At 74.0% G+C, this 115,343-nt stretch carries 80 protein-coding genes and 1 pseudogene (2 of these 81 only partly in view); 56 read left to right on the top strand and 25 right to left on the bottom strand.

Features of this window, described 5'->3' with window-relative positions; all coding sequences use genetic code 11:
• Positions 1–1,727: the 3' portion of a hypothetical protein gene (locus ACIQD7_RS09970; protein WP_402441155.1), read on the top strand. It extends 673 nt beyond the left edge of the window; the window shows 1,727 of its 2,400 coding nt (coding positions 674–2,400); the start codon falls outside the window, past its left edge; its stop codon occupies positions 1,725–1,727.
• Here ACIQD7_RS09970 and ACIQD7_RS09965 read toward each other — a convergent pair.
• The 5 genes from ACIQD7_RS09965 to ACIQD7_RS09945 all read right to left on the bottom strand — a co-directional run bounded on the left by ACIQD7_RS09965 (position 1,697) and on the right by ACIQD7_RS09945 (position 8,109).
• The gene (locus ACIQD7_RS09965) at positions 1,697–4,126 is read right to left on the bottom strand and encodes a right-handed parallel beta-helix repeat-containing protein (protein ID WP_402441153.1); all 2,430 of its coding nucleotides are present in this window, start codon (positions 4,124–4,126) and stop codon (positions 1,697–1,699) included. The genes ACIQD7_RS09970 and ACIQD7_RS09965 overlap by 31 nt on opposite strands.
• Positions 4,127–4,303: 177 nt before the next feature.
• Positions 4,304–4,912, bottom strand: a complete 609-nt coding sequence (locus ACIQD7_RS09960) for a hypothetical protein (RefSeq protein ID WP_390755925.1) — start codon at positions 4,910–4,912, stop codon at positions 4,304–4,306.
• Positions 4,913–5,029: 117 nt separating this feature from the next.
• Positions 5,030–5,854 (bottom strand): MOSC domain-containing protein, encoded by an 825-nt coding sequence (locus tag ACIQD7_RS09955; protein WP_402441151.1) that lies wholly within the window; start codon positions 5,852–5,854, stop codon positions 5,030–5,032.
• 54 nt (positions 5,855–5,908) lie between these two features.
• On the bottom strand, positions 5,909–6,409 hold the full coding sequence (locus ACIQD7_RS09950) for a DUF6643 family protein (protein ID WP_121830880.1): 501 nt from the start codon (positions 6,407–6,409) through the stop codon (positions 5,909–5,911).
• Positions 6,410–6,843: 434 nt separating this feature from the next.
• Positions 6,844–8,109: a glycosyltransferase gene (locus ACIQD7_RS09945; protein WP_402441148.1), complete on the bottom strand. Its 1,266-nt coding sequence runs from the start codon at positions 8,107–8,109 to the stop codon at positions 6,844–6,846.
• 58 nt (positions 8,110–8,167) lie between these two features.
• On the opposite strand from ACIQD7_RS09945, the gene ACIQD7_RS09940 reads away from it, so the two are divergent.
• The 6 genes from ACIQD7_RS09940 to ACIQD7_RS09915 all read left to right on the top strand — a co-directional run bounded on the left by ACIQD7_RS09940 (position 8,168) and on the right by ACIQD7_RS09915 (position 15,199).
• Positions 8,168–8,962 (top strand): glutamate racemase, encoded by a 795-nt coding sequence (locus ACIQD7_RS09940; protein WP_402441147.1) that lies wholly within the window; start codon positions 8,168–8,170, stop codon positions 8,960–8,962.
• A gap of 62 nt (positions 8,963–9,024) precedes the next feature.
• Positions 9,025–9,591 carry a hypothetical protein gene (locus ACIQD7_RS09935; protein WP_402441144.1) on the top strand — a complete coding sequence of 189 codons (567 nt, stop codon included), beginning with the start codon at positions 9,025–9,027 and terminating at the stop codon, positions 9,589–9,591.
• Between the two features lie 169 nt (positions 9,592–9,760).
• Positions 9,761–11,707, top strand: coding sequence for an apolipoprotein N-acyltransferase (lnt, locus tag ACIQD7_RS09930; RefSeq protein WP_402441142.1), 1,947 nt, complete (start codon positions 9,761–9,763; stop codon positions 11,705–11,707).
• A gap of 163 nt (positions 11,708–11,870) precedes the next feature.
• Entirely contained in the window at positions 11,871–12,353 is a 483-nt protein-coding gene (locus ACIQD7_RS09925; protein ID WP_161371576.1) for an NUDIX domain-containing protein, read from the top strand.
• A gap of 55 nt (positions 12,354–12,408) precedes the next feature.
• Entirely contained in the window at positions 12,409–13,236 is an 828-nt protein-coding gene (locus ACIQD7_RS09920; protein WP_402441140.1) for a 3-hydroxybutyrate dehydrogenase, read from the top strand.
• A gap of 67 nt (positions 13,237–13,303) precedes the next feature.
• Complete coding sequence (locus tag ACIQD7_RS09915) at positions 13,304–15,199, top strand: helix-turn-helix domain-containing protein (RefSeq protein ID WP_402441138.1); 1,896 nt, start codon at positions 13,304–13,306, stop codon at positions 15,197–15,199.
• A gap of 67 nt (positions 15,200–15,266) precedes the next feature.
• Here the strand turns inward: ACIQD7_RS09915 and ACIQD7_RS09910 are convergent, their stop codons facing one another.
• On the bottom strand, positions 15,267–16,634 hold the full coding sequence (locus tag ACIQD7_RS09910; RefSeq protein WP_402441136.1) for an MFS transporter: 1,368 nt from the start codon (positions 16,632–16,634) through the stop codon (positions 15,267–15,269).
• 473 nt (positions 16,635–17,107) lie between these two features.
• Positions 17,108–17,725 (bottom strand): thioredoxin domain-containing protein, encoded by a 618-nt coding sequence (locus tag ACIQD7_RS09905; RefSeq protein WP_121830886.1) that lies wholly within the window; start codon positions 17,723–17,725, stop codon positions 17,108–17,110.
• A gap of 331 nt (positions 17,726–18,056) precedes the next feature.
• On the opposite strand from ACIQD7_RS09905, the gene ACIQD7_RS09900 reads away from it, so the two are divergent.
• Both ACIQD7_RS09900 and ACIQD7_RS09895 read left to right on the top strand, forming a co-directional pair.
• Positions 18,057–18,806, top strand: coding sequence for a hypothetical protein (locus ACIQD7_RS09900; protein ID WP_402441133.1), 750 nt, complete (start codon positions 18,057–18,059; stop codon positions 18,804–18,806).
• Between the two features lie 295 nt (positions 18,807–19,101).
• On the top strand, positions 19,102–19,962 hold the full coding sequence (locus ACIQD7_RS09895; RefSeq protein WP_402441131.1) for a hypothetical protein: 861 nt from the start codon (positions 19,102–19,104) through the stop codon (positions 19,960–19,962).
• Positions 19,963–20,101: 139 nt separating this feature from the next.
• Here ACIQD7_RS09895 and ACIQD7_RS09890 read toward each other — a convergent pair whose 3' ends face one another.
• On the bottom strand, positions 20,102–20,785 hold the full coding sequence (locus ACIQD7_RS09890; RefSeq protein ID WP_402441129.1) for a hemerythrin domain-containing protein: 684 nt from the start codon (positions 20,783–20,785) through the stop codon (positions 20,102–20,104).
• An 84-nt stretch (positions 20,786–20,869) separates the two neighbouring features.
• Here ACIQD7_RS09890 and ACIQD7_RS09885 point away from each other — a divergent pair, with 84 nt between their 5' ends.
• From ACIQD7_RS09885 to ACIQD7_RS09870, 4 genes are all read left to right on the top strand, one after another.
• The gene (locus tag ACIQD7_RS09885; protein ID WP_402441127.1) at positions 20,870–21,316 is read left to right on the top strand and encodes a MarR family winged helix-turn-helix transcriptional regulator; all 447 of its coding nucleotides are present in this window, start codon (positions 20,870–20,872) and stop codon (positions 21,314–21,316) included.
• 165 nt (positions 21,317–21,481) lie between these two features.
• The gene (locus ACIQD7_RS09880) at positions 21,482–21,901 is read left to right on the top strand and encodes a hypothetical protein (protein ID WP_402441124.1); all 420 of its coding nucleotides are present in this window, start codon (positions 21,482–21,484) and stop codon (positions 21,899–21,901) included.
• A complete protein-coding gene (locus ACIQD7_RS09875; protein WP_402441122.1) occupies positions 21,898–22,707 on the top strand; it encodes an SDR family NAD(P)-dependent oxidoreductase in 810 nt (269 codons plus the stop codon). Before ACIQD7_RS09880 ends, ACIQD7_RS09875 begins: the two co-directional genes overlap by 4 nt.
• Before the next feature lie 30 nt (positions 22,708–22,737).
• Positions 22,738–23,853: an acetate/propionate family kinase gene (locus ACIQD7_RS09870; protein ID WP_402441120.1), complete on the top strand. Its 1,116-nt coding sequence runs from the start codon at positions 22,738–22,740 to the stop codon at positions 23,851–23,853.
• Positions 23,854–23,915: 62 nt separating this feature from the next.
• Here ACIQD7_RS09870 and ACIQD7_RS09865 read toward each other — a convergent pair whose 3' ends face one another.
• Positions 23,916–24,170 carry a LapA family protein gene (locus ACIQD7_RS09865; protein WP_402441118.1) on the bottom strand — a complete coding sequence of 85 codons (255 nt, stop codon included), beginning with the start codon at positions 24,168–24,170 and terminating at the stop codon, positions 23,916–23,918.
• Between the two features lie 82 nt (positions 24,171–24,252).
• Complete coding sequence (locus ACIQD7_RS09860; protein ID WP_402441117.1) at positions 24,253–25,560, bottom strand: ROK family protein; 1,308 nt, start codon at positions 25,558–25,560, stop codon at positions 24,253–24,255.
• A 170-nt stretch (positions 25,561–25,730) separates the two neighbouring features.
• Here ACIQD7_RS09860 and ACIQD7_RS09855 point away from each other — a divergent pair, with 170 nt between their 5' ends.
• From ACIQD7_RS09855 to ACIQD7_RS09835, 5 genes are all read left to right on the top strand, one after another.
• A complete protein-coding gene (locus ACIQD7_RS09855) occupies positions 25,731–27,035 on the top strand; it encodes an ABC transporter substrate-binding protein (RefSeq protein ID WP_402441115.1) in 1,305 nt (434 codons plus the stop codon).
• A gap of 11 nt (positions 27,036–27,046) precedes the next feature.
• A complete protein-coding gene (locus ACIQD7_RS09850; RefSeq protein ID WP_121831911.1) occupies positions 27,047–28,039 on the top strand; it encodes a carbohydrate ABC transporter permease in 993 nt (330 codons plus the stop codon).
• A 34-nt stretch (positions 28,040–28,073) separates the two neighbouring features.
• Positions 28,074–28,913 (top strand): carbohydrate ABC transporter permease, encoded by an 840-nt coding sequence (locus ACIQD7_RS09845; protein ID WP_121831931.1) that lies wholly within the window; start codon positions 28,074–28,076, stop codon positions 28,911–28,913.
• Positions 28,914–28,948: 35 nt separating this feature from the next.
• Positions 28,949–30,325 carry a GH1 family beta-glucosidase gene (locus ACIQD7_RS09840; RefSeq protein ID WP_402441112.1) on the top strand — a complete coding sequence of 459 codons (1,377 nt, stop codon included), beginning with the start codon at positions 28,949–28,951 and terminating at the stop codon, positions 30,323–30,325.
• Between the two features lie 109 nt (positions 30,326–30,434).
• Complete coding sequence (locus ACIQD7_RS09835) at positions 30,435–31,457, top strand: phosphotransferase (protein WP_402441110.1); 1,023 nt, start codon at positions 30,435–30,437, stop codon at positions 31,455–31,457.
• A gap of 9 nt (positions 31,458–31,466) precedes the next feature.
• Here the strand turns inward: ACIQD7_RS09835 and ACIQD7_RS09830 are convergent, their stop codons facing one another.
• Complete coding sequence (locus ACIQD7_RS09830; RefSeq protein ID WP_402441108.1) at positions 31,467–32,486, bottom strand: LacI family DNA-binding transcriptional regulator; 1,020 nt, start codon at positions 32,484–32,486, stop codon at positions 31,467–31,469.
• A gap of 190 nt (positions 32,487–32,676) precedes the next feature.
• Between ACIQD7_RS09830 and ACIQD7_RS09825 the strand changes: the two genes are divergently transcribed.
• The 4 genes from ACIQD7_RS09825 (at position 32,677) to ACIQD7_RS09810 (ending at position 39,339) form a co-directional block, all read left to right on the top strand.
• Positions 32,677–34,869, top strand: coding sequence for a discoidin domain-containing protein (locus ACIQD7_RS09825; RefSeq protein WP_121831918.1), 2,193 nt, complete (start codon positions 32,677–32,679; stop codon positions 34,867–34,869).
• Between the two features lie 124 nt (positions 34,870–34,993).
• Complete coding sequence (locus tag ACIQD7_RS09820; protein WP_402441106.1) at positions 34,994–37,162, top strand: discoidin domain-containing protein; 2,169 nt, start codon at positions 34,994–34,996, stop codon at positions 37,160–37,162.
• Between the two features lie 145 nt (positions 37,163–37,307).
• Positions 37,308–38,399, top strand: a complete 1,092-nt coding sequence (locus tag ACIQD7_RS09815; protein ID WP_121831922.1) for a DUF1996 domain-containing protein — start codon at positions 37,308–37,310, stop codon at positions 38,397–38,399.
• Between the two features lie 181 nt (positions 38,400–38,580).
• Positions 38,581–39,339, top strand: a complete 759-nt coding sequence (locus tag ACIQD7_RS09810) for a class E sortase (RefSeq protein ID WP_402441104.1) — start codon at positions 38,581–38,583, stop codon at positions 39,337–39,339.
• Here ACIQD7_RS09810 and ACIQD7_RS09805 read toward each other — a convergent pair.
• The 3 genes from ACIQD7_RS09805 to ACIQD7_RS09795 all read right to left on the bottom strand — a co-directional run bounded on the left by ACIQD7_RS09805 (position 39,323) and on the right by ACIQD7_RS09795 (position 41,684).
• The gene (locus tag ACIQD7_RS09805) at positions 39,323–39,814 is read right to left on the bottom strand and encodes a GNAT family N-acetyltransferase (protein ID WP_402441102.1); all 492 of its coding nucleotides are present in this window, start codon (positions 39,812–39,814) and stop codon (positions 39,323–39,325) included. The two genes, ACIQD7_RS09810 and ACIQD7_RS09805, sit on opposite strands and share 17 nt — an antisense overlap.
• A gap of 78 nt (positions 39,815–39,892) precedes the next feature.
• Positions 39,893–40,978, bottom strand: coding sequence for a PP2C family protein-serine/threonine phosphatase (locus ACIQD7_RS09800; protein ID WP_402441100.1), 1,086 nt, complete (start codon positions 40,976–40,978; stop codon positions 39,893–39,895).
• Positions 40,979–41,285: 307 nt separating this feature from the next.
• Positions 41,286–41,684, bottom strand: coding sequence for a nuclear transport factor 2 family protein (locus ACIQD7_RS09795; RefSeq protein ID WP_121831929.1), 399 nt, complete (start codon positions 41,682–41,684; stop codon positions 41,286–41,288).
• Positions 41,685–41,900: 216 nt separating this feature from the next.
• Between ACIQD7_RS09795 and ACIQD7_RS09790 the strand changes: the two genes are divergently transcribed.
• Positions 41,901–44,954 (top strand): AfsR/SARP family transcriptional regulator, encoded by a 3,054-nt coding sequence (locus ACIQD7_RS09790; protein ID WP_402441097.1) that lies wholly within the window; start codon positions 41,901–41,903, stop codon positions 44,952–44,954.
• A 58-nt stretch (positions 44,955–45,012) separates the two neighbouring features.
• Here the strand turns inward: ACIQD7_RS09790 and ACIQD7_RS09785 are convergent, their stop codons facing one another.
• Positions 45,013–45,252 carry a hypothetical protein gene (locus ACIQD7_RS09785; protein ID WP_402441095.1) on the bottom strand — a complete coding sequence of 80 codons (240 nt, stop codon included), beginning with the start codon at positions 45,250–45,252 and terminating at the stop codon, positions 45,013–45,015.
• 317 nt (positions 45,253–45,569) lie between these two features.
• Between ACIQD7_RS09785 and ACIQD7_RS09780 the strand changes: the two genes are divergently transcribed.
• From ACIQD7_RS09780 to ACIQD7_RS09705, 16 genes are all read left to right on the top strand, one after another.
• Entirely contained in the window at positions 45,570–46,928 is a 1,359-nt protein-coding gene (locus ACIQD7_RS09780; RefSeq protein ID WP_402441093.1) for a helix-turn-helix domain-containing protein, read from the top strand.
• Between the two features lie 202 nt (positions 46,929–47,130).
• Positions 47,131–56,640 (top strand): amino acid adenylation domain-containing protein, encoded by a 9,510-nt coding sequence (locus ACIQD7_RS09775; RefSeq protein ID WP_402441091.1) that lies wholly within the window; start codon positions 47,131–47,133, stop codon positions 56,638–56,640.
• Positions 56,637–57,434: a thioesterase II family protein gene (locus ACIQD7_RS09770; RefSeq protein ID WP_402441089.1), complete on the top strand. Its 798-nt coding sequence runs from the start codon at positions 56,637–56,639 to the stop codon at positions 57,432–57,434. Before ACIQD7_RS09775 ends, ACIQD7_RS09770 begins: the two co-directional genes overlap by 4 nt.
• 58 nt (positions 57,435–57,492) lie before the next feature.
• Entirely contained in the window at positions 57,493–58,527 is a 1,035-nt protein-coding gene (locus ACIQD7_RS09765) for a TauD/TfdA family dioxygenase (RefSeq protein ID WP_402441087.1), read from the top strand.
• Positions 58,528–58,535: 8 nt separating this feature from the next.
• On the top strand, positions 58,536–60,389 hold the full coding sequence (locus tag ACIQD7_RS09760; protein WP_402441085.1) for an amino acid adenylation domain-containing protein: 1,854 nt from the start codon (positions 58,536–58,538) through the stop codon (positions 60,387–60,389).
• A 77-nt stretch (positions 60,390–60,466) separates the two neighbouring features.
• On the top strand, positions 60,467–66,124 hold the full coding sequence (locus ACIQD7_RS09755) for a condensation domain-containing protein (protein ID WP_402441083.1): 5,658 nt from the start codon (positions 60,467–60,469) through the stop codon (positions 66,122–66,124).
• Between the two features lie 157 nt (positions 66,125–66,281).
• Entirely contained in the window at positions 66,282–73,463 is a 7,182-nt protein-coding gene (locus ACIQD7_RS09750) for an amino acid adenylation domain-containing protein (protein ID WP_402441081.1), read from the top strand.
• Positions 73,460–73,675 carry an MbtH family protein gene (locus tag ACIQD7_RS09745; protein ID WP_053640767.1) on the top strand — a complete coding sequence of 72 codons (216 nt, stop codon included), beginning with the start codon at positions 73,460–73,462 and terminating at the stop codon, positions 73,673–73,675. The genes ACIQD7_RS09750 and ACIQD7_RS09745 overlap by 4 nt, the downstream gene beginning before the upstream one ends.
• 177 nt (positions 73,676–73,852) lie before the next feature.
• Positions 73,853–74,284, top strand: a complete 432-nt coding sequence (locus tag ACIQD7_RS09740; RefSeq protein ID WP_121832047.1) for a cobalamin B12-binding domain-containing protein — start codon at positions 73,853–73,855, stop codon at positions 74,282–74,284.
• Positions 74,281–75,597 (top strand): methylaspartate mutase, encoded by a 1,317-nt coding sequence (locus tag ACIQD7_RS09735; RefSeq protein WP_121832049.1) that lies wholly within the window; start codon positions 74,281–74,283, stop codon positions 75,595–75,597. The genes ACIQD7_RS09740 and ACIQD7_RS09735 overlap by 4 nt, the downstream gene beginning before the upstream one ends.
• A gap of 75 nt (positions 75,598–75,672) precedes the next feature.
• The gene (locus ACIQD7_RS09730; protein WP_402441078.1) at positions 75,673–76,686 is read left to right on the top strand and encodes an asparagine synthetase A; all 1,014 of its coding nucleotides are present in this window, start codon (positions 75,673–75,675) and stop codon (positions 76,684–76,686) included.
• Complete coding sequence (locus ACIQD7_RS09725; RefSeq protein WP_402441076.1) at positions 76,683–77,969, top strand: glutamate synthase-related protein; 1,287 nt, start codon at positions 76,683–76,685, stop codon at positions 77,967–77,969. The genes ACIQD7_RS09730 and ACIQD7_RS09725 overlap by 4 nt, the downstream gene beginning before the upstream one ends.
• Complete coding sequence (locus tag ACIQD7_RS09720) at positions 77,966–78,310, top strand: hypothetical protein (protein WP_402441074.1); 345 nt, start codon at positions 77,966–77,968, stop codon at positions 78,308–78,310. The genes ACIQD7_RS09725 and ACIQD7_RS09720 overlap by 4 nt, the downstream gene beginning before the upstream one ends.
• 198 nt (positions 78,311–78,508) lie before the next feature.
• On the top strand, positions 78,509–79,810 hold the full coding sequence (locus tag ACIQD7_RS09715) for an MFS transporter (RefSeq protein ID WP_402441071.1): 1,302 nt from the start codon (positions 78,509–78,511) through the stop codon (positions 79,808–79,810).
• 7 nt (positions 79,811–79,817) lie between these two features.
• Entirely contained in the window at positions 79,818–80,570 is a 753-nt protein-coding gene (locus tag ACIQD7_RS09710) for a 4'-phosphopantetheinyl transferase family protein (protein WP_402441069.1), read from the top strand.
• Positions 80,571–80,816: 246 nt separating this feature from the next.
• On the top strand, positions 80,817–82,442 hold the full coding sequence (locus ACIQD7_RS09705; protein ID WP_402441067.1) for an alpha/beta hydrolase: 1,626 nt from the start codon (positions 80,817–80,819) through the stop codon (positions 82,440–82,442).
• 119 nt (positions 82,443–82,561) lie between these two features.
• On the opposite strand, the gene ACIQD7_RS09700 is transcribed toward ACIQD7_RS09705, so the two are convergent.
• Entirely contained in the window at positions 82,562–84,217 is a 1,656-nt protein-coding gene (locus ACIQD7_RS09700) for an FAD-dependent oxidoreductase (RefSeq protein WP_402441065.1), read from the bottom strand.
• Between the two features lie 304 nt (positions 84,218–84,521).
• Here ACIQD7_RS09700 and ACIQD7_RS09695 point away from each other — a divergent pair, with 304 nt between their 5' ends.
• From ACIQD7_RS09695 to ACIQD7_RS09665, 7 genes are read left to right on the top strand one after another with little or no spacing between them, the layout of a single operon-like run.
• Complete coding sequence (locus ACIQD7_RS09695; protein WP_402441063.1) at positions 84,522–85,646, top strand: TcmI family type II polyketide cyclase; 1,125 nt, start codon at positions 84,522–84,524, stop codon at positions 85,644–85,646.
• 53 nt (positions 85,647–85,699) lie between these two features.
• Complete coding sequence (locus tag ACIQD7_RS09690) at positions 85,700–86,161, top strand: cupin domain-containing protein (RefSeq protein WP_121832939.1); 462 nt, start codon at positions 85,700–85,702, stop codon at positions 86,159–86,161.
• On the top strand, positions 86,158–87,426 hold the full coding sequence (locus tag ACIQD7_RS09685; RefSeq protein ID WP_121832940.1) for a beta-ketoacyl synthase: 1,269 nt from the start codon (positions 86,158–86,160) through the stop codon (positions 87,424–87,426). Before ACIQD7_RS09690 ends, ACIQD7_RS09685 begins: the two co-directional genes overlap by 4 nt.
• Positions 87,423–88,670, top strand: a complete 1,248-nt coding sequence (locus ACIQD7_RS09680; RefSeq protein ID WP_402441060.1) for a ketosynthase chain-length factor — start codon at positions 87,423–87,425, stop codon at positions 88,668–88,670. Before ACIQD7_RS09685 ends, ACIQD7_RS09680 begins: the two co-directional genes overlap by 4 nt.
• Before the next feature lie 26 nt (positions 88,671–88,696).
• Positions 88,697–88,957 carry an acyl carrier protein gene (locus ACIQD7_RS09675; RefSeq protein ID WP_351972922.1) on the top strand — a complete coding sequence of 87 codons (261 nt, stop codon included), beginning with the start codon at positions 88,697–88,699 and terminating at the stop codon, positions 88,955–88,957.
• 1 nt (position 88,958) lies between these two features.
• The gene (locus tag ACIQD7_RS09670; protein ID WP_402441058.1) at positions 88,959–89,438 is read left to right on the top strand and encodes an SRPBCC family protein; all 480 of its coding nucleotides are present in this window, start codon (positions 88,959–88,961) and stop codon (positions 89,436–89,438) included.
• Positions 89,439–89,460: 22 nt separating this feature from the next.
• Entirely contained in the window at positions 89,461–89,796 is a 336-nt protein-coding gene (locus ACIQD7_RS09665; protein WP_121832944.1) for a TcmI family type II polyketide cyclase, read from the top strand.
• 96 nt (positions 89,797–89,892) lie between these two features.
• On the opposite strand, the gene ACIQD7_RS09660 is transcribed toward ACIQD7_RS09665, so the two are convergent.
• Both ACIQD7_RS09660 and ACIQD7_RS09655 read right to left on the bottom strand, forming a co-directional pair.
• On the bottom strand, positions 89,893–90,939 hold the full coding sequence (locus ACIQD7_RS09660) for a methyltransferase (RefSeq protein WP_402441056.1): 1,047 nt from the start codon (positions 90,937–90,939) through the stop codon (positions 89,893–89,895).
• 64 nt (positions 90,940–91,003) lie between these two features.
• Positions 91,004–92,104: a nitrous oxide reductase family maturation protein NosD gene (locus ACIQD7_RS09655; protein WP_402441054.1), complete on the bottom strand. Its 1,101-nt coding sequence runs from the start codon at positions 92,102–92,104 to the stop codon at positions 91,004–91,006.
• 535 nt (positions 92,105–92,639) lie between these two features.
• Between ACIQD7_RS09655 and ACIQD7_RS09650 the strand changes: the two genes are divergently transcribed.
• Together ACIQD7_RS09650 and ACIQD7_RS09645 are read left to right on the top strand one after the other, a co-directional pair.
• On the top strand, positions 92,640–93,146 hold the full coding sequence (locus ACIQD7_RS09650; protein ID WP_402441052.1) for a sortase: 507 nt from the start codon (positions 92,640–92,642) through the stop codon (positions 93,144–93,146).
• A gap of 92 nt (positions 93,147–93,238) precedes the next feature.
• The gene (locus ACIQD7_RS09645) at positions 93,239–93,802 is read left to right on the top strand and encodes a class F sortase (protein WP_402441049.1); all 564 of its coding nucleotides are present in this window, start codon (positions 93,239–93,241) and stop codon (positions 93,800–93,802) included.
• A gap of 110 nt (positions 93,803–93,912) precedes the next feature.
• On the opposite strand, the gene ACIQD7_RS09640 is transcribed toward ACIQD7_RS09645, so the two are convergent.
• The 3 genes from ACIQD7_RS09640 to ACIQD7_RS09630 form a co-directional block, all read right to left on the bottom strand.
• Positions 93,913–94,266, bottom strand: a complete 354-nt coding sequence (locus tag ACIQD7_RS09640; protein ID WP_402441047.1) for a UBP-type zinc finger domain-containing protein — start codon at positions 94,264–94,266, stop codon at positions 93,913–93,915.
• The gene (locus ACIQD7_RS09635) at positions 94,263–94,955 is read right to left on the bottom strand and encodes an SDR family NAD(P)-dependent oxidoreductase (RefSeq protein WP_402441045.1); all 693 of its coding nucleotides are present in this window, start codon (positions 94,953–94,955) and stop codon (positions 94,263–94,265) included. The genes ACIQD7_RS09640 and ACIQD7_RS09635 overlap by 4 nt, the downstream gene beginning before the upstream one ends.
• Positions 94,956–95,073: 118 nt before the next feature.
• Positions 95,074–96,144: a glycoside hydrolase family 43 protein gene (locus tag ACIQD7_RS09630; RefSeq protein ID WP_402441043.1), complete on the bottom strand. Its 1,071-nt coding sequence runs from the start codon at positions 96,142–96,144 to the stop codon at positions 95,074–95,076.
• A 386-nt stretch (positions 96,145–96,530) separates the two neighbouring features.
• Here ACIQD7_RS09630 and ACIQD7_RS09625 point away from each other — a divergent pair.
• Both ACIQD7_RS09625 and ACIQD7_RS09620 read left to right on the top strand, forming a co-directional pair.
• Positions 96,531–98,864, top strand: a pseudogene (locus tag ACIQD7_RS09625) (AbfB domain-containing protein); the annotation flags it as partial.
• 36 nt (positions 98,865–98,900) lie between these two features.
• The gene (locus ACIQD7_RS09620) at positions 98,901–99,359 is read left to right on the top strand and encodes an AbfB domain-containing protein (protein ID WP_402441390.1); all 459 of its coding nucleotides are present in this window, start codon (positions 98,901–98,903) and stop codon (positions 99,357–99,359) included.
• A gap of 61 nt (positions 99,360–99,420) precedes the next feature.
• On the opposite strand, the gene ACIQD7_RS09615 is transcribed toward ACIQD7_RS09620, so the two are convergent.
• Entirely contained in the window at positions 99,421–102,711 is a 3,291-nt protein-coding gene (locus ACIQD7_RS09615; RefSeq protein WP_402441041.1) for a LamG-like jellyroll fold domain-containing protein, read from the bottom strand.
• Positions 102,712–103,302: 591 nt separating this feature from the next.
• Between ACIQD7_RS09615 and ACIQD7_RS09610 the strand changes: the two genes are divergently transcribed.
• From ACIQD7_RS09610 to ACIQD7_RS09585, 6 genes are all read left to right on the top strand, one after another.
• Positions 103,303–104,403, top strand: coding sequence for an ABC transporter substrate-binding protein (locus ACIQD7_RS09610; protein WP_402441039.1), 1,101 nt, complete (start codon positions 103,303–103,305; stop codon positions 104,401–104,403).
• A gap of 525 nt (positions 104,404–104,928) precedes the next feature.
• Complete coding sequence (locus ACIQD7_RS09605) at positions 104,929–106,647, top strand: sugar ABC transporter ATP-binding protein (protein ID WP_402441037.1); 1,719 nt, start codon at positions 104,929–104,931, stop codon at positions 106,645–106,647.
• A complete protein-coding gene (locus tag ACIQD7_RS09600; protein ID WP_402441035.1) occupies positions 106,644–107,618 on the top strand; it encodes an ABC transporter permease in 975 nt (324 codons plus the stop codon). Before ACIQD7_RS09605 ends, ACIQD7_RS09600 begins: the two co-directional genes overlap by 4 nt.
• The gene (locus tag ACIQD7_RS09595; RefSeq protein WP_402441033.1) at positions 107,615–108,646 is read left to right on the top strand and encodes an ABC transporter permease; all 1,032 of its coding nucleotides are present in this window, start codon (positions 107,615–107,617) and stop codon (positions 108,644–108,646) included. Before ACIQD7_RS09600 ends, ACIQD7_RS09595 begins: the two co-directional genes overlap by 4 nt.
• A gap of 72 nt (positions 108,647–108,718) precedes the next feature.
• The gene (locus ACIQD7_RS09590; RefSeq protein ID WP_402441031.1) at positions 108,719–109,768 is read left to right on the top strand and encodes a LacI family DNA-binding transcriptional regulator; all 1,050 of its coding nucleotides are present in this window, start codon (positions 108,719–108,721) and stop codon (positions 109,766–109,768) included.
• A 79-nt stretch (positions 109,769–109,847) separates the two neighbouring features.
• Positions 109,848–110,933, top strand: coding sequence for an aldose epimerase family protein (locus tag ACIQD7_RS09585; protein WP_402441029.1), 1,086 nt, complete (start codon positions 109,848–109,850; stop codon positions 110,931–110,933).
• A gap of 6 nt (positions 110,934–110,939) precedes the next feature.
• Here ACIQD7_RS09585 and ACIQD7_RS09580 read toward each other — a convergent pair whose 3' ends face one another.
• From ACIQD7_RS09580 to ACIQD7_RS09570, 3 genes are all read right to left on the bottom strand, one after another.
• Positions 110,940–112,526, bottom strand: coding sequence for an MFS transporter (locus ACIQD7_RS09580; protein ID WP_391054563.1), 1,587 nt, complete (start codon positions 112,524–112,526; stop codon positions 110,940–110,942).
• Positions 112,527–112,775: 249 nt separating this feature from the next.
• The gene (locus tag ACIQD7_RS09575; RefSeq protein WP_402441027.1) at positions 112,776–114,245 is read right to left on the bottom strand and encodes a pyridoxal phosphate-dependent decarboxylase family protein; all 1,470 of its coding nucleotides are present in this window, start codon (positions 114,243–114,245) and stop codon (positions 112,776–112,778) included.
• Positions 114,235–115,343, bottom strand: partial view of an MFS transporter gene (locus ACIQD7_RS09570; RefSeq protein ID WP_402441025.1) — the 3' portion only. The gene runs 295 nt beyond the window's last position; 1,109 of the gene's 1,404 nt are visible here — the last part of the coding sequence; the start codon falls outside the window, past its right edge; its stop codon occupies positions 114,235–114,237. The genes ACIQD7_RS09575 and ACIQD7_RS09570 overlap by 11 nt, the downstream gene beginning before the upstream one ends.

Genomic DNA, 115,343 nt, shown 5'->3' with positions numbered 1-115,343 from the left:
GCGACGCGCCCCGCGCCGCCCTCGGCCGCCCCGGATTCTGGTACGGGCGCCGCCTCGTCGCCCGGCTCAGGGCCGCCCACACCGCCGCCGGGTTCCTCACCGTCGCCGCCGCCCTCGTCACGGCCGCCGCCCGCCACGACACCGCCGCGCCCGGGACCGGAGCCGTCCTCGGCCGGATCCTCCAGGCCGCCGTCGCCGCCTTCGCCCTCGTCGTCCTCTGGGTCGTCTGCCGGCGCGGACGCAGCGAGAACCGCCTCGACCTGCGGCTCGAACGCGTCCTGGTCTCCTGGCTGCCCGGCGCCTCCCTCGCCCTGCTCGCGCTCGCCGCCCTGTACGCCGGCTGGTCCCGCCCCGGCTGGACCTCCTCCGGAACCCTCCCCGGAGACGCCGTCTTCAGCGCCCTCACCATCGCCCAGGGCGCCCTCGTCGTCGCCCTCGGCGCGGTCGCCCTCCTCCTCCAGCGCCCCCGCCGGGACCCCCGGACCGCCCTGCGCGGGCTCGGCGGGCCCGCCGTCGCCATGCTCGCCTGCGCCCTCGGCGGGATCATGTCCGGCGGCGTCGCCCAGCGCGTCGCCGACTGGCTCGACGGACCGGCCACCCCCGGCATGGGCGACCCCGGGCCCCGGATAAGCCCGCCCGTCCTGCTCAGCTGGCAGGCGTCCGTCATCCCCGTCCTGCTGCTCCTCCTCGCCGTGCCCGCCGCCCTGCTCGTCGCGCGGACCCTGCTCGCCGCCCGGCGCCTGCGCCCCGAGGTCGAGGCCGACTACGCCGCCGCCGACGAACGCGACCCGGTCCGCACGGGACAGATCGCGAACGGCAGGGCCCGGGCGGCGCTCACCGACTCCGCGCCCGTCCTCGTCGGCGTCGTCTCCGGCGCCACCCTGCTCCTCGGGGCCGCCTCCGTCGTCGGCGCCTGGGCCAGCGGGAACGTGCCCGGCCGGGCCTTCGACGGCGCCCACCCCGCCCTCGCCTCCCTGGCCTCCGCCACCCAGGCCCTCGGCTCCTGGATGATCGGCTTCGGCTTCCTGCTCTTCGTCACCTGGGGCCGCCGCGCCTACCGGGACCCCTCCGCCCGCCGCACCATCGGCATCCTCTGGGACGTCGGCACCTTCTGGCCCCGCGCCGCCCACCCCTTCGCCCCGCCCTGCTACGCCGAGCGCGCGGTCCCCGACCTCACCTGGCGGATGAGCTCCTGGACCCGGCGCACCGGCGGCCGGCTCGTCATCTCCGGGCACTCCCAGGGCAGCGTCCTGGCCGCGGCCGCCGTCTGGCAGCTCCAGCCGGCCACCCGCCGCCGGGTCGCCCTGCTCACCTACGGCTCACCCCTGGAGCGGCTCTACGGACGCTGGTTCCCGGCCTACTTCGGCCCCGAGGCGCTGCGCTCCCTGAACCGCACGGTCCACTGCTGGAGCAACCTGTACCGCGCCACCGACCCGATCGGCGGACCCGTACGGGTCCTCGCCGAGGACGGACGGCCCGCCGTCGACGAGCCGGTCCTGCTCGACCCGGTGGCCTACGGGCGCACCCGCGACCACCCGCTGCCCGAACCGATCCTGGGCCACTCCGACTACCAGGCCGACCCGGGCTTCTCCCACTGCCGGGGCGGCCTCCTCGCCCGGCTCCCGTCCGCCCTGCCCCGGCAGCGCGGGGCCGGGGAACCGCCGGAGCGGGACGCGCCGGGCCGGGGGGACCCCGGTCAGGGCAACTCGGGCAAGTCGTCCGGATAGAGCAGGGTCAGGTCGTCCGTGCTCGGCTCGTCGAGCGCGGCGACCCGCCCCGCGTGCCGCTCCACCATCGACTCGAAGGTCTGCCGCGCCGTGCGCCCGTTGCCGAAGGCCGGACCCTTCGGCAGCTTCGCGAAGTAGGCGAGCAGCGCCCCGTCCGTGCCCGGGGCGAGCCGGTACTCGTGCTCGTCCGCCTGCTGCCCCACGATCCGCAGCAGCTCCTCCGGCTCGTAGTCGCCGAAGGTGATGGTCCGTGAGAAGCGCGAGGCCACGCCCGGGTTCACGGTGAGGAAGCGCTCCATCTCCGCCGTGTACCCGGCGACGATGACCACCACCGCGTCCCGGTGGTCCTCCATCAGCTTCACCAGGGTGTCGATCGCCTCGCGGCCGAAGTCCCGGCCCGAGTCCTCCGGCGACAGCGCGTACGCCTCGTCGACGAACAGCACCCCGCCGCGCGCCCGGTCGAAGGCCTCCTGGGTGCGGATCGCCGTCGAGCCGATGTGCTCGCCGACCAGGTCCACCCGGGACACCTCCACCAGGTGCCCGCGCTCCAGGACCCCGAGCGAGGCGAGGATCTCGCCGTACAGCCGGGCCACGGTCGTCTTGCCCGTGCCCGGGTTGCCCGTGAAGACCAGGTGGCGGCGGACCGAGGCCGCCTTGAGCCCGGCCTCCTGGCGTCTGCGCCCCACCTCGATCATGTTGGTGAGGGTCCGCACCTCGTGCTTGACGCTCTCCAGGCCCACCAGGGCGTCCAGTTCGCCCATCACGTCCTGCGAGGAGCGGGCCGCCGGGGCGGGCTCCGGCTCCGGGGCGGCCGGGGGACGGGAGGCCGGTACGGTGCCGAGCAGCCCGGCCGTCCGCGTCTCCGTCAGGACCGCGCCGCCGGCCGGGGAGGGGCCGCCGGACGCGGAGGAGGCGGGCACCGAGGAGCGGACCGCGCTCTCGTCGCTGGTGCACTCCTCGGCGACCGCGCCCTCCTCGGGGAACTCGTAACCGCCGCGCGCGCACCGCTCCGTACGGCACTTGCGCAGGGTCGTCCGGCAGCCGTCCGTGACGTGGAAGCCGTATCCGCCGCTGCCCGTGACCCGGCAGCCGTGGAAGGAGCCGCGCCCCTCCGCCGACACGTAGAAACCGGCCTCGGCGGGCGAGGTGACCGTGCACCGGTCGATCGTGGGGTCGGCGCCCTTGGTGACGATGACCCCGGTCTGTACGGAGTCGATCGCGCAGCCGGCCAGGGTGCCGCCGCTGCCGTGGTCCCGGAACCAGGCGCCCGTGGACGCCTCCCGGATGCGGCAGTCGTCGAGCTGGGCCGTCGCCCCGTCGCTCACCGACACCGCCGTGTTCCGCACCTGGGACAGGTCGCTGTCGACCACGTCCACGCGCGAGCCCCGGTCGAGGACGAACAGCGCGTCCGGCACGTCGTGCACCCGGCAGGCGTCGAGGACGGCGGTCGCCCCGTCGCTCACCCACACTGCCGGGTAGTCGCCCGTGCTGTCGTGGATCTCGCACTGGTTGGCGTCCACCCGGGTCCCCGGGTCCCACACCGACAGGCCGTTGCGGCCGAAGCGGCGGACGGTCGACCGGGTGAGCGTCAGGACCGAGCGCGAGCGCAGGTCCACCGCGTTCTCCGGGACGTCGTGGATGTCGCAGTCGGAGAGGGTGAGGACGGCATCGGTGTCGAGGGTGATGCCGTCCGCCGACGTCCGGTGCACCGAGGAGTCGGTGAGGTGGGCGGTGGCCCGGGACGCGATCTGGAGCCCGGCGCCCTTGATCTCGTACACCTCGCAGCCCACGCCCTCCAGGGCGCTGCCCTCGCCGGTGACGGCGATCCCGGCGCCGGAGGCGTGGTGCACCCGGCAGCGCTCCAGGCGCGGGTGCGCGCCGCCCCGCACCGAGACGCCCGCCTGCCCGGCGGACACCACCTCGCACTCCTCGAACACCCCGCCCGCGCCGTCCAGTACGGCGATGCCGATTCCGGCCGCGTTGTCCACGGTGCAGCGGCGGACCGTGGGCCGGGCCGCGCCCCGCACCTCGATCCCGGCGGCCGAGCGGGTCATGATCCGCAGGTCGAGCAGCTCGGGCGTGCCCTCCTCGACGAGCAGCGCGGGCGCGGCCACGTCCTGGCCCTCGATGTGCAGGTCCTGGAGGACGACGGAGGCGCGGACGGTCAGCGGGACCCCGTCCGGGGGCGCGATCCGGACCGGGCCGGTCGCGCCCTCGGAGCCGCGCAGGGTGACGGCCCGCCGCACCACCAGGTTCTCCCGGTAGGTCCCCGGGGCGACGGTGAGCACGTCCCCGTCGCCCGCGGCCTCCAGGGCGGCGGCGAGGGAGGGGTACTCACCCGTGCGGCGGCGCCACCTCGATGTGCCGGTGTGCGTCACCTGGACCGTGCCCTGTGCCATGGGTGTGTCCTGCCCCCGTCGTGCCTTGCCGCTGATCCGATGCCCCACCGTAGCGCGCGCGGCGGCGTGGGGCCGACGGGTCGCGTACCCCCGTCCGTACCGGAAACGCGCGGGTGCCCGGGGCGCGTCACCGCCGGTCCGGGGCGGTCCGGAGCGGTCGGACCCGGTCGCACCCGGTCAGCTTCCGGTGCCGGTGCGGCCCCAGTCGGGACCGGCCGCGGCCCACGCCCGGTCGAGGCGCGCGTACCGCGTCAGGACGAGCCTGCGGACCGCGAGCCGGCGGACGGTCTCCACCAGGAGACCGGTGAGGAGCGCGGCCGTGAGCCCGGCGGTGATCGCGTGCGCGCGGGCGGTGTCCGCGCGCATCGGCGGCGTCACCGGGCGCCCGTCCCGGTCGGTCCACAGGGAGAAGGTGTCGCCGGGCGCCGAGTGCCGCCGGAACGTCGTCACCGTCCCCGTACGGGGCGACCCGTCCGGGGCGGTCCAGCGGGCCACCACGGCCCGGCGCAACCGCTCCTCCCCGCCGGACTCGGCGGTCCTCGTGGCGCTCGCGGGCGGATCGGCGGGCCGCACCACCCGGGCCGTCGTCTGCGTCCGCCGCTCCTCCTGGAGACGGACCGCGACCCGGAGCGAGTCGTGCGCGGACGCGCCCGCGCTCCAGCCGACCAGGGGCACCGCGACGCAGAACAGCACGAGGGCGGTGAGGGCGACCCACGCCTCGACGAGGTCCGTGGTCCGGCGCAGGGGATTGCGCCGCCAGCGCCAGAGTCCCAGGGCTGCGCGCACGTCCGGACCCCCTCGTCGTTCGCGGCTTCTCCGACTCCTCCGACGAGTGTGCCCCGGGGGCGGGTTCCCCGCCCGGCGGGCCGTCGAAGTGTGACGCGCGCCCCGCCCGGGGGAGGGTCAGTCGAGGATCTTGACGGGGTCGCCGACCCGGACCGTGCCGGGGTGCTCGGGGACGAGGTTCTGGCCGAAGATGACCCGGCCGTCGCTCTTGCGGTACCGGGCGAGGGTCCGCAGCGGCTCCTTGCCGCGCGCGGCGGTGAGCTGGTCGGTCGTGGTGACGACGCACCGCCCGGAGGCCCGGGCGATCCGGAAGGTGACCTCTCCGACGGCGATCCGGGTCCAGGCGTCCTCCGCCCAGGGCTCGGTCCCCTCGACGACCAGGTTCGGCCGGAACCGGTTCATCGGCAGGGGGCCCTCCTCGGCCCGGTCGCCCCGGGCGATCAGGGAGTTGAGGGCGTCGAGCGAGGCGGTGGTGGTGACGAGCAGCGGATAGGCGTCCGCGAAGCTCACCGTCTCGCCGGGCAGCGCGTACACGGGGTCCACCGGGCGCCGGTGCTCGGGCGCGTCCATGTGGACGAGCCGGAAGTCGCCCTCCAGGAAGGCCGAGAGCCACGCGGCCGCGCCGGGACCGGCGGGGACCGCCTCCACGGGCCGGTCGAACACGTCCACCGTGACGGTGGCCGAGGGGTGCGGTACCTCGACCGCCAGCGGCGGATGCCCGTCCGCCGACAGGACGACCCCGCCGCCGGGCAGCGGTTCGGCCGTGGCCAGCGCCATCCGGGGGTGACGGCGCTGGGTCACGACCTTGCCCGCCGCGTCGACGACGGTCCAGCGGCGGTCTCCGGCCAGCCCCCAGGGCTGTACCTCGGCCTCCTGGTATGTCAGCGCGCGCATGGACTTCACCGGGTGGACGTGGACGGAGCGGAGTGCGGGAGTGGACATGGAGTCATCCTGCCAGCCGCTTCGGCCCCGGGGCCCGCCGGTTTACGGGGGCGGTCAGTAACCCCCGCCCTGGTAGGGCCGGTTGTACGGGTCCGCGTAGGGGGCGGGGGCCGGGACCGGGGCGGGCCGGGGCGCCGCCGGACGCATCGCCTCGTAACCGGCGGCCGCCGGACGGGGCTGCTGCGGGTACGGGCCGCCCGGGTAGCCGCGCGGGGCCGACGGCTGCTGCGGGATGTACGGGGCGGGGGCCTGCTGCAGGGGCACGGGGGCCATCTGCGGCGAGGGCTGGGGGTAGCCGTAGCCGCCGTTGTAGGCGGGGGCGGGCTGGGGGGTGGACGCCGCCGGGAGGGCGGGCAGCGCCGAGGGGAGCGCCGGCAGGTAGGAGCCGCTTCCGCTGCCGGGGAAGCTGCTGCCGGTGTCGTAGGCGGCGGGCACTCGGATCGGGGCGATCTGAGGCGTGCCCCGCTCCGCGACCAGGGAGTCGTAGATCGGGGTGTCCGGGAAGGACGGCGCGGTGTGGTAACCGCCTCCATAGGTGGAGCGGGGGGAGGTCATGGCACATAAGTTAAGCCCACGATGTGCCGCTTGGGGAGACCGATTAGAAGGTTGTTTGACGGGCTTCGTGACGCGTCGGATCCCCAATCCGAGCGAACGTGACAAAAACGGACGGCTTCTTGTCTCAAGATCACGTAAAAGCCGAGTTCGGAGGGGGTTACCGGTGGGTCGGGGGTGGGTCGGGGGCGGGGCGGAGCCGGCCGGTGCCCCCGGCATGAAGAACACATAAAGAAAAAGTGCCGAGAAGGCACGGGTGAGTGATCATGGGCATGATTGGGCGCTTCTCGATTGGGCGCCCTTGATTGACCGTCAATCCGGCGCCCGGAGGGTGATGTGTACGCGCCGAATTGACGACGCTACTCCCCGTAATTGAAAACGCTACTACCCGTATCGAAAATGCGATTTCCGCGAAGGCCCGGGACAGAGCCGCGCGTTCACCGGTCCGGCGCCGCTTCGGGACGCGCGTACGTCCGCCCCTTCCACGCCGCGCCCCGGCCCCGGTGGTGCAGCACCGCCGAGTCGACCGTCATCAGCAGATAGAGGAGCGCGGTGAACGGCAGCAGCGGGGCGAGCCACAGCGGCTGACCGTAATAACGGAGCATCGGCGCGTACGACCCCGCCATCACCGCCCAGGCCGCACCCCCGGCCCAGGCCGCCGGCGCGTCCCCGGTCACCGCGCCTGCCACCAGGGCCACCGGCGGCACCAGATAGACGACCACGAGCCCCACGACCGTCCCCAGGAGCAGGAACGGGCTGTGCCGCAGCTGCGCGTACGCGCTCCGCGACACCATCCGCCACAGTTCGCCGAGCCCCGGATACGGGCGGACGCTGTCCACCCGCTCCGCGAGGCCCAGCCAGATCCGCCCGCCGGCCCGGCGCACCGCCCGCGCCAGCGACACGTCGTCGATCACCGCCTGCCGGATCGCCTCCGGCACCCCCGCCGCCACCGCCGTCTCCGTCCGCAGCAGCACGCAGCCGCCCGCGGCCGCCGTCGCCCGGGGCCGCGCCCGGTTGATCCAGCGGAAGGGGTAGAGCTGCGCGAAGAAGTAGACGAACGCCGGCACGATCAGGCGCTCCCACGCGCTCTCGGCCCGCAGCCGGGCCATCTGGGACACCAGGTCCAGCTCGTTCTCCACCGCCGCCGACACGAGGAGGCGCAGACTGTCCGGCCCGTGGGCGATGTCCGCGTCCGTCAGGAGCAGGAACTCCGGCTCCCGCGCGCGTGCCAGCGCCGTGCCGTGCCGCAGCGCCCACAGCTTCCCCGTCCACCCCGGCTCCGGCTCGCCCGGCGACGCCACGGTCAGCGGCAGCCCGCCGCACCGGCCGGCCAGCTCGACGGCGAGCCGCCCCGTGCCGTCCGCACTCCCGTCGTCGACGAGGATCACCTCGGCGGCCCCCGGATAGTCCTGCGCGAGCAGCGACGGCAGGCTCAGGGGCAGTACTCCGGCCTCGTCGCGGGCGGGGACGACGACCACTACGCGCGGCCACGTGGTGGGCTCTTCGGGCGGTTCCGCGCCCGCCGCCTTGTGCGGCCATGTGGTGGGCTCCTCGCGTGGCCCCGCACCCGGCTCCCCGCGCGCGTGCCCGCCGTCGCGGGCGGTCGGCAGCCGCTGGTCCGTGCGCCAGAAGAACCCCTGGCCGAGGAGGAGCCAGACCCAGGCGGCCAGGGAGACGGACGCGAACCAGGCAAGGGTGCTCATTTGCGGCAGTCTGCCCCAGAACGAGGGGGGTACGGGGCTCATCGGCTAGGGTGACCGGGTGAAGATCGCGCTCATGGACTCCGGAATCGGCCTGCTCCCGGCGGCCGCCGCGGTACGCCGGCTCCGGCCGGACGCGGATCTCCTCCTCTCCAACGACCCCGACGGAATGCCGTGGGGTCCGCGCACCCCCGAGGACCTCACGGGGCGCGCCCTCGACGTCGCGCTCGCCGCCGCCGAGCACCGCCCGCAGGCGCTGATCGTCGCCTGCAACACCGCCACCGTGCACGCCCTGCCCGCCCTGCGCGCCGCCCTCGAACCGGGCGTCCCCGTCATCGGCACCGTGCCCGCGATCAAGCCCGCCGCCGCGGGGGGCGGCAAGATCGCCATCTGGGCCACCCCGGCCACCACCGGCAGCGCCTACCAGCGCGGACTCATCCGCGACTTCGCCGGGGACGCCGAGGTCACCGAGGTGCCCTGCCCCGGCCTCGCGGACGCCGTCGAGCACGCCGACCAGGAGGCCGTGGACCGGGCCGTCGCCGCCGCGGCCGCGCTCACCCCGCCCGACGTCCGCGCCGTCGTCCTCGGCTGCACCCACTACGAACTGGTCGAGGACCGCATCCTCGCCGCCCTGGAGACGCGCCGCCGGGCGGGCCTCCCGCCCCTCGTCTTCCACGGCTCCGCCGACGCCGTCGCCGCCCAGGCGCTGCGCCGCATCGGCGCCGAGCCCGCCCCCGGAGCCGAGCCCACCGGCACCCTCTCCGTCCTCCTCAGCGGACGCCCCGGACGGCTCCCCGCCCCGGCCCTCGCCTACGCCGAGGGCCGCCGCCTCACGGAGACCGCCCCCGCTCACTGAGCGTGACGGAAGGACTCCTTTCCGGCGGGCCGTCCCGTTCGGATCTGGGTATTCTTTCCGATATGAGGGAATATTCCCGGGACACCCGTGCCGACGAACGGACGCCCGCCGTCTGGACCGGCCGCGCCACCAACCGCTTCCAGTGGGTGGCCGCGGCGGCCGGCGCCGCCTGCATGGCCCTGGGGATCGCCCTCGCGGTCCAGCTGCAGTGGACCTCGGGCATCGCGGCCCTCCTCATGGCCGTGATCGGCTGCGTCACGGTCGGACTGCTCGTCCTCTTCGGCACCCTCGCCTTCGTCCACGTGGCCGTGAAGGTCGACGACCGGGCCATGGAGGTCCGCTGCGGCCACATCGGCCTGCCGCGCCGCCGCATCCCGCTCTCCCACGTCGTCGGCGCCGACTTCGCCCCGAGCGTCACCCCGCGCCACTGGGGCGGCTGGGGCTACCGCTGGCGCCCCGAGAAAGGCACGGCCGTGGTCGTCCGGCGGGGCGAGGGCCTGGTCCTGCGCCTGGACGACGGCCACACCTTCACGGTCACCGTCGACGGCGCCGAGTCCGCCGTCCGCGTCATCCGCGACCGCCTGCGCCGTCTGACCCCGCCGGGTCCGCCTGCGGCGACGGGGGCGTGACACGGGCCGACGGCTCGGCCCGGACCCCGCCCGAAAACCCCGGCCCGGATCCCCGCCCGGGGACCCCGGCCCGTGCCTCCGGGCCGCCCGCGTCCGGGCCGGTCGGAGGGGGTCGCGCCGGTCCGCACCGGACGACCGGCGGACAGGGACGACCCGTAGACTCCGCAAGGTGAGCGCCACCATCACCCCCGTCGACGCGTCCGAAACCGCCACCGCACCCGCGCCGGCCCACCGGCTGCGACGGTTCGCCCGGCCCGCGGCGGCCCTGCTGTCCGGTTTCGTGCTCTACCTGAGCTTCCCGCCGCGTCCCCTGTGGTGGCTCGCGCCGCCCGCCTTCGCCCTGCTCGGCTGTGCCCTGCGGGGCCGCCGGCTCCGCGCCGGCTTCGGCCTCGGGTACCTGGCGGGCCTCGGCTTCCTGCTTCCGCTCCTCGTGTGGACCGGCGAGGAGGTCGGCCCCGGCCCGTGGCTCGCGCTCGCCGCCGTCGAAGCCCTCTTCGTGGCCGCCGCGGGCCTCGGCGTCGCGGCCGTCTCAAGGCTCCCGTGGTGGCCCTTCTTCGCCGCCGGGGTGTGGATCCTGGCGGAGGGGGCACGCGCGCGCGTGCCCTTCGGCGGCTTCCCCTGGGGCAAGATCGCCTTCGGCCAGGCGGACGGCGTCTTCCTGCCGCTCGCCGCCGTCGGCGGCACCCCCGTGCTCGGCTTCGCCGTCGCCCTCTGCGGCTTCGGCCTGTACGAGGCGGCCCGGCTGGTCCGCGCCCGGCGCGCCCAGGGCGGGCCCGAGGGCTCCGCCACCGCTCCGGGGTCCCCGGCTCCGGACGCCCCTGCCACCGCTTCCGGCAGCACCGCTCCGGACACCACCTCCGCCGCTTCCGGCAGCACCGCTCCGGACACCACCTCCGCCGCTTCCGGCAGCACCGCCCCGGACACCGGCGCCACCGCTTCCGGCGCCACCGCCTCGGGCGCTTCCGCCCCGGACGCCACCACCGGCACCCCGTCCGTCACCGACGCGGCCCCGCCCCGCCCCGCCACCGGCGTCGGGACCGGCACCACCCCGGGCCGCACCGCCACCGGCACCACCCCGGGCCGCACCGCCACCGCCACCATCCCGCCCCGCCCCGGCACCCTCCCGCGCGGTCCGCTCGTCGCCGCCGCGCTCGCCGTGCTCCTCCCGGTCACCGGCGCGCTCGCCGCGCTGCCGCTCGTCGACGACTCGGCCGAGGACGGCACCGCCACCGTCGCCGCCGTCCAGGGCAACGTCCCCCGCCTCGGCCTCGACTTCAACGCCCAGCGCCGGGCCGTCCTCGACAACCACGCCGCCCGCACCCGCGAGCTGGCCGAGGCGGTGAAGGAGAAGCGCGAGCCGCAGCCCGACTTCGTCCTCTGGCCGGAGAACTCCTCGGACATCGACCCGTACGCGAACGCCGACGCCGCCGACGTCATCGACGAGGCCGTCCGCGCGATCGGCGCGCCCACCGTGATCGGCGCCGTCATCGCCCCCGAGACCGGCAAGCTCCGCAACACGCTCATCCAGTGGGAGCCCGGACGGGGTCCGGTCGCCACGTACGACAAGCGGCACGTCCAGCCCTTCGGCGAGTACATCCCGATGCGGCCCCTCGTCCGGATCTTCAACAGCAACGTGGACCGGGTGAGCCGCGACTTCGGCCCCGGGCACGAGGTCGGCGTCTTCGACCTCGCGGGCACCAAGGTCGGCCTCGCCACCTGCTACGAGGCGGCCTTCGACTGGGCCGTGCGCGACACCGTCACCCACGGCGCGCAGCTCATCACCGTCCCCAGCAACAACGCCACCTTCGGCCGCAGCGAGATGACCTACCAACAGCTCGCCATGTCCCGGGTGCGCGCCGTCGAGCACAGCCGGGCCGTGGTCGTGCCCGTCACCAGCGGGGTGAGCGCGGTCATCCGCCCCGACGGCGAGGTCGTCGCGCAGACGAGGATGTTCACCCCGGACGTCCTGGTCGAGAAGGTGCCGCTGCGCTCCTCGCAGACCCCCGCGACCCGCATGGGCACCCTGCCCGAGGCCCTCCTCGCGGCGCTCGCCGCCGCCGGCCTGGGCTGGTCGGCGCTCCGTTCGGTACGGGCCCGCCGCACGCGGGCGGAGTGAGCCGGGGCGACCGGGAGCGGGCCGGACCCGGGGCCGTGGGGGACCGGCCGGAAGCCGGTGGAGGGCCGTCCGGGAGGCGGTCGTCCGGGAGGCGGCCCGGGGTCCGCCGAGGGGCCGCCGTACATGATCTGAGGGTCCGCCGTACATGATCTAGGGTCGGTCCATGGCTACCCCTGACTTCATCCGCACCCTGCGCGAGACGGCCGGTCACCAGCTCCTCTTCCTGCCCGGGGTGAGCGCCGTCGTGTTCGACGACCGGGGCCGGGTGCTGCTCGGCCGGCGTTCCGACAACGGACGCTGGGCGATCATCGGCGGCATCGTCGAGCCGGGCGAGCAGCCCGCCGACTGCGCGGTGCGCGAGGTGTACGAGGAGACCGCCGTGCGCTGCGAGGTCGAGCGGATCGTGATCGTGGAGACCCTCCGCAAGCCCGTCGTCTATCCCAACGGCGACCAGTGCCAGTTCATGGACGTCACCTTCCGCTGCCGGGCCGTCGGCGGGGAGGCGCGGGTCAACGACGACGAGTCCACCGAGGTCGGCTGGTTCGACGTGGACGACCTCCCGGAGATGAAGCGTTTCTCCCATCTCCGGATCGAGAAGGCGCTCGCCGACGAACCCACATGGTTCCGCACCACAGCAACCAGCTGAACTATGGGTCCGAAGCACATCGGTGGGGGAAGGGGCCCTTCATAGGGTGCGGAGCATGAGCGCTCCCGTCACCGCCCCCGGTACCGACCTCGCCGCACCCCTGCCCCGCGCGGCCGGACTCGCCCTCGACCTCACCGGCCGCACCGCGCTCGTCACCGGCGCGGCCGGCGGCATCGGACGCGCCTGCGCGCTGCGACTGGCCGCCGCCGGAGCCCGGGTCAGAGCCGTCGACCGGGCCGCCGAGGGCCTGGACGCCCTGGCCGGAGAGGCCTCCGGACTTCCCGGGGAGCTCGAACCGCGGCTGCTCGACCTGACCGACCTGGACGCCGCGGAGACGGCCGCCGCCGGTGCGGACATCCTCGTCAACAACGCCGGACTCCAGCTCGTGCGCCCCATCGAGGAGTTCCCGCCGGACGTCTTCCACACCGTCCTCACCGTGATGCTGGAGGCGCCCTTCCGGCTCATCCGGGGCGCCCTCCCGCACATGTACGGCCAGAGCTGGGGGCGGATCGTGAACATCTCCTCCGTCCACGGGCTGCGCGCCTCCGCCTTCAAGTCCGCCTATGTGGCCGCGAAACACGGTCTGGAGGGCCTGTCCAAGACCGCCGCCCTCGAAGGCGCCCCGCACGGGGTCACCTCCAACTGCGTCAACCCCGGCTACGTCCGCACCCCGCTCGTCGAACGCCAGATCGCGGACCAGGCCGCCGCCCACGGCATCCCGCCGGAGCGGGTCCTCTCGGACGTCCTGCTCAAGGACTCGGCGCTCAAGCGGCTCATCGAACCGGAGGAGGTCGCCGAGGCCGTCCTCTACCTCTGCACGCCGCAGGCCTCGTTCATCACCGGCGCCTCCCTCACGCTCGACGGCGGCTGGACCGCCCACTGAAGGTGCCCCTGTGAAGGTTGTCCACAGGGGTGGTGCGACCACACGTACGGCAGGTATCCCTGTGTCCATGTCCCACGAACACGTCTCCTACCTGGAACTCCTCGCACGGGGAGCCGCGACGGAGGCCTACGACCGGCCCGTGCTGCTCGCTCGTGCGAGCGGCGCGGGCCCCGAGGCGCTGGCCGGCCTCGAAGAGGCCAAGCAGCTCGCCCTGCGGGTCCGGGCCGAGCTGGAGGGGCGGCGGCGGCGCGAGGCGGAGCTCTCCGCGCTCTTCGAGACCGCCCACGACCTCGCGGGACTCCGCGACCTCGACGCGGTCCTGCGCGCCATCGTCCAGCGCGCCCGCTCCCTGCTCGGCACCGAGGTCGCCTACTTGAGCCTCAACGACCCGGCGGCGGGCGACACGTACATGCGGGTCACCGAGGGCTCCGTCTCCGCCCGCTTCCAGCAGCTCAGACTGGGCATGGGCGAGGGGCTCGGCGGCCTCGTCGCCCAGACCGCCCGCCCGTACGTCACGGACGACTACTTCAACGACGCCCGCTTCCAGCACACCCGCACCATCGACACGGCCGTACGGGACGAGGGCCTCGTCGCCATCCTCGGGGTGCCGCTCAGCCTCGGCAGCCAGGTCATCGGCGTCCTCTTCGCCGCCGACCGCAGGGCCAGGGTCTTCGAGCGCGAACAGGTCGCGCTGCTCGGCTCCTTCGCCGCGCACGCCGCCGTCGCCATCGATACGGCCAACCTCCTCGCCGAGACCCGCTCGGCCCTCGCGGAGCTGGAGCGGGCCAACGACATCATCCGCGAGCACAGCGGCGTCATCGAGCGGGCGTCCGAGGTCCACGACCGGCTCTCCGAACTGGTCCTGCACGGCGGCGGCGTCCACGACGTGGCCCGCGCCGTCTCCGAAGTCCTGGGCGGAACGGTCGAGTTCACCGAGACGGGCGCGGGCTCCGCGCGCCGCGCCGGGGGCCACGCGGTCCGCGAGGGCGACGACTGGGTCGCCGCGGTCTCCGCAGGCGGCGAGGCCCTGGGCACCCTCGTCCTGCACGGCCGGCCCGACCTCGACCCCGTCGACCAGCGCACCCTGGAGCGCGCCGCCCTGGTCACCTCCCTCCTGCTGCTGGCCCGCCGCTCGGCGGGCGAGGCCGAGCGGCGGGTGCGGGGCGAGCTCCTCGACGACCTGCTCGACGCCCCCGACCGGGACCGCCGTCTGCTGCGCGAGCGCGCCGCCCGGCTCCGTACCGACAGCGAGGCCCCGCACGTGGTGCTCGCCGCCCGCATCGACCGTCCCGCGGGCGGCGGCGCCGACTCCGACGCGGGCCGCCGCGAGAGCGCCGACCGGCAGCGCCTGTGGTCGGCCGCCTCCCATCTGGCCGCCACCCGCCACGGACTGGCCTCCGCGCGTGACGGCGGCACGGTCCTGCTGCTGCCGCTCGGTCCCGGCGAGACCGCCGCCGAACTCGCCCGGCAGACCGCCAGGAACCTCGGCGGCACCCTGCGCGAACAGGTCACCGTCGGTGCCTCCGATCCCGTACGGGCGCCCCTGGACCACCCGGACCAGGTGGCCGTCGCGTACGAGGAGGCCCGCCGCTGCCTCGACGCCCTCCGGCTCCTGCACCGCTCCGGCCAGGGTGCCGCCGCCGAGGACCTCGGCTTCCTCGGCCTGCTGCTCGCCGACGGCAGGGACATCGGCGGCTTCGTCGACCGCACGATCGGCCAGGTCGTCGCCTACGACCGGCGGCGCGGCACGGAGCTGGTCCGCACCCTGGACGCGTACTTCGCCAGCGGCATGAGCCCCGCCCGTACCAAGGACGAACTCCACGTCCACGTCAACACGGTGGCCCAGCGCCTGGAGCGGATCGGCCGGCTGCTCGGCCCCGACTGGCAGTCCCCCGCGCGCGCCCTGGAGATCCAGCTGGCGCTGCGGCTGCACGCCCTCTCGGACGCGGTCGGAGGGAGATGACGTACGGGAAAGGCCCCGGGCCCCGCTCGCCGTGAGCGGGGCCCGGGGCCTTCGTACGTCCCTTGGATCAGGCGTCGGCGCGGACCCGGGAGTCCTCGGGGGCCCGCTGGGCGACGTCGCCTAGGTCGCTGTCGCGGGTCTCGCGGGCGCAGGCGATCGCGACGACGGTGAGCAGCGCGGCGGCGATCACGTACAGGGAGATCGGCGTCGAGGTGCCGTAGTCCGCGAGCAGCGCGGTCGCGATGAGCGGGGCGGGCGCGCCGGCGGCGACGGAGGAGAACTGGGCGCCGATGGAGGCGCCGGAGTAACGCACCCGGGTCGCGAACATCTCGGAGAAGAAGGCGGCCTGCGGGGCGTACATCGCCCCGTGGAGGACCAGGCCGACCGTGACGGCGAGCAGCAGGCTGCCGAAGGTGCCCCGGTCGATCAGCGTGAAGAAGGGGAACATCCAGGCCCCGACGCCCACCGCGCCGATCAGGTACACCGGCCGGCGTCCGAGCCGGTCGGACAGCGCGCCCCACAGCGGGATCACCGCGAAGTGGACGGCGGAGCCGATGAGGACGGTGTTCAGGGCGGTCTGCTTGGAGAGCCCGACCTGCGTGGTCGCGTACACCAGGATGAACGCGGTGATCACGTAGTACGAGATGTTCTCCGCCATGCGGGCGCCCATCGCGATGAGCACGTCCCGCCAGTGGTGGCGCAGCACCGCCACGAGCGGCATCTTCTCGACCTGTCCGGCGACGGCCTTGCGCTCCTCGGCGGCGGCGAGCGCGGCCTTGAAGACGGGGGACTCGTCGACCGAGAGGCGGATCCACAGGCCGACGATCACGAGGACGCCGGAGAGCAGGAACGGGATGCGCCAGCCCCAGGAGACGAAGGCGGCTTCCGAGAGCAGCGCGGTCAGCGCGGAGAGCACACCGGTGGCGAGCAACTGCCCGGCGGGCGCGCCGGTCTGCGGCCACGAGGCCCAGAACCCGCGCCGCTTGGCGTCCCCGTGCTCGGACACGAGCAGCACGGCCCCGCCCCACTCCCCACCGAGTGCGAAGCCCTGCACGAGCCGCAGCACGGTCAGCAGCACGGGCGCGGCGGAGCCGATGGTCGCGTGCGTCGGCAACAGCCCGATGGCGAACGTCGCCCCGCCCATCAACAGCAGGCTGAGCACCAACAGCTTCTTCCGCCCGAGCCGGTCGCCGTAGTGCCCGAACACCAGCGCCCCGAGCGGCCGCGCGGCGAACCCGACGGCATACGTCAGGAACGACAGCAGCGTGCCCACCAGCGGATCGGACTCGGGAAAGAACAACTTGTTGAACACGAGCGCCGCGGCGGACCCGTACAGGAAGAAGTCGTACCACTCGATGGTGGTGCCGATGAGGCTGGCGGCGACGATCCGCTTGAGCGAACCGGGTGGGGTCGGGGAGGGAGTTGCGGCGGCCATGTGCACCACTTCCAGGCAGGGGCGGGGACGTTTCGGTGTCGCCACACCGTAGGAAGTGGCAGGTCAGGGGCGTATGTGGTGGGACACCATAGTTCGACGCCTTCACATGCGCCCGACCGCCATGACACCCCCTCGCGGACTTTCCGGAGGGCCCGGAGGGGCTGAGAGAGTGAAGACCTTCTCTGCCCTGGTCCAGGATGATCTGATGGTGCGGTGTTGACTCCCGTGCCGCCTGGGAGAGCGGAAATACCGCATGGGTGAAGGACCGGGCGCGGCGGCAGTCGCAGGGCGCCGTGACCGAGGAGCCGCCCACGGGCCCCAGACCGCGCGCCGCCGACGACCTCGTGGCGCTCGGGCCGGACGAAGGCAGACGCCGTGACCGTCCCTGCCACGTCCTCTCCGCCGACCGGGTCGGCTCCCTGCCGCCGAATGGGTGCCCCGGGCTACGACAGGTCTTCCTGGTCGGCTCCGCCTCACCCCCAGCGTTCGGACAGTTGGGCGGAGAACGCCTCCGGAGTCACCGCGTAGCCGCCCGGGCCGAGTACCGCGACCGGGGCGCCGTCGGCGAGTACGGTCGGTGTCGACTCGACGCCGCCGCGCTCGAAGGCGGCGGAGACGGCGCGTGCCCAGGGCAGGTAGACGCCCCCGGACACCTTGCTCGTGAACGCCCCGGTGGCCAGCCCCGGCACCTCCCCGGCCAGCTTCAGCAGCGTCTCCTCGTCGGCGAAGCCGTCCTCCTCCTCGGGAGGCTGTTCGGCGTAGAGCAGCCGCAGGTAGAGCGCGAACGGCTCGCTCCCCTCGTCGAGCGCCGCCCCCAGCGCGGCCAGGGCGTGCAGCGACCCGCTGCCGCCGGCGTCGTCGTCGAGGAACGTCGCGAAGTGGTACTCGACCCGGAAGCGCCCGGCATCGGCCGCCTCCCGGATCACCGTGCCCAGGCCGTTCTCCATCCGCTTGCAGTACGGGCAGCGAGGGTCCAGGTACACGCCGAGCACGTGCGCGGCGCTCTCGTCGCCGTAGCGCACGACGGTGTTGCCGGGGCCCGAGGTGTGCGCGGGGACGGGCGTCGCCCCGCCGGGGGTGCCAGAGGTCATGCGGCCAGACTGCGCCCGCCGCGCCGCCCGCGCAAAAGGAGCGCCCCCGGCGTGGGGGGCGCGTGACGACTGCCGTACGGGTTACACGCAGGGGCCGTGGGTGGGGGGCAAGGGCCCTGGAGCGAGCGGGGGTTGGCCGGACGGGAGGGCAGCCGGTGTACGTGGACTCGGACGCGGGCCCGGATGCCGGCACGGACAGGGACTCGACCCGTATGGCCGGAAATGATGTCCTGATTATTGACGTTCTTTTCTGAAAAGACGGGTACTCGGAGCCGCACGACAATCGAACCGGATGAAGCGGAATTCGTTGTTCCGCAGGGAAGGGGACGTCATGGCCGTACGCATCCTGAGGAAGCGCGCCGTTCTCGCCGCAGCACTGGTCTGCGCGGGTGCCACCGCTCTCGTCGGCTGCGGGGACGGCGACTCGGACGAGGCCTTCGCCGGGAAGAGCGCCGACGCCATCGCGGCCGAGGCCGTGAAGGCGACCCGTGACGCCGACTCCGTCCGGATCACCGGCACTTCACGGGCGCAGGGCGCGCCCGCGGCCGTGAAGACGGAGTTCCAGGTCGACGAGAAGGACAACTGTCTCGGCACGCTGTCGATGAACGACGCGAAGGCCGATGTCCGGCAGGCCGGCCAGAACACCTACGTCCGGGGCAACGAGCGGTTCTGGCAGAACGCCCTGCAGGGCCGGCCGGGCACGGACACCGCCGTCGACCGGCTCCAGGACAAGTGGGTCAAGAGCGGACCTGGCGACAAGTCCACCCAGGGCATGTGCGACAAGCAGGCCCTCCTGGCCGCCATGGACAGCGACAAGTCCGAACGCGACGGCATGCGGCGCGGTGCCACCACCGAGGTGGACGGCAAGGACGCCCTGACGCTCACCAAGCAGCAGGCCGACGGTGAGAAGTTGACCCTGTACGTCGCCACCGAGGGCGAGCCCTACATCCTCAAGGCGGTCTCCGAGGGCGGCAAGCAGCCCGGCGAGACGCTGTTCAGCGACTACAACGAGAAGGTCGAGGTGGAGCAGCCGCCGGCCGGCGAGGTGGTCGACCCCAAGGCCGTCACCGCGAACGGCTGACCGCGACTCGGCACCGGAGGCCGTACGGGGACGTGGGGGACCTGGCGGATGTCGTTCGGGACCTTTGTGCGCGGTTGCGGCGGCACCGTACCTGTGCGCGGTTGCGGCGGCACCGTACCGTCCCCCGCTTGCCCGTTCCCGGACCGGGCCGAGGTATGAGGGCCGGCCCGAGCGGTGGAGCCCCGGCCGGTGCCCGTCACGTCGAGCGCCAAGTGCGCGCCCACGCTCGAAGGCCGGGGCTCCTGGGAGAAGTTCACGTCGCACGTCGACGACAAGGAGTGGAGCACCGCCCTGGGTGCTCGGATCACCGACCGGATGGGACGTACGCTTCGCCCTCATCAAGTACACCGTCGACAAGTCCTCGGTGAAGGCCGCCAGAACCTGTGGCAACGCCGGTTCGGGGGCATCCGGTCGGAAGGCCCGCGGTGCCCACGGCATCGGCTTCGCGGGGCCGGACGAGAACGTCTGGTACAGGTCGTACGACCTGCCGTCGCCGCAGAACAGGACCATCGGAACCGATCGGGTCTGCACGGAGTGGCGGACCGCGATCTGCGCCGTTCTCCCGTCCCGGGCGCTGCGGTTCTGCACGACCCGCTCCGGCGCCGGGCTGTCGACGGACGGCGCGGACGGCTCGAAGCGCAAGGAACAGACCGTGAAGCTCCAGGAGACCGTCCACCCGTACACCCGGCCCGGCTGCCGGACCGTCTACGGCGGTGATCTCAACTCCACTCCGCCGGACTCCGCCTCGACGGACGTTCCCAAGGACGTCGTCACGTCGGCCTACGTGGCGGACAAGGAGTGCGACGAGGGCCTGCCGGCCGCACGGTCGCGTGACGGCCGGGCCACGAAGCCCCTGGCCACCCGCGGCATCAAGGTCGACTACCTGTCCGGCCCGTCCGTCGACACTGTCGTCCCGTGCGACGTGACGGCCGGCGCGGACGACCCTGAAGTGGACGTGGTGGCTCTCGTCCACGTCATGGCCGACGCTCACGTGACCGTCGGTGGCCTTGATGGCGACCTCACAACTGCCGTCGACGCCCTTGTGGTTGTAGTGGACGGTCGCGGCGCACCCGTCGCGAACGTCGTTCCGGATGTCCCGGCGGCCCCCCGTCACACCCGGCGTCAACACGGTGCGCCAGGTCCAACCCTTTTGTAAGGCAAGGAAGTTGCTGGGACACATGCCTTCCCCTGTTCGCGATGTGCGGTCGTGCTCGACGGCGCCGGCAGGACCCCGAAGCGTCTCGCCGGTCACCGGACGCCGGCCGGGCCGGCGGTCCTCGGTGGTGCGACGCTCCTCAGCCGTGGAGCGCCCAGGTCTCCGGTAGGCCGAGGTCGGCGTAGAGGCGGTGGCGCTGGTCGGGGGTGAGGGTGGTGGTGACGGCGGCCAGGGTGCGGTGCTCCTCGCCCGGTGTCGCCCCGACGGCGCCGCGGACGATCGCGGTGCGGGTCGGGGGCGGCAGGGCGGGCAGCATGGCGCGGAGGTCCGCCAGGGTCTCGTCGGCGGTGCGGGAGGCCTGGAAGGCGGCGAAGACGGCTTTCAGCTCGTCTTCGGTGGTGTGTTCCCACAGGGCCGGCATCGCGACGGTCTCCTCGGCGTGCAGGTGGGCGAGGTAGGCGGAGACCACCTCGTTGAGGGCCAGGTACAGCCCGTGCCGGGCTTCCGGCAGGCCGTCGGCGGGGGTGGCGGACAGGTCGCGGGCGCCTGCGTCGAGCGCGACGAAGGCGGCGTCGAGGCGGACGTGTTCGGCGTCCAGCGCGTCGGCGGCGGCCGGGGCGCGCTCCCGCAGCAGGGGGTGGATGAAGGTGTCCTCGTGGTCGGCGTGCCGGCGGAGCTCCTCGGTCAGGGCGAGGCAGCGTTCGGCGTGCGCCGTGAGGGCGCCGGGCTCGTCGAGATCGGCGGCTCCGAGGTCTGTGGCCAGTGCGAACATGCGGGCGCGCTGTCCCATGTGAACATTCCGGTAGAGGTCGGTCCTGGGCATGTCGTGTCCTGGGGGATCGGGAACGGATAGCATGACAACATGTTGCGGTTAAGGCAATGTGTTGTCAAGAGAGGGGAGTGCGTGATGCCCGACGAGGCGGCTCTGCTGATCGCCGACGTCTACGAGGCGGCCGGCGCGCTGCGGCGGCTGGGGGAGGAGACCGCCGGTGCGGAAGGACTCACCCAGGCGCGGTGGCAGGTGCTGAGCGTCGTGTCCGAGGAGCCGCTCACGGCCCCCCAGGCCGCGCGGCGCCTGGGCGTCAGTCGGCAGAACGTCCAGCGCGTCGCCCATGACCTCGTGGCGCTCGGGCTGGCCGATCTCGCGGTGAACCCGGACCACCGGGCCTCGCCCCTGCTGACTCCGACGCCCGCCGGCAAGGACGCGCTGGCCCGCGTGACCGCACGGGCCGAGGAACGGCACCGCTCCCTCTTCGCGGGCCTCCCCGACGAGGAGATCCGCGCCACGCGCGCCTCCCTCCGCCGCCTCCTGGCCGCCCTGGACGAGCAGGAGGGGACGTCGGGCCGCCGTTAGGGACGTCAGGGACGTCTTCTTGCCGGTGTCCGCCGGTCGTGGGCGAGCGGGGTGGGAGCGGCACTCTCCCGCCGACCGCCGCGCTCCACGGTTTGCGGAAACCGCCCGGGGGCGCTCCGCTCGTCCCTGTGGGGCGCATCTGCGCGTGAGCGCTGGGAGGCGGCCATGGAGGACGAGCGGCTCGGGCGCGCCGAGGTGCCGGCCGTGGTGGAGGACGCCGCGCCGGTGGCCCGGCTCGACGTGGTGGCGCGTAACCTGCGCGACCGGTTCGGCGCCCGATACGTGTCGTTCCCGTTCCTCGACGTCGTCGGCCGGAAGGTGGTGCGGGTCGCCGAGGAGGCCGAGACCAGGCAGGGGCGCCGGGCCGATCGGGTCTCGCCGACCGGCGGCGTCCACGAACACGTCCTGTGCTCGCAGAGGCTGGTGCGCGCCCGCCCGCCCGTAGGAGTGAACGGTCGCAGCGAGCGGGCCATCAGGTGCCGGAAAACGGGAACAGGCGTCGTACGGCTTCGCCGGGCGTCGGGCGGCCGGTGTCCGCCGAAGCCGTGCCCTCCCGGCACCCGAACCGAAAGCGATCGCACATGAGCGACACCAGGCCCCTCGCCCTCGTCACCGGCGCCTCCAGCGGCATCGGCTTCGAGCTGGCCCAGCAGTTGGCCGAACGCGGTTACGACCTCGTCGTCAACGCCGAGGACGAGGCGCGGCTCCAGCGGGCGGCCCAGCGGATCCGGGCGGCCGGGGCCCGGGTGGAGGCGGTCCGGGCCGACCTGCGCGACCCCGAGCAGACCGAGCGCCTCTTCGCTGCGGCCACCGGCATCGGCCGCCCGCTCGACGTCGTCGTCCTGAACGCCGGCGTCGGGCAAGGCGGAGCGTTCGTCGACACCGACCTGGCGGACGAGCTGGAGATCATCGACCTCAACATCCGCTCCACCGTCCACCTGGCCAAACTGGCCCTCCGTGACATGGCCGCCCGCGACCGGGGCCGCGTCCTCGTCACCTCGTCCATCGCCTCGACGATGCCGGGCTCCTTCCAGGCCGTGTACAACGCCTCGAAGTCCTTCCTGCAGTCCTTCACCGAGGCCCTGCAGAACGAACTCGAGGACACGGCCGTCACCCTGACCTCTCTGATGCCCGGTCCGACCGAGACCGACTTCTTCCACCGCGCCGACATGGACGACACCAAGGTCGGGCAGCAGGACAAGGACGATCCCGCCCAGGTCGCGCGGCAGGGCCTGGACGCCCTCTTCGCCGGCAAGGACAAGATCGTCGCGGGCTCGGTCAAGACCAAGGCGCAGGCCGCCGCCAACAAGGTGCTGCCCGACAGCCTGAAGGCGGAGGCCCACCGGAAGATGGCCGAACCCGGCTCCGGCGACGAGAAGGACGAGAAGTAGGAGCGGGCGGCCCGGACCGAGGAGGAACACGTGTCCCCACAGGAGAACGGCCCGGTCCTGGTTGCCGACGCGGGATCGTCGAGCCTGCGCCTGACCGTGTTCGGCGGCGGCGGCGAGGTCCTCGCCGAGCACCACGACGACACTCCGCCGGGAAAGGGCGCCCCGGACGCCCTGCGGCGCCTCCTCGGCGAGGCGCCCGCCCCGGTGGCCGTGGGCCACCGCATCGTCCACGGCGGGCCGGAGCTGCGCGGCCACATTCCGGTCGACGACGAGGTCCGCGCCCGTCTGGACCGGGTGGCCGACCTCGCGCCGCTGCACGTCCCGCCGGCCCTGACGGTCCTGGACGCGGCACGGGACCTGCTGCCCGACGTCCCGCACGTCGCCTGCTTCGACACCGTCTTCCACGCCGGCCTGCCCGCCGCCGCACGGGAGTACGCGGTGCCCGAGGCGTGGCGCGAGGGATATGGGCTGCGCCGCTACGGCTTCCACGGCCTGTCCTACGCCTGGGCCCTCGACCGGGCCGCCGAACTCCTCGGCCGCCCCGCCGACCGGCTCCAGTTGGTGATCGCGCACCTCGGCGGCGGCTGTTCCGCCTGCGCCGTGCGGGACGGGCGCAGCGTCGACACGACCATGGGGTTCACCCCGCTGGAGGGTCTGGTGATGAGCCACCGCAGCGGCAGCGTGGACCCCGGCGCCCTGACGTGGCTGCAGACCCGGCACGGCCTGACGGCCGCCGCCGTCGAGGACGCGCTGAACCACGAGTCCGGTCTGCTCGGCCTCTCCGGGACCTCGGACGACACGCGCGACCTCGTCCGCGCCCGGGCGGCGGGGGACGAGCGGGCCGCGCTCGCCCTGGACGTCTTCACCCACCACTGCCGCCGCGGCATCGCGGCGACGGCCGCCTCCCTGGACCGGCTCGACGCCCTGGTCTTCACCGGCGAGATCGGCGAGGACCAGCCCGAAGTGCGCGAGGAGGTGTGCGCCCGGCTGTCCGTGCTCGGCCTCACCGGCGGCCTGCGGCCGCTCGTCGCCGAACGCCCCGGGATCGTCAGCGAGCCCGGCGCACGGGTCCCGGTCCTCGTCGTGCCCACCGGGGAGGCCCGGCAGGTCGACCGCGAGACCCGGGCCCTTCTGGTGCGTCGCTGAGACCGCGAGACCCTGCCCCCCCAGCCCGTCGCCGAGGGGGAACGGCGGATGCGGGGCGGGCGTCAGCGCCGGGCGCGGCGGCGGGCGACGATCAGGCCCAGGGCGATCCCGGCGAGCAGGGTGACCGCCAGGACGGTCCACAGGGGCAGGGTGACCTCGGGGACCCACAGGCGGATGGTGACGGAGCCGGTGTTGGCGGCGATGAACCAGATGGCCAGGGCCGCGAGCAGTACGAAGCCGAGGGTGCGCAGCCGGACGTCCCGCCCCTTGACCGTCACGCTCGACGGCGGGTGCTCTTTCGCCGTTTTCTCTGCCATGCGTTCAGTATCGGGTGGTTCGTGCGGGCGGGCCATTCAGGCGCGGAAGGACCGCCGCCGGTTCAGGAGAGGGCCCGGCTCCTCAGGACGACACGCGGTCCCGCAGGGCGGTCTGCCAGGCGGGGGAGGGCGGGGTGGGCTCGGTCTCGGGGCGGCGGCCGCCCTGGGCGAAGAAGTCGACCAGGGGCAGGAGGGCCGCGCCGACCGTGACGGCCTCGGGGCCGAGGGTCCCGAGGCCGATGCCGGTGCGGCTGGCCGGGTACCTCAGGGCGTACTCCCGGGCGTAGCCGGTCACGGTCTCCAGGAAGCGGGTGCCGAGCTGGAGTCCGGCCCAGCCGCCGACGAGGATGCGTTCGGGCTGGAAGAGGTTGATGAGGTCGGCGAACCCGGCGCCGAGGAACTCGGCGGTCTCCTCCAGGACGGCGAGGGCGGTCGCGTCGGGGGCGGTGCCGGTGTCGACCGGATACGCGGCGGCGAGCATCGCCGTCAGGGCCGTCTCCTCGTCCGCGCCCTCCGGAGGCCGCCCGCCCGCCTCCCGCCAGCGCTCCAGGAGCGCCTCCGCGCCCGCGTACGCCTCCAGGCACCCCTGCGAGCCGCAGCGGCACCGGCGACCCCGCACCCGTACCGTCAGATGGCCCCATTCGAGGGCCCGCCCCGGGCCCATGGGGTCGGTGACGACGCAGGCGCCGACGCCGGAGCCGAAGAGGACCACGACGGCGCTGCGGGCGCCGCGCCCGGCGCCGAACCACATCTCGGCCTGGCCGAGGGTCTTGGCGCCGTTGTCGATCCAGTACGGCACCGAGGCCGGGAGTTCCACGCTCTCCCGCAGCAGCCGTTCCAGGGGGACGGCGTCCCAGTCGACGGTCTGGCCGTGCACGACCGCGCCGTCCTCCGGGGTGCGGGCCACGATGCCGGGCACGCCGACCCCGACGCCGAGCAGGAGCTCGGCCGGCACCTCCGCGCTCCGCAGCACCTCCGCGATGCCCTCCCGCAGGTGCGCCACGACGAGATCGACGTCGTAGCGCGCGGTGCGCGGTCCCGAGCTGGCCAACGGGCGCTCGGCGCGCGCGAGTTCGGTGAGGGCGAGGTCGAAGAGCTCGATCCTGATCCGGGTCTCGCCGATGTCGACGCCGATCATGAAGCCGCTGCCGGGCGTGATGCGCACGAGGGTGCGGGGGCGCCCGCCGGCCGAGTCGACGCTGCCCGCCTCCTCGACCAGGCCCTCCGCGACGAGTTCGGCGACCACGTTGCTGACCGAGCCGGAGCTGAGCCCGGTCGCGGGGCCCAGCGTGAGCCGGCTCATCGGTCCGTCGAAGTACAGCCTGCGCAGAACGGCGGTGCGGTTCTCGCGCCGCAGGTCACGCACCGTGCGGCCACTTCTCGCGTGCACTCTGGTCCCCGTCTCTCATGTCGTTCGTTTCAACATACCCGCAGTACAAGCCTTGACGCGACCTTCTCATGGGGTTTAACTCACATCCTAAATTAAGCCGATGTTACGGAGAGCGGTCCAGGGGCTCCCCGTGTCGGCCCTTCCCTCGTCCCCGAAAGGGCCCAGGAGCCATGCGCAGAATCAGAGCCGCTGTCACCGGTGCCGTCACGCTCTCCCTCGTCCTCACCGCCACCGCCTGCGGCGGGGGGGAAGACAGCGGGTCGTCCCCGAAGACCCTCACCTACTGGGCCTCCAACCAGGGCGCCAGCCTGGAGGTCGACAAGAAGGTCCTGCAGCCCGAGCTCGACCAGTTCGAGAAGGAGACCGGGATCAAGGTCAAGCTGGAGGTGATCCCGTGGTCCGACCTCCTCAACCGGATCCTCACCGCGACCACCTCCGGCCAGGGCCCCGACGTCCTCAACATCGGCAACACCTGGAGCGCCTCCCTGCAGTCCACCGGCGCGCTGCTGCCCTGGGACGCGAAGAACTTCGGTGCCATCGGCGGCAAGGACCGCTTCGTCGACTCCGCGCTCGGCTCCACCGGCGTCTCCGGCCAGGACCCGGCCGCCGTCCCGCTCTACTCCATGGCCTACGCGCTCTACTACAACAAGCAGCTCTTCAAGGAGGCGGGCATAGCCGCGCCGCCGACCACCTGGGACGAGGTGGCCGAGGCCGGCAAGAAGCTCGGCGCGAAGGGCAAGAACGGCATCGGCGTCGAGGGCTCCAACCTCTCCAACAACATCCACCAGGTCTTCGTCCTCGGCAAGCAGCACGGGGCCGACTTCTTCACCGCCGACGGCAAGCCCGACTTCACCTCCGACGGCGCCGTCGCCGCCGTCAAGCAGTACGTCGACCTGATGGCCGCCCAGAAGATCGTGGCCCCCGGCAACGCCGAGTACTCCCAGAACCAGTCCCTCAGCGACTTCGCCAAGAACAAGACCGGCATGGTCCTGTGGCAGACCCCGTCGCAGACCTTCTCCGCGCAGGGCATGGGCCCCGACGAGTGGGGCGTCGCCCCCGCCCCCGTCCCGTCCGGCAAGCCCGGCCAGGGCAAGCAGACCAACTCGATGGTCGCCGGCATCAACCTCGCCGTCTTCAAGAACACCAAGAACCTCGACGGCGCCCTGAAGTTCGTGAAGTACATGACGAGCGACGAGGAGCAGATCGTCCTCAACAAGGCGTACGGCTCGGTCCCGCCGGTCAAGGGCGCCCAGAAGGACGCCGCGTTCGCCGACCCCTCGCTCACCGTCATCCGCGACACCCTCTCCACCAGCGCCGCCGCCCTGCCGCAGGTCCCCGAGGAGTCCCAGTTCGAGACCGTCGTCGGCACCGCGGTCAAGGAGCTCTTCGCCGACGCCGCCGCCGGCCGTCCGGTCACCACGGAGTCCGTCAAGGCCAAGCTCGAAAAGGCCCAGCAGCAGATGCCCAAGAAGTAGGCCTCCCCACCATGACCGAAACCGTCGTCACTCCTCCGAGTGAGCGGACGGTGCGCAAGGCCGCACCCGGAGAGGCGCGCACCCCGCGCCGCTCCGGGCGCCGCCGCGTCGCACTGCCGTACCTGCTGCTCCTGCCCGCGCTGGTCCTCGAACTCCTCGTCCACCTCGTCCCGATGCTCATGGGCATCACCATGAGCTTCCGCGAGCTCACCCAGTTCTACATCCGGAACTGGTCCGAGGCGCCCTGGACGGCGTTCGACAACTACAGCGTCGCGATCGACTTCGACGCCCCCGTCGGACAGGCGCTCCTGAAGTCCTTCCTGACGACCTGTCTGTTCACCGTCCTGTCCGTCGGCCTGTGCTGGCTCCTCGGGACGGCCGCCGCGGTCTTCCTCCAGGAGAACTTCCGCGGCCGGGCGTTCCTGCGGACCCTGTTCCTCGTCCCGTACGCCCTGCCGGTCTACGCGGCCGTCATCACCTGGGCGTTCATGTTCCAGCGGGACAACGGCGTCATCAACCACGTCCTGCACGACCAGCTCGGCATCGGCGACAGCCCCGCCTTCTGGCTCATCGGGGACAACAGCTTCTGGGCCCTGCTCATCGTCTCCGTGTGGAAGGGCTGGCCCTTCGCCTTCCTCACCGTCATGGCGGGACTCCAGAACATCCCCCGGGACATGTACGAGGCCGCCGCCCTCGACGGCGCCGGCGTCTGGAAGCAGATCCGGCACATCACCCTGCCGTCCCTGCGCTCCGTCAACCAGGTCCTCGTCCTCGTGCTCTTCCTGTGGACGTTCAACGACTTCAACACGCCGTTCGTGCTCTTCGGCAAGGCGGCCCCCGAAGCCGCCGACCTGATCTCGCTCCACATCTACCAGTCGTCCTTCCAGACGTGGAACTTCGGCACCGGCTCGGCCATGTCCGTCCTGCTGCTGCTCTTCCTCCTCGTCGTCACGGGCGTCTACCTCCTGCTCACCACCCGCGGAAGGAAGACCTCCGATGTCTGAGCACGCGGCCCGCCGCACATCCGTCCGGTCGCCCATGGCGGCCCCGCGCTCGTTCCTCTGGACCCGGCGGATCTTCCTCGCCCTGCTCACCGGCTTCGTCGTCCTGCCGGTGTACGTGATGGTCTCCAGCTCCCTCAAGCCGCTCAAGGACGTCTCGGGGAAGTTCGAGTGGTTCCCCTCCGGGCTCACGCTCCGGCCCTACTTCGACATCTGGGAGACCGTCCCGCTCGCCGACTACTTCGTGAACTCGATCGTCGTCGCGGGCGCGGCCACGGTGTTCTCGGTGATCGTCGCGATCTTCGCCGCGTACGCCGTCAGCCGCTACTCCTTCCGCGGCAAACGGGTCTTCACGGTGACGGTCCTCTCGACGCAGATGTTCCCCGGCATCCTCTTCCTGCTGCCGCTCTTCCTCATCTACGTCAACCTCGGCAACGCCACCGGCATCGCCCTCTTCGGCTCCCGCGAAGGCCTGATCCTCACCTATCTGACCTTCTCGCTGCCGTTCTCCATCTGGATGCTGACCGGCTACTTCGACTCGATCCCGCGCGAGCTGGACGAGGCGGCCAAGGTCGACGGCTGCGGGCCGATCAAGGCGCTGTTCCGCGTGATCATCCCGGCCGCGACGCCCGGCATCGTCGCCGTCGCGATCTACGCCTTCATGACGGCCTGGGGCGAGGTCCTCTTCGCCTCGGTCATGACCACCGACAGCACCCGCACCCTCGCCGTCGGACTCCAGGGCTACGCCACCCTGAACGACGTCTACTGGAACCAGGTGATGGCCGCCTCCCTCGTGGTGAGCGTCCCCGTCGTCGTCGGGTTCCTGCTCCTCCAGCGCTACCTCGTCGCCGGCCTCACCGCGGGTGCGGTCAAGTGACGTCCCTCTCCACACCGACCACGAAGAGGTTCCCCGTGTCCGAATCCACCGGTTCCCGCCCCGCGCTCGACCTGGAGGCCTTCCCGCCGTCCTTCGCCTGGGGCACGGCGACCTCCGCCTACCAGATCGAGGGCGCCGTCGCCGAGGACGGACGGGCCCCCTCCATCTGGGACACCTTCTCCCGGGTCCCCGGCGCGATCGACAACGGCGACCACGGCGACACCGCCTGCGACCACTACCACCGCTGGCCCGAGGACATCGCCCTGATGCAGGAGCTGGGCACCGACGCCTACCGGTTCTCCGTGGCCTGGCCCCGCGTCGTGCCCGGCGGCGACGGGCCCGTCAACAAGGCCGGGCTCGACTTCTACGACCGGCTCGTCGACGGCCTCCTCGACGCCGGCATCACCCCTTCCGTCACCCTCTACCACTGGGACCTGCCGCAGGCCCTCCAGGACCGCGGCGGCTGGACCGTCCGCGAGACCGCCGAGCACCTCGCCGCCTACACCACGGCCGTCGCCGAGCGCCTCGGCGACCGCGTCACCCGCTGGGCCACCCTCAACGAGCCGCTCTGCTCCGGCTGGATCGGCCACCTGGAGGGCCGGATGGCCCCGGGCCTCACCGACCTCACGGCCGCCGTCCGCGCCTCGTACCACCTGCTGCTCGGCCACGGCCTCGCCACCCAGGCCCTGCGCGCCGCCGCCCCCGGCGCCCGGATCGGCCTGGTCACCAACCACTCCACCGTCGCGCCCGCCTCCGACCGGCCCGAGGACCTCGCCGCCGCGGCCCGCATGGACGGCCACACCAACCGCTGGTGGCTCGACCCGGTGTACGGCCGCGGCTTCCCGGCGGACATGCGCGAGCTGTACGGGGTCGAACTCCCCGAGAGGCCGGGCGACGCGGAACTCATCGCCGCCCCGCTCGACTGGCACGGCCTCAACTACTACTTCCCGGTGACCGTCGCCGACGACCCCGAGGGGCCCGTCCCGTACGCCCGCGAGGTGCGCCTGCCCGACGTGCCCCGCAGCGGCATGGACTGGCAGATCGACGCCGGCGGCCTGGAGGCCCTCCTGCTGCGGCTCACCGAGGACTACGGCGTGCGCGAGCTGTACGTCACCGAGAACGGCTCGGCCTTCCCCGACACCGTCGGCCCCGACGGCGCCGTCCACGACCCGGAGCGCACCGGCTACCTGGAGCAGCACCTCGCGGCCTGCGCCCGCGCCGTCCGCAAGGGCGTCCCGCTCGCCGGGTACTACGCCTGGTCCCTGCTCGACAACTTCGAATGGGCCTACGGCTACGACAAGCGCTTCGGCCTCGTCCACGTCGACTACGCCACGCAGAAGCGGACCGTGAAGACGAGCGGCCGCCGGTACGCGGACGTCATCCGCGCCCACCGGGAGGCGACCGCCGGCTGACCGGCGCTCCGCCACGAGCCTCCGGAGGACCGCCCCGACGGTACGGGGACGGCCTTCCGGAGGCCGACGCGCGTTCCCTCCTCGCCCCCTCCTCCCGCAAGGAGCGCCCGTGTCCCGTCCACCGGAGCCCGGCACCGACATCGGCACCGACACCGCCGAGCGGCTGCGGCAGGCCCTCGGACCGGTGGCCGTCACCCGGGACACCGCCCTCGGCGGAGGCTTCGCCAACTCCACCCGCCTCCTCGAACTCGCCGACGGCCGCCGCCTGGTGCTCAAGACCGCGCCCCCGGAGAGCACCCCCGCCCTCACGTACGAGCGGGGGCTCCTCGGCACCGAGGCGCTCTTCCACCGGCTCGCCGCACGCGCGGGCGTCCGGGTGCCCGCCGTCCTCCACCACGAGCCCGCCGGCCCCCGCGCCCCCGCCGAGTGGCTGCTCCTCTCCCACCTCGACGGCACCACCTGGGACGCCGCCCGGGATCGGATCGCCCCGGCCGACCGTGCCGCGCTCCGCCGCGAGCTGGGGGAGTCCCTGGCCCGGATCGCCGCCGTCACCGGGCCGGCCCACGGATACCCGCGACCGGCCGCCGGTCTCTCCGCCCCCGACTGGCCCACCGCCTTCACCGCCATGCTGCACGCCGTCCTCGGCGACGCCCGCCGGTTCGGCGTCGCCCTGCCCGCCCCGGACGGGGTCCTCGCGGACCTGCCCCGGAGGTTCGGCCGCCGGCTGGCCGAGGTCCGCCGTCCCGCCCTCGTCCACTTCGACGCCTGGGAGGGCAACGTCGTCCTCGGCCGGACCGGGGACGACCGGTGGCACCTGGCCGGCCTCATCGACGGCGAACGCGCCTTCTTCGGTGACCCCCTGGCCGAACTCGTCGGCCTCGACCCGCTCGGCGCGGCCGAGGACGACCCCGACCTCATGGCCGGCTACCGCTCCGTCGCGCCCCTCCCGGCCCTCGGCCCCGGCGCCCGGACGCGGCTCGCCCTCTACCGCGTCCACCTGGCCCTCGTCATGCGGGTGGAAGCCGTCCCCCGCGCCTACGACGGCGGCTTCGCGACCTGGCTCGACACCTGGTCCACCGGCCGCGTCGCGGAACAGCTCGCGGTCCTGGAGGCCCTGGCCCCGGAGGCGTGACGGGGCCGGTCAGGCGGATTCGCGTACGACCAGGGCCGGTTCGAAGACCTTCGTGGCGGGGCCGGAGGCGGTGCCCTCCAGTTCCCCGATCAGGAGGCCGGCCATCGCGGCCGCCATCCGCTCCACCGGCTGGCGCACGGTGGTCAGCCGGGGCCGGGCGCCCCGCGCGACCGCCGAGTCGTCGAAGCCCACGACGGCGACCGCGCCGGGCACGTCCACGCCCCGCTCGCGGAGGTGCTCGCAGGCGCCCCGGGCCATCAGGTCGTTCGCGGCGAACACCGCGTCGACGTCCGGACGGACCGCCAGCAGCTCGGCCATGGCGCTCCGGCCGCTGTCGACCGAGAACAGGCCCCGTACGACGGGCACGTCCGTCACCCCGCGGGCGGCGAACGCCCGGCGGAAGCCGTCCAGGCGGGCGGCCGCGGCGGGGGCGGTGACCGGGGCGGCGATGGTGGCGGGGCGCCGCCGGCCGGTGGCCCACAGGTGCTCGGCCGCGAGCCGCGCCCCGGCCTCGTTGTCGAGGTCGACGAAGCCGTACCGCCCGCCGCCCCGGGGCCTGCCGAAGAGGACCGTGGGGAGGCCCGCCGCCACCAGCATCGCGGGCAGCGGGTCCTCGTCGTCGAGCGGCACCACGAGCGCCCCGTCCGCGCCGCCCTGCCGCAGGTACTCGACGAGCTGGGTCCTGGCCTGCTCCGAATCGGAGACGAGCAGCACCGGCTGGATCGCCCGCTCGCGCAGCACGGGGAGGACGCCGTCCACGACGCGCCCGAAGAACGGGTCGGAGAAGACCCGGGCGGCGAAGGCCCCGCCCGCCGCGGAGAGGACGAGGGCGACGGCCCCGGTCCGCCGCGTCACCAGGGAACGGGCGGCCTGGTTGGGCGCGTAGCCGGTGCGGGCGATGGCGTCGCGCACGCTCCGCTGGATGTCGGGCGCCACGTTCCGCACCCCGTTGACGACGCGGGACACCGTGGCGCGCGACACCCCCGCCTCACGTGCGACGTCTTCCAGAGTCGGTACTCGATTCCCCACCTCCGCACTTTAACGGTGCCGTGTGTCCGGTGGGAGAACGGATCGGGACCGGCCGGAAGCCATCGGTGTCGTGACTTAATGAAAGCCAAAAGAAAAGTCGTGTCACACGCCTTGACCGTCAACTCGCCCTACGGGCAAGGTTTCGGAGAGCGCTCTCCCACGTTTCCCCCATGTATCCCAGAGGAGACCCATGTCCTCCGTCGGGTCCCCGCCGGTCCTCCGGCGTCCCGCCTCCACCGTCCGACGGGCCACCGTCGGCGCACTCGTCACGTCGCTGGCGGGCGGCCTGCTCGCCCTCGCCCCCGCCACGACGGCCCAGGCGGCCCCCACTCTGCTCTCGCAGGGCAAGACCGCCACCGCCTCCTCCACCGAGGGCGGACCCTTCGCCGCCTCCGCCGCCGTCGACGGCGACCTCGGCACCCGCTGGGCCAGCCAGTGGAGCGACGCCCAGTGGCTCCAGGTCGACCTCGGCCGCAGCGCCACGCTCAGCAGCGCCACCCTGCGCTGGGAGGCCGCCTACGGCAAGAGCTACCAGATCCAGGCCTCCGAGAACGGCACCGACTGGCGGACCGTCACCACCGTCACCGCCGGCGACGGGGGCACCGACGACGTCACCCTCTCCGGCACCGGCCGCTACGTCCGCATGAACGGGCAGACCCGCGCCACCGGATACGGCTTCTCCCTCTGGGAGTTCCAGGTGTACGGCAGCACCGACACCACCGGCCCGACCCTCCCCGGCGGCGGCGACCTCGGTCCCAACGTGCACGTCTTCGACCCCTCCACCCCCGGCATCCAGGCCAAGCTGGACCAGGTCTTCCAGCAGCAGGAGTCGGCCCAGTTCGGCTCCGGCCGGCACGCCTTCCTCTTCAAGCCGGGCACGTACAACAACCTCAACGCCCAGATCGGCTTCTACACCCAGATCGCCGGACTCGGCCTGCGCCCCGGCGACACCACCATCAACGGCGACGTGACCGTCGACGCCGGCTGGTTCAACGGCAACGCCACCCAGAACTTCTGGCGCGGCGCCGAGGGCCTCACCCTCAACCCGGTCAACGGCACCAACCGGTGGGCCGTCTCCCAGGCCTCCTCCTTCCGCCGGATGCACGTCAAGGGCGGGCTCAACCTCGCTCCCAACGGCTACGGCTGGGCCAGCGGTGGCTACATCGCCGACTCGAAGATCGACGGCCAGGTCGGGAACTACTCGCAGCAGCAGTGGTACACCCGCGAGAGCTCCATCGGCGGCTGGTCCAACAGCGTCTGGAACCAGACCTTCTCGGGCGTCGAGGGCGCACCGGCGACCTCCTTCCCGGAGCCCCGCTACACCACGCTCGACACCACCCCGATCTCCCGCGAGAAGCCCTACCTCTACCTCGACGGCAACGAGTACAAGGTCTTCGCGCCCGCCAAGCGGACCAACGCGCGCGGCACCAGCTGGGCCAACGGCACCCCGCAGGGCGAGTCCATCCCGCTGAACCAGTTCTACGTGGTCAAGCCCGGCGCCACCGCCGCCACCATCAACCAGGCACTGGCCCAGGGCCTGCACCTGCTGTTCACCCCGGGCGTCTACCACGTCGACCAGACCATCAACGTGAACCGCGCCAACACCATCGTGCTCGGCCTCGGCCTCGCCACGATCATCCCCGACAACGGCGTCACCGCGATGAAGGTCGCCGACGTCGACGGCGTCCGCCTCGCCGGCTTCCTGATCGACGCCGGCCCGGTCAACTCCCCGACGCTGCTGGAGCTCGGCCCGCAGAACTCCTCCGCCGACCACGCCGCCAACCCCACCACCGTGCAGGACGTCTACGTCCGCATCGGCGGCGCCCACGTCGGCAAGGCCACCACCAGCGTGGTCGTCAACAGCGACGACGCCATCATCGACCACACCTGGGTCTGGCGCGCCGACCACGGCGAGGGCTGGGGCTGGGAGACCAACCGCGCCGACTACGGCGTCCGCGTCAACGGCGACGACGTGCTCGCCACCGGCCTGTTCGTCGAGCACTTCAACAAGTACGACGTCGAGTGGTACGGCGAGCGCGGCCGCACGATCTTCTACCAGAACGAGAAGGCGTACGACGCCCCCAACCAGGCCGCCATCCAGAACGGCGCCACGAAGGGCTACGCCGCCTACCGGGTCGACGACTCCGTGAACACCCACGAGGCGTGGGGCCTCGGCAGCTACTGCAACTACAACGTGGACCCGACCATCGTCCAGGACCACGGCTTCAAGGCACCCGTCAAGCCGGGGGTGAAGTTCCACAGCCTCCTCGTGGTCTCCCTCGGCGGCATGGGCCACTACAACCACGTCATCAACGACACCGGGGCCTCCACCATCCCCGCGGGCACCTCCACCGTGCCCTCGACCGTCGTCTCCTTCCCCTGACGGTCCCGCCGGGACGCGCCCCGACCGGCGCGTCCCGGTCCCCCCACCCCTTCCGGGCGGCGCTCCAGGTCCCCGCCGCGCCGCCCGGAAGGCGATCCCCCCTCCCCTCCGTCCAGGAGCCGTCATGACCACCGCTTCGACCGCACGAAGGCGGGCCCGCACCACGGCCTCGCTCGTGTCCCTCGGCGCCCTGCTCGCCACCTCCGCCACCGTGCTGACCGCGGCGCCCGCCACCGCCGCCGAGACCCTCCTCTCCCAGGGGAAGACCGCCACCGCCTCCTCGACCGAGGGCGCCGGATACGCCGCCTCCGCCGCCGTCGACGGCGACCTCACCGGCACCCGCTGGGCCAGCCAGTGGAGCGACGCCCAGTGGCTCCAGGTCGACCTCGGCGCACGCGCGAACATCAGCCGCGTCGTACTCAACTGGGAGGGCGCCTACGGCAAGGCCTACGACATCCAGCTCTCCGACAACGGCACCGACTGGCGCACCGTCACGTCCGTCACCGCCGGCGACGGCGGCACCGACGAACTCGCGGTCTCCGGCACCGGCCGCTACGTACGCCTCCAGGGCGTCACCCGCGCCACCGGATACGGCTACTCCCTCTGGGAGTTCCGGGTCTACGGCGAGAGCGGCACCACCCAGCCCGAGCCCGGCGGCGCCGTCCGGGTCACCGGCTCGCAGGGCAACTGGCAGCTGACCGTCGGCGGACAGCCGTACACCGTCAAGGGCCTCACCTGGGGCCCGGCCATCGCGGACGCCCCGAAGTACATGCCGGACCTGAAGTCCATGGGCGTCAACACCATCCGCACCTGGGGCACGGACGGCGGCACCAAGCCGCTGCTCGACTCCGCGGCCGCCCAGGGCCTGAAGGTCGTCAACGGCTTCTGGCTCCAGCCGGGCGGCGGCCCCGGCTCCGGCGGCTGCGTCAACTACGTGACGGACACCGCGTACAAGAACACCATGCTCACCGAGTTCGCCAAGTGGGTCGACGCCTACAAGTCCCACCCGGCCACCCTCATGTGGAACGTCGGCAACGAGTCCGTCCTCGGTCTGCAGAACTGTTACGGCGGGACCGAACTGGAGGCCCAGCGCAACGCGTACACGACCTTCGTCAACGACGTCGCCAAGAAGATCCACTCGATCGACCCCGACCACCCCGTGACCTCCACGGACGCCTGGACCGGCGCCTGGCCGTACTACAAGCGCAACGCGCCCGACCTCGACCTGTACTCGATGAACGCCTACGGCGACGTCTGCGGCGTGCGCCAGGACTGGATCGACGGCGGGTACGACAAGCCGTACATCATCACCGAGACGGGGAACGCCGGCGAGTGGGAGGTGCCCGACGACGTCAACGGCGTCCCCGACGAGCCGACCGACGTCCAGAAGGCCGAGGGCTACACCAAGGCCTGGAACTGCATCACCGCTCACCGGGGCGTCGCCCTCGGCGCGACGATGTTCCACTACGGCCTCGAACACGACTTCGGCGGCGTCTGGTTCAACCTCCTCCCCGACGGCCTCAAGCGCCTGTCCTACTACGCCGTCAAGAAGGCCTACGCCGGCTCCACCGCGGGCGACAACACCCCGCCGGTCATCACGAACATGACCGTCACCCCCGCCTCCGCGGCCCCCGCCGGACGCGAGTTCACGGTCCGCGCCGACATCCGCGACCCCGACGGCGACCCGGTCACGCCCAAGATCTACCTCAGCGGGAACTACGCCAACGGCGACAAGCGCCTCGTCGACGCGCAGTACCGCTCCCTGGGCAACGGCACCTTCGCCGTCACCGCGCCCGAGAAGCTCGGCGTCTGGAAGGTGTACGTCCAGGCCGAGGACGGCCGCGGCAACGCCGGCATCGAGACCAAGTCCGTGAAGGTCGTCGCCCCGCCCGTCGCCGGCACCAACATCGCCCTGGGCAGGCCCGCCACCGCCTCCTCCTCCCAGGCCTCCTACGGCGACTGCCCCTGCCCGCCGTCCCACGCCGTCGACGGCAACCCCGGCACCCGCTGGGCCAGCGACTGGAGCGACCCCCAGTGGATCCAGGTCGACCTCGGCTCGGCCCGCTCCTTCAACCGGCTCCAGCTGGTCTGGGACCCCGCCTACGCCAAGTCCTACGAGGTCCAGGTATCCGACAACGGCACCACCTGGCGCACCATCCACACCACCACCACGGGTAACGGCGACATCGACACCATCGAGGCCGGAGCCACCGCCCGGTACGTGAGGCTCCAGCTCACCGCGCGCGGAACCGGCTGGGGCTACTCGCTCCACGAGTTCGGCATCTACGCCTGACGACGCCGAACACCCCCCCCATGACGGGTGGCGGGGCCCGCCGCTCGGCCCCGCCACCCCCGCACCACCGCACGGGAAACCACCACACCAGTCGCGTGGAGCCCTCGCGTTCACGCGGAACCACCCCCACGGGCAGGAGATCCCCATGAGATCGAGTCCGAAGCGGCTCTCCGTACTCCTCGTCAGCACGGCCCTCATCGCCGGCGCCCTCGGCATCGGCACGATGGCGCAGGCCACCGACCCGGACGGCGGCCTCCCGCCCGCCGTCGTCGCGGCCGCCAACCACGAAGGCCACCGGATGGCCGCCTCCACCCAGGCCTCGGGCGACGACGCCGACGGCGACGGCTACATCCCCGCCGTGCCCCAGGTCACCGGCGTCGTCCCGTCCACGGCCACCCCGCCCCCGGCCTACCACCACGAGTTCCAGGCCGGGTGCTCCGTCACCCACACCGCGCCGGACGACCCGATCGTCTACCCGGGCCAGTTCGGCAAGTCCCACGACCACACGTTCATGGGCAACACCTCCACCAATGCCGCCAGCACCACCGGCTCGCTCTACGGAGGGAACACCACCTGCAAGGCGCCCGCCGACGCCTCCGCGTACTGGATGCCCTCGCTCTACAAGGGCGACCAGAAGATCCTGCCCGTCGGCCCCCAGGTCATCTACTACAAGGCGGGCGTGACCGACTACCGGAGCGTGCGGCCCTTCCCCAAGGGGCTGCGGTTCGTCGTCGGCAACCCGATGCAGACCGCCCAGGAGTTCCGGTCCCACAAGGGGTTCGTCGAGGGCTGGGAGTGCGGTGACAGCTTCTTCAACACCGACATCCCGGCGAACTGTCCGAGCCGGCCCGACGTCCAGCTCAACCTGCGGATGCAGGCCCCCAGCTGCTGGGACGGGAAGTACCTCGACACCCCGAACCACCAGAGCCACATGGCGTACCCGGTGGTCAAGCCCGGCACCAACGACAACATGTGCCCGGCCTCCCACCCGGTCGCCCTGCCGATGATCGAGTTCAAGATGGCGTGGCCGGTCAACGGCGACATGAGCCAGGTCCGCCTGGCCAGCGGCCGCGGCTACTCCTTCCACTACGACTTCTTCAACGCGTGGGAGGAGCGCACCCTCAAGGCCCTGGTCGACCACTGCATCGTCGGCGGCCTGCAGTGCGACACCCGGGGCTTCGACCTGTACCGCCCCGAACGCGGCGTCGTGCTGAACGAGGACCACCGGCTGCCCTGACCCGGCGATCCCGCCAGACGAGTCGCACACGATCCGCGCACGGCCCGGACGCCCCTCCACGGCGCCCGGGCCGTGCCCGTGCGGCCGGGGGAGGGGCCGCGCATGATCCAGTACCCCCCGGGCCCCTTTTACGGGACAATCCTCGGTGAGCCACACGTCGCCACCGGAAGGCTCGTCCCCCATGACACGAACCCGTCGCACACGCCTCGCCGTCGCGACCGCCGCGGCGGCCCTCGTGGCCCTCGGCTGCGGCCCCCTCCCGGACGGCCCGGCGGGCGCCACGACCGCCCCGCCCACGCTCCGCCAGCCGACGACGGCCCCCTCCGCCACGCTCCGTACCGACCCCGTCACGGCGGCGCCCGCCCCCGCCGAGCCGTCCCCCCCGCCCGTCCCCGAGGCACGCCCGCGCCGCGCCGAGCTGGACATCCCCTCCATCGGGGTGGCCGACCTGCCCGTCCTCCCGTACGAGGGCACCAGCGACGACCTGCCCGGCACCCGGATCCAGGACCGCGGAGTGGCGGCGAGCCCCCACGGCGACCGGGGCGGCGTCGGGCCGGGCGACGTCGGCAACTACCTCGTGACCGCGCACCGGCTCTCGGCCGGCGGACCCCTGCGCCTGCTCCCCGACGTCGAGGAGGGCGACACGGTCGTCGTGACCGCCGCCGACGCCGTGTACGAGTACCGGATCGTCGACACCCGCTCGACGTCCTTCCGGTCCGCCGACTCCCTCGCCGCGCAGCGCGCCCCCGTCCCCGGGAAACCGGGGGAGAGGCCCACCCGGGCGATGATCACCCTCTCCACCTGCGCCACGCCCGAGGACGACGCGGCCGGGAACCACTGGCGGGACGCCCTGGGCAACCCGGAGCACCGCATCGACAAGATCGGCGTCCTCGTCGCCACCCGCCCGGCCGGCGGGGCGCCCCCTACGGCGTCCCCGTGACCCGGCCGGGCCGGGTGAGCCACACGTACGGCACCGGCTGGACGGCGTTCCACTCCGCCGCCTCTTCGGGGTCGACCGGGACGAAGCCCGCGCCCTCGTAGCAGCGCAGCGCGACGGCGTTGTCCGGGTGGACCCGCAGGAAGACGTCGTCGAAACCGGCGCCGAGGGCCCGGCCGAGCAGCGCCCGCACCAGCACCTGCCCCACGCCCCTGCCGCGCGCCTCCGGGGCCACGACGATGCGCGCCAGCTCGGCCTCGTCCTCCTCGGCGTCGGTCCACACCTCGCCGTACCCCAGCACGGCCCCGTCCCCGACGAGGACGTGGCCGTGGACCTCCGGGTCCTCCTGCCATCCGGCCACCGTCTCCCCGGTCACCGGAAACTCCCGGCGCCCGCACCACAGGAGGACCTCCCGGGACGAGGCGGGCCAGGCCGCCACCGTGGCGGCGTGTTCGGCGGAGAAGGGGAGCAGGTCCACGGCGCGTTCCTCGGGGCTTCGGTCGACGGGCGGGCCGACCCTACGCGGTCGCGGCGGCCGGTGCCGGGCCCGGGGTCCTCAGAGGGCGACCAGACGGTCCTCGTGCCGGAGCGGGGCCTCCTCCCCGGGCGCGCCCCGGACCACGAGGACGGCCGTCGTGTCGTCGTCGAGGCCGCGCGCGCCGAAGCGGGCCAGGTCCTCCTTGAGGAGGCCCGGGACGCGGTCGGCCGGCTCGGCCGCCCAGCCGCGCAGCCGCTGCTCCAGGGGGTAGAAGGCGCCGTGCCGGTCCCGGGTCTCGCTGACGCCGTCGGTGAACATCAGCATCCGGTCACCGGGGGCGAACGGCACCTCGTCCACCGTGAACGGGGCGTCGACCGGGACCGGCAGGTGGATCGGCACGGACGGCGAGGACAGCTCGACCGTGCGCACGACCGGGCCGCGCTGGACGACCGGGGCCGGGTGGCCGCAGCTGAGGAGTCGTACGACCGGCTCGTCGTCGGGGATCTCGGCCAGCAGCACGGTCGCGAAGCGGTCGGCCGCCGTCGACTCCGGCGCCCGCTCGGCGTAGCGGGCCATGCTCGCCTCCAGGCGCTCCGCGATCTCGGGCAGGCCGGGGGCCGTGTACGCGGCCTCGCGGAAGGAGCCGAGCAGCAGCGAGGCCGCCTCGACGGCCGCGAGGCCCTTGCCCTGGACGTCCCCGAGCATGATCCGTACGCCTCCCCGGACCTTCAGGGCCTTGTAGAAGTCGCCGCCGACGTGCGCGCCGGCCGCGGACGCCTCGTACAGCAGCCGGAGGTCGACGCCGCCGAGCCGCCGGGGCAGCGGGCGCAGCAGGGCCCACTGGGCGGCCTCGGCCACCTCGCTCACCTGGCGCAGCTCGGCCTCCCGCCGCCGGCGCGCCTGGCTGGACAGGGCCGCGGCCAGGGTGACGACGGCCAGGACCGTCTGACCTGCCAGGAGCGCGGGGAAGAGCCGCTCGCCCCGGCCGAGGGCGAGCACCGTGGTCGTCCCCATCGCCAGCGCGCCGACCGCGAGCGTCCCGCGCGCGCCCCAGGTCACCGCGGCGAACGCGGGCGCCGCGATCAGCAGACGGTCGAAACGCTCCTCCGGCGAGGTCAGGACGTCGGCGAGCGGGGCGGCCACGAGCACGACGAAGGGCAGCACCCGCCCGAGCAGATAACGAAGCTCGACCGGACGACGGGGTCGGTGGGGGCCGTGAGCGGGGGGCTTCGCCGGGCCGGCCGTACGGGCAGGGCCGGCCGTACCGGCAGGACCCGCCGCGCCCGCGACGCCCGTCGGGCCGGTTCGTCCCGTGTCCACGGATCCGTACACCTCGCCGCTCCTTCCCCTGCCTCCCGCACCGTCGTGCGCGGCACGTGCCGTCCTGGCCACCTTCCGTCCCGTACGGCCTCCGGCGGTAGGTACGGAAGGCCCCCGGGCCCGGGACCTCCTGCCCGGGCCGCCCGGCGGCTCAGGGCGCCACGTGGTAGTAGCGCGTACACGCGCGGACCATGCCGTCGTCGGTGATGCTGAAGAAGTCGACGAAGTGCAGCTCCCGCCCCCCGGCGTCCGGGTCGACGCACCGCCCGGCGGCCACCACGCTGCGGTTCTGGGCGACGACGCGGTCGATCTCGTGGCGGCCCCTCGGCGGGGTGTGGCCGAGCCGGGCGCGCAGGACCGCCGTGCGTCCCCGGACGGGAGGCATTCCGGGCAGCTCGAACACCACGCCGTCGTGCAGCAGGGAGGCGCACGAGTCCAGGTCACCGGCGTCGAGGTAGTCGTAGACGAGACGGACGTGGTCGACGCCCGCGGCGGTGACCAGGTCGACCTGTCCCGGCAGACCGAGGGTCGTTTCATCGTGGCGGTTCAACGGCTGAGCCCCTTTCACTCTCGGTGCAGGATTCTGGGGCGCGTCACCAACTCCGGGTTATCACCCCTCTATCTCCGACCGGGATCTTCACGGCATGGACAGAGCGGGGGTGGATGTGGAGACTGTCCTCACTTGGGTCTCAAGTGTCAACTCATTTGTTTCGTGGGGGAATCGGTGACTGACGGCGCAGGTGAGAGAGACCCGGGGATCCCGGACGTGTCGCGCCTTCCCTTCCGGCTCCTCGGACCCCTCCAGGTGCACGGCCCCGACGGACCCCTGCGGGTGCCCCCCGGCCGCCAGGAGGTGATCCTCGCGGCCCTGCTCCTCGACGCCAACCGGGTGGTCGGCACCCACCACCTCGTGGACCTCATCTGGGAGGACAACCCGCCGGAGACCGCCCGCACCCAGGTGCAGATCTGCGTGTCGCGGCTGCGGAAACTGCTGGCCGGGGCCGCCGGGGAGGCCACCATCACGACCCGGCCCCCGGGCTACGTCCTGCACACCGAGGCGGGCAACGTGGACGCGGCGCTCTTCACCGGTCTCGTCTTACGGGCCCGGCGACTGCGCGAGGAGGGCGCCTGCCGCGAGGCCGTGCGCCTGCTGAGGAGCGCGGTCACGCTGTGGCAGGGCGAGTGCCTGTCCGGCCTCGACGGCGGCCCGCTGGCGAACCGGGCGCGCCAGCTCAACGAGGAGCGGCTGACCGCCACCGAGCTCCGCATCCAGCTCGAACTCGAACTCGGCCGCTACGACCGGCTCGTGGGCGAACTCCAGATGCTCACCCACGAACACCCGCTGCGGGAGAAGCTGCGCGGTCAGCTCATCCAGGCGCTGTACTGGTCGGGCCGCCAGGCCGAGGCTCTGGAGGCCTTCCGGGCCGGCCGGCGGATCCTCGCCGACGAACTGGGCCTGGAGCCCGGCCGGGAGCTCCGCGAACTGGAGTCGGCGATCCTGGCGGGCGAACTGCCCCCGCCCGTCGCCGCCGACGCCGCACCGGCCCGCCCGACCGCGGGCCCGACCCGCCCGGCCGCCGAAGCGGTCCGCGAGCGACCGCGCGGGGCGGCCCCCGACGAGCCCGCGCGGACCCCGGCCGACGAAGGACCGGCCGCCGCCGCGCCGGAGCCCGCCCCGGAGGTCGTACGCCAGGACACCGTCCCCCACCAACTCCCGGCAGCCGTGGCCGACTTCGTGTCGGACGCCGCCCGGGTCGCCGCCCTGGAGCGGGCGCTGACCGGGGGACCGGACCGCACCACGGTCGGACTCGCCGCCATCACCGGCAAACCGGGCACCGGCAAGTCGACCCTCGCCGTGCACGTCGCCCACACCCTGGCCGAGACCGGCTTCCCCGACGGACAGCTCTACTGCGACCTGCGCGGCACCACCGGCACCCCGGCCACCCCCGCCGAGGTCCTCGGCCGCTTCCTCCGGGCCCTCGGCATCCCCGGCCAGCTGATCCCCGAGGCCCTGGACGAGCGCGCCGAGATGTACCGCACCCGGCTCGCCTCCCGCCGGGTCCTCGTGGTCCTCGACGACGCGGCCGGCGAGGGCCAGGTGCTGCCGCTGCTGCCCGGCAGCCGAGGCTGTGCCGTCCTCGTCACCGGCCGGGCCCGCCTCACCGCGCTCCCCGGCGCCCACCGGGTGGAGCTGGACGTCCTCGACGAGGACATGGCCCTCGAACTGCTGTCCAGGATCATCGGCCGGGAGCGGGTCGCCGGGGAGGCCCAGGCGGCGGAGGCCCTGGTCCGCACGGTCGGGCGCCTCCCGCTGGCCCTGCGGATCGTGGCCGCCCGGCTCGCCGCGCGCCCCCACTGGACCCTCGCCTCCATGGTGCAGCGCCTCGCCAGCGAACGGCACCGGCTCGACGAACTGACGCACGGCGAGATGACGATGCGGGCCAGTCTGTCCCTCACGTACGAAGGCCTCGGCCCGGAGGACCGCAGGCTGCTGCGGCTCCTCAGCATGGCCCAGGCGCCGACCCTCCCCAGCTGGCTCGCGGGCGCCCTGCTCGACGACCACCGGCCCTTCCCCTCCGACCTCATGGAACCCCTCGTCGACGTGCAGATGCTGGACGTCGACGGGGTCGAGCGCACCGGCGGCTTCCGGTACCGCTTCCACGAGATCATCCGGGTGTACGCGCGGGAGCAACTGGCCGCGCACCACCCGCCGGAGGTCCGGCGGGAGGCCCTGGCCCGCATGGCGGGCGGCTGGATGCACCTGACCCAGCAGGCCCACCGCACCGTGTACGGGGGCGACTTCACCGTCCTGCACGGCGACGCCCCCCGCTGGGAACCACCTGCCTCCTACACCGAGGCGGTCCTGGCCGACCCGCTGGCCTGGCTCGACGCGGAACAGACCGCCCTGTGCCGGATGGTCGAGCACACCGCCGACGAAGGACTCCACGACCTCAGCTGGGACCTCGCCACCTCCCTCGTCACGCTCTTCGAGGTGCGCGGCCACTACGACCTGTGGGAGCAGACGCACCTGACGGCCCTCGCCGCCGTCCGCAAGGCGGGCAACCTGCGGGGCACCGCCGCCGTCCGCGCGTCGCTCGGCTCGCTCTACATGAGCCGCAACCAGTTCGACACGGCACGCCAGGCGCTGAACTCGGCGCTCGACGTCTTCCAGGCGCTCGACGAGCCCCGGGGCGAGGCGCTGTGCCGGCGCGACATGGCGCTCATCGCGCGCACGAACGGCGACGACGCCTCGGCGCTGGAGCTGTACCGGAGGTCCCTGGCCGACTTCGACCGGGCGGGCGACGTGGTCGGCCGGGCGATCGTCCTCACCCAGAGCGCCCACATCCGGATGCGCCAGGGGGAGATCGAGGCGGCGCAGACGCAGCTGGACGAGGCGCTGGACATCTACGAGGGGGTCGGTTACACCGGCGGCAGGGCGCGGACCCTGCGGCGCGTCGGACAACTGCTCCTGGAACAGGGACGGAGCGATCTGGCGGTCCTGACCTTCACCGAGGTGCTGGAACTCTGCCGGGACTCCGGCGACGTGATCGGCGAGGGGCACCTGCTGCGCGACCTCGGCCACGCGTTCGCCGTGATGGGCCGCCCCGACCGGGCCAGGGACTTCTACGACCGGGCCGTCGCCGCGCGGGAGGAGATCATGGACCTGAGCGGGGGCGCGCTGGTGCGTCTGGACCTCGCCCGGCTCCTGGAGGAACCGGGGCGTTCCCGGGAACTGCTCGCGCCGGCCGTCGAGGTCTTCCGGGAGCGGCGGATGGGGCGGGAACTGGCGGAGGCGAAACGTTTGCTCGGAGCCGGGTGACCCCTGCGGGGAGCCGGCCGATCCCGGGGGGACATGGTCGCCGCCGGGGTGCGCGGGGTCAGTCCCAGGGGTTGTTGTCGGTGGTGGCCGCGGTGCCCGCCGTACCCGTGCCCGTACCCGTGCCGGTGGTGCCCGTGCTGTCGTCGGTCCCGTTCCCGTTCCCGTACGAGACCGCCGGCGTCGTGTCCACGGGCTCGTCCGCCCAGCTCGCCTGGGCACCGACACCGGTCACGAGCACGATCAGCGCGGAGGCGACGACGGTGCGGAGGGCGGTGCGGGCGGCGGTGGTCTTCGACATCGGATTCTCCCTCTCGGTGGGGCGGTGCTTCCTTGTGACCACCACGCTAGGAACGACCGGATTCACGGGACCGTCCGCTGTCTTATCACCCCACTATCACGGCGCCGCCTCGTGAAAGGCCTCGCGCCCGCCGGTATCCCGTCCGCTATCACGGGAGTCCGCGCACCACCTCTGACCTGGGGGTTATTCACGGGATACCCCCTGGATAGCCCCGTCCTCACGATGGAGAGCAGCAGACGGCGAGGCCTTGCGCCGGCCGGCGGCCCGACCGGGCCGCCGCCAGGGCCTCGCCCCGACTCGACCAGTGGGGGCTTTCCATGGCGACGACCATTCTTTCCCCGGAGGGCGCCACCGCGGCCACCGCCGCGCTCGGCAGCCTCATACGCGGCCACCGGCTCCGCATCGGCCTGACCCAGCGCGAGCTGGCCGACCTGTCCACCATCAGCGTGCGCGCCATCCGCGACCTGGAGAAGGGCAAGGCCCAGCGGCCGAGAACCGACACCGTCCGGCTCATCGCCGACGCCCTGCGCCTGGGCCCCCGGGCCCGCACGGCCCTGGAGGACGCGGTGCGGCGCGGCGGCGCCCGGCACCTGCCCCTGGAGCGGTCGGCACCGCCCGTACCCCTGCACCCGCTGATCGAACGGCGGGCCGAGGCCGCCGTCATCACCGAGGAACTGCGCTCCGGGGCCGAACGCCTGATCACCGTCGTCGGCCTCAGCGGCGTCGGCAAGACGAGACTCGCCCTGGAGGCGGCGGCCAGACTCCACGACGCCGGCCTCCCCGTCCTGTGGCACACCGCCCCCGGGGCGGTCGCCGACTGCCTGCCGGCCGACGACGACCCGGCGGCCGCCCCGGCCGCCGACTGCGCCGGCTTCCTGCACGGCCACGGACCGTCCGACACCCTCCCGCCCGCGCTCACCGCCCTGCTTGGAGACCGGGCGGCGCTCCTCGTCCTCGACGGCGCCGACACCGGACGGCTCGACTTCCAGCGGCTGGGCCGACTGCTCCGCGAACTCCCCGGACTGCGCCTCCTCGTCACCGCCGACACGCCCTGGAACGTCCCCGGCGAACGCCTCTTCCTCCTCGCGCCCCTGGAGGCGCCCGCCCCGACCGGGACCGCCCGCCCCGACGCCCCCGCCACCCGCTTCTTCCTCGACCGGCTCCGCCGCGTCCGCCCCGACATCGTCCCCGACGACCGGGCCCTCACCGACATCGCATGGCTCTGCCACCGCCTCGACGGACACCCGCTGGCCCTCGCCGCGGCCGCCTCCTGGCTCACCGTCTGCGACCTGCCCACCCTGCGCGGCATCGTCGAGTCCGACCCCGCCCCGCTCCTCGACCACCTGGCCGACGGCCGCTCCGGCTCCCACCTGCGGGAGAGCGTCGGCCGCACCCTGGCCGGGCTGCCCGCAGGGCACCGGAGCCTGATCACCGAGCTGTGCGCCGCCAGCCGGGACGAGTTCCTCCTGGAGGACGTCGTCCGGCTGACCGGCCTGCCCCTGCCGCACTGCGGCCGCACGGTCCGCGACCTCCTCGTCGGCGGCGTCATCCGGTCCAGCACGGACGGCGGCCGCTCCGCGTTCCGCGTGCTGTGCGTCGTACGGGCCCTCGCCTCGGCGACCGCGGGCGCACCGGCGGCCGGTTCCCCCGCTCCTGCCGGAACCGCTGCCGCCTGACTGCCGCCGCGCTGCCGAACCGCTCCCGTACCGCCGGAGCAACTGCCGCTCCCGGCCCGCCCCCACGGGTTGTATGGCCACTGCCCGCCCCGGAGTCACCGCCCGGCCCCAGGGCCACCGCCCGCCCCCGGGGTCACCGCACCCGGGGTCACCGCACCCGCCACCGGCCAGCCGCCGCGACTTCCTCTTCCAGGAGCCCTCCATGCCGTTCGACACGCCCGTCGCACCCGCTCCGGCCGCCGTCCGGTTGCCGCTCTCGGTGGCCCAGCGTGACATCTGGACGGCACACGCCCTCGACCCCACCGGCGTCAAGTACAACGTCGCCGAGTGCCGCGAGATCCTCGGCCCGGTCGACCCGGAGCTGATGGCGGCGGCCTGGCGCCGGCTCGCGGAGGAGGCCGACTTCCTCCGCGTCCGGGGCTTCGAGGACGACGGCGAGCAGGTGTGGCAGCTCATCGACCCCGCCGACTCCGCAAGCACCCGCGACCTCCCGTACACCGACGTGAGCGCGGCCGACGACCCGGAGGCCGAGGCCTGGCGGCTGATCGACGGCCTGATCGGCACCCCCTTCGACCTGACCCGCCGCCCGCCCGTCCGCTGCGCCCTGATCAAGCTCGGCGAGGAGCGGTACTTCTACTTCTACGGCTTCCACCACCTGGTCGTCGACGGCGTGGGCGTGTCCATGGCCCTCGCCCGTCTGGTCGAGCTGTACGAACGGGCGGTCGCGGGCGAACCCTGGGGGCCCTCCCCGTTCGGCGCCCTCGCCGACCTGCTCGCCGAGGACGCGGAGTACCGCGACTCCGACCGGGCCGCCGCCGACCTGGCCGCCTGGCGGGAACACCTCGCCGGAGCCCCCGACGCGCCCGCCGGCCTCGTCCGGGGCACCGGCCGGGCCCCCGCCGCGCACGGCGGCCTGCCCTTCGCCCGCCGCAGCGTGCGGGTGTCCCCGGCGGACGCCGACCGGCTGCGGGCGGTCGCCCGCGGCGAGCGGGTCTCCTGGTCCGTCCTCCTCGTCGCCCTCTTCTCGGTCTACCTGCACCGCGTCACGGGCCGCGAGGAACTCGTCCTCGCCCTGCCGGTGACGGGCCGCACGACCCGGCAGGCCCGCAGCACCCCCGGCATGTCGTCGAACGTGGTGCCCCTCCGGCTCCGGATACGCCCCGGAGAGACCCTCGGCGCCCTGGTCCGCTCGGCCGCCGCCGAGGTCAAGCACGGACTGCGCCACCAGCTGACCCGCTACGAGGACCTGTGCCGGGACGCCGGGGTCGTCGACGGCTCCCGCCGCCTCGCCGCGCCCGTCCTCAACATCATGGGCTTCCACGCGGAACTCACCGTCTGCGGCCACCCGACCCTCAACCACAACGTGAGCAACGGCCCGGTGGACGACCTCGCCGTCGCCGTCCTCGACCTCGGCGCCGCGAACGGCCTGCGGATCGACTTCGACACCCCCGTCCACGACGTCGACCCGGCGTCCGCCGCCGCCCACCAGGACCGCTTCGCCGCGTTCCTCACCACCGTCCTCGCCCCGGACCGGCCGGCCGAGCGCCGGATCGCCGACCTCGACGTCCTGACGGAGACCGAACGCGCCCTGCTCACCGGCCCGTGGGCCGGACCGGTGACCGGCCCCGCCGGAACCGCCGGCACGACCCTCGTGGAACGCTTCGAGGAGCAGGCGGCCCGGCACCCCGACGGGATCGCGCTCATCGACGGCGGGCGGAGCGTCACGTACGCCGAACTCAACGCCGCCGCCAACCGCTGGGCCCGCCACCTGAGCGCACGCGGCCTGGGCCGCGGCGACCTGGCGGGCATCCTCCTGGAGCGCGGCATCCGCTTCGCCACCGCCGTCCTCGCCGTCCTGAAGACCGGCGCCGCCCACGTCCTGCTCGACCCCGACTTCCCCGACGAGCGCCTCCGCGCGGCCGCCGCCGACGCCGGCATCCGCCACCTCCTCACCCGCCCGTCCCTCGCCGGACGCCTCGACGGCCCCTGGGCCACCCACACCGAGGCCCCCGGCGAACTCCTCTCCTACGGCCCCGGAAACCCCGGCCTCCCCGTCGACCCCGACGACCCGGCCTGCCTGATGTTCACCTCGGGCTCGACGGGCCGGCCCAAGGCGATCCTGTCGTCCCACCGCAACCTGACGTCGACCCTGATCGGCCAGCCCTACCTCCCCACCGGCCCGGACCAGGTCTACCTCCAGTGCTCACCGGTCTCCTGGGACGCGTTCAGCCTGGAGCTCTGGGGCGGCCTCCTCCACGGCGGCACCGTCGTGCTCCAGCCGGGACAGAAACCCGAACCGGCCCTCGTCGCCGAACTGGCTCGCCGGCACGGCGTCACCACGCTCCTGCTGTCCGCCACCCTCTTCAACTACCTCACCGACGAACACCCGGAGGCGTTCGCCACCGTCACCACCGCCTTCACCGTGGGCGAGGCCGCCTCCCCGGCCCACGTCCACAAGCTCCAGCGGATCAGGCCCGGCATCACGGTCCTCAACGGGTACGGCCCCGCCGAGGTGATGATCTTCGCCACGACCCACGCCGTCGAACCGGCCGACCGGCCGCACGCCGTGATCCCGGTCGGCACCCCCCTGGTCGACAAGCCCGCCTACGTCCTCGACCCCCACCTGAACCTGTGCCCGCCCGGAACCACCGGAGAGCTGTACGTGGCCGGTGAGGGCCTGGCCCACGGCTACCTGGGGCGCCCGGACCTGACGGCCATCCGCTTCGTGCCGAACCCGTTCGGACCCGGCCGGCTCTACCGGACCGGCGACCTGGCCCGCTTCGACGGCGGGGGCCGCCTCGTCTACGAGGGCCGGGCGGACGACCAGATCAAGATCCGGGGCTTCCGGATCGAGCCCGGCGAGACCGAGGCCGCGCTCCTGACTCATCCCCGGGTCACCCGGGCGGTCGTCACCGTCCACGAGAAGCGCCTCGCCGCGTACGTCGTCACCGACGACGACACCCACCCGGAGGAGATCCGGCGACACGTCGCCGACCGGCTCCCCGAGCACCTCGTCCCCACCTATCTGACCCTCATCGACCGGCTGCCCGTCACCCCCAACGGCAAGATCGACAAGCGGGCCCTGCCCGCACCGACGGCCCTCCTCGCCACCCGGCGCGCCCCGCGCACCCGGACGGAGGAGACCCTCGTCGCCCTCTTCGGCACGACGCTGGAGACGACGGACCCGATCGGCATCGACGACAGCTTCTTCGCGCTCGGCGGTCATTCGCTGCTGGCGGCGCGGCTGACGAACCACATTGCGGACGCCCTTGGCGTGCGGCTGACGATCCGGGACGTGTTCGGGAGCCCGACGGTGGCGGGCCTCGCGGAACTGGTCGGGGACGGGGGAGACGCACGGGACGCCCTTCCGCCGCTGGTGGCGGGGGAGGGAGACGGGGACGGGCCGCCCCCGGCCTCGTACGCACAGCGGCGCTTGTGGCTCCTCGCCGGCCTCGACGGCGACAGCGCGGCCTACAACGTGCCGATGGTGGTGCGGTTGGAGAGCGGTGGGCTGGATCTGGCGGTGCTGGAGGCGGCGTTGGGGGACGTGGTGGAGCGTCATGCTCCGCTGCGGACGGTCTTCGACACCGTGGACGGCGAACCGCACCAGCGGATCCTTCCGCCCGAACTCGCGAAGCCGACGATCCGGCGACAGCGGGTGGAGACGGAGCACCTGGACGCGGAACTGGCCGCGGAGGCGGGCCGGGTGTTCGACCTGGCGGCGGAGATTCCGGTGCGGGCGGTGGTGTTCGACCTGACTGACGGGTCGGCCGTGCTGTCGCTGGTGGTGCACCACATCGCGACCGACGGCGTGTCCGGCGGGGTGTTCTTCGCGGACCTTGAGCGGGCGTACGCGGCCCGGGTCGGGGGAGCGGAGAGCAGTGTTCTGGATCCGCTGGCCGTCCAGTACGCCGACTACGCGGCCTGGCAGCGACGGGTGTTGGGCGACGCCTCCGACCCCGGGAGCGTACTGGGACGGGAGCTCGGATTCTGGCGCGGTGCGCTGGAGGGGCTGCCGGAGGAGCACGGGCTGAGCCTGGACCGGCCGAGGCCGGCGCGGGCGTCCCATCGGGGCGGTCAGGTCGAGGTCGACCTCGGTGCGGACGTCTTCGAGCGGGTGACCGCCTTCGCCCGGAGCGAGGGGTGCACGCCGTTCATGGTGGTGCACGCGGCGCTCGTGGCGGCTCTGACCCGGTGGGGTGCGGGGTCCGATCTGGCGATCGGTTCGCCGGTGGCGGGGCGCGGGGACAAGGCGCTGGAGGGTCTGGTCGGGTTCTTCGTGAACACGCTGGTCCTGCGGACCGACAGCGCGGGCGACCCGACGTTCCGCGAGCTGCTCGACCGGGTGCGAGCCGTCGACCTGGACGCGTTCGCGCACCAGGAGACGCCGTTCGATCTGGTCCTGGAGGCGGTCAATCCCACCCGTACGCTCTCCCGCCACCCCCTCTTCCAGATCTGCCTCGGCCTCGAATCCGACGGAGAAGCGGCCTTCGCGCTGAAGGGCGTGCGGACCGGGCCCGTCGAAAAGGTCTCCAACGGATCCGCCAAGTTCGACCTGGAGTTCTTCCTCCGCTCCGGCGACGCGAAGTCGCTCCGGGCCACCGTCCTCTTCGCCGCCGACCTGTTCGACGAGGTGACGGTACGGCGCTTGGCGACGGTCCTGGGCGAGGTCCTGGTCCAGGTGCTGGACGAGCCGGGCGTCCGGCTCTCGGGCCTGGAGGTGCTGTCGGGTGCGGAGCGGGAGCTGCTGACCGGGCCGTGGGCCGGTACGGCGATCGACGTGGGGGACGCCTCGCTGGTCGAGCGGTTCGAGGAGCAGGTGGCACGGTTCCCCGAGCGGGTCGCGCTGGTCGACGGCGAGCGGAGCATCACGTACGCCGAGCTGAACACAGCCGCCAACCGCTGGGCGCGCCACCTGAGTTCGTACGGCCTGGGGCGCGGCGACATGGCCGGTGTGCTCCTTGAGCGGGGTGCGGACTTCGCGGCCGCGGTGATCGCCGTGGTCAAGGCGGGGGCCGGTTACACGCTCCTGGACCCGGACTTCCCCGACGAGCGGCTGCGCTCGGCCGCCACCGACGCCGGCATCGGCGTCCTGGTCACCGGACCCCGTCTCGCGGAACGTCTGGAGGGTCCGTGGCGGACCGTCTCCTGCGCGCCCGGGGAACTGGGCGACCTGTCCGGGGAGAACCTGGGCGTCGAGCTGACCGGGGACGACACGGCCTGCCTGATGTTCACGTCGGGGTCGACGGGCCGTCCGAAGGGGATTCTGTCCTCGCACCGGAATCTGGTGTCGACGGTGAGTGGCCAGTCGTACGGCCGGTTCGGGCCGGGCGAGGTGTTCTTGCAGTGCTCGCCGGTGTCGTGGGACGCGTTCAGCCTGGAGTTCTGGGGCGCGCTGCTCCACGGTGGGATATCGGTGTTGCAGCCGGGGCAGCGTCCCGAGCCCGTGCTGATCAGTGAGCTGTCCCGCCGTCATGGCGTGACGATGTTGCAGCTGTCGGCGAGTCTGTTCAACTTCCTGGTGGACGAGCACCCGGAGGCCTTCGCCACGGTCACGGTCGCCTTCACCGGAGGCGAGGCCGCCTCCCCGGCCCACGTCCACAAGCTCCACCGGCTCAAGCCCGGCATTGAAGTGGTGAACGGTTACGGGCCGGCCGAGTCGATGGGCTTCACGACGACTCATCTCATCGAGGCCACCGATCAGCCCCATACCGTCGTCCCGATCGGAACTCCGCTCACCAAAAAGGGGGGTTACGTCCTCGACGCCCGGCTGAACCTGTGCCCGCCGGGCGTGACCGGGGAGCTCTACCTCGCGGGCGAGGGCCTGGCGCACGGCTACCTCGGCCGGCCGGACCTGACGGCCATCCGCTTCGTGCCGAACCCGTTCGGGCCCGGCCGGCTCTACCGGACCGGCGACCTGGCCCGCTTCGACCGGGACGGCCACCTGCTCTACGAGGGCCGGGTGGACGACCAGATCAAGATCCGGGGCTTCCGGGTCGAGCCCGGAGAGACCGAAGCCGCGCTCGTCACCCATCCCCGGGTGACCCAGGCGGTCGTCACCGTCCACCACGACCGGCTGGCCGCGTACGTCGTCACCGACGACGACATCCACCCGGAGGAGATCCGGCGGCACGTGGCCGACCGGCTGCCCGAGCACCTCGTACCCGCGCACGTGATCCTTCTGGAGCGGCTGCCCCTCACGCCGAACGGCAAGATCGACAAGCGTGCTCTTCCCGAGCCGGCCGTCGCCACCGCCTCCGGCCGTGCCCCGCGCACCCCGCTCGAAGAGACCCTGCTCGCCCTCTTCGTCCGCGTCCTCGACGCCCCCGCCGACCTCACCGTCGACGACGACTTCTTCCACCACGGCGGTCATTCGCTGCTGGCGGCGCGGCTGACGAACCACATCGCGGACGCGCTCGGTGTGCGGCTGACGATCCGGGACGTGTTCGGGAGCCCGACGGTGGCGGGCCTCGCGGAGCTGGTCGCGGGTGAGGGAGCCGTGCAGGGCGCTCTTCCGCCGCTGGTGGCGGGGGAGGGGGACGGGCTGTCCCCGGCCTCGTACGCGCAGCGGCGGCTGTGGCTCCTTTCGCAGCTCGACGGAGACAGCGCGGCCTACAACGTGCCGATGGTGGTGCGACTGGAGGGCGATGCGCTGGATCTGGCGGCGCTGGAGGCGGCGTTGGGGGACGTGGTGGAGCGACATGCCCCGCTGCGGACGGTCTTCGAGACCGTGGACGGCGAGCCGCATCAGCGGATCCTCCCGCCGGAGCAGGCGCGTGTGAGCGTGGAGTCCCGCCGCACCCAAGGCGGCCTCATCGAGGCCGAGTTGGCTGCGGAGGCGGGCCGGGTGTTCGACCTGGCGGCGGAGATTCCGGTGCGGGCGGTGGTGTTCGACCTGACTGACGGGTCGGCGGTGCTGCTGTTGGTGGTGCACCACATCGCGACCGACGGCGTGTCCGGCGGGGTGTTCTTCGCGGACCTTGAGCGGGCGTACGCGGCCCGGGTCGGGGGAGTGGAGAGCAGTGTTCTGGATCCGCTGGCCGTCCAGTACGCCGACTACGCGGCCTGGCAGCGGCGAATACTGGGCACGGCGGACGACCCGGACAGTGTGCTCGGTCGAGAACTCGGCTTCTGGCGCGGTGCGTTGGAAGGCCTTCCCGAGGAGCACGGGCTGAGCCTGGACCGGCCCCGGCCGGCGAAGGCCTCCCACCTGGGCGGTCAGGTCGACGTCGATCTCGGCGCGGACGTCTTCGAGCGGGTGACCGCTTTCGCCCGGAGCGAGGGGTGCACGCCGTTCATGGTGGTGCACGCGGCGCTCGTGGCGGCTCTGACCCGGTGGGGTGCGGGGTCCGATCTGGCGATCGGTTCGCCGGTGGCGGGGCGCGGGGACAAGGCGCTGGAGGGTCTGGTCGGCTTCTTCGTGAACACGCTGGTCCTGCGGACCGACAGTGCGGGCGATCCGACGTTCCGCGAGCTCCTGGGCCGGGTCCGTACCGCCGACCTGGACGCGTTCGCGCACCAGGAGACGCCGTTCGATCTGGTCCTGGAGGCGGCCAATCCCACCCGTACGCTCTCCCGTCACCCCCTCTTCCAGATCTGCCTCGGTCTTGAGGCGGGTACCGCCCCGCGACTGGACCTGGCCGGTGTCCGTACCTTCGAGGTCTCGGGCCTCGCGAACGGATCGGTCAAGTTCGACCTGGAGTTCCTGCTCCGCTCCGACGACGGCCGGCGCCTGCACGGTGCCGTGCTCTTCGCCGGGGAGCTGTTCGACGAGGTGACGGTACGGCGCTTGGCGGCGGCCCTCGGTGAGGTCCTGGTCCAGGTGCTGGACGAGCCGGGCGTCCGGCTCTCGGGCCTGGAGGTGCTGTCGGGTGCGGAGCGGGAGCTGCTGACCGGGCCGTGGGCCGGTACGGCGATCGACGTGGGGGACGCCTCGCTGGTCGAGCGGTTCGAGGAGCAGGCCGCCCGCCATCCGGACCGCACCGCCCTGGTCGACGGCGAGCGGAGCGTCACGTACGCCGAGCTGAACGACACCGCCAACCGCTGGGCCCGGCTGCTGCGGGAGCGAGGGCTGCGCCGGGGCGGCATGGCCGGTGTACTCCTCGAACGGGGTGCGGACTTCGCGGCCGCGGTGATCGCCGTGGTCAAGGCGGGGGCCGGTTACACGCTCCTGGACCCGGACTTCCCCGACGAGCGGCTGCGCTCGGCCGCCACCGACGCCGGCATCCGCCACCTCCTCACCTGCCCGTCCCTCGCCGCGCGCATCGACGGCCCCTGGGCGACCCACACGGAGGCCCCGGCCGACCTCCCGTCCCTCGGGACCGGCAACCTCGGTCTGCCGATCGGCCCGGACGACTCCGCCTGCCTGATGTTCACGTCGGGGTCGACGGGCCGTCCGAAGGGGATCCTGTCCTCGCACCGGAATCTGGTGTCGACGGTGAGTGGCCAGTCGTACGGCCGGTTCGGGCCGGGCGAGGTGTTCCTGCAGTGCTCGCCGGTGTCGTGGGACGCGTTCAGCCTGGAGTTCTGGGGCGCGCTGCTCCACGGTGGGACATCGGTGTTGCAGCCGGGGCAGCGTCCCGAGCCCGTACTGATCAGTGAGCTGTCTCGCCGTCACGGCGTGACGATGCTGCAGCTGTCGGCGAGTCTGTTCAACTTCCTGGTGGACGAGCACCCGGAGGCCTTCGCCACGGTCACGGTCGCCTTCACCGGAGGCGAGGCCGCCTCCCCGGCCCACGTCCACAAGCTCCACCGGCTCAAGCCCGGCATCGAGATCGTCAACGGTTACGGGCCCGCCGAGTCCATGGGCTTCACGACCACCCACCCCATCGCCCCCGGCGACGAACCGCACTCCCTCGTCCCGATCGGAACCCCCCTGGTCAACAAGGGGAGTTACGTCCTCGACGCCCGGCTGAACCTGTGCCCGCCGGGCGTGACCGGGGAGCTCTACCTCGCCGGTGAGGGCCTGGCCCACGGCTACCTCGGCCGGCCGGACCTGACGGCCATCCGCTTCGTGCCGAACCCGTTCGGACCCGGCCGGCTCTACCGGACCGGCGACCTCGCCCGCTTCGACCGGGACGGCCACCTGCTCTACGAGGGCCGGGTGGACGACCAGATCAAGATCCGGGGCTTCCGGGTCGAACCGGGAGAGACCGAAGCCGCGCTCCTGACCCATCCCCGGGTCACCCAGGCGGTCGTCACCGTCCACCACGACCGGCTCGCCGCGTACGTCGTCACCGACGGCGACACCCCTCCGGAAGAGGTCCGCGGGCACGTGGCGGACCGGCTGCCCGAGCACCTCGTCCCGACCCACCTCACGTTCCTGGAGCGGCTGCCCCTCACCCCGAACGGCAAGATCGACAAGCGGGCCCTGCCCGAGCCGGCCGTCGCCGCCGCCTCCGGACGCGCGCCGCGCACCCCGCTCGAAGAGACCCTGCTCGCCCTCTTCGTCCGCGTCCTCGACGCCCCCGCCGACCTCACCGTCGACGACGACTTCTTCCACCACGGCGGCCACTCCCTCCTGGGGGCCCGCCTCACCAACCACATCGCCGGTGCCCTGGACGTGCGGCTCACCGTCCGCGACGTCTTCCAGCACCCGACCCCCGCCCGGCTCGCCGCGCACGTCGAAGCGCTCAAGAGCGCCGCCGCCCCGGCGAAGAAGGCCCGACCCGCCCTCCGCCGCCGTACCGAGACAGAACGGATCAGCTCATGACCTCCTTCCCGGACCCCGCCTCCGCCCCCGCCCCCGAAGACGTCGTCTGGGACCTCCCCGGAGACGCCCCGCACCGCCTGTCGCTGCTCGTCCTTCCGCACGCGGGAGGCAACGCCCACGCGTACAGCACGTGGCGCGAGCACCTGCCGGCCGACGTCCGGCTGCTGATCGGCCAGTACCCGGGCCGGGGCGCCCGCTACAGCGAGGACCTGCCCGAGTCCGTGGACGACCTGGCGCTCCCCGTGGTCGACGCCCTCCCCTCGGACACCGGCCCCCTGGTGGTCCTCGGGCACAGCATGGGCAGCCTGGTCGCCTTCGAGGTGACCCGGGCCCTCCAGGCCGGCGGCCGCACCCCGTACGGCCTGATCGCCTCCGCCTGCCGGGCGCCCGTCCTGCCCAACCAGTGCCCGGTGCACCCCGAGCGGCTGGACGACGACCAGCTCGTCGCCGCCATCAAGGAGCGCGGCGGCACCGACGACGGCATCCTGGACGACCCGGAGCTCCGCGAGATCGTCCTGCCGTCCATCCGCGCCGACTTCGCCATCGACGACGTCTACCGGTGCACCGCCCCGAGCGTGCGGCTCGACTGCCCGGTCGCGGTCTTCGGCGGCGACGCCGACCCGATCGTCCCGGCCGACATGCTCGGCGGCTGGTCCCTCGTGGCCGGTCACCCGGTCGAGCCCGAGGTGCTGCCCGGCGACCACTTCTACTTCCAGCAGGACCTGCCCGGCTTCTTCGCCCGGCTGAACCCGGTCCTCGACGCCCTGCGCGCCTCCGCGACCACTGCCGCCTGACCCGCGCCCCCGCAGACACCCATCGCACCCCCTTCCCACGGAAGACGAGGAACCCGCCATGACCACGTTCGCCCCGAGCCCGGCCGCCACCGGCGTCACCGTAGTCCGCGAGCCGGGCAAGCCGGCCATCCTGCACACGCCCGCCTTCGGCACCATGGCCGAGGCCGCCGCGTGGCTGTCCGACCGGCGCGCCGACATCCAGGCCGAGCTGCACCGCTCCGGCGCGGTCATGCTGCGCGGCCTGCCCGTCACGGACGCGGCGACCTTCGCCGAGGCACGGGACGCGCTGATCGCCGAGCGCGCCGGGTACAAGGAGAAGGCCACCCCGCGCACCGACTTCGGCGAGGGCGTCTTCTCCTCCACCGACCTGCCCGCCGCCCAGCCGATCCGCCTCCACAACGAGAACAGCTACACCCTCGACTTCCCCGGCGTGCTGCTCTTCGGCTGCGTCACCGCCTCCGAGACCGGCGGCGCCACCACCGTCGGCGACATGCGGAAGGCCCTCGCCCTCCTCCCGCCGGACCTCGTCGACCGGTTCGCCGAGGCCGGCTGGCTCCTCGTGCGCAACTACTCCGACCTGGCGGGGATGCCCTGGCGCAAGGCGTTCTCCTCGGACGAGCCGGCGGGCGCCGAGGCGTACTGCGACGACCACGCCATCGGCTACGAATGGCTCGACGAGGACACCCTGCGCACCCGCCAGCGCCGCTCCGCGATCATCACCCACCCGGTGACCGGCGAGCGCGTCTGGTTCAACCACTTCGCGTTCTGGAACGCCCGCAGCCTCGACGAGGACGTCCGCGAGGTCCTCACCGAGACGTTCGGCGAGGACGGCCTGCCCTTCCACACCCTCCTGGGCGACGGCACCGCCCTCACCGACGCCGAGGTGGACGCCGTCAACGACGCCTACCAGGCGGTCACCGTGCGGGAGAGCTGGCGGACCGGCGACCTGATGCTCGTCGACAACATCCTCTGCGCCCACGGCCGCGAGTCGTACACCGGGGACCGCAAGATCCTCGTCGCCATGGGCGAGCCGGTGCCGCTGTCCGCCTGCTCCCCGACCTCCGCCCCCTCCACCGCCCCGTACGGAAGGTGAGCCCCGCTATGACCGCCGTCCTCCCCGAGCGCCCCGCCACCCGGCCCGCCCCCCTCCCGGGGGAGCACGCCGCGGACTCCTGCTCCTGCGGCACGTGCGCCGCCGCCGGAACCGGCGCGGCCGACCTGCTCGCCCGGCTCGCCACCGCCCCCGGCGGCCGCACCGCCGTCGTCGCGGGCGACCGCACCCTCACCTTCGACGAACTCCGCGCCGAGGCCGCCGCGTTCGCCGCCCGGATCGCCGCCCTCGGCGCCGGACCGGAGAGCGTCGTCGCGCTCTGCCTGCCGCGCGGCGCCGGACACGTCACCGCGATCATCGGCACCCTCACCGCGGGCGCCGCCTACCTGCCGGTCGACCCCGCCCTGCCCGCCGAGCGCCGCCGCTACCTGGTCGAGGACTCCGGCGCCGACCTGGTGGTGACGGACGGCACGGCCGGATCCCCCGCCCCCGGCACCCGCGCCGTGACGCTCGCCGAGCTGACGGACGCGGACGCCCGGGACGCCGCCCCCGCCCCGTACGCCCCCGTCCCGGTCACCGCCGGCACCCTCGCCTACGTCATCTACACCTCCGGCTCCACCGGCCGCCCCAAGGGCGTGGAGATCGGCCGCGGCGCCGTCTCCCTGCTGCTGCGCGAGCTCGAAGGAGCGGGCGCCGCCACCGGCGAGGGCCGCCGGGTCGGCTGGAACGCCTCCCCGTCGTTCGACGCGTCCGTCCAGCAGTGGATACGGCTCTGCCGGGGCGACACCCTCGTCATGATCGACGAGGAGACCCGCCGCGACCCGGCCCTCCTCGCCGCCCTCGTCGACGAACAGGCCCTCACCGACCTGGACGTCACCCCCTCGCACGCGGACCCGCTGCTCGACCTGCTCACCCCGGACGGCGGCCCGCGCCCGCTGACCCTCCTCGTCGGCGGCGAGGCCATCGGCCCGGCGCTCTGGGACCGCCTGGCCGCCGCCCACGCCTCCGGCCTGCTGCGCGCCCTCAACGTGTACGGGCCCACCGAGTGCACCGTCGACGCCACCGCCGGCTGGATCGACCGGCCGGGCGAACCGCACATCGGCACCGCCCTGCCCGGCCTCCGGGCCCGGCTCCTCGACGCCGACCTCGCCCCGGTGGCGGAGGGGGAGGCCGGCGAGCTGTACCTCACCGGCCCGCGCCTGGCCCGCGGCTACCGCAACCGCCCCGGCCTGACGGCCGAACGCTTCGTCGCCGACCCGTCCGGCGGACGCGCGTACCGCACCGGCGACCGCTGCCGACGGCTCCCCGACGGCCGGCTCGTCTACCTCGGCCGTGCCGACGGCCAGATCAAGCTGCGCGGCCACCGCATCGAACTCCCCGAGATCGAGGCCGCCCTCACCCGGGTGGACGGCGTCGCCGAGGCCGCCGTGATCCTCGGCGAGGACGCGGGCGGCACTCCCGGCCTGATCGCCTACCACCGGGGCGGGGACGCCGCCGCGCTCCGCGCCGCGCTCACCGCCGCCCTGCCCGCGTACATGGTCCCGGCCGCGTACGTCGCCGTGGACCGGTTCGCCACCACCCCCAGCGGCAAGCTCGACCGGGCCGCGCTCCCCACCCGCGTCGAAACGCCGGCGGACCGGGGGCCCGGGACGGCCGGGGCGCCGAGCGGGGCGGCGGAGGAGCTGATCGCCCGCGTCTGGACCCAGGTCCTCGGGGCCGCGTCGATCGGCCCCGACGACAACTTCTTCAAGCTCGGCGGCCACTCCCTGCTCGCCATCAAGCTGGTCTCCCGGGTCCGGGCCGAACTCTCCGTCGCGCTGCCCGTCAAGGCCGTCTACGCCCACCCCCGGCTGCGCGACCTCGCCGCCCACATCGAGGAGCTGACGGCCGCGAAGGATGCCTGACCGCGGCCCCCGCCCTCGTCCCCGCCCCCGTCACCGGCTCACCCACCCGCCTCCGCCACTCCCGAGGAGCAGCAATCGTGATCCCCCTGTCCTACGCCCAGCGCCGGTTGTGGTTCCTGGGCCGGCTCGAAGGTCCGTCGTCGGCGTACAACGCGCCCGTGGTGCTCCGGCTGGGGTCGATGCCCGACGCGGAGGTGTTGGAGGCGGCGGTACGGGACGTGGTGGAGCGGCACGAGGTGCTGCGGACGGTGTATCCGGCGCGGGACGGCGAGCCGTACCAGCGGGTCGTGGACGCGCCCGAGGTGCCGTTCGAGGTCGAGCGGGGCGTGACCGCCGGGGAGGCGGACGCGCGGGCGACGGAGTTCGCACGGCGCACCCTCGACGTGACCGACGAACTGCCCCTACGAGTGCGGCTGTTCGGGGTGGAGGACGGGACGGCGGTGCTGGTGCTGCTGGTCCACCACATCGCCACGGACGGCTGGTCGGTGGGCTGCCTGCTCGCGGACCTGGACCTCGCCTACCGGGCCCGCGCCGAGGGGCGTGCCCCCGGCTGGGAGCCGCTGCCCGTCCAGTATGCCGACTACGCCCTCTGGCAGCGGGACATGCTCGGTGACCCCGAGGACCCCGACAGCACCGCTCACGAGCAACTGGCCTTCTGGCGCGGGGCGCTCGACGGCGTCCCGGCGGAGACGCGGCTGCCCGCCGACCGGCCCCGGCCGACCGAGCCGGGGCAGCGGCGGGGTGCGGCGGTGACCCTGGACCTGGACGCCGGGACCCACCGGGGCCTGACCGCTCTCGCCCGTGCCCGGCGGGCGACGTTCTTCATGGTGGTGCGGTCGGCGCTGTCCCTGGCCCTGCGGGCGGCGGGCGCCGGGTCGGACCTGGTGGTGGGGACGCCGGTGGCGGGGCGGCCGGAGGAGGCGCTGCACGAGCTGGTCGGGTTCTTCGTGAACACGCTGGCGCTGCGGACCGATCTGTCGGGGGATCCGACGCTGGGTGAGCTGGTGGGGCGGGTGCGGGACGCGGACCTGGCGGCGTTCGCCCACGAGGACCTGCCGTTCGACCTGTTGGTGGAGGACCTGAACCCCGAGCGGTCCCTCGGCCGGCACCCCTTCTTCCAGGTCATGGTCAGCGCGCGGACCGCGCAGGACGACCCGTACCACCTGGGCGGCATACCGGCCGTCCTGGACGGCGCCGACCTGGCCGCCGCCAAGTTCGACCTGAGCTTCGACTGCCTGGAGCTGTTCGGGACGGACGGCGAGCCGGACGGGCTGCGGCTCGGACTCCAGTACGCGACCGACCTGTACGACGAGGAGACCGCGCTCCTCCTCCTCGACCTGTTCCGGCGGGCGCTGACCGCCCTCGCCGAGCGGCCGGACGGCACGCCGCTGGGGCGGGTGGACCTCCTCACCGACGAGGAGCGCCGAGAGCTCGACCGCCGTCATCAGGCACTCGCCGAGGCCCGGCGGCAGCGCGCCGGCAGCCGGAAGGAGCCGCGCGACGGCGACCGGGCGCGTACCGCCACGGACCCCCGCGAGGAGATCCTGCGCGGTCTGTTCGCGGAGATCCTGGGGCGGGAGGAGGTGCTGCCGGGGGAGAACTTCTTCAAGCTCGGCGGACACTCCCTCCTCGCGGGCAAGCTCACCAACCGCATTCGCGGCGCCCTCGGCCTCCAGGCCGCCATCCGTGACGTGTTCCTCGCCCCGACCCCCCGCCAGCTCCTGCGGCGGCTCGGTGAGCAGGGCACGGGACCCGCCCGTCCGGTCCTGCGGCCGGTGCCGGAGGAGGCGCGGCCCGAGCGGATCCCGCTCTCCTACGCCCAGCGCCGGTTGTGGTTCCTCGGCCGGCTCGAAGGCCCGTCGTCGGCGTACAACGCGCCCGTGGTGCTCCGGCTGGACGCCATGCCCGACGCGGTGGTCCTGGAGGCGGCGCTGCGGGACGTGACGGAGCGGCACGAGGTGCTGCGGACGGTGTATCCGGCGCGGGACGGCGAGCCGTACCAGCGGGTCGTGGACGCGGCCGGGACACGGGTGGAGGTCGAGGAGCGCACCCCCGTCGGCGAAGCACGGGCGCGGGCGACGGACTTCGCCCGGACGACGATCGACGTCACCAGTGAACTTCCCCTCCGCGTCAGGCTGTTCGCGGTGGAGGACGGGACGGCGGTGCTGGTGCTGCTCGTCCACCACATCGCCACGGACGGCTGGTCCGTGGACCGCCTCCTCGCGGACCTGGACCTCGCCTACCGCGCCCGCGCCGAGGGCCGCGCTCCCGACTGGGAGCCGCTGCCCGTCCAGTACGCCGACTACACCCTCTGGCAGCGCGACCTCCTCGACGCCGGACACGACTTCCTGGGCAGCAGGCTGGCCTTCTGGCGTACGGCGCTCGACGGCGCTCCGGCGGAGACGCGGCTGCCCGCCGACCGGCCCCGGTCCACCGAGCCCGGGCAGCGGCGGGGCGCCGTGGTGACCGCGGAGGTCGACGCGGGCGTCCACAGGGCGCTCGGCGGCCTCGCCCGTGCGCAGCGGGCGACGTTCTTCATGGTGGCACGGTCGGCGCTGTCCCTGGCCCTGCGGGCGGCGGGCGCCGGCTCCGATCTGGTGGTCGGGACGCCGGTCGCCGGCCGGCCGGAGGAGGCGCTGCACGATCTCGTCGGGTTCTTCGTGAACACGCTGGCCCTGCGGACCGACCTGTCGGGCGATCCGACCCTCGGTGAGCTGGTGGGACGCGTACGGGACGCGGACCTCGCCGCGTTCGCGCACGACGACCTGCCGTTCGACCTGCTCGTGGAGGACCTGAACCCCGAGCGGTCCCTCGGACGGCACCCCTTCTTCCAGGTCGTGGTCAGCGCCCAGACCGCCGGGGAGGCGCAGGACACGGCCCGTGGCCTCGGCGGCATCCCCGGCACCCTGGACGGCGCCGACCTGGCCACCGCCAAGTTCGACCTCGGCTTCCACTGCGCCGAGACCCTCGGCCCCGACGGCGCACCGGGCGGCGTGCTGCTCGGACTCCAGTACGCGACCGACCTGTACGACGAGGGGACCGCGCTCCTGCTCCTCGACCTGTTCCGGCGGGCGCTGACCGCCCTCGCCGAGCGGCCCGCCGACACGCCCCTCGACGCCGTCCGCCTGGTCACCGACGAGGAGCGCCGGGACCTGGACCGGCGCCACGAGGCCCTCGCCGCCGCCGGGCGGAGCCGTACCGCGTCCGGAAAGGGCGCACGGGACGGGGTCCGGGCCGTCACGGACCCCCGGGAGGAGATCCTGCGGGGACTGTTCGCGGAGATCCTGGGGCGGGAGGAGGTGCTGCCGGGGGAGAACTTCTTCAAGCTCGGCGGGCACTCCCTCCTCGCGGGCAAGCTCACCAACCGGATCCGCAAGGCCCTCGGGCTCCAGGCCGCCATCCGTGACGTGTTCCTCGCCCCGACCCCCCGCCAGCTCCTGCGGCGGCTCGGTGAGCAGGAGGCCGGGCCCGCCCGTCCGATCCTGCGGCCCGTGCCGGAGGAGGCGCGCCCCGAGCGGATCCCGCTCTCCTCCGCCCAGCGCCGGCTGTGGTTCCTGAACCGGCTCGAAGGACCGTCCGCCACCTACAACATCCCCGTGGTGACCCGGCTCCACCGCCCCCTGGACCCGGCCGTGTTCGCCGCCGCCCTCGCGGACGTCGCCGCCCGGCACGAGGTGCTGCGCACCGTCTACCGCTCCACCGGCGGCGAACCCCACCAGCAGGTCCTCGACGGCGCCGTGCCCGTCCTCGAACAGGTCCGGGCCGACGGCCCCGACGCGCTGCGGGCGGCCGTCGACGAGGCCGCCGGGCACGTCTTCGACCTGGCCGCCGAGATCCCCTTCCGGGCCCGGCTCGTCACCGGCGCCGACGGCGGCCAGGTGATGGTGCTGCTCCTGCACCACATCGCGGGCGACGGCTGGTCCACCCCGTGCCTCCTCGCCGACCTCGACACCGCCTACCGCGCCCGCGCCGAGGGCCGCGCCCCCGGCTGGGAGCCGCTGCCCGTCCAGTACGCCGACTACACCCTCTGGCAGCGCGACCTCCTCGACGGCGAACACGGCCTCTCGGGCGAGCAGTTGACCCACTGGCGCACCGCCCTCGACGGGCTGCCGCCGCTGCTCGCCCTGCCCACCGACCGGCCGCGCCCGGCGGAGAGCGACGGGGCCGGCGCCCTCACCGGCTTCGACGTGAGCGCCGCCACCCACCGGGCCCTGCTGCGCCGCGCCCGGAGCAGTGGCGCCACCCTCTTCATGGTCGTGCAGGCCGCCCTCGCCGCCCTCCTCACCCGGCACGGCGCGGGCACCGACATCGCGATCGGCACCACCGTCGCCGGCCGCGCGGACGACGCCCTGCACCCCCTCGTCGGCTTCTTCGTCAACACGCTGGTGCTGCGCACCGACACCTCGGGCGACCCGGCCTTCACCGACCTGGTGCACCGCGTCCGCGAGACGGGCCTCGCCGCCTACAGCCACCAGGACCTCCCCTTCGACCGGCTCGTGGAGCACCTCAGCCCGCACCGCTCCGCCGCCCACGCCCCGCTCGTCCAGGTGATGCTCCAGGTCCACGCCGCGAGCGCCGAGGCCGCCCCCGGCGCCCCGGGCGTCCTGGACGGCGAACCGGTCGCGTTCCGCGCGGTCGGCGCCAAGTCCGACCTCACCTTCGCGCTCACCGAACTCACCGGCGCGGACGGCGCCCCGGCCGGGCTGCGCGGCGCCCTCGAATACGCCACCGCCCTCTACGACGAGGACACCGCCCGCCTCCTGGCCCGGCGCCTCGTCGAGACCCTCGACGCGTTCGCCGCCGACCCCGGACTCCCGCTGTCCGGACCGGAGTACGGCCCGGCCGCCCCCTCGGGACCGGAGGCCGTACGGGACGAGAAGGGGCGCCCCGCACCCGTACGGGTGCCCGGCGAGGTGTACGCGTCGGTCCCCGGCGGCGGCGCGCGGCCCACCGGCCGGCGGGCCTTCCCGGCCGCCGACGGCACCCTGCGGCCCGTCGCCGTCCTCACCGCGGGCGGCTACCCGGTGGAGCCCGGACGGGTCGAGGACGTCCTCATCGGCCGTCCCGGCGTGACCGGGGCGACCGTCGCCGTCCGCGAGGACCGGCTGTACGCGTACGTCACCGTCACCGTCCCCGCTGCGCCCGGGAGTTCCGGCGCTCCCGGCGAGGCGGAGCTGCGGGCCTTCGCCGCCGAGCGGCTGCCCGAGTACCTGGTCCCCGCCCGGGTCGTCGTGGTGGACCGGCTGCCCGCCCCCGGCGAGCACTCCGACCTCGTTCCGGAGGGGGAGGCGCCGGGCGCGGCCGCCCGGGAGGACGAGCTGCTCGCCCTCTTCCGCGACGTCCTCGGCGGGCGGCCCCTCGGCCCGGACGACAACTTCTTCAAGTCCGGCGGCCACTCCCTCCTCGCGGTCCGGCTGCTCAACCGGATCCGCGCCGAACTCGGCCGCGACCTCACCCTGCGGGACGTGTTCCGCAACCCGACCGCGGCCTCCCTCGCGCGGCGCCTCGCCGACGCGGACCGGACGTCCGCCGACACGGGCCGGACACCCGCCGACGCGGACCGGACGTCCGCCGACACGGGCCGGACACCCGCCGGCGCCGGTCGGGCGTCCGCCGACGCGGGCCGGACACCCGCCGACGTGCCGCCCGCGCCCTCCGGACCGGTGCCGCCCCGCCCGCCCGCCGTCCCGGCGCTGCGGCGGCGGACCAGGGCGGGGGCCCGCCAGGGCCGCTGACGGCCCGGCACCGGCAGCTCCGGACGGCGTCTTCTGCCGCCCGGAGCCGCCGGTCCGACTGCCCCGGGAGCGGGGGAACCGCGCCTAGCGTGAAGGGCACGGAGGCGAGAGGAACCGTTCGCCCCGGTCTCTCGGCCCCTTACCGGAGGAACCCAGAATGCCCCCCAGCGGAACGGACGACCTGCTCGACGGCGGACCCTCTCCCGCCCCCGCCCCGCCCGTGCTCGACCTGTTCGCCCACCAGGTCCGCACCCGCCCCGACGCCCCCGCCCTCGTCCACGCCGACACCCGCCTGACGTACGCGCAGCTCGCCGCGGCCGTGGACGGAAGGGCCCGGGAACTCGCCGCCCTGGGCGCGGCCCCCGGCCGCCTCGTCGCCCTCCACCGGCTCCGGGGCGTCGACGCGATCGTCGGCCTCCTCGCCGTCCTCACCACCGGCGCCGCCTACCTGCCGCTCGACGTCCAGGCCCCCGACGCCCGCAACGCGGCCATCCTCCGGGACGCCTGCGGCGACCTGGCCCCCACCCCGGCCGAGGTCGCCCGGCACGGCGAACTCGTCCTCGACGGGCCCGGTACGGAGGAGGGAGCCGCCTACGTCATCTACACCTCCGGCTCCACCGGCACCCCGAACGGCGTCGTCGTCGCCCACGACTCCCTCGCCCACTTCGTCGCCGGCGCGACCCCCGCCTACGGCATCGGCCCCGACTCCCGGGTCCTCCAGTTCAGCCCGCTGCACTTCGACGCCAGCGTCCAGGAGGTCTTCCCGACCCTCGGCGCGGGCGGCACCCTCGTCCTGCGCACCGACGACATGCTCGACGTCGGCGAACTCCTCGCCGGCTGCGAGCGCCACGGCATCACCCTCCTCGACCTGCCCGCCGCCTACTGGCACGAGCTCGTCCACGTCCTGACCACCGGCTCCGTCCGCCTCCCGGACCACCTGCGCACCGTGCTCGTCTACGGCGAGGCCGTCCTGCCCGAGCGGATCGCCCAGTGGCGCGGCCTGGCCGGCGACCGGATCCGCCTCCTCAACGGCTACGGCCCGACCGAGACCACCGTCGTGGCCACCGTCGCCGACCTCACCCGGCACGAGGCGGGCCCCGTCCCCATCGGACGGCCCCTGCCCGGCGTCCGCGCCGCCGTCGTCGCCGGTGAACTCTGGCTCCTGGGCGGCGGCCTGACCCGGGGTTACCTGCACCGGCCCGAGCTGAACGCCCGCCGCTTCACCACCCTGGACGGCGAGCGCGCCTACCGCACCGGCGACCTCGTCACCGTCGGCGAGGACCGGCAGATCCTCTACCACGGGCGCCTCGACGACGAGGTGAAGATCGGCGGCCAGCGCATCGACCCCGCCGCCGTAGACTCCGTCCTCGCCGGCCACCCCGCCGTCCGGGAGGCCGCCGTCGTCGCCCAGCAGGACGCCGAGGGCGTCAAGCGGCTCGTCGCCTTCGTCGTCACCGAGGGCGGCACCGGCGCGGAGGAGCTGCGCGCCCGGGTCCGCGACCGGATGCCGCCCGCGGCCGTGCCCGCCGTCAGCGTCGTCGTCGCCCTGCCCCGCACCAGCTCCGGCAAGATCGACCGGAAGAAGCTCCGCACCACCGACCCGCGCCTCCCCGTCGTCCACGAGGAGCCCCTGCCGGCCGGGGACCGGGTGCCGCTCTCCCACGCGCAGCGGCGCCTCTGGCTGGTCAACCAGTTCGACGGCCCGTCCGCCGCCTACAACATGCCGGTCGTCCTCCACCTGGACGCGGTGCCCGACCGCACCGCCCTGGCCGCCGCCGTCACCGACCTCGCCGAACGGCACGAGGTGCTGCGCACCGTGTTCCTCGCGCCCGACGACGAGCCGTACCAGCACGTCCTGGCCCCCACCGCCGTCCGGCTCCGCACCGTCGAGTGCCCCGCCGCCGAACTCCCCGCCCGGGTCGCCGCCTTCACCGCCGAAACCTTCGACCTCTCCCGCGAACTGCCCCTGCGCGTCGCCCTCTTCGTCCCCGACGAGGGCCCCGGCGCCACCCTCGCCGTCCTGCTCCACCACGTCGCGGGCGACGGCTGGTCCCTCACCCCCCTGATGACCGACCTGGCCCGCGCCCACGCCGCCCGTACCGGAGGCGAAGCCCCCGACTGGGAGCCGCTGCCCGTCCAGTACGCCGACTACACCCTCTGGCAGAACGACGTCCTCGGCACCCCGGACGACCCCGAGTCCCTCACCGCCCGGGGCCTCGCCCACTGGCGGGCCGCCCTCGACGGCCTGCCCGAAGCGACCGACCTGCCCCTCGACCGGCCCCGGCCCGCCGTCCGCGACCACGCCGGCGCCCAGGTGACCACCCTCCTGGGACCCGGCGTCCACGCACGGCTCGTCCGCCTCGCCGAGGAGCACCACGCCAGCGTGCTGATGGTCCTCCAGGCCGCCCTCGGCCTCGCCCTGCGGGCGGCCGGAGCCGGTGACCGGGTCGCCCTCGGCACCCCCGTCGCCGGACGCGACGACGAAGCCCTCGACGACCTGGTCGGCTTCTTCGTCAACACCCTCGTGCTGCCCACCGACACCTCCGGCGGGCCCGCCTTCACCGGCCTCCTGCGACGGGTCCGCGACACCGTCCTCGCCGCCTTCGACCACCAGGGCCTCCCCTTCGACCTCCTCGTCGAACACCTCAACCCGCCCCGCACGCCCGGCCTCCACCCCCTCTTCCAGGTGATGCTCACCCTGCGCACCACCGGGACCGGCGACGACGCGTTCCGGCTCGGCGCGAGTGAGGGCCGGTTCGCCGCGGACGGCCCGGCCACCACCAAGTTCGACCTGACCGCCGCCTGCGAGGAGCTCCGCGACGCCGACGGCGCCCCCGCCGGACTGCGGATCGCCCTGGAGTACGCCACGGACGTCCTCGACGAGAACACCGCCCTGCTCCTCCTCACCGCCCTGGAACGCGCCCTGCGCACCGCCGCCGACCGGCCCGGCGACCCCGTCCCGGACACCGCGCTCGTCACCCCCGCCGACCGGCTCGCCCTCGACGGGCGGCGCGCCCGCACCGCCGCCCGCGCCGTCGAGACCGCCGCCGAGGAGGCCCTCGCCGCCGCGCACGCCGGCACCGAACCGCCCCCGGCCCACGTCGGCGTCCTGTGCGAGCTGTTCGCCGAGGTCCTCGGCCTGGACCGGGTGGACCCGCACGAGGGGTTCTTCACCATCGGCGGCCACTCCATGAGCGGCGTGCGCCTCGCCAACCGGATCCGCGCCCGCCTCGGCGCCGACGTCCAGGTCCGCGACCTCCTCCTCGCCCCCACCCCCGAGGCCCTCGCCCGCCGCATCGCCGGCCGCGAGACCGCCCCGGGCCCCGGCGGCACCGCCGCGACCCCCCGGCCCCGGCCTGTCCCGCGCCCGGACCGGCCCGCCCGGCTCCCCCTCTCGTACGCCCAGCGCCGCCTGTGGTTCATCGACACCCTCGAAGGGCCCGGCGCCTCCTACAACATCCCCCTCGTCCTGCGGCCCGCCGCGCCGCTCGACCCGGACGCCCTCGCCCGGGCGCTCACCGACCTCTCCGACCGCCACGAGGTGCTCCGCACCCGCTACCGGACCGTCGACGGCGAACCCCACCAGGAGGTCCTGACCGGGGTCCGGCCCCCGCTCGACGTACGGACCGTCCCCGCCGGGCGGCTCCCCGAAGCCGTCGCCGAAGCAGCCGGACACGTCTTCGACCTGGCCCGGGACACCCCGCTCCGGGCCACCCTCCTGACCACCGGGGAGGACGCGCCCGACGGACAGGTCCTCGTCCTCCTCGTCCACCACATCGCCGCCGACGGCTGGTCCACCGGACCCCTCCTCGCCGACCTCACCACCGCCTACCTCGCCCGCGCCGAGGGCCGCGCCCCCGACCGGGAGCCGCTGCCCCTCCAGTACGCCGACTACACCCTCTGGCAGCGCGACCTGACCGAAGGGCCCGCCGCCCGCGACCACCTGGAGTTCTGGGAGAAGACCCTGGCCGGCGCGCCGCCCGTCCTCGAACTGCCCTCCGCCCGGCCCCGGCCCGCCGAGGCCACCCACCGCGGCGGACACGCCCCCGTCGCCCTCGACCCCGCCGCCCACCGGGCCCTGGAGGCCCTGGCCCGGCGCAGCGGCACCACCCTCCTCATGGTCCTCCAGACCGCCCTGGCCGCCGTCCTCACCCGGCACGGCGCCGGCACCGACCTGTCGCTCGCCACCATGACCGCCGGACGCGACGACGAGAACCTGGGCGACCTCGTCGGCTTCTTCGTCAACACCCTGGTGCTGCGCACCGACACCTCCGGCGACCCCACCTTCGCCGAACTCCTCGAACGCGTCCGGCGTGCCGACCTCGCCGCCTACGCCCACCAGGAACTCCCCTTCGACCGCGTCGTCGAACACCTCAACCCCGTCCGCACCACCGCCCACCACCCGCTGGCCCAGGTCGTCGTCCAGCTCCACCACGACTACACCCGCGACGCCCCCGGCGCGGCCGCCGCCCGCGGCCTCTTCCGGGAGGACGGACCCGCCCTCCTCGACACCGTCTCCACCAAGTTCGACCTCACCTTCGCCCTGACGGAGCTGCGGGACGCCGAAGGACGCCCCGGCGGCCTGACCGGCGGCCTGGAGTACGCCACGGACCTGTTCGACGCCCCCACCGCCGCCCTGCTCGCCACCCACCTGGACCGCACCCTGCGCGCCGCCGCGACCGACCCCGGCGTACGGATCGGGGACGTCGGCCTCCTCACCGACGCCGACCGCCTCCGGCTCGTCGGCGAGTACAACGACACCGCCACCGTGCCGCCCCCGGGGCCGGACACCGTCCACGAGCGGATCGCCCGCCGGGCCGCGCGCACCCCCGACGCCCCCGCGCTCGTCACCGACGACGAGACCGTCGGCTACGGCGCACTCGACGCCCGCGCCGACGCGCTCGCCGCCCGCCTCCGCGCGGCCGGGACGCGCCGGGGCGACACCGTCGGCGTCCTCCTCGACCGGGGCGTGCCCCTGGTGGTGACGGCGCTCGCCGTCCTCAAGTGCGGCGCCGCGTACCTCCCGCTGGACCCCCGCCTCCCCGGGGCCAGGATCCGGCTGATGACCGAGGACGCCGGGGCCCGCCTGGTGGCGACCGACGCGGCGCGCGCCGCCGCCCTCCCGGCGGGGTTCCCCGCCTCCGTGCTCGACGTCGACGCGCCCGGCACGGCACCGGGGGAGGAGGACCACGAGGACGCCCCCGCCACCGGGGACGACCTGATGTACGTGATGTTCACCTCCGGATCGACCGGCCGGCCCAAGGGCGTCGGCGTCACCCACCGCAACGTCCTCGAACTCGCCGCCGACCGCGACCTCGCCACCGGCGGGCCCCGGCGGATGCTGGTGCACTCCGCGACCGGCTTCGACGCCTCCGTCTTCGAGACGTGGCCGCCGCTGCTCTCCGGCGGCAGCCTCGTGATCACCCCCGGCGACGGCACCGACCTCGCCGAGACCGCCCGCGCCGTCCACCGGCACGGCGTCACCTGCGCCTACTTCACCGTGGGCCTGTTCCACGTCATGGCCGACGAGGGCCTGGACACCCTCCGGGCCCTGCGCGAAGTGTGGACCGGCGGGGACGTCGCCTCCCCGGCCGCCGTGCAGCGGGTCCTCACCCACTGCCCCGACACCGTCCTCGTCCACTCCTACGGACCCACCGAGACCACCTTCGCCTCCCACAACCAGTGGTTCACCACCGGACAGCGCACCCTGCGGGGCGCAGGCGTCCACCTCGGCCGGCCCATGGACAACACCCGTAGCCACGTCCTCGACGACGCGCTGCGGCCCGTGCCGCCCGGCGTCCCCGGCGAGCTGTACCTCGCGGGCACCCACCTGGCCCGGGGCTACGTCGGCCGCCCCGGCACGACCGCCGAACGGTTCGTCCCCGACCCCTTCGAGAACGACGGCAGCCGCATGTACCGCACCGGCGACCGCGTCCTGTGGACCCCCGACGGCGAACTCCGCTTCCTCGGCCGCGCGGACGGCCAGATCAAGCTGCGCGGCGTACGGATCGAACCCGGCGAGGTCGAGCGGGCGCTCGCCGAACACCCCGCCGTCGGCCAGGCCCTCGCCGTGGTCCGCGAGGACCGGCCCGGCGAGAAGACCCTCGTCGGCTACGCCGTCCCCCGCGCCGGCGACTCCGTCACCGAGGCCGAACTCCTCGCCGCCGCCCGCGCCACGCTCCCCGAACACCTCGTGCCCTCCGCCGTCGTCGTCCTCGACGCCCTGCCGCTGACCGTCAACGGCAAACCCGACCGCGCGGCCCTCCCCGCCCCCCACCGGCCCGCCCCGGCCGAAGGCGGACGGCGGCCCCGCAACGCGCGCGAGGAGGTGCTGTGCGCCCTGTTCGCCGAGATCCTCGACGTGCCGGAGGTCGGCATCGACGACAACTTCTTCTTCCTGGGCGGCCACTCTCTGCTCGGCGTCCGCCTGGTCAACCGGATGCGTGGCGTCCTGGGCGTCGAGCGCACCGTCCGCGACCTCTTCCGGCTGCCGACCCCCGCCGGACTCCTCGGCCCGTACGACGACGGGGACGAGGCCGGGAGCGGGTCCGACGGCACGGCCGCCGCCCTGGGCGTCCTGCTGCCGCTCAGCACCCGGGGCACCCGCCGCCCGCTGTTCTGCGTCCACCCCGGGACCGGCGTCGGCTGGGCCTACGCGGGCCTCGCCCGCCACCTCGGCGACGACCAGCCGCTGTACGCCCTCCAGGCCCGCGCTCTGAGCGACCCCGGCCACCGGCCGCGCAGCGTCGAGGAGATGGCCGACGACTACCTGGAGCGGATCCGCCGGGTCCAGCCCTGGGGCCCCTACCGGCTGCTCGGCTGGTCGTACGGCGGCATCGTCGCCCACACCATGGCCGTACGGCTCCGCGAGGCCGGCGAACGGGTCGAACTCCTCGCCCTGATGGACGTCCACCAGACCGGGCCCGGCAGCGTCTCCGTACTGCCGCCGGAGGAACGGGCGGCGGCGCCCGCCGGGGACCTCACGGAGGCGGAGGCGGTGGCGCGGATCCGCCGCGAGGACCCCGTCCTCGCCGGCTTCTCCGACACCGAGCTCCGGGCGGTGCTGCGGGCCTCCGAGACCCACGCCGGGCTCATGGCCCGGCACGTGCCGGGGATCGCCGACACCGACGCGGTGTTCTTCACCGCCCGTCGGCCGGGGGAACCGGAAGGTGCCCTCGCCGCCACCTGGATTCCCCACGTCCAGGGAATCGTCGACAATCACACCGTCGAATGCGGACACCTCGAAATGGCCGGACCGGAACCACTCGCCCACATCGGAAAAATTCTCTCGGAGAAACTCTCCACCCTGCAGAAGAAGGAAATGAGGAGCCAGTCATGAGCGATTCCGTCAACCCGTTCGACAACGCCGAGGGAACCTTCCACGTCGTCGTGAACGACGAGGGCCAGCACTCCCTGTGGCCGGCCTTCGCGGACGTCCCCGGCGGCTGGACCAGCGTCCACGGCCCCACCGGCCGGGCCGAGGCCCTGGAGTACGTCACCACCCACTGGACCGACATCCGCCCGCGCGGCCTCGTCGCCCAGTACGCCTGACGCCGCCCCGCCGGGGGAGTCCCGGAAAGGCGCCGCACCCGCTTTCGCAGCGGGACGCGGCGCCTTTCCGTTTTCCACGGACAGGACGCCGGCGTTTCGATCGCGATACGAAAGTGCCGGTCCTTGCTGCCGGTCCGACTTCCCCTCCGGGGACGTGCCGAAATCTATTCTTCAGACATGAAGATTCTCTTGAGCGGAACCGCGTCGGATTCCCATACGTGGAATCTGGTGTACCTCGGTCTCTTCCTCGAGGAGCTGGGGCACGAGGTCGTCGGGCTCGGTCCCTGCGTGGACGCCGAGCTGCTCGCCGCCGCCTGTCTGCGGCACGCTCCCGACGCGGTGGTGCTCAGCAGCGTCAACGGACACGGCTACCGCGACGGCCTCGCCGCCGTCCGCCGCCTCCGCGCGGAGCCCGCCCTCGCCGCCGTGCCCGTGGTCCTCGGCGGAAAGCTCGGCGTCGCCGGCCACCGCCAGGAGGCGGACGTCACCCACCTGACCGAGGCCGGCTGCGACGCGGTCCTCGGCGAGGACCTGGACGCCCTGCGCGCCTTCCTGGCGGCCGGGGCGCGGCGGGACGCCGGCGAATCGCTTCGGGAGGTGCCGGCTTGACCGCCGTCGGTTCCTCCTTCGGGGCGTTCGTCGCGGGTTCCGCCGCCGCCGGGCGGCTCGTCGTCCAGCCCCGCATGGGCTTCGGCGATCCGGGCCTGATGCGGGCGGGGCTCGCGCGGACGCGGGCCGCCACCGCCCACACCGTGGGCACCCTGACGGTCGACAGCTACACCCGCGTCGGCGACCTCGCCGCCGCCCGCGCCGCCGTGGCCGAGGGCGCCTCCCTCAACGGCTACCCGATCGCCACCCACACCCCGGAGACCACCCGCGACCTCCTCGAAGGGCTCCACGACGAGGACTTCCCCGTGCAGGTCCGCCACGGCTCCGCCCGCCCCGGGACCATCGTCCGGGCGCTCACCGCGGCCGGCCTGACCGCCACCGAGGGCGGCCCCGTCTCGTACTGCCTGCCCTACGGCCGCACCCCCCTGCGGGAGTCCGTCGAGGCCTGGGCCCGCGCCTGCGAGCTGTTCGCCACCACGGCCCGCCCCGGCACCACCCCACACCTGGAGAGCTTCGGCGGCTGCCTGCTCGGCCAGCTCTGCCCGCCCGGCCTCCTGGTCGCCACCAGCGTCCTGGAGTGCCTCTTCTTCGCCCAGTACGGGCTGCGCAGCGTCTCCCTGAGCTACGCCCAGCAGACCGACCCCGGCCAGGACGAGGAGGCCGTACGGGCCCTGCGCCGCCTCGCCGCCGAGTTCCTCCCCGCCGGCGTCGAGCACCACGTCGTCCTCTACACGTACATGGGCGTCTTCCCCCGTACCGAACGGGGCGCCACCCGCCTCCTGGAGGCCTCCGCCCGCCTCGCCGTGCGCTCCGGGGCCGGCCGGCTGATCGTCAAGACCGCCGCCGAGGCGCACCGCATCCCCACCGTGGCGGAGAACGTCCGCGCCCTGGAGACCGCCGCCGCGGCCGCCGCGCTCGCCGGACCCCCGGAATCCGGCCCCGCGACGGACGGGGACGGCGAGGTGTACGCGGAGGCCCGCACCCTGATCGAGACCGTCCTCGGCCTCCACCCCGACCTGTCCCGCGCCCTGCCCGCCGCCTTCGCCCGGGGACTGCTCGACGTCCCCTTCTGCCTCCACCCCGACAACCCCGGCCGCTCCCGCGGCTTCATTGACCCCGCCGGCCGGCTCCGCTGGGCCCGTACCGGCGCCATGCCGATCCCCGCCGACCCCGCGGCCGACGCCACCCCCCTCACGGCGGACGGCCTGCTCACCGCCCTCCACCACGTCGCCGGCCGCTACGACGGCCCGTGGCACCGCGACGGGGACGAGGACGGCCACGACCGCCCGCGCGCCGCCCCGCTCACCGTCTGACCGCCCGCGCGCCGCCCCGCTCACCGTCTGACCGCCCGCCCGTCGTCCGCGCCCACCACGAACAGGAGCCCCGCCATGAACCAGTCCCTCCCCGCCGGCCCGCCGGCCGCACCGGCCGTACCGCCCCCGCTCGGCGAACACCTCCGCTCGCCGCGGTTGCGAACCGCCATGCTCGTCCAGCAGGAAGCCCTCCGGGCCGCCCGTGACTTCCTGTACGGCCAGGGCTTCACCGAGCTCCTGCCGCCGCTCGTCGGCCCCGTCACCGACCCCGGCGGCCGCGGCGCCAAGGCCCTGGACGTCGACTACTACGGGCACCCCTACAAGCTGATGACCAGCGCCATCCTCTACAAGCAGGCGTCCCTGCGCGGCTTCCCGAAGCTCTTCTACATCGCCCCCAACGTCCGCGTGGAGCCCGAGGAGACCGCCACCACCGGCCGCCACCTCGTCGAGTTCCACCAGATCGACGTGGAGATCGCCGACGCGAGCCGCGAGGACGCCCAGGAGGTCGCCGCCGGGCTGCTCACCCACGTCGCCGAACACGTCTGGACGACCGTCCCCGACCTCCTCACCGGACTCGGCCGCCAGGAGGGCGACTTCGCCGACGTCCGCGCGGGCAAGTACGACGTCCGCACCCACGAGGAGGCCGTGGCCCGCCTCCTCGCCTCCGGCCACCCGCAGAACCCCGACGGCGAGATCGACTGGACCGGCGAGCGGATCCTCTCCCTGGAGAGCGACCGGCCCTTCTTCATCGACGACTATCCCAAGGGCTCCCGGGGCTTCTACGACCGCGAGGACCCCGAACGCCCCGGCGTCCTGCGCAACTTCGACCTGATCGCCCCGCACGGCTACGGCGAACTGGTCTCCGGCAGCGAGCGCGAGTCCGACTACGCCACCATCGTCACCCGCATGAGGGAGAGCGGCGAGAACCCCGCCAAGTACGCCTGGTACCTCAAGGAGGCCCGCGAGGGCATCCCGGCCAGCGCCGGCTTCGGCATGGGCCTCCAGCGCCTGGTCCGCTTCCTCACCGGGCTCGAAGCCCTCTGGCAGGTCAGCGCCTACCCGAAGCTCCCCGGGGCGGTGGCCCCGTGACCGGCCTCGACGCCCCCGGCTTCCCCGAGGAGGCCGTACGCGCCCGGGCCCGGGGCGGCACCGCGGAGGTCTTCCCCGACCCCGCCGCCTACGGCACGCGCCTCTTCGGTCCGAGCGGTTCCGTCCCCGGCCCGGGGGACGCCCTCGACCGGGCGCGCATCGTCCCGCCCGTCTTCATGCCCGAGCGGCTGGAGAAGCTCATCGACCTCGCCCGCGAACCGGAGTTCACCGACGTCGACCTCACCACGCGCACCGGCGGCCTCACCGCCCGGCTGCCCCTCTACCTGTCCGCCTTCGGCTCCACCCGTGCCGGCAGCGGCGACCTCGCCGTCCACGCGAGCCGGCAGGCCGCCCGCCTCGGCATCCCCATGGTCATCGGGGAGAACATGATCCCCGTCCACGGCTACCGCCGGGCCGGCGACGCCACCCGCTCCGCCCTCCTCGCCCGCATCGAGGCCTACCTCGACGCCGCGCCCGACGGCACCGGCGGCGTCGTCGTCCAGCAGTCCACCGAGGACGCCGACTCCGAGGTCTGGAACCTCCTCTACAGCGACCCCGCCGCCCGCCCCCTCCTGGAGACCGGCCGCCTCGCCTTCGAGCTGAAGACCGGGCAGGGCGCCAAGCCCGGCCTCGGGGGCATGACCGTCGTCGACCGGGCCGAGGCGGAGCGGCTCGCCCGCCGCTTCACCGTGCGCGAGGTCTTCGACCCGGAGGGCGCGCGCCAGCTGCGCTGCGCCACCCCCGGCACCTTCACCGACGAGATCCTCCGCCAGCAGCTCCGCTTCATGCGCAACAACTTCCCCAAGGCCCGCACCTGGGTGAAGTTCCACCCCGGCCGCGACATCGCCCACGCCGCCCGGACCGCCTGGGAGGCCGGGGCGGACGCCGTCACCGTCGACGGGGCCGAGGGCGGCACCGGCTGGGCCCCGGGCGCCTTCCTCGACCAGGTCGGCCTGCCCCTCGGCGAATGCCTGCGCCGCATCGGGCCCCCGGCCGGGTGCCTCCTCGCCAGCGGGGGGATGTGGGAGGGCGGCCGCGTCCTGCGCGCCCTCGCCCTCGGTGCCACCGCCGCCGGCCTCGGCCGGGCCGCGCTCGTCGCCGTCGACGAGGACCCCGAGCACGGCCTGGAACGCCTCGTCGAGAGCATCGCCCTCGAACTGCGGCTGCTCGTCAGCGCGCTGGGCAAGTACGAGGTGACCGCCCTCGGACCCGAGGACCTGTGGTGGCCCGACGGCCACCCGGCCGTCCCGTCCCCCGGCCTCCCGGCCGCGGTGACACCGTGACCGCCCGCCGGCCGCGCGGCGGCGGCCGTACCGTGCACGCCCGCTTCTCCGTACGGGAGCTGCCCGGCATCGCCGTGACCACCCCCGACGAGGGGGCCGCCGCCGCGGCCCGGCGCAGCGCGCAGCGCGCCCTCACGGAGGCGGGCCGGGGCCACCTCGGCGGCCGCGTCGAACTCCGCACCCCCCGGACCGCCACCCGCTCCCCGCACGGCCGCCGCGCGGTACGCCGCGCCACCGACCGCGCGGTGGCCCTCGCCGTCGCCGCGTACCTCCGGGGCGACACCGGAACCGCCCACGTCCCGATCCCTCCACCACCTTCGACCCGTACGTCCCCACCCTGACGGGGCCGTCCGACCGGACCAGGGCCCGCCCGGCCCGAGGTCTGTGCTGACCGAGACCTGTCCGACCCCGGAAACACCCGACCCGGGACCCGTCCCGCCCAAGGCCCGTACCGCGGCCCGAGGCGTCCACCGGACCAGCCCCCGTACACCCGCGTGCCCGCACGCGCCCGCCTCCTCCGACGACAGAAAGCCGACCCCATGGGAACGACGACCCCCGCCCCGCCCGGTGACAAGCCCTTCGTCGACTGGCCGCGCGTCAGCAGCCTCGTCGTCGGCCAGGCCGCCGTTCAGGCGGGCAGCTTCGCCCTGCTGATCGCCATGAGCTGGACGGCGGTCCAGCTCGGCGGCCGCGGTGCCGTCACGGCCGTCACCCTCGCCGCCACCCTGCCGCGCGCCCTGCTGCTCCTCTTCGGCGGCGCCCTCACCGACGTGCTCGGGCCCCGGGCCGTCCTGCTCCGCGCGACGAGCGTCCGCGTCGCCGTCCTCGCGGCCGGGGCGCTCGTCACCGTCACCACCGAGAGCCTGTGGCCGCTGATCGCCATCGCCCTCGTCGACGGCGCCCTGCTCGGGCTCACCGGCCCGGCCTCCGGGGTCCTGCTGCCCCGCCTCGCCTCCCAGGAGCAGCTCGGCCGGGCCAACTCCCTCTTCTCCATGGTGCTGCGCCTGGCCCCCATCGCCGGATCGCCGCTCGGGGCCTGGCTCGTCATCGCCGGCGGCCTCCCCGGCGCCATCGCGGCGGCCGCGATCGGCTGCGTCGTCTGGCTGGGGTGCGCCGCCCACGTGACCCACGGCATGACCCGCCCCGCCCGCGTCCCGCAGGGGCCCTCCCTCCTGGCCCGGTCCGGCGACGGCTTCCGCCTCCTGGCCGCCCACCGGCGCCTGCGGTGGATGTTCGTCGCCTGCTTCTGCATGGACCTGGCGTTCCTGTGGCCGGCCGAGGTCGCCCTGCCCCTGCGCGCCGCCGACCGCGGCTGGGGCATCGGCGCCGTCGCCCTGGTCCTGGCCGCCTTCAGCGCCGGCGCGCTCGCGTCCGCCGCCCTCGGCGCGGCCCTCGCCCACCGCATCCCGGCCCACGCCAAGCTCGTGGTGACCGGAACCGGTCTCGCGGCCGGCATGGCGGCCATGGCGCTCGTCCCCACCGCCCCCGTGCTCGCCGCCACGGCCGGCGCCGTCGGACTCCTCTCCGGCCTCAACGGGCCCGCCCTCGTCACCGCCTACCAACAGGCCGTCCCCGAGGGCCGGATGGGCGCCGCGATGTCCACCTTCACGCTCTCCGGCATCGGCGCGGCCCCCCTCTCCCTGGCCGTCTTCACCCCCGTCTCGCTGCACCTCGGGGTGACCGGGACCTGGCTGCTCTGCGCGGGCCTCGCCCTCCTCTCCCCGGTCGCCGCCGCCCTCGCCCTGCGCGGCGACAAGACCGGCAACGCCACGGAACCGGACGCCCCCCGCGCCGACGACCGTGCCCGTACCGCCCCGGAGCCCACCGCCACTTCCGTGTGAGGCAGACATGACCCAGCCCGTTCTCCCCTCCATCCTTCACCCGCCCGCCCCTCCACCCGCCGACCCCCTGGTCCCCGCCGTGCTCCCGCTCCTCACCACGGCCCTGCCCGGCCTCCCCGGCCTCCGGCCCGCGCGGCCGCAGTTGTGGCTGGTGGCCACCGGGACGCACCAGGAGACCGTCGGCCGGTACGCGTCCCTCCTCCTGGACGCGACGGAGCTGACCCGCGCCGAGGAGTTCCGCCGGCCCGGCGACCGGGCCACCTACCTGTGCGCCCACGCGGGGCTGCGCCGTCTGCTCGGCGCCCATCTGGGGATCGCGCCCCGGGCGGTGTCGGTGGCCCGGGCGCCGTGCCCCTGCTGCGGCGAGCCGCACGGCCGTCCCGTACTGCCGGACGGGCGCCTGCACTTCTCGCTCTCGCACTGCGAGGGACTGAGCCTGATCGCCCTCGCGTCCACGCCGGTCGGGGTGGACATCGAACGGGTGCCGCCGCCGCACACGGTCGCGGAGGCCGGGGAGGTGCTCCACCCGGCGGAGTCGGCGGAGCTCGCCGCCCTCGCTCCGGCCCGCAGGCCCGACGCGTTCGCCCGCGTCTGGACCAGGAAGGAGGCCTATCTGAAGGGTCTCGGGATCGGTCTGGGCGCCGACCCGTCGGCCGACTACGTGGGTTCGGGACCCGTCCCCGCCGCCCCGGCCGGATGGCTCCTCGCCGACGTCCTCGTCCCGGACGGCCACCACGCGGCGGTGGCACTCCGCCTGTGACGCCTGTGACGCCTGTGACGCCCGGGCCGCGGCCGCCCGGTCCGCCCGCCCCTCCACGGAGGGCGCGGGCGGACCGGGACGGGAAAACGCCCCGCCGCGTTCTCCGCCTCGGGAACCATTCGCCACGCCGTGCGCTACTCCTGAGGTCGGACACGATGGTGCCCCGGCGGAGGATTCGTCCAACTTCCTTATGAGCAAGGGTGCATGAGACCGGATCATCCACCTCCCGCAAGGATCTGACCCACGGTGAGAAACAGGCGAACAGCATCCCTCGTGGCCATGGGCGTCGCCGCGACGCTCCTGCCCGCCCTCACGCCCGCCGCCGCCTCCGCGGCCGCCCCGGCGTTCCGGGCGGCGGCCGCCGCCGACCCCCTGAAGCAGTACACGCAGCAGAAGCCGAAGTGGAAGCGCTGCGACGCCCAGACCCCGGTGAACTTCGAGTGCGCGACGATCAAGGTGCCGCTCGACTACGGCCGTCCGGACGGCGGGAAGCTCGACGTCGCGATCTCCCGGACGAAGGCGACCAGCGCCAAGGACCGGCGCGGCGTCCTGCTGCTCAACCCCGGCGGTCCCGGCGGCATCGGCCTCGACATGCCGCTGTACCTGGCGTCGGAGCTGCCCGACGCCGTGAAGAAGCGGTACGACCTGATCGGGTTCGACCCCCGGGGCGTCGGCCAGAGCTCCCCGGTGGGCTGCGGCTTGAACGACGACGACCTGAACTGGCAACGCCCCTACAAGGCCGAGACGTTCGACAAGGACGTCCGCTGGGCGCGGACCGTCGCCGAGAAGTGCCGGAAGCGCAACGGGGCCGTCCTGCCCCACCTCAGCACCCGCAACACCGCGCGGGACATGGACGTGATCCGCGCCGTGCTCGGCGAGAAGAAGATCTCGTACCTGGGCTACTCCTACGGCACCTACCTGGGCGCGGTCTACGCGCAGCTGTTCCCGAAGGGCGCCGACCGGTTCGTGCTCGACAGCGCGGCCGACCCCGAGCGGATCTGGCGGGGCATGATCCAGGTGTGGGCGGAGGGCGCGGAGCCGGCGTTCACGCGGTGGACCGAGTGGACCGCCGCGCGCAACGCCACGTACGAGCTGGGCAGCACCCCGGCCGAGGTCCGCGCGGCCTTCTGGGACCTGGTCGCCGGAGCGAACCGCAAGCCCATAGCCTTCGACGGCCTGCTCCTGTCCGGTGACGACATCCGCTCCTGGCGGGCCATGTTCTTCTACGTGTCGGAAGCCGCCGAGACGGTCGCCCAGCTCAGGGACGCCGCCGGCAGGGCCCCGGCCGCCGCCCCGTCGCGGAGCGGCCTGCCGACCGCCCCCGCCCGGCCGTCCTTCGCCCGCGCCGTCCCGGCCGACAACGGGGACGCGAGCTTCTGGTCCGTGGTGTGCGCCGACACCCACGCCTGGCCGCGCGACCCGGAGCAGTACCGCCGCGACGCGATCCGCGACAAGGCCGCCTACCCGCTGTACGGCGACTTCGCGTCCCACATCAAGCCCTGCGCCTTCTGGGGGCAGGGCGCGGAGCCGGCCACCAAGGTGAACAACACCGTCCGCGCGCTCGTCCTGCAGAACGAGTGGGACTCCCAGACGCCGCTGGTCAGCGGCCAGGGGATGCGGCGGGCCATGAAGGGCTCCCGGATGATCACCGTCCTGGACGGCGTGGGCCACGGCGTCTACGGCTCCAGGTCCTGCGCCGACAAGTTCACCACCGCCTACCTGGTGACGGGCCGGCTGCCGCTCAAGGACCTGACCTGCCGGACCCCGGCGAACCAGCGGCTCGACGGCCTGCGGCTCCCGCCGTCGGCGCTCCCGGGCCTCCCGGCCCTTCCCGGTCTCCCGGGCCTTCCCGGCCGGCAGGACCGCTTCTGACTGTTTCTGGCCGGTTATGACCGGTTCTGTATGGGCGGCGCCGGTGGGGGAGTCCCCGCGCCGCCCACGACGAAGCCTCCTTTCCGCCCGGAGTCCCCGGGCGGAAAGGAGGCTTCGGGTCACGCCAGGTCGAAGAGCGCCGTGAGGGCCGCCCGCAGTGCCGCCTCCGGGTCCTCCACGGCCTCCTCGGAGCGCCACGCGACGAAGCCGTCGGGGCGGACGAGGACCGCCCCGCCCTCCGCGACCCCGTGGAGCTCCGCCCAGTCCGTGCCGGGCTCCGGCACCAGGTCGGCGTCCGGCCCTTCGCCGATCCGGTACGAGTCGAGCGGCACCGACAGCCGCTCCGCGACCCGGGCCGCCGCGGTGTGCCACGCGGCCGTGCCGCCCGCCGAACTCAGCAGCACCGGGAACCGCTCGTACAGGTCGAGGGCGGAGATCCGGTCGCCGGACCGGTCCAGCCACAGGTGGGGCGACCGGGTCCCCGGCTCGCCCGTGAGCCGCAGCCCCTCGGGCAGGACCGGCAGCGTCCCGTCGGCGCCCAGGACCGCGCCCCGCGGGTAGCGGTAGCCCAGGACCACGTTGAGGATGCCGCCCTTCCGGCCCGCCGGGCCGACGCCGGGATCGGGGGCGTACCCCGGGTGGCTGTGCTCGACCGAGCGGGACGAGGCGCGGGCGCTGGTCGCCTCCGCGACCGGGCGGCGCTCCGCGTCGTAGGACGCGAGCAGACCGGGACCGGCCCAGCCGTCCAGGACGGCGGACAGCTTCCAGGCCAGGTTGTGGGCGTCCTGGATGCCGGTGTTGGAGCCGAACGCCCCGGTGGGCGGCATCTCGTGGGCCGAGTCGCCGGCCAGGAACACCCGCCCCTCCGCGTACCGCTCGGCCGTCCGCTCGGCGGCGTGCCAGGGGGCCCGGCCGGTGATCTCCACGTCGAGGTCCGGCACGCCCACGGCCCGCCGGATCTGCTCCCGGCACCGCTCGTCGGTGAACTCCTCCAGGGTCTCGCCGCGCTCGGGGTGCCAGGGCGCGTGGAACACCCAGCGCTCCCGGTTGTCGACCGGCAGGAGCGCCCCGTCGGCCCCCGGGTCCGTCAGGTAGCAGACGATGAAGCGCCGGTCGCCGACGACGTCCGCGAGGTTCCGGGAGGTGAAGGTCACGCTCACGTTGTGGAACAGGTCGCCGGGGCCGTTCTGCCCGATGCCGAGCCGTTCGCGCACGGGGCTGCGCGGGCCGTCCGCCGCGACCAGGTAGTCCGCGCGGAAGGTGGTGTGCTCGCCCGTCTCGCGGCTCTTGACCCGGGCGGTCACCCCGTCGGCGTCCTGCTCGAAGGACATCAGCTCCGTCGCGTACCGCAGGTCCCCGCCCAGTTCGAGGGCGCTCTCCCGCAGCACCGGCTCCAGGTCGTTCTGGCTGCACAGGCACCATTCGGCGGGGCTGAAGCGGGCGAGGCCGCCGCCCGGGTCGATCTCCCGGAACAGCCACTCGCCGGCGTCCCCGGTCAGGCTCGGCGCCTGCAGGATGCCGTTGTTGCCGGCCAGGACCGACGCGGCGTCCCGGATGCGCGGCCGCACCCCGGCGCCCCGGAACAGCTCCATCGTGCGGACGTTGTTGCCGCGCCCGCGCGGATGGATCGAGGTGCCGGCGTGGCGCTCGACGAGCACGTGCGGCACGCCGAGGCGTCCGAGGAAGAGCGAGGCGGACAGTCCGACCAGAGAGCCGCCGACGATGAGGACGGACGTGCGGTGGACGACCTCGCCGGACCCTTCGAATCGGTTCATCGAGTGCCTCCAGCGTCACCTTGACGCGAGTCGGGGGTGGGATGGAGATCCATGCCCTCCGGAAACCGCTTCGCGCGTCCGGGGCACCCGAATGACGCGCGGTTCACTCATCCGCCCCGTGGAACTCGCGCGACTCGCGGAGACGCGCAGACGATCGGCACATGACGACCCCTGCCCCTCGGCACGGCGGTCCCCTCCCGGCTTCCCCGAGGCGGATTCCCGAAGAGGATCCGCATGAAGATCCGAAGAAGATTCCGGAGAAGTCCCCCCAGGAAACTCCCGAAGAAAGAATGAGGTGCGCCGGATGACCGTTTCGGCACGTGTCTCGCAATCGGCGTTCGACGGCTCCAGGCTGCGCGTGATCCTGCTGCTCGACCTGTACGAAGGCGCCCAGCAGCAGTTCCTCGAAGCGTACGAGCTGATGCGCAAGCAGGTCGCCGCCGTCCCCGGACACATCAGCGACCAGCTCTGCCAGTCCATCGAGAACCCCTCGCAGTGGCTCATCACCAGCGAGTGGGAGAGCGCCCCGCCCTTCCTCGCCTGGGTGAACAGCGAGGACCACGTCGAGGTCGTCAAGCCGATGCACAGCTGCGTCCGGGACACCCGCTCGATGCGCTACAGCGTCCTGCGGGAGACCGGCGGCGGCCGGCCGCTCGCCGAGGACGCGGCGCCCGCGGACCTCCAGATCGCGGCCCGCGAGGGCGACGGCGTGGCCCGCCACGCCCTCACCTTCACCGTCAAGCCGGGCTCGGAGTCCAAGGTCGCGGAGATCCTCGCCGGCTACGACTCGCCCCGCGCCCAGGTCGACGAGAACACCCGGCTGCGCCGCACCTCCCTCTTCATGCACGGCAACCGCGTCGTGCGGGCCGTGGAGGTCGAGGGCGACCTCCTCGCGGCCCTGCGCCACGTCGCCCGCCAGCCCGAGGTCCGCGCCGTCGAGGAGGCCCTCAACCCGTACCTGGAGCAGGAGCGGGACCTCACCGACCCCGAGTCGGCCCGCGTCTTCTTCACCCGGGCCGCGCTCCCGGCCGTGCACCACGTGGTGGCCGACCGGCCCGCCCCGGCCGGCCTGCGGCGCCACGCGCTGTACTACCCGGCGAAGGAGGGCCGCGGGATGGACCTGGCCCGGCTGCTCGCCCACCAGGACGCCGCCGCGGCCGACGACCCGGACAGCCCGGTCCACGGCAGCACCGTCTTCCACCGCGACGACATCGTGGTGCGCCTCGTCGACGTCACCGGCGACCTCGACCTCGACCCCGTCGCCTCCCTCGGCCTCAAGGGCCCCGGGAAGGCCGCGGAACTCGAAGCCCTCCTCGACGGCGCCGCGATCGGCGTCGAGGGCTCCCTGACGACGGACCGCAACATCAACCGGCTCCTGTCGCACGCCGACATGCTGCCCGTCACCGACCGCACCTCGGCGGACTCCTGACCGACGGCCGCGGCCCCGCCCGGACGCCACCGCCCCACCCGGAGGTATCACCCATGCCCCACCAGCAGCCCCTCATCGTGAGCCTGGACGAGACGGAGCCCAACCGCAGGCGCGGAGGTGACCTGCGGGCCATGCTCACACCGGCCGCCGTGGGCTCCACCAGCGGCTTCATGGGCCTGGCCATCGTCAAGCCCGGCGAGCGCATCGGCGAGCACTACCACCCGTACTCCGAGGAGTTCGTGTACGTCGTCTCCGGCGCCCTCGAAGTGGACCTGGACGGCGAGACGTACGCGCTCCGGCCCGACCAGGGGCTCCTGATCCCGATCGACGTGCGGCACCGCTTCCGCAACGTCGGCGACGAGGAGGCCCGCATGGTCTTCCACCTGGGCCCCCTCGCCCCGCACCCGAGCCTCGGCCACGTCGACACCGAGGAGACGGAGACCGCGCCCGTCGGACCGCAGCTGACCGTGGGCGGCCCCGGTCAGGTCCCCGAACGCACCGGGGCCATCGAGTGACCCGGCGCGTGGCCGTCACCGGGATCGGCGTGGTCGCCCCGGGCGGCACCGGAGCCGCGGCCTTCTGGGACCTCCTCGCCGAAGGCCGTACCGCGACCCGCGGCATCACCCTGTTCGACCCGGCCGGCCTGCGTTCGCGCATCGCCGCCGAGTGCGACTTCGACCCGCTGGCCCACGGCCTCGACCCCGAGCTGAGCCTGCACGCCGACCGGTACATCCAGTTCGCCGCGGTCGCCGCCGGCGAAGCCGTCCGCGACTCCGGGCTCGACACCGCCACCCAGGACCCGTGGCGCGTCGGCGTCTCCCTGGGCAGCGCCGTCGGCGGCACCACCCGGCTCGAACACGACTACGTCCTGGTCAGCGCGGGCGGACAGCGGTGGGACGTGGACCACCGCGCCGCCGACCCCAAGCTGCACCTGGCGTTCTCGCCGAGCACGCTCGCCTCGTTCGTCGCCGAACGCTTCGGCGCCCGCGGCCCGGTCCAGACGGTCTCCACCGGCTGCACCTCCGGCCTCGACGCCGTCGGCTACGCCTTCCACACCATCCAGGAGGGCCGGGCGGACGTCTGCATCGCCGGGGCGTCGGACTCGCCGATCTCCCCGATCACCATGGCCTGCTTCGACGCCATCAAGGCGACCTCGCCCGACAACGACGACCCCGAGCACGCCTCCAAGCCCTTCGACGACCGCCGCAACGGCTTCGTCATGGGCGAGGGCGCGGCGGTCCTCGTCCTGGAGGAGTACGAGCACGCCCGGGCGCGCGGGGCGCACATCTACTGCGAGATCGGCGGCTACGCCACCTACGGCAACGCCTACCACATGACCGGCCTCACCGGAGAGGGCCTGGAGATGTCCCGGGCCATTGACGGCACGCTCGACCAGGCCAGGCTCGACCCCACGCTGATCGACTACGTCAACGCGCACGGCTCGGGCACCCGGCAGAACGACCGGCACGAGACCGCCGCCGTCAAGCGCTCCCTCGGCGCCCACGCCTACGAGACCCCCATGAGCTCCATCAAGTCCATGGTGGGACATTCGCTCGGGGCCATCGGCGCGATAGAGGTCGCCGCCTGCGTCCTCGCCCTCAAGCACCAGGTGGTGCCCCCGACGGCGAACTACGAGGTCCCCGACCCCGAGTGCGACCTGGACTACGTGCCGCGCACCGCCCGCCCCCGGAAGCTCAGGAACGTGCTCTCCGTCGGCAGCGGCTTCGGCGGCTTCCAGTCCGCCGTGCTCCTGACGGAGCCGGCAGGGAGGACACGATGAGCACGGAGCAGCCCAAGCGCGCCGTCGTCACCGGCGTCGGGGTGATCGCCCCCAACGGCCTGAGCGCCGACACCTACTGGAAGTCCGTCCAGGAGGGCATCGGCGTCCTGGACCGGATCACCCGCGAGGGGTGCGAGCACCTGCCCCTCAAGGTGGCCGGCGAGGTCAGGTCCTTCGACGCCTCGACCCTCATCGAGGACCGCTTCCTCGTCCAGACCGACCGGTTCAGCCACTACGCCATGGCGGCGGCCTCGCTCGCCCTCGACGACGCCGGCCTCGGCCGGGACGCCCCCGGGGACCCCTACTCCATCGGGGTGGTCACCGCCGCCGGATCCGGCGGCGGCGAGTTCGGCCAGCGGGAGCTGCAGAAGCTGTGGGGCCAGGGCTCCAAGTTCGTCGGCCCGTACCAGTCCATCGCCTGGTTCTACGCCGCCAGCACCGGCCAGATCTCCATCCGGAGCGGCTTCAAGGGACCGTGCGGCGTGGTCGCCAGCGACGAGGCGGGCGGCCTGGACGCCCTCGCCCACGCCGCCAGGGCCGTACGGCGCGGGACGGGCGCGATGGTCGTCGGCGCCGCCGAGGCACCCCTCGCCCCGTACTCGATGGTGTGCCAGCTCGGCTACCCCGAGCTCAGCACCGTCGAGGAGCCCGACCGGGCCTACCGCCCCTTCACCGCCGGAGCCTGCGGCTTCGTGCCGGCCGAGGGCGGCGCCGTGCTCGTCGTGGAGGACGAGGACCGGGCCCGCGACCGGGGGACGGCCGTCCGGGCCGTCGTCGCCGGACACGGCGCCACGTTCACCGGCGCCTCCCGCTGGGCCGAGTCCCGGGAGGGGCTCGCCCGCGCGATCCGGGTCGCCCTCGACGAGGCCGGCTGCGCCCCGGAGGAGATCGACGTCGTGTTCGCCGACGCCCTGGGCGTCCCCGAGGCGGACCGCGCCGAGGTCCTGGCGCTCGCCGACGCCCTCGGCGCGCACGCCGCCCGAGTGCCCGTCACGGCGCCCAAGACCGGGATCGGCCGCGCCTACTGCGGGGCCCCCGTCCTGGACGTCGCGGCCGCGGTGCTCGCGATGGAACACGGCCTGGTGCCCCCCACCCCGAACGTGTTCGACATCTGCCACGACATCGATCTGGTGGTGTCGCGCGCCCGCCCCGCCGAACTGCGGACGGCCCTCGTCCTCAGCAGGGGCCTCATGGGATCCAACGCCGCGCTGGTCGTGCGCCGCGGCGACGAGACCGCCCGGTAGCCCCGGGCGGGAGAAGGAGAGCAGAGATGAGCATCACCGAACTGACCTTCGACGAGCTGGCCGCGCTGGTCAAGCAGTCGGCGGGCGTCACCGTCGCCCCCGAGGACCTCCGCAACGCCTCGGACGTCCCCTTCAGCGCCCTCGGCGTCGACTCGCTCGGCCTGCTGGGCATCGTCGGCGAGCTGGAGAACCGCTACGGCGTGGCGCTCCCGCCCGACGCGGAGCGCAGCAAGACCCCGGCCGACTTCCTCGGCCTCGTCAACAGCACCCTCACCACCGGAGTCTGACGTGTCAGGACACACCGACAACAGCATCACCATCGACGCGCCCCTCGACCTCGTCTGGGAGGTGACCAACGACCTCGAGAACTGGCCCTCCCTCTTCAGCGAGTACGCCTCCGTCGAGGTCCTCGCCCGCGAGGGCGACACGACGACCTTCCGCCTGACCATGCACCCGGACGAGTCCGGCAAGGTCTGGAGCTGGGTCTCGGAGCGCACCCCGGACCGCGCGCGCCGGACCGTCACCGCCCGCCGCGTCGAGACCGGCCCCTTCGCCCACATGGACATCCGGTGGGAGTACGAGGAGACCCCGGCCGGCGTCCACATGCGCTGGGTGCAGGACTTCGCGATGAAGCCGGACGCCCCGGTCGACGACGACTGGATGACCGACAACATCAACCGCAACTCCCGCACCCAGATGGCCCTGATCCGGGAACGCATCGAGCAGGTCGCCCGCGAGCGCCGGCCCGCCCCGGTCCTCTCCGACTGAGCCGTCCCAGGAAGGACGCCCGATGCACCACACCCTGATCGTCGCCCGCATGGCGCCCGGCTCGGCGCCCGCGATCGCCGACGTGTTCGCCGGCTCGGACAACGGTGAACTGCCCCACCTGGTGGGCGTCTCCCGCCGCAGCCTCTTCCAGTTCGGCGACGACGTCTACCTGCACCTCATCGAGTCCGAGCGGGACCCGGCGCCCGCCATCGCGAAGCTGACCGGGCACCCCGAGTTCCGGGACGTCAGCAACCGCCTGGAGACGTACGTCAGCGCGTACCACCCGGAGACCTGGCGCAGCCCCCAGGACGCCATGGCGCGGTGCTTCTACCGCTGGGAGCGGAGCCCCGCCTCCTGACCGGACCCGAGGCACGGAAAACCGAAGGCCGCCGGCCCCGCGTACGACGCGGAGCCGGCGGCCTCGGGTTCTCCCCGGGGGGAGGGGCCCCTCCGGTCAGGCGGGGACGGTGCACTCGAAGGCGTGCAGGTACGCGTTCACCGGGCGGACCTCGCCGATGACGAGACCCGCGTCCGTCAGCCGCTCCACCATGCTCTCCCGGGTGTGCTTGGCACCGCCGACGTTCAGGAGCAGCAGCAGGTCCATCGCCGTCGTGAACCGCATCGAGGGCGTGTCGTCCACCAGGTTCTCGATCACGACGACCCGGGCGCCGGGCCGCGCCGCCCTCCGGACGTTGGCGAGCGCCCTGCGGGTGCTGTCGTCGTCCCACTCCAGGATGTTCTTGAGGACGTACACGTCGGCCTCGACCGGGATGTCCTCGCGGCAGTCCCCGGCCACCACCCGGGCCCGGGAGGCGAGCGCCCCGCCCTCCCGCAGGCGCGGGTCGGCGTTCCCCACCACGCCCGGCAGGTCGAGCAGCGTGCCCTCCAGGGCGGAGTGCCGCTCCAGGAGGCTCGCCAGGACGTGCCCCTGACCGCCGCCGATGTCCGCGACCGAGGCCGCGCCCGTCAGGTCGATCAGATCGGCCACGTCCTGCGCGGACTGCCGGCTCGACGTGGTCATGGCCCGGTTGAACACGTACGCGGACTCCGGCGCGTCCTCGTTGAGGTACGGGAAGAACTCCCTGCCGTACACGTCCTCGAAGACGCTGCCGCCGGAGCGCACCGCCTCGTCGAGCCTCGGCCAGACGTCCCACGTCCACGGCTCGGTGCACCACAGCGCGATGTACCGCAGGCTGTGCGGGTCGTCCTCGCGCAGCAGCCGGGACATCTCCGTGTGCGCGAAGGTGCCGTCGGGCTGCTCCGCGAAGATCCCCTGGCAGGCCAGGGCGCGCAGCAGCCGGCGCAGCGTCCGCGGCTGGACCTGCACCGCCGCCGCCAGGTCCTCCACGCTCGCGGGCGTGTCCTGGAGGGCGTCCGCCACGCCGAGCCGGGCGGCGGCCCGCACGGCGGCGGCGCACGCCGCTCCGAAAACGAGCTCCCTCAGCCGCATGGGCGGCGGGGGAGCGGGGTCGACGGTCCTCACCGGGTCAACGGTCGTCATCTGTCGCCTTGCCTTCTCTGTCGTGCCGTGGGGGGAACGGGGGGTGGGGGAGGGGGAAGCGGGGTCAGCACATGCCTGCGGGCTCGGAGACCTCGCAGGTGTTGCCGCGGAAGGTGTTGCCCTTGCCGGTGTCGCGGTTGGCGAGGTCGGCCGTGCCGTTGCGGAGCACGACGTTGTCGCGGATCTCGTTGCGCTCGTTGAGGGCGCCCACGAAGCTCTTGAAGAGCACGATGCCGCCCGACAGCGGCGAGGTGCCCCTGTTGTCCTCGATCCGGTTGTCGGCCACCAGGGTCTCCTCGGCGCCGGTGAGGACGATGCCCGAGCCCTGGAGGAAGGGCAGGCGGGGGGTCTTGGGGCAGTACTTGTTGTTGGCGTGGACGTGGTTGCGGCGCAGGGTCATCGCCCCGGCGCGCGGGGTGGACTCGTCGCCCACCACGAACACCGCGGCGCAGTTGCCGGTCGCCTCGTTGCGGTCGACGGTGACGTTCCGCAGCCGCCGGACGGTGAGGCCGATCCGGTTGCCGGACAGGCGGTTGTGGCTGATCACCGTGCCCTTCGCGTCGACGGCGCCCTCCTCCGTGTCGGTGGTGTTGGACACGAAGAGGCCGGCGTCGCCGTTGTCCCGGGCGGTGTTGCCGCTGAGCACGGAGCGCACGGAACGCTCCTGGGCGATGCCCCAGTTGCCGTTCTTCTCGGCGGTCACCCCCCGGACCGTCAGCCGGTCGGTACGGGAGGCCCACAGGCCGTTCCTGGCGAAGTTCCGGGCCGTCAGGGAGCGCACGGTGACGTTCTCGACGGGGCGCTGGGCGGTGCCGGTCACGCAGATGCCGTGCCCGGCCTCGGCACACGCGCCGGAGGCGGCCTTGCCGGGCACGATGACGGTGGGGAAGACGGTCGAGCCCCGCAGGGTCAGGTCCGGCGTGGTGATGGTGACGCTCTCGCGGTAGGTGCCGGGGGAGAGGACGATGCTGTCCCCCGGGCGCGCGGCGTCCACGGCCTTCTGGATCGACTCGCCGGGCTTCACCCGGTGCACCTTCCGGGAGACGGACGGAGAGGCGGACGAGGAGGCGGAGGCGGCGTCGAGGGCGGAGGGCGGGGCGGCGCCCACACCGGTCGTCACGACGGCCACGGCACAGGCCACGAGGGCGATCTGTCGTCTGGTCATAGGGCGAAGCTATGAGCGGGCCCACCGCCCCGCCACCGCTGATCACCCGGCCGGGCAGCCCGTCCCCCGAACGCCATCGGGACACCCGCCGGGCCATGTGCCGGGCCTCGATCCGGGCCCGCGCCGGGCCCGATCCGTACGCCCTCCCCGGCCCGGCCCCGCACCCCGCCGTGCCCCGACCGGCACCCCGCACCGGCCCCCGATCCGGACCCGTCCCGTACCCCCGTACACCGCCTCGCCCCGCTCCACCCCGTACCCCCGCCGGAGGCACCCGCGACAGACGGCCCGTCACTTGATCTGGCGTCAGGCCTAACCCGTTCGCCTCCCCCGAGGGATCGCTCTCGCCGCTCCGGGCCCACCGTCGTGACCTGCGGCGACGAGGGCGGAGGCGGCGGCCGGGGGCCCGACCGGGCGACACCGCCGGGCGCCGCTCGCGTTGCGACGATCAACGGCGGGCCTTTCCCTCGTGCTCGGAGCACAGCACAGGAGCCGCGCGGACGAGCCGGGCGGGAACCGCTCCCCCGGAGGAGAAAACATGCGTCTCGCCCGTACCGGTGTTACGGCCGCCCTGATCGTCGGCGCCCTGGTCCTGCCCCCCTCCACCGCCCTGGCCGCCGAGGGCGAAGCCGCCGCGACCGGGGACGTCCGCGTCACCCCGGGGACGGCGTCCCCCGGCGACACCGTCACCGTCACCACGACCGCCTGCGGCAAGGAGACCTACGGCAAGGGCGAGTCCGTCGCGGGCGGCAAGTTCCACCTCCTCCCGGGCGACCGGAAGGGCGTCCTCAAGGGCGAGTTCCGGCTGCCGAAGAACGCCGCCTCCGGTACGGACACCGTGACGCTCAAGTGCCCGCCCCGGAAGAAGCTGACCGCCACGTACCGGATCTCCGGCCGTCCGAACGGCGCCGTCGACGCGGGCTTCGGCGGGACCGCCGGCAAGGAGAGCGAGTTCGGCCTGGGCTGGCTCCTCGTGGGCGCGGCCGTCGCGGGCGGCGCGCTCAAGATGCGCCGGCGCGCCACGGGCGCGGGGGCCCGGGCCTGACGCGGCCCGGCGGCCCGCGGTCGCGGTACGCCCCGTCGTCCAAGGCGCTCGCCTGGGCCGCGCTCGCCGGCGCGCTGCTGCTCGCCGACGCGATGGGCGGCCCCGCCGCCCCGCCGTCCGCCGAGCGGACCCGGCCGGCGGACGCGCGGGCCGCCGTGCGGGAGGTCCCGGACCGCCCCGACGCCGCCCCCGAGCCGCTCCCCGCGTCGGATCCGGTACGGGTCCGGATCCCGGCCATCGGCGTCGACGCCCGTCTGATGCGCCTGGCGCTGGACGCGGAGGGCAGGCTGGAGCCGCCGCCCCCGAACCTCCCGGCCTTCGCAGGCTGGTACGCCCGGGGGACCCCGCCCGGCTCGCCGGGGACGGCCGTCCTGACGGGCCATCTGGACACCCCGGCGGGGCCCGCCGTCTTCCACCGGCTCGGCGCCCTGACGCGGGGCGCCGGGATCGCGATCGAGCGCGCGGACGGCCGCACGGCCCTCTTCACGGTCGACGCGGTGGAGGAGTACGCCAAGGACCGCTTCCCCGACGACGAGGTCTACGGCGGTTCCGGCCGCCCGGAGCTGCGCCTGATCACCTGCGGCGGCGACTGGTCCGGCGACACCGGCTACCGGGCCAACACGGTCGTCTACGCCACGCTGACCGGCGTGAGCTGAACCGCGCAGGGAGCCCACGTCGAGACCCTGCGCCGGGAGTCCACGCCGGGAGCCTGCTCCGAGACCCTGCGCCGGGAGCCCGCTCCGAGACCCCGCACCGCGCTCCGCCCTCAGGAGCCCTCCGCCCGCACCAGGAACAGCTCGTCCGCGAAGCACCAGGCCCAGTCCTCGTCCGGGGCGAGGGACACCGCCACCGGATGACCGGTCGCGAGGTGGTGGGCGTGGGCGTGCGCGCCGGGGGAGCTGTCGCAGCACCCCACGTGCCCGCAGGTCGCGCACCACCGCAGCCGCCGCCAGGAACGGCCCCGTGCCGCGCACGGCGCGCACACCGCCCCCGGCAGGGTCCCGGGCCCTTCCGGGGCGTCCAGATGGGCGCAGTGCCGGGGCGCCGTACGACCGCCGTCGGGCGCCACGCGCCAGACCGGGCGCGCGGGGCCGTCCCCGGAGGACGGGTGCCCCGTCATGTCCTCGCGCCTTCCGCCGCCGCCCCGCTCCCGAGGCGTTCCAGGAGCGGGGCGACGAGGTGCGACTCCACCGCCCCGGCCGCGTCCGCCCCCTCGGGCAGGGGCGGGGGAGTGCCGACCACGGCGCGGCCGGCGAAGCCGTTGTCCAGGTGGGGCAGCCGCACGTCCAGGACGGAGAGCCCGGCGCGGCGGGACTCGCGGGCCGCGACGCCGAGCCACGCGGCGAGCGCGGACTTGGCGGCCGCGTAGTCGGCGGCGCCGGACACCGGGCGGTCGACGATCGTTCCGGTCACGACGGAGACGCCGCCGCCCGGCGGCAGCACGCGCAGGGCTCCCCGGACGATCGCCATGGGGGCCAGCGCGTTCACCGCCAGGAGGTGCTCGGCGGCGGCCTCGGGCATGTCCCGGGCGGCGCCGAAGCCCGCCACCCCCAGGGCGACCACGACGGCGTCGAGCCCGCCCAGGACTTCGGCGGCCCAGGGGGCGAGCGCCTCGCAGGCGCCCAGGTCGTAGGCCTCGAAGGAGTGGTACGGGCGTCCGCCCAGGTCGGCGGCCCTCCCGGCGAGCCGGGCCCGGTCGCGGCCGGCCAGCGCCGTCGACGCCCCCAGCTCCGCCAGCCGCCCCGCGGCGAGCCCTCCGACGCTGCCGGTCGCCCCCACGACCAGGACGCGCTTTCCGCCGACGCGCATGGCGGCCTCCTCGCCCGGACCGGCCCGTCCGGTCCGTGGATGCTGCCCGTGATTCGGTCCGGACGGGGCTTCCGGATGCAGATTCCGGCGATCGGAAGGAGAAAGGGAGGACGGCGGCCTACTCGAAGAACTTCAGGCTCCAGCCGGTGTCCGTGTTCGCGCCGGGCACGTTCGCCCGCCGGTACGCGGTGTCGCCCCACCAGCAGAAGCCGCCGGTGTACCAGTAGCGGTTCTCCCAGGCGTACGGCGTCCCCTTCGGCACCGCGTGGAACATCAGGGGGAACGTCGGACCGGCCGGCGGGCTGGTGGCGATGTCGCCGTCGAGCAGGACGAAGGTGTGGTGGCCGGGGCCGTCGACGCGCAGCGTCGGGTCCCAGCCGGACATCATGGCGTCGCGGTGGGAGCCGAAGAGGCAGCCGTTCGACTTGTACCAGTCCCACACGTGCGTCGGGTCGCCGCCGGCCCGCAGCCGCAGGTCGGCCAGGCAGTACCGGTCGCTCCAGCTGCCGTTGGCGGAGTACACGACGTGCAGCTGCCCGTTCGGGTCCTTGATCGCCTCGGGGGACTCGTTGATGTACGGGTTCCCGACGACCCGCTCCCAGGGTTCGCGCGGCTGCGAGATGACGTACCGGGCCCCGGTCGGGGTGGTCGGGCCGCTCATCCGGGCGATGTAGAGGTTCTGCTCGACGTTCGTGTCCCCGGCCCAGCCGGACCACACGAACCAGCGCTGCCCGTTGAAGGTGAACAGGGTGCCGTCGATGGCCCACTTGTCGTCGGGCAGGGCGAGCTTCGTCTCCGCCGTGTACCCGCTGTCGGGGCTCGCGGAGCTGATCGCGTACATCCGGTGGGCGGCGCCCCGGCCGGCCGTGAAGTAGACGTGGTAGCGCCCGCCGTCGCGGACGATCTCCGGCGCCCACACCTCGCCGAGGTTCCGGACGTCGGTCCAGATCCGGTGGGCCGGCGCGGTGGCGAGCCCGGCCGTCGAGGAGGCCTGGCGCACGTCGATGCCGTTGCCGGTCGACTGCACCGCGACGTAGGTGCCGCCGACCCGCAGGACGCTGGGGTCGGCGGCCCGCAGCGAGGTCTGTCCGGCCTCGGCGGGAGCGGCCCCGGGCAGGGCGGCGACCAGGGCGAAGAGCAGGGAGAGGGCCAGGGCGAGCGCCCCGGAGGGACGTCGTGCACGTTTCATGGTGGCTCCCGGTGAGGCCGGCCGGCATCGTTGCACCGATCATGGTTTACATCGATGTAATCCCGCGTCCGCAGCATCTCGACCGGGAGTGAGCATGTCAACATGGGGGCGCGTGCGTCCTGGAGCCGGTGCGAGAGAAATTGTTTGTTTCTCTTCGGTTCCTGGGCGATTCCGTTGAGAACTGTTTCCTGTTAGGTTCCTCCCCACCTCGTCCGCCGCCGAGGACCGGGGCGCTCCGCCCCTCGGACCCGTCCGGTTCAGGATCCCGCCGGACGGGACCTCGTTCGAGCCGCTCGTCAACTCCGCACGGACTCCCGCACGCCGAACGGCCGGACGGCCCCGACGTGTGCCGGACTCCGGGCGCCGTCCTGCCCAGGAGGAGCCCGATGCGACGCGTCGTCGCCTGCCTGGCGGCCCTGTTGACGATGGCCGGAGGCCTGCTGTTCTCCGGAACCACCGCAGCCTCCGCCGCCGTCGTCCCCAAGACGCCGCCCCTGACCACCCCGTGGACCTCTCAGGTGTCCACCACCAATCCCCTGCCCGAGTACCCGCGTCCCCAGATGACGCGGCCCGACTGGCAGTCCCTCAACGGAGAGTGGGAGTTCCTCAACCCGCCCGCCGACGCCTCCGGCAACGTCGACCGCAACGCGGCCCCGCCGCTCGGCCAGACCCTGCCGGAGCGCATCCTCGTCCCGTACCCGGTGGAGTCCGCGCTCTCCGGGATCATGCGGAACGACAACCGCGACCTGATGTTCTACAAGCGCTCCTTCACCGTCCCCCAGAGCTGGTCCGGCCGCCGGGTGCAACTCCACTTCGGCGCCGTCGACCACGAGGCCACCGTCTGGGTCAACGGCACCCGCGTCACCAGCCACAAGGGCGGCTACGACCGCTTCGAGGTCGACATCACCCCGCAGCTGCGCGCCGGCTCCAACGAGCTGGTCGTCCGCGTCTACGACCCCACCGACGGGCGCGGCGAGAAGCAGCCGGTCGGCAAGCAGACCAACAACCCCAGCGGCATCTTCTACACCCCCACCTCCGGCATCTGGCAGTCCGTCTGGCTGGAGCCCACCCCCGTCTCCTCGATCTACTCCGTCGACATCAGGCCCGATCTCGCCACCGGCACCGCGCGGGTCAGGGTCTTCACCCGCGGCGACGTCGGCGGCCACACCGTCCGCGCCGAGGCCCTGAACGGCGCCCAGGTGGTCGGCACCGCCACCGGCGGCTTCACCGAGTTCTCCGTACCGGTGCCGAACGCCCGCCGCTGGTCGCCCGACGACCCCTTCCTGTACGACCTCCGGGTCACCCTCCGCAACGCCTCGGGCGCCGGAGTCGACACCGTCACCAGCTACTTCGGGATGCGCGAGGTCGGCAAGAAGCTCGTCAACGGCGTCCTGCGCCCCACCCTGAACGGCGAGTTCGTCTTCCAGATCGGCACCCTCGACCAGGGCTTCTGGCCCGACGGCCTCTACACCGCGCCCACCGACGCCGCCCTCGCCTCCGACCTGCAGAAGCACAAGGACCTGGGCTTCAACATGGTGCGCAAGCACATCAAGGTCGAGCCCGCCCGCTGGTACTACCACGCCGACCGGCTCGGACTCCTGGTGTGGCAGGACATCCCCTCCACGCCCGCCTTCGACGCCGACCGCACCCCGGCGCAGATCGCCCAGTTCGAGACCGAAGCCCGCGAGATCGTCGACGAGCACCGGTTCTCCCCGGCCGTCGTCGCCTACGTCCCGTTCAACGAGGGCTGGGGCGAGTGGAACCTCGACGACACCCGCCGGGTCACCACCGACCTGGAGAACTACGACCCCGGCCGCCTCATGAACTCCCACAGCGGCTACAACTGCTGTGTCTCCAAGGGCGACCCGGGCAACGGCGACATCATGGACTGGCACGTCTACACCGGTCCCGACGCCCCCCGCCCCTCGGCCACCCGGATCTCCGTCCTCGGCGAGTTCGGCGGCATCGGACTGCGCACGCCCGGCCACGAGTACAGCCCCAACGGGCAGTTCTTCGCCTACGAGCAGGTCTTCGGCACGGCCCAGCTCAACGACCGGTACACCGGCATGGTCCGCGACGTGCAGGCGCTCATGACCACCAAGGGCGTCTCCGCCTACGTCTACACCGAGATCACCGACGTCGAGGGCGAGTACAACGGCCTGCTCACCTACGACCGGCGGGTCCAGAAGGTCGACACCGCCACCCTGCGCGCCGTCCACGGCTCGCTCATCGCGGCCTCCCGCAACCTCAACGCGACACCGGGCCACACCCTCGGCCACGTGCGCTCCTTCCGGGTCACCACGCCCGGCTTCACCGACCGCTACCTGCGGCACGCCGACTCCCTCGCCCGCACCGACGTGCTGACCGGCGCCTCCGCCGACGGGGCCCGCCAGGACGCCTCCTTCCGCACCGTCGCCGGACTCGCCGACCCGCGCTGCTACTCCTTCGAGTCGGTGAACCTGCCCGGGCGCTATCTGCGCCACTCCGCCAACCGCGTGCGCCTCGACGGCGACACCGGCGGGTCGTTCGCGGCCGACGCCACCTGGTGCGCCCGCACCGGGCTCGCGGCCGGCGGCACCTCGTACGAGTCGCTGAACTTCCCCGGCGCGTACCTGCGGCACTACGCCGACAACGTGTACCTGGCCCGCAGCGGCGGCCCCAACCCCTGGGACACGGCCTCCTCCTTCGCGGCGGACGCCACCTGGAACACGGGCGAACCCGCCCTCTGGCGCAGCTCCGTCCTGCTGTCCACGGACGTGCGGCGCTCGCTGCGCGTGGCCACCTGGGGCCACACCGACCGCTACCTGCGCCACGTCGACAGCCTGGCCCGGACCGAGGTCGTCAACGGGAACAGCCCCGCCCTGCTGAAGCAGGACGCCACGTTCACGGTGCGGCGCGGCCTCGCCGACTCGTCCTGCTACTCGTTCGAGTCGGTGAACTACCCGGGCCGGTTCCTGCGGCACGCCAACAGCCGGGTGGGCACCGCCGCCGACGACGGCTCCGCGCTCTTCCGGCAGGACGCCACCTTCTGCGCCCGGCCGGGCGTCGGCGGGACCGGCGTCACCTTCGAGTCGCTGAACGTCCCCGGCGCGTACCTGCGCCACTTCGAGTCCGCGGTGTACATCGCCTCGGGCGCCGGGAGCGGCGGCTTCGACCGGCCGCAGACGCTCACGGCCGACAGCGGCTGGACGCTCGAAGCCCCCTGGGCCCCCTGACGGACACCGGCGGGTCCTTCCGGGCGCTGCCGCCCGGAAGGACCCGCCCCCCCCGTGCCGGCTACGGCTTCTCGGCCGTGTGCAGCGCGGTCACCTCTTCGGTGGAGAGCGCCTTGTCGAACACCCGCACCTGGTCGACCGCACCGTTCCAGAAGTCGACGTTCCCGCCGCCCCACCGGGCCCGCCCGACCGCGAGCGGTCCGGTGCTCACGTCCGCCGGGCCGGGCGTCGCCGTCGCCGCGAGGGCGCCGTCCACGTACAGCCGGATCTCGTTCCTCGCGGTGTCCCGCACGCCCACCAGGTGGTACCAGCGGCCGAGTTCGGGCGTCGTCGCGTACCGGGCCCGGTTGCCGCCCGGGGTGCTGAAGGCGAAGGCGCCCTGCCCGTACTGGAGGTAGAAGGGGTTCTCCTGGCGCCGGCCGTCCTGGCTGACCACGGTCGCGTAGTTGCCCGGCAGGGCGTCGAGCGCGGCCCACGCGGACACGGTGTAGCTCGCGGTGGTGTCCACGACCGGGCCGTCGGTCTGGGCGAAGCCGCCCTTCCCGTCGAACCTCAGCGCGCTGCCGCCGACGCCCGGGGCCCAGGCGGCGCCCTCGTTCAGGGCGAGCGGACGCTTCTGCGGCCCGGAGTCCCGCGCGGTCGTGCCCGCGCCCTCGTCCAGGGACCAGGAGGCACCGCCCTTCAGGGGCGCGCGCCGCCCGGCGGCCGCGCCCGCCGCGATCACCTTCCGGTTGACCGCGCGGACCCGCACCGGGTCGACCTTGATCTCCCTGCGGTCGTACGTGTAGAGGCCGTTGAGCTCGTTCTCCAGGTCGGAGATCTGGGTGTAGACGGAGCCGGACAGCTCGGCGCCCGCGGCCTCCAGGTAGAACTTCTCGGTGTTCTCGACGTACTTCCGGGTCAGCGCCTCCTTGTCGGCGACGCCGCTGTAGATCACGGTCGGGGCGCCGGGCCACATGTGGCCGGGGGTGCGCAGGGTGAAGCCGCCGTGCTCGCCGTCCATCGCGACCCGGTGGTCCGGATAGGGGGCGTCGGTGTTGTTGTAGTCGTGGTGGTCGAGGACGTCGCCCTTGCCGGAGTCACCCTTGGAGTTGCAGCAGTTGACCCCGCTGTGGGCGTTGACGATCCGGGACGGGTCGGCCGCCTTCACGGACTCGGCGATCCGGCCGGTCTCCTCCCGGTTCCACTCGCCCCAGCCCTCGTTGAAGACGATCCAGCCGATGACGGAGGGGGAGTCGTGGTGCTGGCGCATCATCTCGCGGCCCTGGTCGACGAAGGCCTTGCGGCCGGTCTCGTCGGTGAGGTCGCCGGAGACGAAGTCCTGCCAGACCAGCAGCCCGAGCCGGTCGGCGTGGTAGAACCAGCGCGACGACTCCACCTTGATGTGCTTGCGCACGGCGTTGAAGCCGAGCTTCTTGTGGGCCTCCAGGTCGAAGGCGAGCGCCTCGTCGCTGGGCTGGGTGTAGAGGCCGTCCGGCCAGAAGCCCTGGTCGAGGGTGGCCAGGGAGAAGACCGGCTTGCCGTTGAGCACCAGCTTCGGGAAGCCGCCGACCTTCTCGACCGCGATCTTCCGCATCCCGAAGTAGCTGTCGATCCGGTCGGACGACCTGCCGTCGGTCAGCCGCACTTCCAGGTCGTAGAGGTACGGGTCGTCCGGGCTCCACAGGCGCTGGTTCGCCACCGGCAGGCGCAGCTCCTCGCCGGCGGGTCCGGTGATCCGGCCGACGACCCGGCCGCGGGTGTCGCGGGCCACGGCCTCCACGCGCGCGCCGGCCGAGGCGCGGGCCGACTCGACCTTCACGGCCAGGGTGCCGGTGTCGATGTCCGGGGTCGTGACGACGTCGTCGATGGAGACGGGGGCGACGGGCTCCATCCAGACCGTCTGCCAGATGCCCGAGGACTGGGTGTAGAAGATGCCGCCGGGGCGGGTGGACTGCTTGCCGGTCGGCTGGTTCGGGCCGCCGGTGTCGGTGACCGCGACGACGACCTCCTGCGGGCCCCCGTCCTTGAGGGCGTCGGTGACGTCGGCGCTGAAGGCGGTGTAGCCGCCGGTGTGCTCGGCGACCCGCTTGCCGTTGACCCAGACGCGGGCCCGGTGGTCGACGGCGCCGAAGTGGAGCATCAGCCGGTCGCCCTTGCCGGCCTTGCCGACCTTCCAGTCCTTCGGGACGTCCACGAGGCGCCGGTAGACCATGTGGTCCTCGTGCCGCTCGATCCCGGAGAGCTGCGACTCGACCGGGAACGGGACGGTGATCCGCTCGGCCAGGTCCTTGCCGAAGACCGGCGTCTCCCCGGCTCCGGCCCCGGCGAACTGCCAGGGGCCGTTGAGGTTCTTCCACTTGCCGCGCACCTGCTGCGGGCGCGGGTACTCCGGCAGCGGGTGCTTCTCGTCCAGCCGGTCGCCCCACGCGGTGGTCAGCCGGTGGGTGGAGGCGTTGGACGCCGAGCGCAGGATGCGGGGCACGGTCTCGTCGCCGTTCCGCAGGCCGCCGAGGCCGTCGTAGTCGACCCGTACCCGCTGGCCCTTCTGGACCGGCTCGGCGAGGTCGACGAGGACGGTGTTCCGGTCGCCCGGGGCGACGCGGACCTTCCTGATCGGCATCGGGGTGGTGTCGGCCTCGACGGTGAGGTGCTCGGCCACCTTCTCCAGGCCGCCGACCCGGTGGTCGAACCGCAGCCGCAGCTGTCGTCCGTCCGCCGGGACGGTCGGCTCCACCGGGTAGACCTCGAAGTCGTCGGGCGGGGTGAACGCGGACTCCGGCACGAGCTGCTTGGGCATCGTGGGCGTCGACCAGCGCAGGAACATGTTGGCGCCGCCGACGTCCTGGAACATCTCCAGGCGGAATTCGTGCTTCTCGCCGGCCTTGAGGTGCACGGGCGCGCTGGTCTGCTCCCGGTCCCAGTCGGGCACCCAGTGGTCGATGACCGGCCGGCCGTCGACGAACAGCCGGAAGCCGTTGTCCCCGATGCCGTGGAAGGTGTAGTCGCCGGTGACCGGGGCCTCGATCCGGCCGGTCCAGCGGGCGGTGGTGTGCTCGGACCGGCCGGTGAGCGACTGGAAGGTGCCGGTCAGGCCGGAGAAGTCGATCTGCGGGTCGAGGGAGACGCCGCCGAGTTCGGCGAAGTCCCGGGCGCCGGGCGCCGACATGCTGAAGTACTCGCCCTTCAGGCCGTGCACCTCGACGGCGGCGTCCCGGGCGGACGGGGAGGCGGGTGAGGCGGCGGACGCGGGGGACGCGGGGGAGGGCCCGGCCGCCGCGGTGGCGGCCGGGACGCCCGCGGACAGCACCAGGGCCGCCGCGGTGAGCAGCGCCCACGTTCCGGTTCGGGGGCGGATGTTTCGTCGTGTCATCGAGTCTTTCCTCGGGGAGAGGGGAATCGGAACCGGACCCGGGAGGGCGTGACGGCGGAGGCACTCCGGTGAGGCCGCGTGTCCGCCTCGGGGGCACGGGTGGCCCGGCGGCCGCCGCGCGGACGCGCCGACAGGCCGGGGACGACGGCGTACGGCCCGTCCGTACACCGGCACGGGAGGTGCCGGCGGCAGGGGACGGCCGTCATTCCAACGTTGGAAAAATCGTGTGCAGCGGAATGACAGCACGCGGTGCGGAGGCTGTCCAGACCCCTCGCGGAGGCGGTGGCGACGGTCCGTCACCCGGTGGGCCGTTACGGCCGCTTCGCGTCGCGGACGCATTCCGGAAACGTTGTCCCGGCCTCTTGCCGCGTTCGCCGGGACGCGGTTATAACGTTGTAAAGCCGAAGCCGCCGACCAGTCGAACGGTTGCTCCGAGCCATGGTCTCCCCAGTCCAGGGCCTTGATCCGAGCGGATCGAGGCCGCGCACCAGCGGTCCGCCGGCCCATCGCGGCGGGCCGGCTCCTCTTCCCAGCCCCGCGCGACCGCACGCCACTCGGCGGTGCTGTCCCCCGCCAAGGAGTGTCCTTCCGATGACCCTTTCGCCGACCCTTCCGAAGAGAACCCGCACCCTCTCCGTCGCCTGCGCCGTCGTCGCCACCGCCGCGCTCGCCCTCTCCGGCTGCGCCAAGTCGGAGACCGCGGACAACGCGGGCGGCGACAGCGGCCAGGGCGCCCAGACGGTCCAGACGCCCACCGCGTCCGCCACCGGAGAGGGCTGCACCCTCACCACCTACGGCGCTCCGAAGCTCGACCTCAAGAACGCGATCGTCGGCTTCTCCCAGTCGGAGAAGGAGGCCAACCCCTTCCGCATCGCCGAGACGCAGTCCATCAAGGACGAGGCCGCCAAGGTCGGCGTCAAGAAGCTCCTCACCACGAACGCGCAGTCCCAGCTGTCCAAGCAGATCAGCGACATCCAGGACATGCTCGCCCAGGGCGCGCAGTTCCTCATCGTGGCCCCGCTCAACTCCGACGGCCTGGAGCCCGCCCTCCAGGCCGCCGCAGCCAAGAAGGTCCCCGTCCTCACCATCGACCGCAAGATCAACGCCACGGCCTGCAAGGACTACCTGGCCTTCCTCGGCTCGGACTTCGTCGAGCAGGGCAAGCGGGCCGCCGACGCGATGGCGAAGGCGACCGGCGGCAAGGGCAAGGTCGCGATCCTGCTCGGCTCCTCCGGAAACAGCGTCACCACCGACCGCACCAAGGGCTTCGTCGACCAGGTGAAGGCCACCGCCCCCGGCCTGGAGATCGTCGCCCAGCAGACCGGCGAGTTCGCCCGCGACAAGGGCCAGCAGGTCATGGAGCAGCTGATCCAGTCGAAGCCCGACATCACGGCGGTCTACGCCGAGAACGACGAGATGGCCCTCGGCGCCGTCACCGCCCTCAAGGCGGCGGGCAAGACCCCGGGCAAGGACGTCAAGATCGTGTCCATCGACGGCACCCGCAACGCCGTCCAGGCCCTGGTCAACGGCGAGCTGAACGCCGTCATCGAGTCCAACCCGCGCTTCGGCCCGCTGGCCTTCGCCACCGCGCAGAAGTTCTACGCCGGCGAGGGCATCCCCGAGGACGTCATCATCGCGGACCGCGCCTACGACCCGGCCAACGCCAAGGAATCCCTCGGCGGAGCGTACTGACGCGAGGCCGGTACGGACGCGCTCCGGTACGGACGCGCTCCGGTACGGACCCGCCCCGGTACGGACCCGCCCCGGTAGGGACGCGCCCCGGTAGGGACGCGCCCCGGTAGGGACGCGCCCCGGTAGGGACGCGCCCCGGTACGGAAGGGCCCCGTTACGGACCCGCTCCGGTAGGGACACGCCCCGGTACGGACACGCCCCAGTACGGACCCGCCCCGTTACGGACGCACGGCCGACACGCCGTACGGACGGCCAAGGGCGCACGGCCCGGCACCGGCGCACGCCGGTACGCATACGCGGCCGGTACGAGCACGTCCTGCGCACCGCCCCCCGAACCGTACGGGCCGGTGCCGTGGTTCCGGCGGGAACCGCGGCCCGGTCCGTACGCCCACCGGCCCGGGTCACCACCCGGCCGAGGGGCCGCCCCGCCTCCCCGCCCGCGGCGGTCTCGCTCACCGCCGCCCGGCGACGGGGGCGGCCCCGACCCCCCTCCCCTTCATCACCCCTCTTCGGAAGGCCACGTTCATGGCACCCCCCGAAACGCCGGCGCCCGCGCCGAGCGGCACCGCGCCGACGGTGCTGGAGGCCCGCGGCGTCGGGAAGCGCTTCCCCGGCGTGGTCGCCCTCGACGACGTCTCGTTCACCCTCCGCGCCGGCGAGACCCACGCCCTCGTCGGTGAGAACGGCGCCGGCAAGTCCACCCTCATCAAGGTGCTCACCGGCGTGCACCGCCCGGACGGCGGCGAACTGCTCCTGTCGGGACGGCCGGTGCGGTTCGCCCGCCCCTCCGAGGCGCAGGAGGCCGGCATCTCCACGATCTACCAGGAGGTGAACCTGGTCCCGCTGATGAGCGTGGCCCGGAACATCTTCCTCGGCCGGGAGCCCAAGAACCGCCTCGGCCTCATCGACTTCGCCCGGATGCACGCCGAGGCCGCGGAACTCCTCGGCGGCTTCGGCGTCGCCGTCGACCCCCGCCGCCCCCTGAACACCCTGGGCATCGGCACCCAGCAGATGGTCGCCCTCGCCCGCGCGGTCTCCGTCGAGGCCCACGTCGTCGTCATGGACGAGCCCACCTCCTCCCTGGAACCGCGCGAGGTCGAGACCCTCTTCCGGGTCATCGACGACCTGCGCCGGCGCGACATCGCCGTGGTGTACGTCAGCCACCGCATGGACGAGCTGTACCGGATCTGCGACCGGGTCACCGTCCTGCGCGACGGCCGGCACATCCACACCGGCCCGCTCGCCGCACTCGACCGCGTACGGCTCGTGTCCATGATGCTCGGCCGCGAGATCTCCGAGGTGCGCCGGCACGGCGTGACCGGCTTCGGCGCCGAGGGCCACGACATCACCCGCGAACCCGTCCTGACCGCCACCGGCCTGACCCGCCGCCACCAGCTCGACGACGTCTCCCTCGCGCTCCGCCCCGGCGAGGTGCTCGGCCTCGGCGGCCTGCTCGGCTCCGGCCGCAGCGAGACCGCCAAGGCCCTGGCCGGAGCCCTGCCCCTGGACGGGGGAGAGGTCCGCGTCGGCGGCACGCCGCTCGGCCGCCTCTCCTCCGCGCGCGCGATCCGCGCCGGCATCAGCCTGCTCCCCGAGGACCGCAAGGCCGAGGGCATCGTCCCGGGCCTGTCCGTCCGCGAGAACATCGTGCTCGCCGCCCTGCCCCGGCTCTCGCGCGCGGGCGTCGTCTCGCGGGCGCGGCAGGACCGCGTGGTCGAGATCTTCATGAAGCGGCTGCGGATCAAGGCGTCCAGCCCCGAGCAGAAGGTCGGCGAACTCTCCGGCGGCAACCAGCAGAAGGTCCTCCTGGCCCGCTGGCTCTGCCTCGAACCCAAGGTCCTGCTCCTGGACGAACCCACCCGGGGCATCGACGTCGGGGCCAAGGCCGAGGTCCAGGCCCTCATCGACGAACTCGCCCAGGAGGGCCTCGCCGTCCTCCTGATCTCCTCCGACATCGAGGAGCTGGTCGAGGGCGCCGACCGGATCGTCGTCCTCAGGAACGGCGCCGCAGCGGGCGAACTGGTCGGCGAGAACGTGTCGGAGGAGGCCCTGCTCGCGGCCCTCGCCGACCACGCGCCACCCGCCGGAGGCACCGACCACGCGCCACCCGCCGGAGGCACCGACCACGCGCCACCCGCCGGAGAAGCCGCGCCCGAGCCCGGCCCCGTACCGCTCACGAAGACCACCGAGAACCCCGACCCCACCGCACCGGGCGCCCCGGCCGCCGAGGAGGACCCCCGATGACCACCCAGGCCAGCGCGGCACCGGCCCGCGCCGCCGGGACCCGGCCGAACGCCGCCGCGTGGTTCCAGGAGTACGGCGTCTACGCCGCCGTGGCCGCGCTCCTGCTGTTCAACGCCCTGTTCACCGACCACTTCCTCACCGCCGACAACCTCCGCACCCAGCTCGTCCAGGTCGCCCCGATCGTCATCGTGGCCCTCGGCATGGCCCTGGTCATCGGCACCGAGGGCGTCGACCTGTCCGTGGGCTCCGCCATGGCCCTTGCCACGGCGCTGCTCCCGCTCTACCTCGGCTACGGACTCGTGCCCGCCCTGCTGGTCGCCCTCCTCGCGGGCGCCCTCGTCGGCGCGATCAACGGCACCCTGGTGTCCGTGGTGGGGCTGCAACCCATCGTCGCCACCCTCGCCCTGTTCGTCGGCGGCCGGGGCCTCGCGCTCGTACTGGCCGACGGACAGCTCAAGCAGATCGTCAACCCCGACCTGCTCGCCCTCGGCACCGGCAGCCTCCTCGGCGTCCCCCTGGTCGTGATCGTCGCCGGAGCCCTGGCGCTCGCCGTCGCCCTCCTCGTCCACCGGACCACCTTCGGCCGCCAGATCGTCGCCATCGGCGGCAACCGCGCCGCCGCAGGTCTGGCAGGACTGCCCGTGAAGCGCGTCCTGACCGGGGTGTACGTGCTGTGCGGGGTGCTCGCCGCCCTCGCCAGCGTCCTCGCCACCGCCCGCCTCACCGCCAGCGACCCGTCCTCGCTCGGCACCCTGATGGAACTCTCCGCCATTACCGCCGTCGTGGTCGGCGGGACCCCGCTCAGCGGCGGCTCCGTCCGCGTCCTCGGCACCGTCGCGGGCGCCCTGCTCATGCAGCTGCTGCGCGCCACCCTCGTCAAGCACGACCTGCCCGACTCCACCGCCCAGATCGCCCAGGCGGCCATCATCGTCGCCGCCGTCTACGTCGCACGGGAGCGCCGATCCCGATGAACCCCACCTCCTCCCTCACCGCACCGGGGACGGGCGCCCCCGCGAAGACCGGGCGCGCGGACGCCGGGACCTCCGGCCCGGAACGCCTCCTCTCCCTGGTCCAGCGCCAGGGCGTGCTCGCCGTCCTCCTCCTCGTCGTGCTGATCGCCTCCTTCGCGTACCCCACCTTCCCCACCCTCGACAACGCCCGGGGCGTCCTCGTCCAGGCCTCGTTCCTGGCGATCGTGGCCCTCGGCATGACCCTGGTGATCATCACCGGCGGCATCGACCTGTCCGTCGGCTCCGTCTTCGCCCTCGGCGGCGTCCTGGCCGCCTGGGCCTCGCAGTGGGGCCTGCTGCCGGCGCTCCTCGTACCGCTCGTGGTGTGCGGGGCGATCGGCCTGCTCAACGGCCTGCTCATCGCCCGTGCCGGCATGGCGCCCTTCATCGTCACCCTCGCCTCCCTCCTGGGCGCGCGCGGACTGCTGCTCGCGCTCACCGACGAGGGCGCCACCACCCATCTGGTGCCCAAGGGCTCGGCGTTCGCCGCACTCGGCCAGGGCAGTGTCCTCGGCTTCGGCCACCCGATCCTCGTCGCGCTCGCCCTCTTCGGCATCGGTGGCGTCGTCCTCCAGCGCACCTCCTTCGGACAGACCCTGTTCGCCGTCGGCGGCAGCGGCGACGCGGCCACCCTCATGGGACTGCCGGTCGCCCGCGCCAAGGTGACGGTGTACGTGCTCAGCGGTCTGCTCGCGGGCTTCGCCGGGGCCCTCAACGCGGCCCGGCTCTCCTCCGGCGTCACCATCATCGGCACCGGCATGGAGCTCGACGCGATCGCCGCCGTCGTCATCGGCGGCACGCTCCTGGTCGGCGGGGCGGGCTCGGTCAGCGGCACCCTGTGGGGCGTCCTGCTGCTCGCCGTCATCCAGAACCTCATCAACCAGATCGGCTCGCTGAACTCCTCGTACCAGTCGGTGGTCAGCGGAGGCTTCCTGATCCTGGTCGTCGTGGCACAGCGGTACGTTTCACGGAGCAGAAGAACGCTCTGACGCCGGAGCCAACCCCACCCGGACCATCCGGACCACCGGTCCGCCCGGTCAGAGCCGAACCAGAGGAGTTCCGTGGGCGTCAGCCTCAAGGACGTCGCGCAGCGGGCCGGCGTGTCGATCAAGACCGTGTCCAACGTGGTGAACAACTATCCCCACGTCACCCCGCAGATGCGCGCCAAGGTGCAGCGGGCCATCGACGAGCTCGGCTACCGTCCGAACCTCACGGCCCGGCACCTGCGCAAGGGCCGCACCGGCATCATCGCCTTCGCCGTGCCCGAGCTCGGCAACCCGTACTTCGCCGAGCTGGCGGGCGCCGTCATCGACGCCGCCGCCCAGCACGACTACACCGTGCTCGTCGACCACACCGCCGGACTGCGCGAGCGGGAGCTCCTGGTCTGCCAGGAGTTCCGCTCCCACGTCATCGACGGCCTCATCCTGAGCCCCATCCACCTGGAGAACGACGACCTGCTCGCCCGGCAGGAGACCTCGCCGCTCGTGCTGCTCGGCGAGCGCGAGTACGAGGCGCCGTACGACCAGATCGCCATCGACAACGTGGCCGCCGCCCGCAGCGCGGTCCGGCACCTCCTCGACCTCGGCCGGCGGCGGATCGCCTTCCTCGGCTCCCGCACCGGCCGCGAACGCCAGCCCGCCCACCTGCGCCTGCGCGGCTGGCGCGAGGAACTCACCGCCGCGGGCGTCGAGCCCGACGAGTCCCTGGTCGTCGCCACCGACGGCTACGGGCGCGGCGACGGCGCCGCGGCCATGGCGGAACTCCTCGAACGGGGCGCCCGCCCCGACGCCGTCTTCGCCTACAACGACCTGATCGCCCTCGGCGCGATGCGCACCCTCGCCGAACGCGGCCTGCGCGTCCCCGAGGACATCGCCGTGGTCGGCTTCGACGACATCGAGGAGAGCCGCTACGGCGCCATCGGCCTCACCACGGTCTGCCCGGACAAGCGGGCCATCGCCCGGCACGCCGTCGACCGGCTCGTCGAACGCCTCGCGGGCGGCACCGTCACCGAGCCCCGGCGCATCAGGCCCGGCTACCGGCTCGCGATCCGCGAATCCACCGGCGGCGCCCACACGGTCGCGCCGGCCCCCGGGGGAGGGGACGCGGACTGACCGCCGGGGCGGAACCCGACCCACAGAGCCCCCCTCACCCCGCAAAACCCCCATCACCCAGCCGTCCCGAGGACTCCCCATGCCCCGACCCACCGTCCGTCACCGGCCGTTCGGCACCACCCCGGAAGGAGAGGACGTAGCACTCTGGCGCCTCGACTCCCCCTCCGGCGTGTACGCGGAGATCCTCACCTACGGGGGCGTCCTGCACGCCCTCGGCGTCCCCGACACCACCGGCCGCACCGGCAACGTCGTCCTGTCGCTGCCCTCGCTCGACCGGTACGCGGAGAAGAGCCCCTACCTGGGGGCGCTGATCGGCCGTTACGCCAACCGCATCGCCCACGGCCGCTTCAGGCTCGCCGGGACGGTCCACGAGATCCCCGTCAACGACCGGGGCCACGCCCTGCACGGCGGCCCCGCGGGCTTCGACGGCAGGATCTGGGAGGCGACCCCCTTCACCGAGGGCGACACGGCCGGGCTGCGCCTGCGCCTGCACAGCCCCGACGGCGACATGGGCTTCCCCGGAGCGCTCGACGTCACCGCCGTGTACGCGCTCGACGCCGCCGGGACGCTCTCCCTGGACTGCGCGGCCACCACGGACCGCACGACCGTCGTCAACCTCAGCCACCACGCCTACTTCAACCTGGCGGCAGACGGCGGGCACGTCCTGGACCACACCCTCGGGGTGGACGGCGCCGGATACCTGCCCGTCGACCCCGACGGCATCCCCCTCGGCCCGGTCGCGGACGTCGCCGGAACCCCCTTCGACCTGACCTCCCCGCGCCGCCTCCGCGAGGGCGTCCTGGCCGGGGGAGACGAGCAGGTCCGCCACGCCGGGGGCTACGACCACTGCTGGGCGCTGTCCGGAGGGGAGGCCGGGGAGTCCGCCGTGCCGCGCCGGGCCGCGCGGCTCGCCGCCCCGGACGGGACCCGCACGATGGAGGTGTGGACGACCGCCCCCGGACTCCAGGTCTACACCGCCAACCAGCTCGACGGCACGCTCACCGGCCCCGGGGGCCGCCCGCTGCCCCGCCACGGGGCGGTCTGCCTGGAACCCCAGCACTTCCCCGACGCCCCCAACCGCCCCGCGTACCCCAGCGCGGTCCTGGAGCCGGGGACCACCGGTCGCCGCCGCACCGAGTTCCGCTTCCCCGGCCTGACGGGATAGGGCCCCTCACTCCTCCGGCGGCTTCTCGGTCACCCGCGTCCCCGGGTGCGCGAGGGCGAACAGGAAGGCCACGGCCAGCGCGATCGCCATCCCGTAGAACACCCACTGGTTCGCCTCGGCGAAGTCCATCCGGATCGCGTCCCCGGCGCCCTGGAGCGCCTTGGCGACGGGCCCGTCCCCGGTGGGCGCCCGGCCGTCCGGATGGCCGGTGACCGCCTCCGCGACCCTCCCGGCCGTCGCCTCCGCCTCCGCGCGCGGCAGCCCGCGCCCGACGAGCGTGTCGGTGATCCGGTTCGCGGAGACGTGGGCGAGGACGGTGCTGAAGACGGCCATGCCGACCGCCGCCGCGTAGTTGCGGACGGTCTGGGTGATGCCGGTGACCTCGCCGTACGACGCGCCGATGGAGCGGTTCACGGCGTCGGTGGAGGCCGGGGCGAGCAGGAACCCGATGCCGGCGCCCGCCATGGCCGCGTACGGCCACTGGTCGTGCATCGACAGGTCGGTCAGCTTCTGGGCCCACAGGTAGAAGCCGACCGCGCCGAGCGCGCAGCCGATCTTCATGGCCGGGCGGGCGCCCCGCTTGTCGAGGATCTTGCCGCCCCACTGGGAGGCGAGGCCGAAGCCGATGAAGAAGTACAGCAGGAACAGCGCGGCCTGGTTCGGCGAGGCGCTCAGCGACACCTGCGCGTACACCGACGCGAAGAAGAACACCGGCACGAAGGCGAGCATCGCGAAGAACAGCACCAGGCTGTCGACCGTGAACGCCCGGTCCCGGAAGACGTCGAAGTCGATCAGCGGCTGCGCGGTGCGCCGCTCGTAGGCGTAGAACAGCACCAGGACGACCGCGCCGCCCACGATGCAGGCCCAGGTCGCGACCCCGCCCCAGCCCCAGGACGAGGCCTGCTGGAAGCCAAGCACGCCCAGGCCCATGCCGACGGCGACCAGGACGGCGCCGACGACGTCGAGGCGTTCGCGGCGGCGGCTCTCGGGCACCCGGGCGAGCACGGTCAGCACGATCGCGACGATCGCGACCGGCACGTTCACCCAGAAGATCGCCCGCCAGGTCCAGGCGGTCAGCCAGCCGCCGAGCAGCGGGCCGACGGCGGTCAGGGCGCCGGAGAGCCCGAAGAAGAGGGCGAGCGCCCGGCCGCGCCGCTCCACCGGGAAGACCGCGATGACCACGGCGAGCGCCGCCGGGAACATCAGCGCGGCCCCCAGGCCCTGTGTGGCGCGGAATATGATCAGCCAGGTCAGCGCGGAGTCCCCGGACGGCACACAGCCGCAGAGCACCGACGAGACGACGAAGAGCAGCGTGCCCGTCAGCATGATCCTGCGGTGCCCGAAGATGTCCGAGAGCCGCCCGCCGAGCGCGAAGAACGCGGCGAGGGAGAGCAGATAGGCGTTGACGACCCACTGCATCCCGGAGGCGGAGAGGCCCAGCTCGGCCGTGATGTTCGGGGCGGCGATCGAGACGATCGTCTGGTCGATGAACGTCATCGACACCGCGAAGAGCATGGCCGCGAGCGCCAGCTTCTGGCGGGGCGCACGCGCGGCGGCAGCACCGTCCCGCGTGGCCGTGGAGTTACCAGCCATACCTCGATGGTCGCCCCGGACCACCGGGCGCGCACGCGGAGCCCGGCGGGGGGCCGGGGGCGGGGCCACCGCCCCGGCTCGATCCGTTCGAAGCCCTCGAAGGCCGCGCCGCGCGCCGTCGCGCCGGTCGTCGGTGAGTTTCCTGGAGGCGATCTCCCTCCACGGAACGGTACGGCCCGTCCTTCCCCGTGCCCACGGGTTTCCACCGGAACGACGGGGCGACGGGGAGGTGGGCGAACTGCGCCCGGTTCAGCCCCCGTTGTGGAAGACCGACCCGACGAACTCCGCGAGGAGCCGCTCCTTCAACGGACCCGGCATCGCGTCGAGCAGGGCGAGCACCGGCGCCGTCCGGTCGGGCAGCGCCCCGTCCCCGTCGAGTCCCGCGAAGGCCAGGACGGCGGCGATCTCGTCCGGCCCGAGCGTCGCCGGATCGAGCCGCGCGGCGAAGCCGACGAGCGCCGGATCGACCGTCACGGGAGGCAGCGCGCGGGCGGAGCCGAGCGCCTTCACCAGGTCCTCGACCAGCGCGTCCACCCGGCCGGCGGTGGCCGGGGTGAGCGTGAGGTGCAGATTGGGCGGCAGGCCGTCGAAGGAGAGCTGGGGCTGGAGGTACCAGCCGAGGATCCGCATCTCGTCGGCCAGGTGCAGCAGCAGGCTCAGGTCCGGCGCGCCCGCGTCGTCCAGGACGGTGAAGGAGACGAGCCCGGCGGCCGGGTCGCCGAGCACCCGCACTCCCGGCACCGCCCGCAGTCCGGCCAGGAGCCGGTCCGAGGCCTCGCCGACCCGCCCGGCCAGGACCGTGTAGCCGTCCTCGCCCACGTACCGCAGGACCGCCCACGCCTGGGCGAGCAGACCGCCGGACTTGGTGCCCTGGACCGTGGGGTTGACCACCGGATAGCCGGGCCAGCCGGCGTGCGCGAAGTACTGGTGGCGCCGCAGCCCGGCGTCCCGGTACAGCACGACGGAGGCGCCCTTGTCGGCGTACCCGTACTTGTGCAGGTCGACGGAGAGCGAGGTCACCCCGGGCACCGACAGGTCGAAGGGCTCCACCGTCCGCCCGGCGCGCCGCAGATGGGGGAGGAGCCAGCCGCCGATGCAGGCGTCGACGTGGCAGAGCACGCCCCGCCCGGCCGCCGCCGCCGCGATCTCCGCCACCGGATCGATCACGCCGTGCGCGTACGAGGGGGCCGAGGCGACCACCAGGGCGGTGCGGTCCGTGATCGCCGCGCCGATCGCGCCGGCGTCGGCCCGGAAGGTGACCGGGTCGACGGGGACGACGACCGCCTCCAGGCCCAGGTAGTGCGCGGCCTTGTGGAACGCGGCGTGCGCGGTGGACGGCAGCACGAGCCGGGGCGCCGTCACCCCCCGCTCCGCGCGCGCGTGGTCGCGGGCGGCCTTGACCGCGAGCAGGATGCTCTCCGTACCGCCGCTGGTGAAGGTGCCCCGGGCGCCGGGCGCGCCGAGCAGCGCGGCGACGGCCCCCACCACGTCGTTCTCCAGGCGGGCCACGCTCGGGAAGACGGTCGGGTCGAGGCCGTTGACGGTGGCGAAGGCCGTGTACGCGGCGGCGGCCAGCTCGTCGAGGCCCTCGATCCCGGCGTCGTACACGTAGGCGAAGGTCCGGCCGCCCCGGGTGGGCGCGTCGGCCTCCCGCAGGCCGCGCAGTTCGTCGAGGACCTCGGCGGCGGAACGGGCGGGGACGACGGGGTCAGTCGGCACGGAGGGCCTTCGCTTCCTGCTGCGGGGCAGCCTGTTCGGGTACGGCGGGTACGGCTCCGGAGGGGTCCTCGCGGTAGCGGCGCAGGAACCAGAGGCTCGCGGCGGCCAGGACGGCGGGCAGCAGGCTCATGCCGAGGGAGATGCCGGTGAGCGCCGCCTCGGGCTGGGCCACCCGGTGCTCCGCGTCGGAGGACCGGAACCCGGTCACGGCCAGGACGAGCGCGAACACCCCGGCGCCCAGGGCGAAGGCCAGTGTCTCGGCGGCGGTCCACAGCCCGGTGAAGGTCGCCGCCCGCTGCCGGCCGGTGCGCACCGCGTCGGCGGCCAGGGTGTCCGCGAGCATGGTCAGCGGAAGCAGCTGGAGCCCCGCGTAGGCGACGCCGACGACCGCGACCGCGCCGTACCCGACGCCCGGCCCGGCCACCGGGGCGAGGGCGAGCAGCAGCGCGCCGGCGGTGAAGAGCAGCGACGCGCACCACTGCGCCGCCTTCGCGCCGAAGCGGCGCGAGAGCCGGGTCCACAGCGGCATGACGAGGACGAGCGGACCGATCAGACCGGCGAAGAGCGGGGTGACGGCGGCGGGCGAGCCCAGGGTGTACGTGGCGAAGTACTGGACCCCGGCGAGCATCACGCCGACGGCGAGGGCCTGGAGCGTCCACATGCCCGCCAGGAAGAGGAACGGGCGGTTCGAGCGGGCGGCGGCCAGCTGCGCCCGCAGCGACGGCTCGGCCTCGCTCCGGGTCACCACCGGCGCCCACCGGGTGGTGAACCACGCCCCGAACATGCCCGCGGCCAGCAGCACGGCGACGGCGACCCCCATCAGCCGGTAGCCCCCGGGACCGTCCCCGTCGGCGTGGGCGATCGCGGGGGCCAGCGCGCCGGACAGCAGGATCGCGACGCCCAGGAACCCGACCCGCCAGCCGAGGACCCGGCCGCGCTCGGCGGGGTCCTCCGTCATCTCGGCGGGCATCGTCACGTACGGCACCTGGAAGACGGCGTACGCGGTGGCGGCGAGGAGGAAGAGGACGGCCACGTATCCGGCGGCGGCCGTCCCGCGCAGCGGCGGGGCGGCGAAGATCAGCGCGAAGAGCGGCGGCA

Source organism: Streptomyces sp. NPDC093071 (assembly GCF_044754545.1).
Classification (GTDB): Bacteria; Actinomycetota; Actinomycetes; order Streptomycetales; family Streptomycetaceae; genus Streptomyces.
The sequence above is the reverse complement of the archived record's forward strand: the minus strand, read 5'-3'. Positions and strand labels throughout refer to the sequence as shown.

Excerpts from the sequence above, each read along its gene's own strand:
- ACIQD7_RS09965 (WP_402441153.1), bottom strand. The coding sequence starts at position 4,126 with ATGGCACAGGGCACGGTCCAGGTGACGCACACCGGCACATCGAGGTGG.
- ACIQD7_RS09955 (WP_402441151.1), bottom strand. The coding sequence starts at position 5,854 with ATGTCCACTCCCGCACTCCGCTCCGTCCACGTCCACCCGGTGAAGTCC.
- ACIQD7_RS09950 (WP_121830880.1), bottom strand. The coding sequence starts at position 6,409 with ATGACCTCCCCCCGCTCCACCTATGGAGGCGGTTACCACACCGCGCCG.
- ACIQD7_RS09945 (WP_402441148.1), bottom strand. The coding sequence starts at position 8,109 with ATGAGCACCCTTGCCTGGTTCGCGTCCGTCTCCCTGGCCGCCTGGGTC.
- ACIQD7_RS09935 (WP_402441144.1), top strand. The coding sequence starts at position 9,025 with ATGAGGGAATATTCCCGGGACACCCGTGCCGACGAACGGACGCCCGCC.
- ACIQD7_RS09925 (WP_161371576.1), top strand. The coding sequence starts at position 11,871 with ATGGCTACCCCTGACTTCATCCGCACCCTGCGCGAGACGGCCGGTCAC.
- ACIQD7_RS09920 (WP_402441140.1), top strand. The coding sequence starts at position 12,409 with ATGAGCGCTCCCGTCACCGCCCCCGGTACCGACCTCGCCGCACCCCTG.
- ACIQD7_RS09915 (WP_402441138.1), top strand. The coding sequence starts at position 13,304 with ATGTCCCACGAACACGTCTCCTACCTGGAACTCCTCGCACGGGGAGCC.
- ACIQD7_RS09910 (WP_402441136.1), bottom strand. The coding sequence starts at position 16,634 with ATGGCCGCCGCAACTCCCTCCCCGACCCCACCCGGTTCGCTCAAGCGG.
- ACIQD7_RS09905 (WP_121830886.1), bottom strand. The coding sequence starts at position 17,725 with ATGACCTCTGGCACCCCCGGCGGGGCGACGCCCGTCCCCGCGCACACC.
- ACIQD7_RS09900 (WP_402441133.1), top strand. The coding sequence starts at position 18,057 with ATGGCCGTACGCATCCTGAGGAAGCGCGCCGTTCTCGCCGCAGCACTG.
- ACIQD7_RS09890 (WP_402441129.1), bottom strand. The coding sequence starts at position 20,785 with ATGCCCAGGACCGACCTCTACCGGAATGTTCACATGGGACAGCGCGCC.
- ACIQD7_RS09885 (WP_402441127.1), top strand. The coding sequence starts at position 20,870 with ATGCCCGACGAGGCGGCTCTGCTGATCGCCGACGTCTACGAGGCGGCC.
- ACIQD7_RS09880 (WP_402441124.1), top strand. The coding sequence starts at position 21,482 with ATGGAGGACGAGCGGCTCGGGCGCGCCGAGGTGCCGGCCGTGGTGGAG.
- ACIQD7_RS09875 (WP_402441122.1), top strand. The coding sequence starts at position 21,898 with ATGAGCGACACCAGGCCCCTCGCCCTCGTCACCGGCGCCTCCAGCGGC.
- ACIQD7_RS09865 (WP_402441118.1), bottom strand. The coding sequence starts at position 24,170 with ATGGCAGAGAAAACGGCGAAAGAGCACCCGCCGTCGAGCGTGACGGTC.
- ACIQD7_RS09855 (WP_402441115.1), top strand. The coding sequence starts at position 25,731 with ATGCGCAGAATCAGAGCCGCTGTCACCGGTGCCGTCACGCTCTCCCTC.
- ACIQD7_RS09850 (WP_121831911.1), top strand. The coding sequence starts at position 27,047 with ATGACCGAAACCGTCGTCACTCCTCCGAGTGAGCGGACGGTGCGCAAG.
- ACIQD7_RS09845 (WP_121831931.1), top strand. The coding sequence starts at position 28,074 with ATGGCGGCCCCGCGCTCGTTCCTCTGGACCCGGCGGATCTTCCTCGCC.
- ACIQD7_RS09825 (WP_121831918.1), top strand. The coding sequence starts at position 32,677 with ATGTCCTCCGTCGGGTCCCCGCCGGTCCTCCGGCGTCCCGCCTCCACC.
- ACIQD7_RS09820 (WP_402441106.1), top strand. The coding sequence starts at position 34,994 with ATGACCACCGCTTCGACCGCACGAAGGCGGGCCCGCACCACGGCCTCG.
- ACIQD7_RS09815 (WP_121831922.1), top strand. The coding sequence starts at position 37,308 with ATGAGATCGAGTCCGAAGCGGCTCTCCGTACTCCTCGTCAGCACGGCC.
- ACIQD7_RS09810 (WP_402441104.1), top strand. The coding sequence starts at position 38,581 with ATGACACGAACCCGTCGCACACGCCTCGCCGTCGCGACCGCCGCGGCG.
- ACIQD7_RS09785 (WP_402441095.1), bottom strand. The coding sequence starts at position 45,252 with ATGTCGAAGACCACCGCCGCCCGCACCGCCCTCCGCACCGTCGTCGCC.
- ACIQD7_RS09780 (WP_402441093.1), top strand. The coding sequence starts at position 45,570 with ATGGCGACGACCATTCTTTCCCCGGAGGGCGCCACCGCGGCCACCGCC.
- ACIQD7_RS09775 (WP_402441091.1), top strand. The coding sequence starts at position 47,131 with ATGCCGTTCGACACGCCCGTCGCACCCGCTCCGGCCGCCGTCCGGTTG.
- ACIQD7_RS09770 (WP_402441089.1), top strand. The coding sequence starts at position 56,637 with ATGACCTCCTTCCCGGACCCCGCCTCCGCCCCCGCCCCCGAAGACGTC.
- ACIQD7_RS09765 (WP_402441087.1), top strand. The coding sequence starts at position 57,493 with ATGACCACGTTCGCCCCGAGCCCGGCCGCCACCGGCGTCACCGTAGTC.
- ACIQD7_RS09760 (WP_402441085.1), top strand. The coding sequence starts at position 58,536 with ATGACCGCCGTCCTCCCCGAGCGCCCCGCCACCCGGCCCGCCCCCCTC.
- ACIQD7_RS09750 (WP_402441081.1), top strand. The coding sequence starts at position 66,282 with ATGCCCCCCAGCGGAACGGACGACCTGCTCGACGGCGGACCCTCTCCC.
- ACIQD7_RS09745 (WP_053640767.1), top strand. The coding sequence starts at position 73,460 with ATGAGCGATTCCGTCAACCCGTTCGACAACGCCGAGGGAACCTTCCAC.
- ACIQD7_RS09740 (WP_121832047.1), top strand. The coding sequence starts at position 73,853 with ATGAAGATTCTCTTGAGCGGAACCGCGTCGGATTCCCATACGTGGAAT.
- ACIQD7_RS09730 (WP_402441078.1), top strand. The coding sequence starts at position 75,673 with ATGAACCAGTCCCTCCCCGCCGGCCCGCCGGCCGCACCGGCCGTACCG.
- ACIQD7_RS09715 (WP_402441071.1), top strand. The coding sequence starts at position 78,509 with ATGGGAACGACGACCCCCGCCCCGCCCGGTGACAAGCCCTTCGTCGAC.
- ACIQD7_RS09710 (WP_402441069.1), top strand. The coding sequence starts at position 79,818 with ATGACCCAGCCCGTTCTCCCCTCCATCCTTCACCCGCCCGCCCCTCCA.
- ACIQD7_RS09700 (WP_402441065.1), bottom strand. The coding sequence starts at position 84,217 with ATGAACCGATTCGAAGGGTCCGGCGAGGTCGTCCACCGCACGTCCGTC.
- ACIQD7_RS09695 (WP_402441063.1), top strand. The coding sequence starts at position 84,522 with ATGACCGTTTCGGCACGTGTCTCGCAATCGGCGTTCGACGGCTCCAGG.
- ACIQD7_RS09690 (WP_121832939.1), top strand. The coding sequence starts at position 85,700 with ATGCCCCACCAGCAGCCCCTCATCGTGAGCCTGGACGAGACGGAGCCC.
- ACIQD7_RS09680 (WP_402441060.1), top strand. The coding sequence starts at position 87,423 with ATGAGCACGGAGCAGCCCAAGCGCGCCGTCGTCACCGGCGTCGGGGTG.
- ACIQD7_RS09675 (WP_351972922.1), top strand. The coding sequence starts at position 88,697 with ATGAGCATCACCGAACTGACCTTCGACGAGCTGGCCGCGCTGGTCAAG.
- ACIQD7_RS09665 (WP_121832944.1), top strand. The coding sequence starts at position 89,461 with ATGCACCACACCCTGATCGTCGCCCGCATGGCGCCCGGCTCGGCGCCC.
- ACIQD7_RS09660 (WP_402441056.1), bottom strand. The coding sequence starts at position 90,939 with ATGACGACCGTTGACCCGGTGAGGACCGTCGACCCCGCTCCCCCGCCG.
- ACIQD7_RS09655 (WP_402441054.1), bottom strand. The coding sequence starts at position 92,104 with ATGACCAGACGACAGATCGCCCTCGTGGCCTGTGCCGTGGCCGTCGTG.
- ACIQD7_RS09650 (WP_402441052.1), top strand. The coding sequence starts at position 92,640 with ATGCGTCTCGCCCGTACCGGTGTTACGGCCGCCCTGATCGTCGGCGCC.
- ACIQD7_RS09645 (WP_402441049.1), top strand. The coding sequence starts at position 93,239 with ATGGGCGGCCCCGCCGCCCCGCCGTCCGCCGAGCGGACCCGGCCGGCG.
- ACIQD7_RS09640 (WP_402441047.1), bottom strand. The coding sequence starts at position 94,266 with ATGACGGGGCACCCGTCCTCCGGGGACGGCCCCGCGCGCCCGGTCTGG.
- ACIQD7_RS09635 (WP_402441045.1), bottom strand. The coding sequence starts at position 94,955 with ATGCGCGTCGGCGGAAAGCGCGTCCTGGTCGTGGGGGCGACCGGCAGC.
- ACIQD7_RS09630 (WP_402441043.1), bottom strand. The coding sequence starts at position 96,144 with ATGAAACGTGCACGACGTCCCTCCGGGGCGCTCGCCCTGGCCCTCTCC.
- ACIQD7_RS09615 (WP_402441041.1), bottom strand. The coding sequence starts at position 102,711 with ATGACACGACGAAACATCCGCCCCCGAACCGGAACGTGGGCGCTGCTC.
- ACIQD7_RS09610 (WP_402441039.1), top strand. The coding sequence starts at position 103,303 with ATGACCCTTTCGCCGACCCTTCCGAAGAGAACCCGCACCCTCTCCGTC.
- ACIQD7_RS09605 (WP_402441037.1), top strand. The coding sequence starts at position 104,929 with ATGGCACCCCCCGAAACGCCGGCGCCCGCGCCGAGCGGCACCGCGCCG.
- ACIQD7_RS09600 (WP_402441035.1), top strand. The coding sequence starts at position 106,644 with ATGACCACCCAGGCCAGCGCGGCACCGGCCCGCGCCGCCGGGACCCGG.
- ACIQD7_RS09595 (WP_402441033.1), top strand. The coding sequence starts at position 107,615 with ATGAACCCCACCTCCTCCCTCACCGCACCGGGGACGGGCGCCCCCGCG.
- ACIQD7_RS09585 (WP_402441029.1), top strand. The coding sequence starts at position 109,848 with ATGCCCCGACCCACCGTCCGTCACCGGCCGTTCGGCACCACCCCGGAA.
- ACIQD7_RS09580 (WP_391054563.1), bottom strand. The coding sequence starts at position 112,526 with ATGGCTGGTAACTCCACGGCCACGCGGGACGGTGCTGCCGCCGCGCGT.